This is a genomic window from Pseudoxanthomonas sp. SGT-18, from assembly GCF_003931645.1.
GTDB lineage: Bacteria > Pseudomonadota > Gammaproteobacteria > Xanthomonadales > Xanthomonadaceae > Pseudoxanthomonas.
In genome coordinates this window covers 1-107,475 of sequence record NZ_RRYJ01000008.1, presented here as the reverse complement: position 1 = coordinate 107,475, position 107,475 = coordinate 1, and the positions used below count along the sequence as shown (strand labels likewise).

Sequence of the window (107,475 nt, the reverse complement as noted above, 5' to 3'; positions counted from 1 at the left end):
GTGGGGCTGGGGCACCGTGTCCAGGCACCCGCGTGCCAGCAAGACAGTCCCGCCCGCCACATCGATGGCATCGACACGCACGACCTCGTTGCCCCAAAGCGCGGCAGTCCCCGGCACCACGGCGGAGACACCAGAGCCGTCCACCAGCGTGAAGGCCTGCCGTAGGAGCCCGCCATCCGGGTCAGTCGAGGTGCTGGCCTCGACAACGGTTGCGTGCGGGCACCACGCGCCAACCGCTGCCTCCTCAAAGTCATCGGGCGCAGTTCGCGTGTAGAGCAGAAAATCCATGGCGCCGACCGGGGCGGCCGCAAGGAGAGCGGCATAGCCGGCACCCACGGGCAGCGCCTGCAGGTCCGCGTCACTCAGCAGCTGCACCAGCTCGCGATACGGCAGCTCCATGGCCAGCTGCGCGGGCGCAGGGCCCGCCACTTCAGCCGCGGGCGGAGCCACACCAGGCTCCTCCACAATGTAGGTGGAGGCTGGCATCGAGGCCACGTCCTGCACGGCGGTCAGCGCGATGCCGCCCGAGCGCAGGGTCCCGCGGCTGATATCGCCCAGCACAACCACCATGTCGGCAATGCCGCGCTTGGGCAGCTGCAGGCGCGCCTTCTGGCCGGGGCGGGCGCGATAAGCCACGCGGGTGACCTTGAGCGCGTAGCGCTTGAGCGGCGTGGCGCGGGCGTCCAGGTTGCGGGCAGCCAGTCGCAGGGCCAACGACTCCGCGAGTACCTCGGGGCACTCCAACACCTCGGCGTTGACCGCCCCGAAGGCCTGGATCGCGCCCAGCGCCTGCACAGGCGCGGTGGCCCGCACCTCGTCGTTGAGCATGTCCGTCCAGCGAGCCGTGACCTGGTTGACCGCCTCATCCAGCACCGAGGGCTGCTCCTCGAACTCGAGAACGTCGTCGTCGGTGATGACGAGAAGGTCGCCGGGCACGTCCGATCGGATCAGGTCCAGATGCCACTCGCCCGTGGTCGGGTCCACCGACATGCGGGCGCCGGCCAGGTCACAAAGGCGCTGCTGGAATTGCTCGATGGTTTCCTGGCCCGCGATGAACTCGGTGCCAATGCCGAACGATTCGTTGTACAACCGGTCCGCCGCGGCACGCCAGCTCGGCTCGTTGATCAGAGCCCGGGACTCTCCATCCATCTCGCGGGCGGTGAGGCTGTCGTAGAGGACATGGGCGACGTTCATGCCGCCGAAACCGGTCACCTTGAGCAGCGCGGAGAGGATCAGCTCCGCCAGCTCGTCGGCGCTGCTGCCGTCAATGACGGTGGGCGGGCCCATGTTGCTGAAGCTGGCCAGGCTGCCAGCGGTGGTTATGCCGACGCCGTACATGGCCACGGCGTTATTGTCGGCGGTGCAGTAGGGCGCGGCGTCGCGATCCAGTAGGTCGGCCATCGCCGACACCGCCGCAGCCACACCGTCCATGGCGCCATCGGACACCGCGACCACCACGTTGTTGCGCGGGGGCGTCGGCGAGAAGAAGCCCGGCGCGCCGGCATAAGCAGCCGTGGCGCTTGTGCCGCCGCTGGCCACCATGCCATCGACGAAGGCCCGCAGGTCGCCAAAGCCGGCGCCGTTGATGCCACGCCGGGTGATCGACTGGCTGTCGGACGCGAAGGACACCAGCATCACGTCCAGGTCCTGGCGCGTCTCCTCCTTCCAGACCTCCAGCCGGTCGATGACCGTCTGCATGGCGGCCTTGAGGATCGTCATGCGGCTGCCCGCCATGGATCCGCTGCGGTCCATGGTGATATAGATCGACGTGGGCCGCGTGGAGGTCATGGAGTAGACCGGCACCTGGGCTCGCTCCGGGTACCAGCACTCCCCACCGTCCCAGCCGTTGAGAATCCTGCTGACCAGAAACGCCGGCGGCTTGGGGTACGGGCTGTTGCCCCAGCGGCCACCGCGAAAGGTGGCGTAGGGCCGCCAACGGTAGGCGCTCTGCTGCGGGGCGACGTTCGACGCCAGATAGCTGCTGGGGGGCTGGTCGGGGTTGCCGAATGCGAACTCGAAGTCGCCGACGATGCCGCCCTCGGCGTCCTCCCCGCCCCACAGGTTGGGCTTGTTGACGCTGACGATGCCGCTGCTGGTGAGCTGGCCCGACCAGACCTCCTTGTCGCCGGCGCGGATGGCCAGCACCGAATCCAGCATGCCGCGGCACAGGCCGAACTGGAAAATGTATTCGTAGTGGTAGCCGACCGTCTGCCACTTGGTCTTGAGCTTCCAGCTCTTGCCAGCCTTCTTGCGGATGGCCACGGTGCCGGTGGGCTTGAACGCCAGCATGACCGGGTCCTTGATCCAGACCGGGCCGTAGATGCGGCGGATGACCGCGCCGTCTTCCACCACAGGCACCTGCACCTTCTGTGCCGGGGATCCCTTGATGCTCGGCGCCAGGGCGAGGCTGACGATGATCGAGACGACGAACATGATCGCGTAGACCACCCAGTTGGCGATCGCGTGGTTTGTCGGGATCTCGCCCCCGCGGAAATCGACGACGGTGGTGTACCCGCGCCACGCCGACCAGCACCCCACCACCACGAACGCCAGCGACACCAGCAGCTGAGCCACCAGGCCGGCACGGGTGTCCAGCCACCAGTAGCGCACGCGCCAGGAGGCGACATACCAGAGGCGACGCAGCCCGGTGCGGGGAGGAATGGTCATACGGCGCGGAATCCATTGAATGGCGACTTGCCTGGCATCGTCATGCAGCCGCCGTAGTTGTCGGTGTTGCTGCGGGCCGAGCAGCCGGCCCAGTTGTGCGGGCACCCCGGGCGCGCGATCACCTCCAGCCCCGGTTCCAGATCGGCGGCGCCGTAATCCAAGGTGATGGCCTGCCCGGAGGCCGCCTTGATGGTGCGCATCTCGACGATGCCGTCGTCTCGCGTCCATTCGACGTAGCCGCCCGGCCACGCGATGCCATCAGTGCGAACGAACTCCGGTGCGGTGACGGTGAGGCCGCTGACGCCGGTGAGCGTGGCAGGCACCGCCCATGCACCCGGGTCCAGGTTGCACATGCCCTCGCCCTGCGAGTACACCGGCACCTCGCAGGCGCGGCTCCAGCGCGGCGCACGACCCAGCCAGCCACCGCGCGCCATACGGCCGGGAGCGCATACCAGATCCAGCGTCGCATCCCGGAACTTCGGCTGGGCTACGTGGCCGTGCCAGTTGGTCTGGACCTCGGCATCGGGGTCGTCGTGGTGCATGCTCATGATCACCACCCGCACTTCGTCGGACGGCACGTACGGCCGCCAGTTGTCGCCCAGCGGCTGCGTGACCGGCATGTCCGGCGCGGACGGGTCCACCAGGTAGGGCACAGTGATGGTGACGTTGTTCTTGGCGCGCTCGGCGGTGTCGCGGATCTCGCTCACCGTCATGCCGCGGGCGGACAGGTAGGTGTGCCCGCCGACGGTGATGTCGCGGTCGGCGGTGCAGTAGCGCCAGGCGACGCCCTGCCGGGCGAACGTGACCAGCTGCACCGGCCGGCCAAGGAAGCGGGACAGTTCGCGGAGCTTAAACATCGGGGACGACCGCAGTGAATGGCGTGCTGGCCCTGGCGGCGCCGGCCAGGTCGGCGTGGTGCTCGATCACCACCTCGTCGCTGGCCAGCGTGCAGAGCGTGAGGAACTCGATGCGGCGGATAGCGCCGGGCGCCACTGTCTGGCCCAGCGCGCTGGACAGCTGCAGGACCTCGTTGGCGCCGCTCTCGGCGCTGCCAGTGATGCGCCGGATGAAGGCGGTGCCGTCGTGCAGGACGATGCGCACGTCGCGCCGGTTGGGCTGCTGGCGGCCGTACAACGTGTAGCCCGCCCACTCCACCATCAGCGAGGTGCTGGAGGATCCGATCGAGGCGGTGGCCTTCAGGTCCTGCAGGCCGCTGGGCACCCACAGCGGCACCTGGCGGCCGCGCAGGCCGTACAGCAAGGAGCGGAAGGCGCCGCGCTCGGCGGCGCCCCACAGGCGCCACCGGTGCGACTGGGCGCGGAACGCGCGGCCGGCCAGGTCGAATGTGGCCGGCAGGCCCACGTCGTTGTCCTCGTCGGTGAGGATGCGGGCGTAGCTGAGGCTGCCGTTCTCGCCGGCGTCGGACACGTGCTCCAGCACCGGGTGGCCGAGGTACTCCGTCGCCGGCAGCTGCGCCGGCCAGTCGCAGGCTTCCTGCACCAGGAACGTGAGGGTGCGGCGGCCGGAAAGGTCGGTCCAGAGGGTTTCCTCCGGGCCGTCCGCCAGCCGGGCGCGGCGCACCGGGTACAGGCGGGTGCCCGCCGGCCAGGCCTGCGTGGTGGCGCTGGCCAGCTCCAGGCCGTCTTCGCCCACCTCGTCGATGGTCACCAGCTCCCACTGGCGCAGGCTGCGCCACAGCAGGGCGCGGCCGCCGCCGACGAAGTCGCGGTAGGCCGGGTCGCAGGGGATGGTGGTGGCGCCGGAGGACAGGGGCGCGGCGAGGTACTGCACGTCCGGCCAGATGGGCAGGGCCCAGTCGCTGCGGCCGCCGCGATCGGCGATCAGCGCGTCGGCCACGCGGCGCTCCTGGCCGGCGGCCACCACGTCGAAGGTGAACGTGCGGCGCGGCGCCTGGCGCAGGCTGCGGTGCTGGGTGACGCCGGTCGCCGGCGCCTGCAGCACGTCGGTGAGCCACGCCAGCGGCTCGCGCACCGGGTTGCGCCAGTCCGGCGGGACTGGCCAGACCACCGGGGATCCGGACGCGAAACTCACTGCTGCCACCCCGCCTGGACGGCACCGCCCTCCTCCACCACGGTGTTGACCACCACGCGACGGAACTCGTGGCTGTTGGCCAGCGCCTGGGCCAACATGTCGCCGGACAGCAGGTTCATCACGGCGACCTTGACGTCGCCAAGTGGCGGGCCGGAGACCAGCCCGCCGTCGGCGAAGCTGAAGCGCGGCGCCGGCGCCGTGCGCACGTTCGGCGCGCGAAGGCCGTCCAGTGCCACCTGGCGCGCGTGGAGCGCCTGCATCGCGGCCAGGCCGTAGTGCCGCACGGTTTCCTGCGGCATCACGTATTCGCCGCGGTGGACGACGCCGGCGACGGCGTACTTGCCGCCGGGGCCGGTGTAACCGCCGTCGGCGAAGCCCGTGGCCGCGCCGATGCTGTTGGCCACGGTCAAGGCTTGCGCCGCGGCCATCAGCTGCGCAGCCGCCACGGTGATCGCCGCTGCACCCGAGGTCAGGCCGGCCCCCGCCGTGCCGAGCGTGGCAGACGCGCCGGCCAAGGCTGCGCTCGCTCCCTGGATCGGGGCCGCATACGCGACGCCGGCGGCTGCAGCCTCCGCCGGATCCGGCTGCCCGACGTCGAGGCCGCCGGCCTTGCCGGCCAGCTTCATGAGCTGCGCGGTGGCCGCGGACGCCAGCTGCTGCGAGGCCAGCTGGCCTAGCGCATCGGCGATGCCGCCGACGATCTCCTTGATGGCATCGCCCAGGCTCAGGCTTTCGGTGCGGATCTTCTCCAAGGCACCACCGATGCCCGACTCCAGCCCCTGCCGGAACGTGGTGGCCAGCAACCCTGCCTGGTGCTGGAGCTCGAACAGCCGGTTCTCCATCTCCGCCAAGCGAGCCAGGGCCTCTGGGCTGCCCAGCAGCTGCGCCTGCTCGCGCATCAGCGGCAGCACACGCTGCAGTTCGGCGATCTCGCGCTGCCGAAGCTCCAGCAGCTTCTGCTGGGCGGTGATGGTGCTGATCAGCCCCGCCTGCTGCTCGATGTGCACGCGCTGCTCGGCGGCGCTGAACTGGCGCTGGGCGCGATCGAGCTCGCCGGTGAGCCGGGTCAGCTCGGCGTCGGCGGTGCGCAGGTTGAGCAGGCGGGTGATGTCGGCCGCGTCGCCGGTGCGGCCGATGCGCTCAAGCTCCTCCCGCAGGCGGGTGAGCTGTCGGGTGGACTCGTCCAGCTCCGGCGGCACCGGCTCACCGCGCAGGCGCGCCAGCTCCAGGTGCACCTGCACCATCTGCTTGTTGGCCTCGATGATGCGCTGCTCGCTGTCGTACAGCTGCGAGTAGTCGATCAGCAGTTGCTTCAGGGCCGGACTGGCCTGCTTGAATATGCCCTCCTCGATTTCATAGCGGATCCGCGCCGCCTCGCTCACACGCGTCTGCCCATCCTCCAGTTCCGCCAGCATCGCGATCTGGCGCTGCAGGTTGGCCACCTCCCGCGCGGCGGCCTTGTCGGGGTCGTCACCGCGGGGCCCCTTGGGTGTGCTGCGCGGCTTGTACTTCTCTTCGATCGCGGCCAGCAGCTTTTCCTGCGAGCCGTCGAAGAGGCGGCTGTCGTAGTTGCCGGTTCGGGCGCCCTCGCGCTCCAGCTTGTTATAGAGCGCCAAGACCTCATTGATCTCGCGCCGCTTCGCCGCTTCTTTGTCGAGGCTCGCAACAAGCGCATCCACGCGCTCCATTGCTGCCTTTGCCTCCTCTGCCGTTTTGCGCTGCTCTCGCTCCTCCTCCGCATCGGCCTCTCCTCTGGCCTTCTGGGCCAAGAGTTCGGCCAGCCGTGCCCGCGCCACCGCCTCGCCCTTCCGGCCTCGCTCGCGGTCACCGCGGATACCCCAGCCGGTCTGCATCTGGCGGAAGAACTCGATGTCAGATTTGAGCGTCTCGATCTGGTGGTCGATGTCAGTGCGCAGGACGTTCTTCATCTGGTTCCACACGCCCGCGACGGAGCTGCGCACGCTGTCCCACGCGCGCTCGAGTGCGCCCGCCTGCTCCACCATTTGCGCCACACGCGTGCGGGACATGTCCGCCGTCTCGCCAAGCGCCAGGCGCACGGCCTCCTGCTGGCGGCCCTGCTCCTCCAGCGCACGGATCTGCCCGTAGGTGGTGGCCGTGAGGTAGTTGAGTTGCCGGTCCAGGTCGCGCACGCCCTCGGTCGGCTCCTTCGCCAGGCGCGCCACCTTGCGCGTGGTTTCCTCGATGCTCTCGCCGGTGAGGCGGGAGAGGTTGACCGCCGCAGTGACCATGTCCTCCAGCGTGCCAGCGCTTGCAGCGCCGGACTTGACCAGCAGCGCGGCGGCCTTCTCGGCGTCACCGTAGCGGCCCGTGGCCTCACCCACCTGGTCCGCCATATTGGCCACCTGCCCGGCGGTGAGCCCGGAGGCACCGCCCGTGGCCAGGATGGCGGTCTCCAAGGCCCGCAGCTCGAGGTAGCCCTTGGTGGCCGCCACGCCGAGCGCCACTACGCTGCCCGCCGCCGCACCCGCCGCCAGCCCCATCCCGCTCAGCAGCACCCGGGCCGCGCCCGCCTGGTTGCCCAGCTGCAGGATCTGGTTGGCCGCCAACTGCCAGTTGCCGGTGGCGGTGTAGGTGAGCAGCTGCGTGAGGTTGCGCTGCACGCCGGCGCTGGCCAGGTTCAGCCGCTGCTGGTTGGCCGCCATCTGCCCCGCCACGGCAAGGTTCTGCCGCTGCGCAGTGATGTTGGCCATGGCGCGGTTGTACTGCTCACGGCTGATGCGCCCTTCGTCCACGGCGCGCTTCAGCTCTTCCTCGTCGCGCTTCAGGCGCTGCAGGGTGCTGGCGGTCTTGTCGTAGCGCTGCAGGGTGCCGTCCAGCTGCTTCTGGGATTCGCCCTCGGCCTTCTGCAACTTCGCGTGGGACTTGTCGAGCGCGGCCAGGGCCTCGTCGTACTCCTCCATGGTGATCAGGCCCTTGGCCATGGCCTTGTCCAGCATGGCCTCGGACTCGGCGAGCTCCTCCCAGCTGCCGGCACCGCGCGCAATGACGCCTTGCAGCTGGGAGATCAGCCCGATCTCCTCGGCGACGGCCTGCTGGGTGGCGCGCGCCGCCGCGGCGTAGCTCTCCTGGGCGGCGGTGGCGGCGTCCAGCCCGTCTGCCGGTGCCACGCCGGCCATCACGTCCGCGGCCTTGCCGGCCGATTCGGCGAGGTCGTCCAACCCCGCCTGCACTGCGGCCACGTCGCGCTGCGCCTGCGCGAAGTGGGTGCGCAGGCGGAAATCCATGGTGAAGTCGCGCGAGGTGTTCATCCGTTCTTCCTGAGCGTGTTGATCAACTTCCGTACGGCCTTGACGCCTTCAGCGGTGTCTGCCCGTGCCGCCAGGCCGTCCTCGATCCTGTCCGCGCGTTCCCTGCGCTGGCGGCGCTGCTCCCGTTCGTAGAACAGGATCAGCTGCCGTTCGGTGTATCCGCGGAGCCGCTGGAGATCTCCGAGGCCGGCGCGGGCGAGGCAGAGGAGGACGTCTGGCCAGTCGACGCTGTCGCGGCCGCCCGCAGGTCCAGCAGCTGCGTTGCGGCCTCGTGGACGAAAAAACCGCAGTTCACCGTGAACCAGGTGTTGACCAGCAGTTCGCCCTGCGCCCTCGGCAGGCCGGCGATCCATTCCGGCTCGACGCCGGCGGACCGGGACACCAGCACCAGCACGATGTCCCGGTGCCTGGCCAGCAAAGGGCGCACGCGGTCGTAGCGCAGCGCGCCGGTGGCGATGCTGCGGGCGATGTCGGCGATCAGCGGCGCGGCGAGGATCGACACCTCCAGGCTCTCGCCGAAGGTGTACTCGCGCACGAGCAGCTCGCGGCCGTTGACGACCAGCGGCACGTCCGGGAACAGCACCGAGGCCGCGGACGCCTCCGGCTCGGTAGCCGGAGGCGTCGCGGCCGTGGCCGCCCCCTCGTCAGGCAGGCGGGTGGCCATCAGTTCTCCTGCGGGATCTCGATGCGACCGAAGCCGCCCAGGTTCGGATCCAGCGCGGTCTCCGAGTCGAACAGCACGGTGCCGGACAGCGGCAGCTCGCCGAAGCTCTCGTTGATCAGGCTCAGGTTCGCCACCGGGTTGAACTGCACGCGGTACAGGTGCATGCGGATGCGGCTGCCGTCGACGGTGTTGATGCCGTTGAGGTACAGGTACCGCTCCGGCGGCGCGCTGGTGAACATCGGCAGGCTGGAGTAGGCCGCGTGCGAGTAGCTGGCCTTCAGCGGCTGCTCCAGACCGGCCAGGCTGAGGATCTTGATGATGCCGCTGTGCGCGTCCTCCAGCTGGTAGTGCGTGCCGGCGGTCAGGGTGTTCGCCGGCGAGTCGCTGTCCTTGATCGACAGCGAGGACACGTTGGCCGGCTTGGCCAGGACCACGCGACTGCCGTCCACCAGGTCGTCCGGCAGCACCTCGTCGGTCACGCTGCCGGAGGAGATGTCGTTCTGGGTGGCGTACAGGCCCAGCTTCAGGTTGTGCGCGGTGCCGTGGCGCAGGACCAGGTTGATGCCGACGGTGGTGCCGGTGCGCAGCTGCGCCGACTGCAGGCGCTGGCCGCTGTAGGTCTCGGTGCGGTCCTCCGTCTGCGTGTCGAAGGTGAGCTCGCACGACGACTGGTCGCCCACCCAGATCAGCGGGCCGGGCTTGCCACCGGGCAGGCGGGTGCCCAGTTCGATGCGGCCCTGGAAGGAAAAGTCTTTCATGGTGGTTTCTCCGGGGGTGGTGCCGGCACCGCCGGCAGGGTGGAATCGGACGGTCAGCGCAGGTAGCTGTCGATCTGGCGGCTGACCTCGCTGGCGACGTAACGGGTCGCCCAGTCCGCCAGCCGTTCGGGCCGGCGGCCCTTGGCGAGCATCTGGGCGACGGTGGAGCGGTACTCGACCTGCAGGCGCTGGCGCTTCTTGCCCTTGTAGCGGCCGGCCTGCATCTCGACCTTCGGGCCGTAGCGGTGCACCACGTGCTGGTTCACGCCGCCCTGCCGGCCCGCGAGCAGGCGCGCAATGAACGCGCCCTGCTCGAGCTTGCGCACGCCGCGGTACACGCTGTAGGTGACGCCCTTGCGGGTCTGCCGGGTACCGGGGTACTGCATCAGGCCGATGCCGCGCTTCCACTGGCCGAACAGGCGCACGCCGCCGAGGCGGGCGCCATCGGGGCGCAGGTAGCGGATGGCCATGTGCTCGCGCACGCGCCCGGCGCGGATGTTGAACTCGCCCTGGATGTCGCGGCGCGCCTCCACAGGCAGCGCCCGGTACAGCGACTGCACGGCGCGCTCCTGGAACCACGGCAGGCGGCCAAGCAGATCGGCCGGCGCCTTTCGCGCCTGGTCGAAACCATGGATGTCGAAGCCGACACCCTGCAGCTGGCCACCGCGGCTCTTGGGGCGCTGGAGTTGGGCGGCAGTGACGCTCACCGGCGGTACCCCGTGGTGAAGGTGATCTCGGCCGCGACGAACGGCAGGCCGTCCGGGCGGGGGATGAACGAGGTTGCGCGATACGCCGGCGGCAGCGCGCCGGACGCGGCGACGCTGCCGGCGAGCTGCCGGGCGCCCATCTCGGCCAGCAGGCGCTCGATGTCGTCGGCGCCACGGTAGATCGTCGCCATGGCATTGGCCTGCCCCGACGGCAGCGCGATCTCGATTACGCCCTCCACCGCCACCACGTTGTCCTCGGCAGCCTGAAGGCCCAGCAGGACCACGGTGCAGCGCGCCGCGGCCGGGATCGGGGTCTCGGACAGTTCGGTGCGGACGTCGGCGCCGAAGTCGGTGTGGAACCCGTTGGCCACCCGCACGCGCGCCAGCTCGGTCTTGAGCTGGTTGACGATCTTCTGGGCGATCGCTTCCTCAGCCATGGACGACTACCTTCGCTTCCAGGCCATCGTTCGACAGCGGTGCTTCGACGGTCTTGGTGTGGCTGCCCAGGTGGTCGGTCCAGCTGACCACGTCGCCGGGCACGGGCTCCCACTCGGCCACCTGGAAGGTCACCGTGTCGATCAGGCCGTAGACGCGGCCATGCTCGCCGATGGACTCCTGGCCGCGATCGACGATGATGCGAACCGGCACCGCTGCGGCGGCGCCGCGCTTGACGGTGGCGTCCTTGCCGAAGGCCGCGTACAGCGACGGCAACTGGTCGGCGGCGAACAGGGTGTCGAAGTCGCTCACGGGGTCACTCCCTCCCGGTACGCGAGGATCACGGCCTGGCAGGCTCGGAGCTGGTCGTCTGCGTCTCGGCCGACTCGAACAAGAGCGCCCGCAAGGTCTTCTCGGCTTGCGGCGAGCGCATCACGTTCGACGGCGGCGGCGGCAGCGTCGGACATGCGCTGGGTTTCACAGCCCGCCCACTCCCGGCGCAGCCGGAGATTGCCGGCGCGCAGATCAGCAGCAACAGCAGCAGGTAAGGTCTCCGCACTGGAGCGCTCCTCTTCAAGTTCGGTGCCGATGTCGGAGAGGGCCTCCGCCGTCGCCTGTTCGGCAACGCGGGCACCCTGCTGGGCGCGTGCCTCCGCTTTGGCGTCGTTGCGCTGCGCGGCGGCCTCCGACGCTTCCGCGCGATCGCCGCGCCACGCCCAGCCAGCCGCGAACGCGGCCGCGGTCCAGGCCACGAAGATGACGATGGCGACGAGGATCCGGTTCACGGGGTGGGGTCCCCCTTCCACAGGGCGCGCCCTTCGCAGAGGGCGCGCTCGTCGTCACGGCGCAGAACCAGCCCCTTCAGCTGGCGCCCACCCGCCTTGTCCCAGCGGGAGAGCTCTGCGCAGGCGCCCGGCCAGTCGTTGGCCTTCGCCCTCTTCTGCAGGGTGGAGCCGCAAACCACCTGCGGCCCGAGGTTGAAGGCCGCGCTGGTCAGCGCAACCTCGATCTGGCGCAGCATCGGCACACCAATGCACTGGCGGACGTAGCCGTTCGCTTCGGCCATGTCCAGCCGGAGCAGCTCATCGCACTCCGCGCGGGTGTATGCCTTGTTGCGGTCCACCGTCTTCGTGTGGCCGTAGCACACCGTCCAGACGCCGACGCTGTCCTGGTAGGGCCGGAAGCGCTCGCCCTCCCACTTCTTGATCAGTGGGCCGGCCAATGCCAGGACGCCGGCAGCGACGACGGCGGCCACGCCGCCGCCGATGACCTTCGTGCTGGTCGGCGTCTCAGCCACGGCGACGGACCCAACCCCACAGACGGCGGAGATCCGCGGAGCGCGCGTCCCACCAGTTCATCCAGTCGCCCCAGTTCTTCACCACCAGCGAGAACAGCAGCAATGCGGTGTACAGGATCGTCAGCCAGATCAGGATGGAGTTCGGGCTGATCCCACCTGCCACGGTGGCCGTGGCCACCGTGACGGAAGGCGCGGCCTTCACTCCGGTGGCGACCAGGTCGGCGGTGATCGGGTCTTTCAAGACGGGGTCCCCCTGTCAGACGGAAGGGCCCGCCGCCGCATGCGCCACCCGGGCATCTGCATGCGGCGGCGGCCGGAAGGCTTACGCCGACTTCACGCTGCCGACGCCGGGCGTCAGCTTGGCGATGACGGTCGTGGTGCCGTTGCCGGCGGCGCCGACGGCGATGCCGAAGTTCTCCAGGTCGCCGCCCGCGGCGGACGCGATGATCACCTCGCCGGCGGAGACGTCCCAGGTCAGCTTCACGCCGGCAGCGATGACGGCGGTCGACAGCTTCGGCAGGGTGAAGGCGCCCTCGATCTGGACGGCCACCGGCACTCCTTCCGCGGCGCTGGTCACCGGGATCGCCAGGATCGTGCCCAGGATGAAGGGAACGCCGGCGACTACGCCGCCGGAAGGGGCCGGCACGGTGATGGTGGCGGCGGTGCTGTGCGCGTTTTTCATGTGTGCTCTCCGAGAGCTCAGGGGCCCAAGGCCCGACGATCAGGAAGGAAGCCGCCGCGCTCCCTGCGGAGCGCGACGGAAGTGACGACCGCCTTAGTCGCCGGTGCCCGGGTACGGAGACGGCGAGGCGCTGCCCGGGTTCTTGTAGAGGCCGCGGTGATCGATGGCCTTGGCGCCGAACACGTGGCGGCACTTCACCTGCAGGCCATCGACCTCGAAGCCGGCCTTGGTCTCGGTGAACACGCCCTCGTTGCCTTCCAGGTAGGCGTACTCGATGGTGTCGACCTGGTTCGGGTCGGCGACGCCGTACCACGCGGTGGCGCTGCCGTCGTGCAGGCGCGGCTCCACGATCGGCACCAGCGAGGGGCCGAGCACATTGGCGTCGTTGCCACGGGCGGCCACGATGGCGGCGTTGGTGACCTTGAGCGCGGCCTCCTCCAGCTCCGGCGGAACCAGCAGGAAGCGCGGGCGCACGGTGATGTAGCGGCCCTCGATGCCCTTCTGCAGCAGCATCGCCGCACGCATGGCCGCCAGCGGATTGGCCACGCTCGGGTCGGGGTTGACGGCGTCGATCAGCGCGACGCCCGCGCTGGCGAGGTTGCCGTGGCTGGAGTGGAAGAGGTCGACGTTGTCGGCCATCTTCGGGTTGCCGTTGAGGATCCCGTAGACGATGTCCGATTCCAGGTCGGCCGCGCTGGAGCCGAACAGGGTCGGGATGCGGGTCAGCGCATCCAGGTCATCGTTGATGATGGTTTCCCAGGTGATGTGGACGATGCGGCCATACTTCTGCACGCGGTACTTCTCGGCCGAGTCGCCCAGCTGGCCGTACTCGTACTCGCCGCCCTCGACCACGCGCTTCAGGTTCGGCGCGCCGGATAGCTGGACGCGACTGACTTCCTTGAAGTCCGGCAGGGTGGCCTGGCGGGTCCACGGCACGAAGGTCCGCTGGGTGCGCTCGTAGCCGGCGCGCAGCGCCTTGGTGATGACGTTCTCGAGGATGTACGGGAAGTCGCTGGTGGACTGCAGCGCCAGCACCGCGATCTCGTTGCGCGACATGCCGCGGGTGCGGCGGCCGGCGCGCTCGACGGAGTCGCGGGCCATGTCCATCAGGGTCATGCCGCGGAAGTCCTTCGACTTCTCGTCCAGCTTGTTCTTGCCCGGGTCGTGGCGGTTCAGCACGGCCTGGATGGCGCCCTCGCGGTAGGTGGCCACCTCGTCCTGGCGGCCCGGCTCGGCGCGCGGGCCGCCGGTCGGAGTGGCGTCCTGCTGCTGGCCCAGGAACTGCAGCAGGCGCTGGCCGGCCGCATCCGGGGTCACGTCGTCGTTGTCCAGGCACTCGTCCTGCAACGCGCGCAGCTGTTCGACGTTGAGGTCGGTGCGAGCCAGGAACGGCGCGAACGCCGCGCGGATGGCGCCACGGCGCTGGGCCAGGGCCTTCTTCTGCTCTTCGGTCAGGTTCATCGGGGTATCTCCGGAAGGATTACCGGCATCCGCCGGCGGGGTGTTCGCGGCCGTGGCGGCCGGCGGATTCGGGGGCGTGAGCGCGTCACGCAGCGCAGCGGCAGCCGCACTGGCATCCACGGTCACGGTGAGCGACGACGAGGCAATGGGCGCTGCAGGCTGGGCGGCAGCCGGCTTGCGCGGTGCGCCGCGCAGGGCGGCGGCCACGGCCAGGCCCGCATAGCGCGCCGGGGCGCCGCGGGCGCTGATGCGGTCCAGCAGCAGGCTGGCGTAGGCGCGAGCGTTCTCGTCCGGCTCGCCCTGGTCGTCGTCGTCACTGCCGACGGCATCGGCGAAGCCCTCGGCGACGGCTTCCTCGCCGGTGTAGTAGTGGTCCTCGCCGTCCTGCAGCAGGGCGAGCACGTCCTCGCGGCTCTTGCCCGACTTGCGCATGTAGGCGTCGGCCATGGACTCGCTGAAGGTGTCCAGCACGTCGGCGTACTGGCGCATCTCCTTCGCATTGCCGTAGCAGCCGCCCCACGGGGCATGGATCATCAGGATCGACGTGGGCGGCATGGTCACGGTGTCGCCAGCCATGGCGATCAGCGAGGCGCTGGACATGGCCACGCCATCGACGGTGACGGCCTTGGTCGCCTTGTGCCGCTTGAGGGCGTTGTAGATGGCCAGGCCATCGGCGACGCTGCCGCCGTAGCTGTTGATGCGCACGTTGATGGTCGCCACCGACGCGTCCAGCTGGTTGAGCTGCTGTGCGACCGACTGCGCGGTGACCGACTCGCCCCACCAGCTGTCGCCGATGTCGCCGTAGATCAGCAGCTCGTAGGCGTCGCCGCCCTCGCTGACCGGGCGCAGCTGCATCAGCGGCTCGATGTGCGGGCGCTGCGGCCCGCGCGGCGCGGCCTGCGGCGGGAACGCCGGCGAGGCCAGAACGGCGGTTGCCAGGAGGGTCTTCTTCACGGGATGTCTCCGGAGGTGCGCACCAGGCGCATGCGGGCTTCCCGCTGCCGGGCCTGGCTCGCGGGCGTGGTCTCGGGATCGGCGGGCTCGGCCGCGCCGGCGGAATTGCCGGTGTCGAGGGAGAAGCCCAGCTCGGCCGCCAGGCGGCGCTCGCGGGCGATCTCCTCGAAGGTGTCCTGCATCCGGTCGCCGCGCTCGGCGATGGAGCGCGTCACCGACTGCACTCGCGCCTCGTGCAGCGCACGGAGGCCATCGGCCTCCTTCTTCGGGTCGATCCACGGCATGCGGGGGCCGCGGAAAACGGCCTGGGCCACGGTGGCCGGGTTGATGTGCGGGGGCACCTTGACCCGGCCGGACGCGATGGCGAGATGGACGAAGCGCTCCCAGATGGGCTGAACGAAGCGCGCCACGAAGGTGGCGGTCATCATCCGGTAGCCGTCGTACGCCTCCACCAGCTCCTGGCGCTGGGCGCTGTAGGTGCCGTCGTAGTCGCCGGCCAGCGTGGAGTAGCTCAGACCGATGGCGCGCGAGACCGCACGCAGCATGGCGCGCCGGAACTGCTCCAGCGCGGTGTTCGGCCGGTTGGCGTTGATCATCTCGATCGCTTCACCGGGCGCGGTATCGGTGAAGATCGCCCCCGCCTCCAGGGTGAAGTCGCGCTCCACCGCCTGCCCGGCCTCGTCGACAGGCGGCGTCCAGCCATCCATGTCCTTGTCGCGCTTGATGTACCAGGCCATCCGCGCGGCGATGCGGGCGGCGATGCGCTCGCTTTCCTCGTAGTCCTTGATGTCCAGCAGCCGGTCGATGGCCGAGGCGAACAGGCTGATGCCGCGCAGGCCGGACAGGCGGCGGCGCACGGCCACGTGGAGCATCCGCTCGGCCGGCACGCGCTTGAGGTCGTTCTCGATGAAGCCGAGGCTGTTGCCCGGGTGGTGGCGGTAGCACCAGTAGGCGATCGGCTGGCCCCACTCGTTGCGCTCGATGCCGGCCTGGATGTTCGGGCTGGTGCGCTCGTGATCGAGCGGCACGACATCCGCCTCGAGCAGTTCCAGCGAGAGCGGGACGCCGGATGCGTGGCGGATCCATTGCGCGTTGCCTTCCACCAGCTGGGTGAACATCTCGCCGTCGCGCAGCCAGGACCGGCAGGCCAGTTCCTGGGCCTGTACCCAGTTCAGCGTGCGGGTGACTTCCGGCGCCCGCGACCACTCGCGGAACTCGTTCAGCAGGTCCCGCGCGAAGTCGTCGTCGATGTCGTCGAACTGCTCGCCGGAGGTGCCATTGCGCGGCGTCGGCTCGATGCTGATGCCGTTGGGGCCGATGATGTTGCGGACCAGCGAGGACAGCGCGCCGTCGACCAGGTCGTAGTTGCGCTCCAGGTCGCGCACCGTCGCGCGGACGGTAGCGGCGTCGCGGACGACCAGCCGCTCGCCCGTGCTGTTGTTCGTGGACTTCTTGCGCCGCTTGGTGCTGCGCCCGCCTTCGTAGCAGGCCAGCACCGAGCGGGCGAACATGCGCCGCGCGGCATAGCGCGGGGCGAACACGGCGATGCCGCGGTCGAGCGCGGACATGCGGACGAGGGAGTGGGAGCGATCCTTGCTCATCGGTCGAACACCGCCGTGCGGTAGCGCAGGCTGCCGCGGGCCGGGCCGAGGTTGCCCTGCTCTGCGGCCAGCTCACGCCGGAGATCCGCGATCGCCTTACGGATCTCGGCGAGCTCCGCCTCCTGGCGGGCCCGCTCGCCGTGACGCTGGCTGAAGCCGCCCGAGAGGATTCGGGCCTCGGCTGCCAGGTAGGCGTCCAGTCGTTGCTGGGTGATCGACATGGACGCCCACGCTATACAGCGTCCAGTCCACAGTCAGGGATTTTCGTGGACTTTTTTCAACTGGCGTTCCGCACTCGCGCTGCACGGTTCGGATGGTGCTTATAGGCGGCAGACCGGCTGATGCCGTGCTTCTGCATGATCTCGGACACCGTGAGCCCGCGGCGCCAATCCTCCGTGACCTGGGCGGCATCCACCGCAGGCTTGGCCCGGTAGGTCACACGCATGCCGGCCAGCAGGTCGAGCTGGACGGCGCAGAGAGCGTCGGCCAACTGCAGGGCCTGGTGCGCCGGGAGGTCGCGCACCGCGTCGCGGATGCGCTCGGCAAAGCCGGTGCGCAGCTGGTCTAGGTATTCATCGGCTTTGGCGTCATCGGCCATGGTCGGGCTCCGTCAGGTCGGGTCGATGACCGCGCCGCGGCGGCGCGGGCGGTGGTGTGTTCCACGGGAATCCAGGTGCGCCGGGCGCGCGGGAACCGGCGTGGGCGGATCGGGCCGTGTTTCACGGGAATCCAGAGGCCGCCGGTCGATCTGGGCCAGCAGCTGCGCGGCCCGGGCGTCCCACTGGGCGTGGGTCCAGCGGTGGAGGCGCAGCTCGGGGTGCAGCGCGGCCGCGTAGGCGTAGACCCAGGTGTCCAGCGGTTCGTTGCGCGGGGCGTTGCGGCGCTTCTCGAAGCGGTTGCGGGTGGGGTTGTAGGTCTCGCTGGTGAGGCCGCCGAAGTAGCTGTCGTCCAGCTGGTTGGAGAAGCGCAGGCGGCGGTCCTCCAGTTCCTTGTCGGCATCGGAAGACAGCCAGCCGTAGAGCATGTGCTTGATGGCCACGGTGCCCACCGGGTAGGCGTGCACGCCCCGCTTGTCCAGCTGGCCGCGCCAGTTGATGTCGTGCAGGCGCGGTTTGCCCAGCGGCGGCGCGTTGTTCGCGGTGGCGCCGAAGATGGCCACGTGGCGGCGCAGCCGGCGCGAGCGAACGAAGGCCTTCACCGCCTCGGTGCGGTGGCCGAGCATGTCCTGGGCGCTGGCCTCCACGCGCAGCACCGCACCGTCGGCGCGCTCGATCGGGCGGCTCAGCAGGTCCACCAGCGCCGCCCACACCTCGTCGTTGGCCGGGTCGCCGGGGAGCTCCACGTAGTCGATCGGCCAGCACACCATGCCGCGGCCCCAGCCAAGGATGTGCACCGCCAGGCGGTTGTCCTGGGTGTCGATTCCGGCGGTGACGGCCAGCACCCAGTTCGGCACCGGGCGCAGCGGCACGGGCTCAGCACGGTCCGCCACCAGGTTGTGCTTGACCGCGCGCATGGCCGGGTCTTCCCACGCCTCGGCCAGGCGGTCGTTGACGAAGGTCTTGAGCTTGGCCGGATCCGACTGGGCGTCGAGCCACATGTGCACCAGATCCAGCCAGCGCGGGCCGAGGCCCAGCGGGTAGTACAGGCAGTTCGCACGGTATCCGCGGACCTTGCGCTCCGGGTGCGTGGCCACCCAGCGGCCGGCGGCGATCATCTGCGGCTTCTGGTGTTCCTCGATCACGCCGCCGCACTCGCGGCAGCAGTACCAGCAGTGCGTGGCGTCGGGCGTCCACTGCAGGCCGGACCACTCCAGCGGCTGCTCGTGGCCGCAGTGCGGACACGGCACGTACCAGTACCGCTGGTCGGACTTGTCCCACAGCATCGACAGGCGACATGTGCCGATGGTGTCGGGGGTGCCGACCTTCAGGCGCTTGTAGGTGGTGGGGAATGCCGACGTGCGACCGTCCAGCATTGCGTCCGGGTCATCGCCACCGCGCAGCTGGTTGGCGAAGGAGGAGAACTCGTCGACCAGCAGGATCCGCACCGAGGTGGACTTCAGGCGCGTGGGATTGCCGGCATGCTCGATGTACAGCTGCCCGCCCAGGAAGTCCTTGAAGAAGCGGCGGTTGCTCGACTCGCGGCTGGCCACGCTGGTGAGCACCCGCTGGATGGCGGGTGTCTCTTCGATCATCGGATTGAGCTTCTGGTCCACCCACTTGTTGAGCGAGACCTCGCCCGGCAGCGCGACCATGATCGGGCCGGGGTTCTCGCACATGCTGTAGCCGAGGATGTTCGACTCCAGCTCCGACTTGCCGAACTGGATGGGGAACAGGCACACCACGTCGTGCACCGGGCTGCGCGCGGAGAAGCAGTCCATCGGCTCGACCTGCAGCGGGTTGCGGTCGTTGCGCCAGCGGCCGGGCGTGGAGCTGCCCTTCTGCGAGAGCACGCGGTAGCGCTCGGCCCACTCGCTAACCCGCATGGGCTTGCGCGGCGCGATCGCGCGGGCGATCGCCTGGGCGACGATGGTGCGGGCGTCGGCGTAGCCGGCGGCAATCGACGTGGCGACGCTCATGCTTTGGGCCTCCCGATGGAGGCGAAGCGGCGGGCTAGGTCCTCCAGCATGTGCTCGAGGGCGTCCGACAGCATGACGCGCACCCGGTCCTCGTCCGGCTCGGCGGCCAACTGCGGCGCGATCGTGGCGGGGAGATTCTCCAGGGCCGTGCGCAGGGCAGTAGTGGCATCGGCCACGACCTCGGCCACCTGGTCGGCCGGGACCAGCTGCCCGAGCTCGATCTGCTCGTCGCGCAGGGCCTTGCGGGCCAGCGCCTCCTCGCGCTCGGCCTGGGCGCGGGCACGGCGAGTGGAGAGCGCTTCCTCGATCGCCGAGCGGGCACCGGACGCGGTGCCCGCACCGCCTTCGCTATCCTCGCCCTCCTCGCCGCCTCCGGGCAAGGTGGCGCCGCGCGCGGCCGCGTGGCGCGCAGCGACGCCGGCCTTGGTCGGGCTGCGGGTGTCGGCGATCAGGCGCTGCGACTCGGCGACCCGGACGCGCTTGCCGTCCTCCGTCAGCACCAGGCGGCCCTCGCGCTTGAGCTGGGTGACGTAGGAGGGAGATACCCCCAGGAGGTCCGCGAACTCGCGCAGGCCCAGGGTCTCCGGTGCGGGCTGCGGCTCAACCATGCGAGACCTTCCCCTCCCCTTTTTTCCGATGGCTTGAACTGAAGATGGGCGCGCGCGCACGCGAAGCGGCGCTGTGCGGGATCGCGTGCGGGGTCGTGTGCGGGATGCGGCACGCGGAAACCCGCGCCGCGCCTGCGTCTGTGCGGGATGTGCGGCATGTGCGGGGTGTGTCCACGTGTGCGCGCGCGGGCGCGCTCACGGGTGCAGGGCCGTTCCCTCGCACGCACGCGGGCGCGCGATAACCCCGCACATCCCGCACAAGCCTTGCGGCACAAGGCTTCGTGCCCGCACACGATCCCGCCCACGATGCCGCACATCCCGCACACCGGGTCATGGATCACCCCCGAAGTCCTCGTTGGCGCCGGGTTGCGCGCCGTTGAGGTAGGCGTACATCGCCTCCTTCATCTTCTCGATGCTTTCGCCCAGCCAGGTCGACATGGACTGGCCCTCCGGCGGCTGGAAGCCGAACAGGAGCACCGAGGCCGGGTTGGCGATGCTGGCCATCCACCGGTAGCGCTCACGGGACGCGGCGATCGAGCGCCGGCGCTTGATCGTGTCGACGAAGCGCTTCATGGAGGCCGGCTTCACGCCAGTCTTCACGCACCAGTGCTGGTAGACGCGGAACCAGTCCATGGTCAGGCCCGGCTGGTTGCGCAGCGGCGCCAGGTCGCCCTCGACCAGCGCATCGATGAAGTCCACCGGGCTGTCCTGGGCCAGCGCGGTCAGGTCGCGCTTTGCCTCCGACGCCGGTGGCTTGGTGTGCGGGTTGAAGTCGCCGAGGTCCAGGTGCAGCAGGTAGTCATGCAGCGCGGCGATGCCGCCCTCGCGCATTTCCTGCGCCACGGCCTTGTAGTACTCCTCGGGCTTGGGCTGGGCCATCCACAGCACGCAGTGCCGGCGGTCGTCTTCCTCGAGCACCACCGGCATCGATTCGTTCGACAGGAAGACCAGGTTGCAGTGGTTGGCCTCGTCGTACGCGGCGATGTGCTTCGGGTTGATGCGGATCATCGTGCCGGTGATCAGCGTCTTGAGCTTGTTCTTGTGTTCGAAGCGATGCGCGCTGGCCACCACCTCGTCGGCGATCAGGAACAGCTTGCGGCTGGCCCAGTCGTTGTGCTTGTCGACCAGCGCGTCCTGGTCGAGGATCCGGCCGTACGGTCCGTAGATGGCCATGACGGCTTCGAAGAACAGGTTCTTGCCGAGGCCTTGGCCACCGTGGACGACCACGGTCGTCTTCATCTTGGCGCCCGGGTGCTGGATCGGGTACGCGCACCACTTCAGGATCCAGGTGTAGAGCTCGCGGCTGTTCTTCTCGCCGCTGCACATGTACTCCAGCAGGCCGAGGATGCGATCGCACTTGCCGGACTTCGGCTCCGACGGCCAGCCGCCCCACAGGTTGCAGGTGATGTTGGGATCCTCGCCGGCCGGGTCAAAACCGACCTCCGACTGTCGCACCAGCACCCGGTCCGGATGCTCCATCCAGGCCTTGTGCACGTCCTGCCGGATGCAGGCGTTGCGCACGTCGCCCAGCGGCAGCAGGCAGTGTTCCTGCCGATCGAACACGGCGCCATTGCCGCCGTACACGAGCGCGTAGCGCTTCAGCAGTTCGTCGACGCTTTGCAGCGGCCGCAGCGGCGCGCCCCGCCCCCCTGATGTGGAGGAGGAAACGGCGCGCAGGGCCGGTGCCGCCCAATGGAGCTCCGAGAGGCGGGCGGTGACCTGGGCGCCCACGGCGGCCAGGCCCTCCACGGCGTGGAGGTCGTTGAAGTCGGTGAGCTTGCGGCCGTCCTCGAGCCACCGCGCCTGGCGGTCGTCCTCCGCGGAGAACCGCGGCAGGATCCACTCGCCGCCAACGGCGATCGCCGCGGCACTGGCGCCTTCGACACCGCTGTTGCGGTAGCCGTGCGGGTGGCCGCACTCCGGGCAATCCTTCGGGTGCAGCGGCAGGACGATGCGCGCACGGCACTCCGGGCGCTTGCACTTGCCCAGCGTGTCGTCGTCGGCGCAGATCAGGATCTTCGCGCGCTTGAACCGCTTGCGCAGGGCCTCGGCCACCGGCGCCAGGTTGCCAGCGTCGAAGGCACACGCCACGGGGTAGCCGGTGGCCGCGTGCAGGCTGGCCGCGGTGGCGTAGCCCTCCGCGACCAGGACGATCCAGTGCGGCTGGTGGCCCAACAGGTGGAAGTGCCCCTTCTTGGCCAGGCCGGCCGGCCAGAACTCCTTCACCGGCCGCTTGCCCTGCTTCGCCTGGGCGGGCGTGCGCAGGAACTGCAGGCCGTGGATCTTGCCGGCGGTGTCGGTCAGCGGGACGACCGCGGTGCCGTGCTCCGTGAAGCGCACGTCGTAGGCGCCCACGCCCTTGGCGGCAAGGTACGGCGAGTCGCCGTCGCGCTGCAGCCGATCCCACACGCGCGCCGCGTGCGCCGCCGCGGCATCCGCCTCGGCGCGGCGCTGCTGCTCGGCAAGGCGGTTCGCCTCTTGCCAAACGCGCTTCATCGCCGCCCGCTGCTCGTCCGTGATGCGGCCGGTGTCGTCCTTCGGCAGCGCGATCTTCTGCGCGCCGTTGTCGTTGCCGCGCCAGATGCCGTAGCTGCCGACGATCAGCAGCCGGTCGACGTTCGGGCTCCACTCTTTCAGCAGGTACCACCCGCGCTTCTCGCGGCCGCCGTCCTGGACGCGAACGCGCACAGGCTTCGGGGTGCCGACGCGCAGGCCCTCGCCCGGCGGGATGATCAGGCCGGCATCGAGCAGCTGACGCAGGACGTCGTCGTAGTTGGATGCCATCATTTCAGTAACCCCGCGGCCCACTGACTACCCGGGGATTGCGGCCGTGCTACCCGCATGCCGCCCTGCCCAGGGAGGACCCATGCCCGGTGGGGCCACGCCCCGCGACGACGCAGGGTTACTGAAACGCCCCCTGCCGCCGCCGTCGACCCACATCCCTCTACCCCAGGGGTGCGGGGATTCCCCTGCCCGAATTGCATGGTCAGCCTGTGCCCTCGAATCGGAACACACCCTGCGCGGAGCGCCGCGCTTCGTCCTGGAGTCGCCGCGCCTCGAGCTCGGCGAGCATGTCTTCCGACGACCGATTGGCCGGCGGCGAATCGAGCGCCTCGGCGATGGCAGCCATTGCCCGTAGCGCGGCCGGGGTGGGACGCGGGCGTGGATACATCCAGCGCGTGTCCCTGGGCATGGCGGATCAAGCCTCCACCCCGGGCTGCACCGGCTCGACCATCCCAGCCAGGCGCCGCAGCAGCGAAGCGAGCCGGGTCTGCGCGTTGGCCGTGGCTTCCTTGATGAGCTCGTACTCGACTGCGGTGAGAACGCCGTCGGCCAGGGCACGATGGATCACGCCGCCCAACTCGCCGTGGCCCGCCCACACGGCGGCTACGAGCTCCAGCACCGCCATGTCGCTAGGCTCCCCATCCGCCTCGCAAGGTGCGTCGAGCACGATGCGCCCCGTCTCTGCAGCGAAGGCGCGCAGGATCCGGGGATCGCCGGTGAGCTCGGAGATGGCCACCGCCTCGTCGAGGCGCAGGTGGTGCGTGGTGCACCGGGTGTTGATCTTGCTGCGCAGGACCGCACCCGGCATGCCCAGGCGCACGGCGAGCGCCTCCGCCCCGCCGGGGTAGTCGCGCACCACGGCACGAACCGCGTCGGCAACGTTCACCGGGCACCTCCGCGAACGTGGTGCTGCGCGCGGACGGCGTGCACGCTCGGCACATGGAAACGACCACACCCCGCCCTGCCCTCGGCGTCCTGCGCCGGGTCGACGTGCGCCGCGGCACCGAGGAGGTCGCCGCCATCTTCTTCGGCCCGCTGGGCGCCGGCCTGCCGGTAGGATGGGCGTGCGACCACACCACCACTACCGGGGACCGGCATGGAACAGGGGAAAGTGCGCATCAGCCTCGAGGGCGAGTTCTCCGCCACCGAGCTGGAAGAGATCATCGGGCAGCTGGCACAGGCCCGCGCCGCGACGGGGCCGGCGGTGCCGTTGAGCCCGCCGACGGAAATGCACCCGCGGGACATCCTGGTGCAGGACGAGACGAAGTTCGCCATCCGGAAGCTAGCCAACGGCGGCCTCCGGTTCTGGCTCCGCAACGAGGGCATCGGCTGGCTGGCCTTCACCATGACCGCGACCGACGCGACCAGCCTGCGGGAGTTCCTCCTGAAGGAGGGCCTTGGCCAGCACCAGTCGCACTGATGCAGCCACCGCGGGCTGATACGAAAGCGCCAGGACGCCACTGGGGAACGTGCGCTGCAGATCCATCAGGCTGGGACCTCCACGAAGTGCAGCGGCCGGCCGGTGCGGCGGCGGGCGGCGAGAAGCGCGGCCCACTGGTCGCTGGTCAGCACCAGGTCTTCGACTTCCTCGCCTTCCAGAAGCGGCGCCTCCAGCAGGACGGCGACCTCGCTGTTGCCCAGCGACGAATCGAGGGGAACGACCGTGCGGAGTGAGCTGCGCGTCATGCCGCCACTCCATGCGCAGGGTGGCGGGCTGCCGGTACGATGGGGTTTCCACACCACCACCCGCACCGGAGGCCGCCATGAGCAACGAGATGAACCAGATTCGCCAGAGGTATCACCAGGCCCAGGGCGCGTTGAACGTCGCGCTGGAAATCTTTGGCGACGGCCTCGCCAAGAAGCACAAGTGGAAGGACCTGGACGGGCTGCCGGCCATCCACTACTACCTCATGCAGAAGCATCACTGGACCCCCTCGCAGTTGCGCGACATGTCGCACGACGATCTGCGGTTTGCCCTGCACGAAGAGCTGCAAGGCTGGACTGTTCCGAAAGGCGCGCTTTAAGCAGCGGGCATCGCGCCCGAACCGCCTGCAGAGCCAATAGGTCGGCCTCGCACTGCGCGAGGTCGGCCTGCAGATCGGACATAGTGCGGAATGAGCGGCGGTCATGCGGCATGGGACACCACCTCCAGCGCGATCGAGCCCGGCGGTACGCTCGTCGATGCAGCCAGGTGCCGCGCAGTCACCGGGCCCTCGCACACCACCAACGCAGAAAGGGGAATCCAATGATCCAGAGCTTCATGGTCCACATGCCGCCCAACGATGACGGGCATGTCTTCCTGATCCTCGATACGGTGTTCGACCATCGGCACCTGTTCACGGCCTGCGGTGTCGGCCGGGTGGAGCGCGGAGACGCGCGGCTGACAGAGACGGGCCGGGCGACGCTCTACGCCCTCGCCGACTACGCCAATCAGGAATCCCTTGGCACCCTGCGCCTGGTCGAGATCGCCACGGTTGCCGCCGCACCCCTGCGCGTGCGCAAGGCGCTGCAGGCGGCCGACGACAAAGACCTGGTGTTCTTCGTATGCCGCAGTCCGCAGGTGTATGACGCGGCGATCGCCCTGCTGAACGTGAAGGCTGCGGCCAGCACCGATACGGGCGTGCAGTGACATGGGCTTATGCGGCATGGGAGTCCTCCCCGTGGGCTGGCGCGTTCGCGGCGGCTCGGGCATTCGGCCCGAAGAGGTCCGGCCGCTTCTGGATGGCCTGCAGCGCCCGCATTTCGGGGATCGGGTCGTCCTCCCCCCACTGGGACACCGCCGCCTGCGTGATGCCGAAGAACGACGCAATGGTCACGTCCCTGGTCTTGGGACCAAGGGCCTCCCGGAGTTGGCGCTTCGTGATCTGGGTCATGGGCCCCGGAGCTTAAGAACGCTTAAGGCCGGAGTCAAGCCCGCGTGAGGCCGCAAAACTTAAGCTGCCTTATGGCTATGCCCCACCCCACCCCCGCCCCCACGACTCTCGGGCAGCGCTTGGCGCACCGGATGGCCGAACGGTCGATGCACGCGGCCGAACTGGCCCGCCGGGCCAAGACCACCGAGGCCACGATCAGCAATTGGCTCAACGACAACGTGCAGCTGGCCCACGTGAAGGCCATGCAGTTGTTCAACATCGCCAACGCGCTGGAGATCGACCCCCAGTACCTCCTGACTGGCGAAGCGCCAAACGCGGCAAAGGTTCACGAGCCGGGCGCCGAGTACGGGTCGCAGGAATTGAAACGCGAGACCCTCACGCTGGCGATTCAGCTGGCAACCGAGGCAGACGACGCACTCCGCGAGCGCGGCCGCACGTTGCCACCCTCCAAGCGGGCCGAACTGGCGATGCTGGCGATGGAGCTCCTGCAGGAGGGACTGCCGAAGGCGAAGGTGCTGCGCTTCGTCGTGTCAGCTGCGGCCTAGCCGCAAGGGGGAGTTGAATGCACGATGTCGACCTGCAGGCGCGGGTCACCCGGCTGCGCCAGATCATCCAGGAATCCGTGGCCATGCAAGCGCCTCCGAGTGACCTGGAAGTGGATGCATGGCGCCGCTATCAGCACTACGCGGCCAACGACCCGCTGCCCCCCGTAGAGGACAGCGACTACGCGCGCAAGGTCCGCAACATCAACCGCATCGCCTGCACCTACGGGTGGATCCAAGACCTCCAGCACCAACTGGATCGCTTCGGGGCAGCCAGCATCCGCTGCCTGAGCGATGAGCAGCTCGACGCACTCCATAGCCGCATGGTCATGCTGGAGAACTGCGTCCAGGACGGCTGCGACCCGCCCGACATGCCTGCCGCCCGCTGAGCGGGCTTACCGCGTCGTCGCGGTAGGGCTACTGATGTTTTTCCTGACGAGCACGCCAGCGCGGTCGAACACGAACACCGCGCTGTGCCCCTGGGCAGCTGCCTTTCCCGTGAAGCCGTTCGCCTTGCTCACGATGTGCGAGTAGGCCAGGACCGTGGAGCCATCTGCAGCCTGGGTGATGCTGGCGGCCGGGCCCAGCGCAGCTTCCACCTGCGCGCGCGTGGCCACACCTGGCTCGAAGCGCGCGGCGGCCCCCGCGTCGAAGGCGGCGCCCCCTTCCATCGTTACGCAACCCGCTAGAGCGCATACCAGCGCCGCCACCAGTGCCATCCGCATAGCGTCCTCCCCCGTGCCCCGACCAGCGGAAAGCGTATCCAAGCCGCCCTCCGGGGTCCAAACTTAAGGGCGCTTGACTTCCTCGCTTAAGGCCGCTTAAGGTTCCTCCGCCAGCCACTCCCCCGGCTGGCGGGCGACCGGCGGGTCGCCGCCGGTCCATCCCCTGACCGGTTGACGGCCCCTCCCCAGGCCAGCGTGACCCGCCGGCGCCCTCCTTCCACCAGGAGAGCGCCATGTTCGACACCAGCGGCCACCAGCCCCTCGAGCACGAACCCCTGCCGCATGCGGCCACTCGCTGCCTGCACGCCAGCAGCCGCGCCGACCACACCCACGCCGAGGCCCTGCGCCAACACAGCGGCGGCGAGAACCACCGCTGCCTGAAGCGCCGCGCTGTGCGCCTGAAGCGCCACAGCGCCGCTCGCGAGGCCGATGCCGCGGCGCTCAGCCAGGAGGCGCGCCAGGGCGGGCGGTTCGCCAGCACCCGATTCCAGATGCCCAATGGCCTGGAGTTGATGGTGTCGACTTCGCCCTGGGGCGCCTTTGCCTACCTGCGCGCGGCTGACCGCACCGTGGTCGCCATGGGTCGACCCGGCGCTCCCGTGCTGCGCATGGAGGACGACTGCCTGCTGTTCGGCGACGCCTCCGTCAACCTGTCGGTGGGCATCGCCAGCCGCGTGTGCGACTGGCTGCGGTCCAACGACGCCGCTGTGGAGGACCGCCGGTGAGCACCGTCGTCCACCTCCCCTCGGACGTGCGCCGGTTCCACGCGGGCCTGGACGCCGTGCGCCAGCGCGCCCGCCAGCTGGGCGCCACGCCCCAGCGGCGCCGCCAGGCGCTGCAGATCCTGCTGGCCGAAATGCAGGCCGGCCGCTCCAGCGGCGCTGCCGTGGCGCTGGCGAACAGCTCCCTGCGTGACTACCCGGCCAGCGGCTGGGCGGGCGGTGCGGCGTGACCGAATCCACCCGCTCCCGCCGCCTCAAGACGCGCGTGCGCGTCCGCCTGCCGACCGATCTGTACGACGCGCTGGTGGTCATCGCCCGCGTGCGCGGCGAGTCGCTGGACGCCACGGTGCGCCGCGCCGCCAGCGAATACGTCGCCAGCGCTCGCCAGGCGGCCGCTCCGGAGGCGCCATGAGCTACCTGCACGCATGCCTGGCCGCCGGCTACGTGGTGCTGGTGCTGGCCGCCATCGCCCTGGTCCGCGGCTCACGCGACCTCCCGCGTCCGCGCCGGAGGGCCCGCTGGTGAGCCTGGCCCTGACCCATATCCCCACCGGCCGCGGCGACGCCGTGCTGTGCCTGCAGGCCCAGCGGCACGTCGTCTGGGCCGGCCTCTACCCGAAGCCGGAGGCAGGCGCCCCGCTGGAGATCGGCATCGCCGCCCGCCGCACCGGCGTGCGCACCCGAGGCAACCAGCTGCTGGTGGGCGACCAGTCCTTCCCTTTCCACCACCGCACCTACCTCCGCCGGGCCCTGCTGTGGCTCGACCAGCAAGGCGTGCGCATCACCACCGAGGCAACCCGATGAGCGAGCTCGAAGCCACGCCCCTCGAGCGGGCGGCCGCGGCGCAGAAAGCACACGAACTGGCTTGGCGCCGGCAGCGGATCGCCGACCTCGCCGGCCTGCCGATCGAGGCGGCCATGTGGCACGACATCAAGCAGGCCTGCATCGACGAGATGGGCGACTGCGTGGTGGCGATCCGCGCCATGAACGAGGCCGAGCTGGTCCACCAGTCCGCGGCGGCCAACGACGGCATCCTGCGCGGCAACGCCGACCTGGTCAGCGAGTCGGCCATCTACCGACCGGAGGTGGCCTGATGTACCAGGTCGCCCAGCCGCTACCGCCGTCCATCCCCAGCTGCGCTGAGGCCGGCCACCACCCGCACCTGGTGCGCACGCAAGGCGCGCCCTTGCGCCACCACCTCGGCGCGCCGGTGGTGCCCACGTGGCACATCGAGTGCTGCCGCTGCCAGGTGGCCACCGTGCCGCACCCCAGCCGTGCCATCGCCGAATCCCGCTGGACCGACCCGAGCGGCGCCTACCGCATCCCCCTGTCCCAACTCCGCCGTGCCCGCGAGCAGTTCGCTGCCGCGGCGCTGGCGGCCTGACTGGAGCAACCCGCATGCACCTCCAACCCATGATGCGCGCCGCCCTGCTGGCCGCGTACGGAACGCCCACCCGCACCCTCAAGCGCGGCCCCGGCGGCTACATCGCCATCAGCGGCACCATCCGCACGAGCGGCCCGGTGCAGTACCAGGCGTTCACCCGCCGCACCGTCAACCGCCTCGACAAAGCCGGCCTGGTGACGCTGGACGACCCGGCATTCCCGACCACCGTCGCGCTCAACGCCCGCGGCATCGCCGAGGCGGAGCAGCTGATCGCCGCGGAGAAGGCGAAGGCGGGTGTGGCATGAGCGTGCGCCGCCGCATCAGCATCCCCGTCGACACCTACGTCGACGTCAACATCGACGAGATCGTCAGCGAGCTGTCCGCAGGCGAGGTGGCCGAGCTGGCGGCCGCCCGCGGCGTGCTGCCCAGCGGCCTGGGCACCGGCGATGGCGACGATAGCCGCCTGCGCGGCATCGTGGACCAGGCCGAGGCCGCGCTGCGCCGCATGCAGAACGCGCCCCGCGAGCTTCTGGACCTGCTGTACCACGTGCACGGGAGGGCGATCGCATGAGCCTGCAGGCCCAGCTCGCCGCGGCCCGCGCGCGCCACTACGCCCGGCGCGCGAACGGCCGCCCGCCGCGCCCGAGTGGCAAGCACGCGCTGATCGAGCGCGCTGCCGCGGCGCTCTTCGCCCGCGACTTCCTCAACGACCTGGACGCCCTGCTGTTGAAGCGCGGCGCCACGCTGTGGGTCGTGTGGAAGGGCAAGCGCGGCCAGGTGTACGTGCAGACCGCCGACGGCTACGAGGTGCTGATCGAGTCGCACCGCACCCGCCGCACCGTCACGCCGGATTTCAGCGGCGACATCGGCGCGCGCATCTACCGGCTGATGGAGCTGCACGACATCACCCTTGACGCCGCCTGGCGCAACGGCGAGTTCGCGCTGCAGGCCGGCAACACCCGCGTGTCCGACGAGTACTGCCTGACGCTCGTCCGCTGCCGCGAGGACAGCAAGGCGCAGTACTGCAACGAGCTGGAGCAGCCCAATGACTGAGGCCCTGGTCCTCGACCCATGCTGCGGCGGCCGGATGATGTGGTTCAACCCGCAGGACCAGCGTTGCCTGTTCGGCGACCGCCGGCACGAGGCGCTTGTGGTAACCGACCGCTCGCGAGGCAATGCGTCGGGCGTGCGGGCCTTGGAAATCAACCCGCAGGTCCGCATGGATTTCCGCCGGCTCCCGTTCGCCGATGCGACGTTCCCGCTGGTCGTATTCGATCCGCCGCATCTGGTGCATGCAGGCCCTCGGTCCTGGCTGGCGGCGAAGTACGGGAAGCTCGGCGCCGACTGGCGTGATGACTTGCGCGCAGGTTTCGCCGAGTGCTTCCGGGTCCTGCGGCCCCACGGCGTGCTGATCTTCAAGTGGTCGGAGGTGCAGGTGGCCACGCGCGAGGTGCTGGCCCTGACGCCAGAAAAGCCCTTGTTCGGTCACCCGTCTGGCCGGCGCGGGAACACTCACTGGATCACTTTCATTAAGGCCGCATCGAATGCGGAACAAAGCCATGGCTGACCGACCCACCACCGTTTCCATCCACGCCACCTGCATCGCCGCCAAGGAGGCCGAGCGGCAGCGCCTGGCCGCCGACATCGAGGCGTTCCAGCGCAAGCGCGGCAAGCGCATCGAGGTGCTACCGGCCTTCGGCGCCGAGGCTGCGCCGCAGCCCGGCTACCGCGAGGCCCAGGTTCGTTTCACCGAAGCCGACCGCCAGCGCGCCGCCGCGCGCCGACGACGGAGCGCCGCCCACGCATGACGGCCCGGCCACCCCGGCCAGATTGCCAGCTGCAACGCCGCCTCCGGCGCGCCGACGCCCTCCTGCGTGAGGCCGAGCGCGCACTGCACGACCTGCCAGACCACCACTGCCCCGCGGACCTGCTCATGCGGATCCGCCTCTACAACGCCGCCGGCACCCCGGCCGCCCAGGAACCAGCCACCATGCACGAGTCCATCATCGTCCACGGCCCCACCGGCTGCGGCAAAACCCTCAACGCCGTGGCCATCGCCCGCCACTTCGGCCTGGCCCGCATCCTCGACGATCAGGATCCGTTCGACCTGCCGCCCGGCATCGCCACCGACACCCTGCTGCTCACCAGCGTCGACCTGCGCGGACGCGCCGAGCTCGCCGGCCTGCGCGTGATGCCCTACGCCGAGGCTGCCGCCGAAGCCGGGGTTTTCTCCCCCGTCAACCAGACCGACACGGAGTAGCCCACCCATGGCCAACATCCAGCACATCCCGCTGGCGCAGCTGCGCATCTCACCCCGCAACGCCCGCAAGACCGGTGGCCAGGCGATCGACGAACTCGCCGCCAGCATCGCGGCCGAGGGCCTGCTCCAGAACCTCGTCGTGACCGCGGCCAACGACGGCCTGTACGAGGTCGAGGCCGGCGGTCGCCGCCTCCGCGCCCTGCAGCTGCTCGACCAGGAAGGCCGGCTGCCGGAAGCCCTTGCGGCCGTGCCCTGCCAGGTGGTGCCGGCCGACGTCGCCGGCGAAGCCAGCCTTGCCGAGAACACCATCCGCGAGGCCATGCACCCGGCCGACCAGTTCGAAGCATTCAAGGCGCTCGTCGACGCGGGCCGCTCCATCACCGAGGTGGCCGCGCGCTTCGGCGTCACCGAGATCTTCGTCCGCCAGCGCCTGCGCCTGGCCCGGGTGCGCCCCGAGTTCCTGCAGATGTACCGCGACGACGAGATGAACCTGGAACAGCTGCAGGCGCTGGCGACGACCGACAACCACGAGCTGCAGCGCCAGGCGTGGTACTCCGCCCGCGATTCCTGGGACCGCGACGCCCGCAGCCTGCGCGAGTTCATCATGCGCGAGAAGGTGCCCAGCAACTCGCGGCTCGCACGCTTCGTTGGCATCGAGGCGTACCGCGCGGCAGGCGGTGAAGTGGTCCAGGACCTCTTCAGCACGCAGGCATGGCTCGCCGACCCGGCGCTGGTGGACAAGCTGGCGATGGACAAGCTGGAGGCGGAAGCCGAGAAGCTGAGGGCCGCTGGCTGGTCGTGGGCGGAACCCGTGCTCGACCTCTCATACGACGTCAAGGCCCAATACCCGCAGCTTCCGCAGCCGGATGACCGGGAGTACTCCGACCCGGCGCACGCGGAACGCATCGAGGCGATCGACGCGCGACTCCGCGAGATCGATGCCATCGACGACAGCACGTTGTCCGCTGGCGAGCGCGAAGACCTCGACGCCGAGTACGACAACCTCACGATCGAGCGCGACGAGATCGAGGATAGCGCCAGGGCCGTGTGGCCGGCCTCCATCAAGGCCGTCGCCGGCGTCCTGCTCACCGTGGGTCATGGCGGGACGCTGGAGATCTGCGACGGCCGGCTGCGGCCGGGCCAGAGCGTAGCGAAGTCCGGCAAGATCAAGGGCGACCTGCAGGCGCCCAGCGCCGCCGATGCACGGACCCGCAAGCCCGATCTGTCCGAGGCCGTGCGCCGCACCCTCTCCGTGCACCGCAGCGCGGCCGCAGCGGCGCAGCTTGCCAAAGACCCCACGCTTGCCCACTGCGTGCTGCTGGAGCAGATGCTGAACTCGCACTGCCTGGACCGCTTCGGCAACAACGGCCTCTCGCTCAGCCTTGCGGGAGTCAACCACCTGCAGGACGGCAGCGCCGAGATCCACGAGGCGCTGCGCGCTGCGATCGCCGCACGCCTGCAGATCATTGACCAGGTGCCGAAGAAGGGCACGCTGCAGTTCCTGCTGCAGCAGACCGATGCGTGGCGTCTTGAACTGCAGGCTGCCCTCGTGGTCGCCCACTTCAACGGCACCACCGGCAGCGAGACTGGGCATGAGGGCGTGGCGGCGATCCACGCCGTCACCTGCTACAACATGGCCGACCACTGGAATCCGACCACCGACGACTTCCTCGGCCGCATCCATGCCGACCTGGTCGCCGAGGCCGTGACCGAGGCGCGCGGGAAGGAGGCTGCCGCGCAGCTGAGGGGCCTCAAGAAGGCCGACCGCGTGGCCACCGCCGCCAAGCTGCTGGCCGGCACCGGCTGGCTGCCCAAGCCGCTGCGCGGCCCGGACTACGGCAAGAAGGCCACGGCCGACGCCGCCAAGGCAGAGAAGCCTGCGAAGCCCGCCAAGCCGGTGAAGGACAAGGCGCCGAAGAAGGCCACGAAGGCCGCCGCGAAGAAGAAGATCGCGCCGATCAGGAAGGCGGGCGCCAAGGGCGCGAAGAAGACGGCCAAGAAGAAGGCGACCCAGGCATGAGCGTCCCTCGCCCTCCTCTCACCGGGATGCCGCTGGGCACGCCCCCTGCGCCGGCCCTTGGCCCAGTGGCGGCCAAGCAGGAGCCGCCCAAGGAGACCGCCACCATGGTCGGCAATCAGATCCTCAAGGCCTTGGCCTCGCGGACCGGCTGGACGCCCTCCGGAGTGCTGCGCGAGGCGATCAACCCGCGCCGCCCCGAAAACTGGAAGGAGGCCATCCGGCAGCTGCGCGACACGGGGATGATCGAAGCCATGGGGCATACCCGCTGGGTCCGCTACCGGCTCGGCGCCAAGGCGAAGGTAAGTATGTGCTCGACGGTGAGCGCGTCACCGCCCCACGCATCGCCCGTCGAGCCGGCGGACGTGAAGGAGCCGGGACAGCAGCAGGATGGCCCCCAGGCGGCCGCCCCGCCTCCCAACGATTCCTCGCGCGCCACGCAATCGGGCGACACGGACGACCTGATCCCGGAGATCCGCCTGATGGCCGAACTCGAACAGGTGGTGAACCACTGGAAGCTCCGCGCCTGTATCGACGACGACGCGATCGCCCGCGCGACCGCATGGCTCCGCAACAAGTTCAGGAAGGCAGCATGAGCGCCGCCCACGACTACTCCACCTTCTGGCTGCTCTTCGGCAAGTACGGCCCCACGATGACGATCGAGCAGCTGCGCGAGGCGTTCTTTCCGCACGCGGCCATGAAGACCATGGCGAACAAGCACAGTGCGGGCCTTCTTCCTCCGCGAACTGGTGACGTTTACGACACGCGTGACGTCGCTGCGTGGTGGGATGGCCAACGCGCACGGGAAGCGGCGGGATAGCCTAGCGGCAGCGCCGCGCAGAGCAGACGCTTCGACGCTAGGTCTCCATGGCGGCTCAATGGAGCGGTCGTCGCGACAACTGAGGAACAAGAAAGGGGCCCGAAGGCCCCTTTCTTACTGCTGCGCCGGGTCGCCTTACATGTTCCAGCGATCACCGATGAAGTCAGGGCGGCTGGTATAGGGCAGCCGATAGGTTCCTGCTTGATCCTGCCGATTGAGCTCGCGAGCGACGCTGCGAACCTCGGCCGACACTTCCAGCTCACGACCAAGATCCCCTAGCCCATCAGCCATACGACGGATGTTGCTGAGCGTTTCTTCGTGCTGGTTCAACCTATTCATATTGTCACCCTGATCATGAGGACCGCAGGCCCAACTTCGTGTGGATGGCTGCGGGCCAACTTCGCTTGCCCATATAGTCAACCAAAAGGTTGTGATAGTTGCGGATGGACCTTTTGAGTTCGGCGTCCGTTCCGTAATTGTTAATTTTTAGCTTGATCTCTTCACTTCCAAGGTCATCACACGTGATGCCGCGACCGTGCGAATGCCAGCGCTGGGCGTCACCCAGGACCTCGGCAATCTCGTTGGCCCTGGTCTGCTTGTCGGCGTCAGAGACAGCCGCGCCGGAAGTCGACCTGGCATGCCAATTCTTGAACTTGTAGCGGGGCAGCCACTCCCGCAGAAGCGACTTTGAATGCTCGATCGCTTGTTCGATGTGAAAGAGCTTGGCCGGATCGAACTTCTCAATGAGATACGAGATCTCCGCCCGAACGTGGCCAGCATCAGGCGCTGCATTGATGGTCTGCACCAGCTCCTTGTACTTGGCCAGGTAGCCCATTCCGGGCACATACTCGCCGTTCGAAGCCCCGTACTGGGGGTCGATCGGCCCCAGCACCGAGTGGTAGTCCATGTAGATGTCATCGCCGGATAGCGCGAGAACCGTACCCGCGCTATAGGCGAAGTTCGGAATGATGAAGATCACTTCCTGGTAGTGCTGGCGCATCGCACGAACCATGCGCTCAACCGTCTCGATGTAGCCGCCAGTCGTTTCGAGGACGACAGCCAGCTTCTCAGCGCCGGCGGCAGGATCATCGTCCCGCGCCTCGGCCAGCTCCTCGATCGCGAGCCGCACGACGTCGTCCCAAGGCGGGGCCATGGGACCGACAATAGAGAGCACATCCGCGGCCAGCGCTCGGCCCAAATCCATGTTGCAGTTGTTTAAGAACCCATCAACGATGGACTCCGCTCTCAGGCGCTCCATTCCAGCCTGTCCCCCAGACCCCGACTAAATTAACCGCACATTATAAGCAACCTTAACGGCTGTCCATAACCCGTAGGTAACGGGGGAGCAACGCCAAGGGAGGGCCGGGGTGCACCATTGGAGTACCAGATCGGCCGGAGCCCTCATTGGGTCTAGCGGTCGGTCCAGTCCATCATCGGGGCGACGGAGAGGCGGACGGAAGCGGCGTAGGAAGCGGGAACGGCAGGCATGGCGGGGACCGGTGGGGAGCGGGAATTGTCCCCGATCGCCCGCGGCAGTTCTAACCGCCCGGCTGAACGGCGGGTCGCCGCCGCACCCGGCCGCCCCACGGAACCGCCGGCCGGGTGCGGGGCGCCGCGCACCCGCCGCTACCAGCGGTACTCCACGCTGGCCGAATAGAACCCGCCGTCGCCGGACACCGGGCCGTTGACCGGGTACGCGTAGTACTGGCCCGGCTGGACCAGGGCCTGCGGCAGTTTTTCCGGCAGGCGGTTGAACAGGTTGTTGGCGGTCAGCGACAGGCGCAGGCGTTCGCTGGCCTGGAAGCCCAGGTCCAGGTCGGTCAGCCAGATCGGGTCGATGGTGTACGCCACCTCCTCCGAGGCCGGGCGCCCGACCGGGACGCCGTAGCGCTCCAGCGAGCCGTAGCGGGTCAGGCGCAGCAGCGCGCTCCAGCGTCCCAGGCGCCAGTCGGCGCTGAGCACCTGCTTGCTCTTCGGCGACAGCAGCAGCAGGAGGTTGGCGTTGCTGCGGCTGAACACCGGCACGCCGTAGTCGGCCAGCACGTCCGGGGTGGGCGCCACGCCGCGCAGCTCGCCGCGGGTCCAGTTGCCCGCCGCGGTCCAGCGCACGCTGCCGAAGCGGCCGAAGTCGCTGGCGGCCTCGAACGTGGCTTCCACGCCCTCGTTGCGGGTATGCGCGGCGTTGAGCAGGTAGAACACCGCGTCGGCCGGGCCGTAGCCGAGCGACTGCAGCAACGGCAGCGCGCCCGGGTAGCTGTCGCCGGAGATCGAGGTGGAGGTGGCGATGCGGTTGTCCACGTCGATGCGGTAGACGTCCACCGCCGCGGTGGCGCCGTCCCGGGGCTGGAACACGATGCCCAGGCTGTAGTTCTCCGATTCCTCCGGCCGCAGCGGGCGCGCGCCCAGGGCCTGCGCCTGCGGCGAACCGACCTGCAGGGTGTAGGTCACGCCGGCCGGCGAGTTCTGGGTGAACTTGTGCGCCTGTGCGGCCAGCGCCGGCGCCTGGAACCCGGTGCTGGCGGTGCCGCGCACGGCCCAGCGCCGGCCCAGCTCCACGCGCGAGGAAACGCGCCAGGTGGAGGCGGTGCCGAAGTCCTCGTAGTCCTCGTGGCGCGCGGCCAGGTCCACGGTCCAGCGCCGCACCGGGTTGAGCGACAGGCCGGCGTACACCGCCCAGTTGTCGCGCTCGACCTGCACCGCGTCTTCCGGGCTGAACCCGGCCAGCGCCTGCGAGTAGCCCACCGCGCGGCTGAAGGGCTTGCCGGCGTTGGGGCCGTCCAGGATCACCGCGCCGCCATGGGTGTAGGACTGCGGGTCGCCGGCCCACTTGCGGTAGGACTCCCGGCGCGCCTCGGCGCCCAGCGACAGTTCCAGCGGCCCGGCCAGGCCCACCTCGAAGCCGCGGCGCAGGTCCAGGTTCCAGGTGGTGGCCTCGTAGCGCACCTTGCCCAGGTAGAAGCTGGTCTGGCTGTCCAGGCCGAAGGTCGGGTTGATCGAGTCGTGGATGTAGGCGCGGATCGCGTCGTGGCCGTTGGTGACGCTGGCTTCCCATTCCCAGTCCGCGGCCAGCGTGCCGCGCAGGCCGAGGGTGGCACCCACGCTCTGCTCCCTGATCTCCTCCTTCGGCTGGAAGCCGTCCGGATGGATCGCGCGCACCACCTCGTCGCGCCACACCGGCCGGTAGAACTGCGGTGCCCAGGCCTGGCGGCCGGCATGGTTGAGGAAGGCGAACAGTTCCAGCGACTCGCCCAGCGGGGTGCCGGCACTGGCGGTGAAGCCGCGCAGCCGGGACTTGCGGCGACCATTGATCGGCCAGCGCCACTTGCCGCGGTCGACCTCGTACTCGCGCGGGTCGAGGCTGGCGCCTGCGGGGATCTGCGGCCGCCACACCGAGCCGCCGGGCACGACCGGGTTGCCGTCGGCGTCGCGCAGGAAGAACAGCGGATAGTCCAGCGGCACCGGGCTGCTGGTGATGGTCGGGTCCTGGTCGTCGTACTGGAGGGCGAAGTTGATGTAGCCCTCCCGGCCCAGGCCGAACCCGGCCCTGGCGGTGAGGGTGTGCAGCCCGCCCTCGCCGCCGTCGTTGACCCCGTAGCGGTAGGCCACCTCGCCGCCCTCGGCCTGGCGGCTGGTGATGATGTTGACCACGCCGGCGATGGCGTCCGAGCCGTACAGCGCCGAGGCACCGTCGCGCAGGACCTCGATCCGCTGGATCGCGCCGGTGGGGAAGGTGGCCAGGTCCACCGGCGCCTGCCCGGTCAGGCCGCCGGCGCCGAACAGGGCGGTGGTGTGCCAGCGCTTGCCGTTGACCAGCACCAGGGTGTGGTTGGGGCTGAGGCCGCGCAGCTGGCCGACGCGGACCATGCTGCCCAGGTCGGAGGCGTTGGCGGGCACCGGCGTGTTCCAGGCCGGCAGGGTGGCGTTGAGCGCCTCGAACAGGTCGGTGCGGGTGATGCTTTCCAGTTCCTGCGCGCTGATCACGTCGATCGGCGCGGGGCTGTTGCCGATGGTGCGGCCGGCGGCACGGGCGCCGGTGACGGTCACCCGGTCCAGGGTGGTGGCGGCGCCGCTGCCGCCGGGCTCCGGCTCGCCGCCCCCGGCCGCGTGCAGGTCGGGGATGGCGAGGAGCAGGCTGATGGAAAGGGCCAGCACGCTGGCCCGCGGGGAATTGCTCATGCGGGGGAATTCCTCGGCAGGGGGCGGCGCCGCGCGGGCCGCGGCGGCCGCCCGGGAAGGGGATCAGCCCTGGCGGCGGCCGGCTTCGGCGGCACGCACCACCCGCAGGAAGTTGCCGCCCCAGATCGCGGCGACCTGCTCGCGCGTGTAGCCGCGGGGCAGCAGCTCGGCGGTGACGTTGGCCGCGTCGGCCTCGCTGTCGAAGCCGGTGACGCCGGCGCCGTGGTCGAAGTCGGTGCCGATGCCCACGTGCTCCACGCCGATGCGCCTGGCGATGTAGTCGATGTGGTCGACCAGGTCGGACAGCGTGGCCGGCTGCTCGTTCTGCTTGAGCGCGTCGTGGAAGCGCTCGCGGGTCGGCGCATCCTGCGCGTCGCTGCCCTCGTTGGCCACCGCGAACTGCTCCGGCAGGCCGAACTCCGCGCGCAGGCGGGCGATCTTCGCGCGCCAGGCGTCGTCCGGCGCGCGCAGGTAGGGCTTGAACGGGGTCACCAGGACCACGCCGCCCTTGGCCTTGATCAGGTCCAGTTCCCCGTCGCTGAGGTTGCGGCTGTTGTCGACCAGGGCGCGGGCGTTGGAATGGGTGGCCACTACCGGCACCCGGCTCAGCTCCACGGTCTGCTTCAGCGCCGCCGGGGTCAGCTGGGATACGTCGATCAGCACGCCCAGGTCGTTGAAGCGCGCCACCGCCTGGCGGCCCAGCTCGCTGAGCCCGCCGTGGCGCTCGGCCACGCCGTCCTGCGGCCGCGAGGAATCGGCGAACGCGTTGTGCCCGGCGTGGGCCAGGCCGGCCACGCGCACGCCGGCCTGGTGGAAGCGGTCGAACGCGGCCAGGTCGGTGCCGAGGATGCGTGCGTTCTGGAAGCCGAGCAGCACCGCCACCTTGCCCTCGCGGTGCAGGCGCTCGACGTCGTCGGCGCTGCGCGCCAGTTCCGCCTGGCCGCCGCTGCCGGCGATCCATTCCTGCACCGCCGCCAGCTTGGCCTCGGCGTCCTGGCGGGCCTTGGCCAGGCCCTGCGCGTCCTCCGGGCCCGGGCCGACCGCGATCGAGAACACGATCGCGTCCACCCCGCCCTGGCGCACCCGCTCGAAACTGGTGCGCTTGCCGCCGTCCGGCAGCCAGTAGCGCTTCGGCGTGTCGGGCAGCAGCACGTCGGCGTGCCCGTCCAGCACCAGGATCTCCTGATGGACGGCGGCCGGGTCGGCGGCGGGCTCCGGCGCGGGAGCGGCGGCAGTACCGGCCACGGACCCGGCGGCGGCATCGCGGCCGCCGCAGGCGGCAAGCGCCAGCGCCAGGGCCAGGGCGGCGATGGGACGGGGAAGCGGGAGCGTGGAGCGCGGATGCAATGCGGACATGGACATTCCTGTGGGGTTTCATCAGGCAACGCGGGGCCATGGCCGCCGCGAACGGCAGCCCTGGCGGGACCGGGGTGGCGCCGGGTCAGGCCGCGCGCGCGGCGCGGCTACATCGCGCGGGGCGGCAGAGCGGCGGCGGGCAGCGGCTCATCACTGCCCCGCGGTGGCCGCGTAGGGATCCGGCTCGGCCAGCAGCTCGTCCATCAACGCGTTGAAGCGGGCCACGTACTCCTCGTAGTAGCCGCCGGTGACCGGGCCGGTGAAGCCGGTATAGATCTCGCGCACCTCGCCGCGGCGGTCGATCACGATGGTGGTCGGGAACGCGGCCATGTAGTTCAGGCCCTGCAGCTTCTCGGTGGCCAGCTTCTTGTCGGCCACGCCGCCGTGGACGATGTCGTAGTGGATGTCGAAAAAGTGGCGGAACTTGCGCAGGCGCTGCTGGAAGTACTCGAAGCTGTCCTCCTGCTCGAAGGCCACGGCGATGGCCTCCACCCCGCGCTGCCGGTTCTCGCGGAACCAGGGCGCGAGGAACCGGGTCTGGTCGGTGCAGTTGGGGCACCAGGTGCCGATCACCTCGACGATCACCACCTTGCCGCGGTACTTGTCATCCCGCAGCGACACCGGCCGCCCCTCCAGGTCGGGGAAGCTGAAGTCGATGCTGCGGCGGCCATCCTTGAGGTAGGTGAGGCGGTAAGGATCGGGCAGTTCCACCTCGTCGCTGCGGTGGCCCTCGAACCTGGCCACGTTGTAGATGCCGAAGCTGATCGCGCCCTGGATCTGGCCGTCCTCGATGGTGCCGCGGACCAGCACCGGGCTGGGCCCGCTGAAGTGCGACAGCCAGAAGCGGTCGCCCTGGACCACGCCTTCCAGCTCGCGGGTATCGCCCACGACGGTCATGAACACCCCGGCCAGGCGCGTGCCTTCCTGCCGCAGCAGCGCGACCTGGTTGGGCCCGGCGCTGCGGTCGCGGTTGAGGATGGCCCACTTGCCGTCGAGGTTGGCGGCGCTGCCGGCATCCCGCTCCGGCGGCACGAAGCGCCAGGCCTGGCCATGCTCGGCGGTGAACGGCAGGTCGTTGGCGCCGTTGCGCTTCGGGACCAGGTCGCGGTAGTGCCCGACCAGGCGCTTGCCGCCGGAACCCTCCTCCACCGTGGCCTCGAGCGCGGCGTCGTAGGTGTTCATCACCGCGCGGATGCCGCCACCGGCCAGCTTCTCGACCTCGAACTCGTCGCGGCGGCTGCCGTTGAGCAGCACCAGGCGCGGTTGCGCGCCTTCCAGCCCGGCCAACTCGAAGTTGAACGGCAGCGCCTCGCCGTTGACGGTGAACTCGCCGCGCCACAGGCCCTCGGCGGGCGCGACCGTGCCGGCCAGCGCATGCGCGGCGCACAGCGCCAGCAGCAGGGCCAGTCCGTGGCGGAGGATGGAGCGGTATGCATGCCTCATGTCGGTTCCCGTGGCGGAGGAAGGTTCCGCCGGCTTGCATCCGTCGATGCGCTGCGCTGGCGGCTCATGGACTGTAGGCAGCGCCCGCCGGCGCAATCCAGAGGCCAACACCCCGGAACTGATGACGATTGCTCCAAAGGAAATGAGCGGCGGCCTCCGCTGCATGGCCACGGCCGACCCGGCCAGCAGGTCGTGGCCGAATGGACGACCGCGTCCCTCACGCGACACGCGCAGCCTCACAGCCCCAGTCATGCGACGCGTCGACCAGTCAGTTGGACTTGCGCGAACACCCTGCGCAACCTGGCCTGACATCAACGCGCGTGATGCAAGTGGTTTTGGCATTGAATCGCCTCACCGCAAATGCAAACCTCGCCATGCAATCCCGGCAGCCGCACGATCGTCGTCGCTCTCTACCGGGGGCAATGCGGGAGATGGCGCGCAACTGCGTGGCGAGCTCCCGGGACGGGAACCGGACGCGGAATCCCCGCTCCCGCGCGAGGTGTGGGCCTTCATGCATCCGCCAGGGTGATCTGGCCCCAAACGCAGGGGCACTGCGTCCACTAAGGAAGGTTGATATGCGCGAACTGAGCACTAACGAAGTTGCGGTTGCGTCCGCCGGCGTTATCGACACCGGCGGCGAACTTGCCGCCGGCCTGATCATGGCGGGTGCCGCGGGAATGGTTGGCGCCCTCCTTGGCGCTGCGGGCGGTCCGGTTGGCAGCGCCATGCTCGGGGTGACGTTCGCCCGCGCCGGCTTCAAGTACGTCGAGTACATCACCAAGTGAGGACACGCAAATGCGCGAACTGACCTGTCGTGAGCTCCATGACGTGAATGGCGGTGCTTCCGTGCTCGGCACCATCTGGCAGGTAAGCCTGCCGGCACGGGCGGTGGCCGGCTCGGCCGCACTCGGCTGGGCGATAGGCTCTGCCATCTACCGGACCTATGACGATGAGATCCAGGCCGGATTGGATTGGCTGCTGAACTGAGCCACTGGCCCCGCGCGCAAGCGCGCGGGGCATCGAGACCGATGACTGCACACGGCCAACCAGCCCCAGGTACCCGCAGGAGCATTGCGGAACTCCTCGTCGTTTCCTCGGCCGCCTTGGTGCTGGCGCTCGCGCTGCACTCCCCCGCAGCCCGTCTCGCCCTGGCCACCGCCATGGACGGGTTCGACAACGTCTTCCTATGCGTCCTGTTCGCAGGCCTGGGCTTGCTCGATCTGGCCGGGCGCCTGCCTGCCGTCTTCCGCAAGGATGCCCGCCGCATCCGGCTGGTACTGTGGCTTGGCTTTGCCGGCGCGGTCCTGCTGTTCGGCGGTTATGCGCTTCCGGGCATACTGCTGGCCGAGCTGGCCTTCGACCTGGTGTACGCCGTTGCCGGCATGCGCGGCGGTGTGGCTCCCGGCCGTCGCATTGCCCCGTCAGGCCCCAGGAGGGACCGCCAATGAAAAGCGTCGTGATCCGCATCCTCGCCGCGATGCTGTCCCTCGCCGGCGTCGTGGTCCTGGTCTCCCGGCTCATCCAGCTGGTGCAGGGCGATGCACAGGCCTCGGCACTGGAATACGCGGTGCTGGCCGGCGCCGCCTGCGGCACCTGGATGTTCGGGCGTTTCGCGCTCAACGGCGAGCGCGATCCGCTGATGCGCAGGCTGTCGGCACGCAAGCCCGGGCAGCCGGACAGCCGCTAGGCGCCAGTCCGCCAACGCACCGCCGGCTAGCGCCCTTCGCCGGCCGCCCGCTGGCGTTGCTGCAGGGCGCGGCGCAGGGCGGCGTCCGGTTGCAGGGAGCGATCCCAGCGGCGGTAGCTGTCGGCCAGGGCCAGGCGCAGCGCGGGATATGGATCCGGCTTGTCCTCGCCGCGCAGCGCGGAGGTCGCCTGGGCCCAGCTGCCGGCGCGGCCCAGGCGCGCGCGGGCGCGCACCACGCTGCGGCAGTCGGTGTCCAGCGCGCGCGCCAGGAAGCAGGCATACCAGGCGTCGCCGGGATTCCAGCCCGGCTGCGCCAGCAGTCCGCGCACATAGGCGCGCGAGGCGCCGGCATAGCGCTCGACCTCGGCGGCGAAGCTCTCCGGATAGGCGCGGGCGTAGCGGTCGATGTCGGCCAGGCGGCCGTCGATCCAGGCATCGCCCGTGTCGTAACCGGGTCCGGGCTCCGGCGTTGCGGTGGCCGTGGCGCGGGCCTGCGCCGCCAGCGGCAGCGGGATGCCCGCACCGCAGGCGGCCAGGCACAGGGTTACGAACAGGATCCGGCGGTACGTCGCGTGCGGGAAGCGGAAGCGGGCCATGGCGGCATTGTGCCGCGGCCGCGGGCGCGGCGCGCGCAGCTCCCGCCGGCGGGCCGTGTGCGGGATCAGGCGGCGGTGCCGGCGGCGATCCGGGTGATGGCTTCCGGCAGCTCCGCCGCGCTGGCCACGGTGCGCACCCGCGGATGCGCCTCGGCCAGGCCATGGTCGGCCTCGTGGGCCCAGGTGAGCGCGTAGGGGATGTGCACGCCCCAGCCGCCCAGCCGCACCACCGGCTCGATGTCCGAGCGCAACGAGTTGCCAACCATCACGAACTGCTCCGGCGCGATGCCGAACTCGGCCAGCACCCGCGCATAGGTCGGCGGGTCCTTCTCGGACACGATCTCGATGCGCGGGAACAGGTCGGCCAGGCCGGAACGGGCGATCTTGTCCTCCTGGTGGAACAGGTCGCCCTTGGTCACCAGTACCACCTGCCAGCGCGCGGCCACCGCCTCCACCGCGTCGCGGATGCCGTCCAGCAGCTCCACCGGATGGGCCAGGGTGTCGCGGCCGATGTCGACCACCTGCTGCAGGTCGCGGGCGCTGATGCGCGCTTCGGTCAGTTCGATCGCCGCCTCGATCATCGACAGGGTCATGCCCTTGACGCCGTAGCCGAACACCTTGAGGTTGCGGCGCTCCACCTCCAGCAGGTGGCGCAGGGTGCCGGCGTCGTGCAGGTCGATGTAGCGGCCGATGATTTCCTCGTAGCGCTTCTCCGCGGCGCGGTAGTAGTCCTCGCTGCGCCACAGGGTGTCGTCGCCATCGAAGCCGACCAGGCGGATGTCGTGCATGGGGGTATCCGGAACGCGGGCGCCATCACGGCGGGCGTGCAGGATAGCAGCGGGGACGGCCCCGGGAAAAAGGAAGCGGGCCGGGGCCCGCTTCGGTCGTGCATGGGGATGCCGCGTCACTCCTGCGGCGCGCCGCCCTGCTGCTGGTTCTGGATGAAGGTGCGGTACTCCTCGGGGGTCAGTTCGCCATCGCCGTCGGCGTCGGCCGTGGCGAACACGCTGGACAGCGCGGAGTGGGCCTGGGCCTCGCTGCGGCTGATGCTGCCGTTGCCGTCGGTGTCCAGGTCGGCCCAGCTCTGGCGCTGGCCGCTGGCGCCGGCCTGCGACTGCTGTGCCGCGCCGGCCTGGGCCTGGGCCTGGGCCTGGGTCGGGGTCTGCTGCTCGGTGGGCGTGGTGCTCTGCGCGAACGCCAGCGGCGCGGCGGCAATCATGCCCAGGAACAGCAGGCCGGTCGGGGGGCGGGTGTGGTGCTTGTTCATTGGCGTACTCCGTCGGGTGGAAGGACGTGACTGCTTGCTTTGCGGAACACGGGTCGCACCTTGCAACGTCGCGGATGAACCGGATTTGGGCCGCGGCCGCGCCGCGAACGCGGCGTTAACCACAGCGTCCGCGCTGCGTTGTAGCCGCTGGTTAGCGGCGCGTGGACGCCAGGTTAGGGGCGTCTTCAAGGACGCCATGTAGCCGCTTTAGCGGGCCTCGTCGGGCCCGGTGGAGTTCCCGCCGGGGGCACGCCGGTGGCTGAACAGCCACCAGCCCAGCACGCTGCCGGAGGTGGCGCCGATCACTTCCAGCAGGACCCGGGTGCCCAGGTTGTCGGCGTCGTGGATGCCGGCCAGGGCCAGGCGCGCGTACAGCGGCGACTCCAGCTTCACCATGCCGATGTAGAACAGGTTCCAGGCATCCAGCCCCGCGGCGATGGCGGTGGCGATGACCGCGCCCCAGCCAACCACGTGCCCGATCTGCATGCCGGTGCGTCGCCCGAGCCAGGCCCATCCGGCGTACACCAGCACGCCGACGAGGAAGGCGATCAGTCCGGCTTCGAGGCAGCCAAGCAGGCCGGTGTGCAGCGGAAGGTTCATCGGGCGGGCGGGACCTGGGCAAACGGGCCGACAAGTCTAGCCGGGCCGGTCGCCTCAGTCCTCGCCCTCGCGGCGGGCGGCCAGCGCCACCTGGCCGTCCGCGTCCACCGTCACGTCCAGCAGGATCGGCTGGCAGCAGACCTGGCAGTCCTCCACGTACTGCTGGTTGCCGCCACTGGGATCCACCGGGGTCTCGAAGCTCTCCCCGCACCAGGGGCATTGCACGGTCAGCCACTCTTCCATCAGCGCACCTCCGTCAGCGCACCGGGACGTCGTAGGCGAGGGTCGGATCCGGTTCCGGGTCCAGGGTGTAATGCCACCACTCCCGCGGGTAGCTGCGGAAGCCGCCGGCCTCCATCGCCGCGCGCAGGCGCTGGCGGTTGGCCTGCTGCGCCGGCGCCACCGGGGCGTCGGTGTGCGCGGACGGGTCGAAGAAGTCGAACGGGGTGCCCATGTCCAGCGGCTCGCAGCGGCCGTCGCCGTCGCAGCGCACCAGGGTCAGGTCGACGGTGGCGCCGCGGCTGTGGCCGGAACTGTCGGCGATGTACTCCGGCACCAGCGCGTCCTTGTCCACCCGCGGGTACCAACGTGCCTTCTGTCCCGGGTCGTCGTCGGCGCGCGCCCAGTGCATGAAGGCCTGCACCGCACGCACCGGGCGGTAGCAGTCGTAGACCAGCAGGCCCAGGCCCTCGGCCTGCAGGTCCTGCTGCACCCGGGCCAGGGCCTCGGCCACCGGCCGCAGCAGCAGGCAGGCGTTGCCTTCGTAGCCGGGTACCGGCGCACCGGTGAAGTTGTCCGGTCCGGCATAGCGCGCCTCCACGCGGATGCCGGGGGCCAGGGTGCGGACCTCGACCAGGCCGGCCGCGGCGGCGTCGCGTGCCGGCGACACCCGCACCGGTTCGCCGCCGGCCACCGCCGGCGCCAGCAGCAGCGCCGCCAGCAGCGCGCACAGGCGCTCAGGGGCAGTCGCGCTCGCGCACGAAGCGGAGGTCCTGGTAGTCATAGCTGAAGTCCGCTTCCGGATCGACCTTGGACAGGCGCAGGGTACCCCCGCCCGCCTCCGGCGGGTGCAGCCAGGCCTCCGCGTCGATGCCGTCGTCGTCCCAGTCCAGCAGCCAGCGCTCGCCCACCCGCATCAGCCGCCCGCGCATGCGTGGCGAGCGCACCGAGGCGAAGCCGATGCCGTCGGCGCGCGGGCACAGCGCCACCTCGCCGAACCACGGATCGCGCCAGATCCCGAGCAACGCCGCGGTCTCGCGGCGCGTGGCCGGGCGCCGCGCGCGGGTGTCCGGCGCCGGCTCGGCCTGGCGGCGCAGGGCGTGTTCGCGCTCCAGCAGGGCGGCGTAGTGGGCCACGTCCAGGGCCGGATCCGGGCGGGTGTAGCGCTTGGCCAGCACCTGGCCCAGCACCGTGCGCGCGTCCTCGGCCTCGCCGTTGATGAGGATGACGATGCCGGTGCGCAGGTCCGGCAGCAGGATCACCGAGGAATACATGCCCGACAGGGTGCCGGTGTGGGCCACCTTCCACTGCCCGTCCATGTCGGACAGGCGCCAGCCGTAGCCGTAGGCATGGAAGTGGCTGTTGTCCCACTCGCGCATGCGCCGGCCCACCGGCATCGGCATGTGCCCGGTCCACGCCTGCTGGCGCTGCTCCGCCGACAGCCACGGCTGCGCCGGATCCAGCCAGGCGCCCACCCAGCGCAGCATGTCCTCCAGGCTGCAGCGGATCCCGCCGGCGGCCATCGAGGTGATGTCCGGGACCACGCCCCGCTCCGGCGGCGCCGGCAGGTTGCGCCCGTCCACACGCCGGTGCGGGCGCGCGATCGGGCCGGCTTCGCCGGCGTTCCAGCTGCCCACGCGGCAGCCGTCCATGCCCAGCGGCGCGAACACCTCCTCGCGCACCAGCTGCGCGTAGGGCTTGCCGCCGGCCGCGGCCGCGACCTCGCCGGCGACCACGTACAACAGGTTGTCGTAGGCGTAGCCGGAGCGGAAGCTGGTCACCGGCTCCAGGTGCGCCAGCCCGGCGATGATGTCGGCGCGGGTGAAATCGTTCGGTTCCGGCCACAGCATCAGGTCGCCCGCGCCCAGGCCCAGGCCGCTGTTGTGCACCAGCAGGTCGCGCACCTGCATGTTGGCGGTGACCCAGGGGTCGTGCATGCGGAACTGCGGCAGGTGCTTCACCACCGGGTCGTCCCAGCGCAACCGGCCCTGGTCGACCAGCCGCGCCAGCACCGCCGCGGTCATGGCCTTGCTGTTGGAGGCGATCTTGAACAGCGCCTCCGGCGTCACCGGCTCGCCGCTGCCGGCGGCAAGCTCGCCGCGCGCCACCACCGCGGCGACCTTGCCGTCCTCGATCACGCCGACCGCGATGCCGGGCAGGTCGTAGCGGGCGACCGCCTCGTCCACCGCGCGCTCGACGAACGCCTGCGCGGGGCCGGGAAGCGTTGCGCCGGCCACGGCCGGCGCGGCAAAAAAAGCGGCCGCAAGGGCGGCCGCAGGAGGGAGGAAACGCAGCATCACCTGCTCCTCGATGCGGGCCTGTCGTCCATGATCGGGCCCGCGTCGTCCGGTTGTCAGTACTCCAGCGCCAGCACCAGCTGGCCGTAGCGCGGCGACTGCAGGAAGCGCTCGCGGCCGAAGAACTCGTCGCGGGTGCCGATGCTCGACTCCAGGTCCTGGTAGACCCAGACCGGGCGCTGGCGGTTGAAGATGTTGTACGCCGACAGCTTGGCCGAGAACCTGGCCGGGCCGAACTGGCGCTCGTAGCCCACGCTCAGGCCGACGTCGATGTACCAGGGCATGCGCCCGGCGCCTCCGCGCGCGGAATGCTCGTACACCCGGTCCGAGGTGCTCCAGGTGTCGCCTTCCTGCGGATTGGCGAAGGCCTCCTCCGGGGTGCACTTGTCCACGCACACGAAGTAGCTGTGGTAGAGCTTCCAGTTGTACGGGTTGCCGACGCCGAAGCCGGTGATCGGGCCGCCGGAGCGGGCGTCCACGGTCGCGCCCAGGCTCCAGTTCTCGGTCAGGGCGTAGGTGCCGCGCAGCTTGACCTGGTGGCGGTGGTCGTTGGCCAGCGGGCCATGGCCGCGGTAGTTCACGAACGGGTCGTCGAAGTTCTCGGTGCGGCCGGTATCACCGAAGTTGGTGTCGGTGTTGACCGGGCCCTCGGCGTTGCCCTCGCTCCAGGACAGGGTGTAGGAGGCGTTGAACGCCCACTTGCCATCCCAGGCGCGGTCCAGCTGCAGCTCCAGCGCCTTGTAGGTGCGCTTGGGCTTGCTCCAGCCGCGCTGGCCGGTCGGGGTCGAGCCCACGTACTCCCACTCGCCGTCGATGTACTCGTAGTCGTCCGACTCGGTCCAGTAGCCACCCTTCGAGGTATCGACGGTGATGTAGCCGTCGTTGCTGCCGTCGCAGTCGGTGTCGCCCCAGATGGTGACGTCCTTGCCCGGGTTGCCCATCACCCACACGCTGGGCACGCGGCCGCAGTGGGTGGCGGTGATGTTGATGTCGTCGATGGCGTTGTGCAGCTTGCGGTAGATGCCGCGCGCGCCCCACGACCACTTCTCGCCCAGCACCTGCTGGAAGCCCAGGATCAGCTCGTCCTGGTAGACCGGGTCCATGTCGGCGTCGACCTCGGCGCGCAGGTCGCCGACGGTGCCGTCGCCCTGGTCGTCGTCGAAGCCCATGTACTGGCCCAGCACCGGCACCGCGTACTGGACGCCGTCGCGCTCGCGGATCTCCCAGCCGTCGAGGCCGTAGTAGGTGCGCGCGTCGAGCAGGGCGCCGCCCTGCTTGATGTTGATGACGTTGGCCACCGGCAGGAAGTAGCGGCCGATGTTGCCGAACACCTTCATCGTGCCCTGGCCGACCGGGTCCCAGGAGAAGCCCAGGCGCGGCGCCCACATGTCGTCCATCTTGATGTAGGTGCGGCCCTCGGCGTCCTTGTTGTCGAACTCCTCGTAGCGCAGGCCCAGGTTGAGCACCAGGTTGTCGGTGATCGACCAGTTGTCCTCGACGTAGTAGGCGCGGTTGGTCGACTCGAACTGGCCGAAGATCGCGTACTGGCGGGCGCGCACGCAGGCGGTGTAGCCGGCCGGGACCAGGAAGCCGCCGCAGTTGGAGTTGTTGGTCAGGGGGGTGGCGGTATAGACGTTGTACTGCACGCCGCCGGGACCGGAGTAGACCTGGTCGAGGTCGGAGGTGTTGCGCTCGTCGTCGATGCCGAAGCGCAGCAGGTGGTCGCCCAGGCCCCACTCGAAGTCGATCCGGCTCTGCTTGCGCTCGTCGTTGCGGTCGTAGACGGTGGCGTTGTTGGTGCAGCCCAGCGGCACGCCCGGGTCCGGCACGCCGGAGGCGCGGGTGACGTAGTTGCAGTCCACGTCGTTGGGCGAGCCGGTGACGCTGTTGCGCTCGTTGCGGCCGTGCATCACCTTCATCGACAGGTTGTCGGTCAGGTACGAGCTCCAGGTCAGCGCCCAGTTGGTGCCGCCGGTCTCCGAGTAGGAGTCGCTGAGCTTCTGCCCGACCTTGCCGCTGTCGAAGTCGTAGGCGTAGGTGGTGGTGTCGGTGCGGTTCTCGTTGGAGAACGCCATCAGGCTCAGCAGGTTGCGGTCGGTGACCTGCCAGTCCAGGGTGGTGCCCCAGAAGCCGTCGTCCGAGTCGCCGCGGTTGAACGAGGTGCCGGCGTCGTTGGTGTTCTCCGGCTCGACCTTGCGGCCCTCGTACATGGCGAAGAAGAACAGCCGGTCCTTCACGATCGGGCCGGAGGCCCACACGTTAAGGCGCGTGGAGTCGGTCTTGTCCTTGCTGCGGGTCAGGTAGCGCTCGCCGTCCAGGTAGCTGTCGCGCGCCGAGGACTCCCAGTCCTTCGGGCCCCACACCAGCTTGGAGCCGTAGTGGAATTCGTTGGTGCCGGAGCGGGCCACGGCGTTGACCACGCCGCCGGTGGTGCGGCCGAACTCCACCGAGTAGCCGCCGGTCTTGACCTGGAAGTCCTCGTAGAAGTCGAACGGCGCCTCGGAGAAGCCGACGCGGTTGTAGAAGTCGGTGACGTTGAGGCCGTTGACGTAGAACGCGTTCTCGGCCACCGACGAGCCGCCGAAGGAGATGCCGCCGAAGGAGGCGCTGCCGGAAGCCACGCCCGGGGCCAGCAGCGCCACCGAGGTGACGTTGCGGTCCACCGGCAGGCGCGCCAGCTCCTCGGCGTTGATGTTCATCGCCGACTCGGTGGAGGTCACGTCCACCGGGGTGACGAAGCGGGTGCCGACCACTTCGATGCTCTGCAGGGTCGCCGGCTCGGCCGCCAGGTTGACCGAGGCGGTGGCACCGAGGGTGACGGTCACGGTGGCCTGCTGCCCGCCCTCGGCCTGCACCGTGTAGGTGCCCGGCGGCAGCAACGGCAAGCGGTAGCTGCCGTCCTCGCCGGCGGTGACGGTGCGGGTGAAGCCGGTGGCCGGGTTGGTGATCGTCACCCTGGCCCCGGCCTCGGCGCGGCCCGCCACCGCGCCGGTGGCGCTCTGCGCCATCGCCATCGGTGCCATCGTGCCCAGGCACGCGCCGAGCGCCATCGCCAGCGCCGCCTTCCTCAGGATCCTGCTGTTCATCCCCGTGTCTCTCCCACAGTGGTGTTGAGGTCAATCCCCGCCCGTCCGCCCGCCTTCGGGCGGCAGCATCCGCCACTGGAACCGGTAGTCCCACTGGTCGAAGTACAGGTTGCCGCCACGCCATTCGGCCTCGCCCCGCTGCGAGTCCACGGTCTCGGAGCGGAAATGGGTCTTGGCGGGCACGAAGTCGCGCGCGTAGTCGTCGTTGAAGGCGATGCGGTAGGCGTCCAGGCCGCCCAGGTAGAACCAGCGCAGCGCCGGGTCGTCGCTGTCGAGCTGGCCGGTGGTCACGTCCATCGGCAGCCAGCCGTACGGGGCCAGGTACAGCCAGCCCCAGTCGTGCATGTTGTCGTAGCCGACGTCCTCGTCGGAGTAGGTCCAGCCGGACTGCCAGCGCGCGGGGATGCCGTTGAGCCGCAGCAGGCTGATCAGCAGCAGGGTCTGCTGGCCGCAGTCGGCATGGCCGGCGTTGAGCGCGTAGTCGCTGATGTTGGAGATGGTCGAGTACTCGCGCGCGCCGGCCCAGGGGATGCGGTCGACCGCGGCGAACAGCTTCTGCGCGATGCGGTACGGATTGGTCTCCCCGCCCACCACCTGGCGCGAGAACGCGCGCAGCTGCGGGGTGAACACCACGTGCGGCGGGCGCTCGGCCAGGTACGGCGCCAGCTCCGGGTCGGTGCGGTCCACCGGCACCACCTTGTCCGGGTCCACCGCGAAGTGCCGGGCGTACACGGTCAGTTCGTAGGTGATGGAGAACTCGGTCGGCTTGCCGGCTTCGGCGCGGCCTTCCAGGTACACGGTGCGCATCGGCGCGTCTTCCGGCGCGACCTGGCCGCCGGCCGGCGAAGTCCGCACCAGGCGGATGTTTTCCTGCTGCCCCGGGATCGCGCGCGGGTACGGGATCCAGGCGCGCACGGTCTCCCCCGCCGGCACCGCGTCGGCGTCCACGACCAGCGACTGGGTCACTTCCAGCCGCCGCGGGGCCACGCTGGTGGCGCCGCCGGCGGCCGCGGCCAGCACCTCGGCGTGGTGCGGATGCAGGCGCTCGAACGGGCCTTCGGAGAACGGCCGCACCGGCGGCGCGCGGCGTGCCGCGGCCTCGGGGCTGAGCCGGAACAGGTTGGACACCGAGCGCTTGAACCAGCGGCGCTCGCCGTCGATGTCCATGTGCTCGACCAGGCCGGCCGCGTCCCAGGCGTCGAATTCGGACTCGCGCAGGTCCGGGATCTGCCGGCGCAGCTGTGCCAGCACCGCCGCGCGGTCGAGGCTGAAGTCCAGGCGGATGCGGCGCATGCGCTCGCGCTCGAACTCCAGCGCCCGCCGCTGCGCGGCATCGCCCTGCGACAGCAGCGCCGCGATCCGGGCCTCGGCCTCGGCGAAGCGGCCGGCGTCCACCGCGGCCACGATCTCCGGCAGCGGATCGCCCGCGCGGGCCTGCACGCTCCCCAGCGCGAGGCACAGCAGCAGGCCGGCGGCCAGGCGGGATGCGCGCCCGCCGCGGACCGGGGTCCGCGCGTTGGCGTGTGCCGCTGGTTGGCGAGGAGAGGCTTCCACGACGACACTTCCCGGTGCGGTGGTAATGCCGATGTAACACGCACCGGGGGCGCGGTCAATAATTTATTCTTGACGTACTGAATAGCTGGAATAACTATTCTTTCGGAACACCCGCCCAAGGGGAGGCCGTCACCATGAAAGCGCTATCCGCGCGGAACACCCCGGTTCGCAAGCGCGTGGCCCGGCTGGCGGCTCCGCTGCTGGCCAGCCTGCTGCTGGCTGCAGCGCCGGCCTGGTCGCTGTCCCCGGACGCGGACGGGCACACCGCCGTGGTCGGCGTGCGCCTGTCCGACCTCGACCCGGCCAGCTGGATCGCCAGGCTGGAACAGCCACACCAGGTGCTCCTGGACCGCGAGGGCATCGCCGCGCTCAACGCGCGCATGCGCGCCGAGGATCCCTCGATCCAGGACATCGCCGCCCTGCCCGATCCGCTGCCGCGCCAGTTCGTGCGCGCGCAGGTGGAAAAGCTGTCCTCGCCGCCGGCGCGCACCCTTTACGACGAACGCGGCCAGCCGGTGCCGGCGCGCACCCTGGCGGCACTGCAGCGCGAGCTGGCGCTGGACGCGATCCCCGCCAGCCGCCCGCTGCGCTACGGCCTGGTGGTGCACCGCGCCGCGCTGCGCGCGTTCCCGACCTCGCTGCGGGTGTTCTCCTCGCCCGGCGACACCGACATCGACCGCTTCCAGGAATCGGCGCTGTTCCCCGGCGACGCGGTGGCGGTGCTGCACGAAAGCCGCGGCCGGCAATGGCTGTTCGTGGCCTCCGAGCGCTACTCCGCGTGGATCGAGGCCCGGCACGTGGCCATCGGGACGCGCGAGGAAGTACTGGGCTATGCCAGCCGCACGCCGTACATCGTGGTCACCGGCGCCACCGTCCGCACCACCTACACCCCGGAGGAGCCGCGGGTGTCGGCGCTGCAGCTGGACATGGGCCTGCGCCTGCCGCTGCGCACCGGGCTGGACCCGTCGCGCACGGTCAACGGCCAGCATCCCTACGCCTCGCACGTGGTCGACCTGCCGGCGCGCCGCGCCGACGGCAGCCTGGAGTTCGTGCCGGCCCTCGTCCCGCGCTCGGCCGACGTCGCCGCCGACTACCTGCCGCTGACCCCGGCCAACCTCATCGCCCAGGCGTTCAAGTTCCTCGGCGAACGCTACGGCTGGGGCCATTCCTACGACGCCCGGGACTGCAGCGGCTTCGTGTCCGAGGTCTACCGCAGCTTCGGCATCCTCATGCCGCGCAACACCCGCGACCAGGCGGTGAGCCCGGCGCTGGACCGGATCGGCTTCGAGCCCGGCGACGACCCGGCGCGCCGCCAGGCCGCGGTGCGCGGGCTGCAGGTCGGCGACCTCGTCTACATCCCCGGCCACGTGATGATGGCCATCGGCCATCGCGACGGCATGGCCTACGTCATCCACGACACCAACGGCGGCGGCTGGCGCGGCCCGGACGGCGGCCGCGTGTCCGCCGGCCTCAACGGCGTGTCGCTCACCCCGCTTGACCCGCTGTTGTTCAACGACGAGCAGACCTACGTGGACCGCATGACCAGCATCCAGCGCGTCCGCCCGCGCCCTTCCCGCTGAGAAAGCCCAAGTGAAGATCACCGACATCGAACTGCGCATGCTGCGCGTGCCGCTGAAGACCCCGTTCAAGACCGCGCTGCGCACGGTCGACACGGTCGAGGACATCGTGGTGCTGGTGCGCACCGACACCGGCCATACCGGCCACGGCGAGGCGCCGGCCACCGCGGTGATCACCGGCGACACCCACGGCTCGATCGCCGAGGCGATCGAGCGCTTCATCAAGCCGCGCCTGATCGGCCAGGAGATCGCCAACCTCAACCGCATCTGCGGCCTGATCCAGGGCGCGCTGGAGCGCAACACCAGCGCCAAGGCGGCGGTGGAGATCGCGGTCTACGACCTGTGGGCGCAGCTGTACGACGCGCCGCTGTACAAGATGCTCGGCGGCGGCGACCCGGTGATCACCACCGACATCACCATTTCGGTGGACCACATCGACAAGATGGTGGCCGACTCGATCTCGGCGGTGGAGCGCGGCTTCGACTCGCTGAAGATCAAGGTGGGCAAGGACATCGGCCTGGACATCGAGCGGGTCAAGGCGATCCACGCCGCGGTCGAGGGCCGCGCCCTGCTGCGCCTGGACGCCAACCAGGGCTGGACCCCGAAGCAGGCGGTCTACGCCATGCGCGCGCTGGAGGACGCCGGCGTGCTGCTGGAGCTGCTGGAGCAGCCGGTCAAGGCCGCCGACATCGAGGGCCTGAAGTACGTCACCGAGCGCGTGCACACCCCGGTGATGGCCGACGAGAGCGTGTTCGGCCCGGACCAGGTGTTCGACCTGATCCAGCGCCGCGCCGCGGACATCATCAACATCAAGCTGATGAAGACCGGCGGCCTGTCCAACGCCATCCGCATCGCCGACATCGCCTCCATCTACGGGGTGCAGTGCATGATCGGCTGCATGATCGAGTCGGCCATCTCGGTGGCCGCGGCGGTGCACCTGGCGGTGGCCAAGGCCGACGCGATCAGCAAGGTCGACCTGGACGGCCCCTCGCTGGGCCAGTTCAACCCGGTCGAGGGCGGGGTCATCTTCAACGAGTCGGAGATCAGCATCACCGAGGCGCCGGGCCTGGGCATCCGCCAGATCCGCGGCCTGGAGCCGCTGGCGCGCTGAGCGCCGGTTGCCACGTGCCGGCACTCCGGATGAAGATCGCCGCCATGCCGCCCCTGGTAAAGATCCGTTCCGAACGCGACCAGATGTCGGCGATCGAGCGCCGCATCGCGGACTTCATCCTCGACAACGCCCACCTGCTGCGTGACTACTCCTCGCAGCAGCTGGCCAGCGCCCTGGGCGTGAGCCAGTCCTCGGTGGTCAAGTTCAGCCAGAAGCTCGGCTTCCGCGGCTACCCGGACCTGAAGTTCAGCATCGGCCAGGCGCTGGCGCGCAACGGTGGCGACGCCCCGGCCGGGGTCCCGGAGGAGCCCGGCGATGCCTACGCGCGGCTGGAGGAAACCCTGCGCCGCTCCAAGGCCGCGGCCGAGGAGGAGACCCGCCTGATCAACCCGCGCGAGCGGATCGAGGCCATCGTCGGCATGCTCGACGGCGCCGGCAAGGTGTTCGTCTGTGGCCTCGGCGACGACGGCCTGTTCGCCCGCGAGTTCGCCATGCGCCTGTCGCTGCTGGGGGTGCTGGTGGTGCACCACGCCGACCCGATCCTGATGATGGCCAACATCTCCGCGGCCCGCCCCGGCGACGTGCTGCTGCTGTTCTCCGAGTTCGGCCAGCTGGCGCCGCTGCACCAGCTCAGCCGCCAGTTCCAGGCCTGCGAGGGCAAGGTGGTGTCGATCACCCGGCACACCGCCAACCCGCTGCGCGCCCAGGCCGACGCCGCCCTGGTGGTGTCCGCGCACGACCCGGCGCCGCACGTGGCCCAGCTGCTGTACCGCTCCTCGCTGCAATACCTGCTCGACTTCCTGTTCGTGCTGCTGTGCCAGGCCAACCCGGACCGGCACCGCCAGCTCAACATCAACCTCGAACGCATCCAGCACCTGATCGAGAGCTGAGCCATGGCCCCGCATCCCGGCACCCACCGCCTGCCCCCGTCGCTGCGCCTGCTGGCGGCCCTGGCCCTGCTGCTGGTGGCCGCGACCGTGCTGGCGGCGCTGCCCGGCGCCGGCGAGCCCGCGCCGCGCCAGCTGGTGGTGGTGACCACCGCCGGCTGGGACGCCGCCACCGGCACCCTGCGCTACTACGAACGCGAAGGCGCGCAATCGCCCTGGCGCGAGGCCGGCCACTTCGCGGTGGCCATCGGCCGCAATGGCGCGGCCTGGGGCCAGGGCCTGCACCCGGCCGCCGACCAGGGCCAAGGCCCGGCCAAACGCGAGGGCGACGGCCGCAGCCCGGCCGGCGTGTTCGCGCTGGGAAGCGCGTTCGGCTACCTGCCGGCCGGCGAGGTCGCCACCGCCCTGCCCTACCGGCAGATGGATGCCAGCCACTGGTGCATGGACGTGCCGGAGTCGCCGCACTACAACCGCATCGTCGACGCCCGCGAGGTCGGCGAGGCCGCGGTGGCCGGCTCCAGCGAGCCGATGCGCCTGGACCTGCACCACGACGGCGACCCGCGCTACCGCCTGGGCCTGGTGATCGCGCACAACCCGGACAACGCGCCCGGTGCCGGCAGCTGCATCTTCGCCCACCTCTGGCGCCAGCCCGGCGAAGCCACCGCCGGCTGCACCGCGATGGCCGAGGCCGACATGCGCCGCCTGCTGGCCTGGCTGGATCCGGCGGCGCAGCCGCGCTTGGTGCTGCTGCCGCGCGCCGAGTACGCGCGCCTGGCGCCGCGCTGGGGCCTGCCGGCCGCGGGGTCGGCGCGATGAGGTGGCCGGGCGCCACCGCGCGGGTGCTGCTGGCGCTGGCCGCCGGCGCCATCGCCGGCCTGGTCCTTGCCGCGACCAGCGCGGCGGCGGCCGCCACCGCCGCCGCCATCGCCCAGCCGATCGGCCGGCTGTGGCTCAGCGCCCTGCAGATGACCGTGGTGCCGCTGGTGCTGTCGCTGGTGATCCTGGGCGTGGCCAACGCCGCCAACGCCGCCGCCTCCGGGCGCGTGGCGCGGCGCGCGATGGTGGTGTTCATCGTCCTGCTGTCGCTGTTCTCCGGCTACGCCGCGCTGGCCGCGCCGGCGGTGCTGGCCTGGGTCGCGCCCGACCCGCAGCTGGCCGCCACCCTGCAGGGCAGCGCCGCCGCGGTCGAGGCCGGCACCGCGCCCACGCTGGCGCAGTGGATCGGCAACGTGATCCCGTCCAACGCGATCATGGCCGCGGCCCAGGGCGCGATGCTGCCGCTGGTGGTGTTCGCGCTGTTCTTCGGCTTCGCCCTCACCCGCATCGCCGCCGAGCGCCGCGCCCAGGTGACCGGCCTGTGCCAGGCCATCGCCGACACCATGATCGTGATCGTGCACTGGGTGCTGCTGGCCGCGCCGCTGGGCGTGTTCGCGCTGATGCTGGCGGTGTGCGCGCAGGCGGGCCTGGGCGTGGTCGGCGCGCTGGCCGGCTACATCGGCCTGCAGTGCGGGCTGTACCTCGGCGCGACCGCGATCTGCTACCTGCTGGTGGCACTGTTCGCCGGCCGCTCGCCGCTGGCCTTCGCCAGGGCCGCGCTGCCGGTGCAGGTGGTGGCCGCCAGCACCCAGTCCTCGCTGGCGACGCTGCCGGCGATGCTGGAAAGCGCGCGCGAGCGCCTGCACATCCCGCGCGCGGTCGCCGGCCTGGTGTTGCCGATGGCGGTGACCCTGTTCCGCATCACCAGTCCCATCCAGTACGTCACCGCGGCGTGCTTCGTGGCCTGGGCCTACGGCATCGAGCTGACCCCGCTGCAGCTGGCCGCCGGCGCCGCGCTGGCGGTGGTGATAAGCCTGGGCTCGGTCGGCCTGCCCGGCCAGGTCAGCTTCATGGCCACGGTGTTGCCGGTGACCCAGTCCATGGGCCTGCCGGTGGAACCGCTGGGCCTGCTGCTGGCGGTGGACACCATCCCCGACGTGTTCGCCACCACCGGCAACGTCACCGGAGACCTGGCCGCGGCGGGCATCGTCTCGCGGCACAGCCCGGACGCCGCCGACGCCGACGCGGAGCCGCAGGACGCCGCCTGAACGCGCGCGGCGCCCGCTCACGCAGGTGTCACCGCGCGCGCTCCACATTCCCCTGCATCCGAAGCAGGAGGACACCGCGATGAAGCAGCGGCGCATCTACACCACCCCCGACCTGGCCACGGCGCAGGCCGCGCTGGGCGCCGCCCACGACGCCGGGATCGAGCGCGACTGCCTGTCGCTGATCGCGCGCGCGGACATCGAGATGGATTCGGTGCCGGACGACCTGCGCGAGGCGCACACCGACATGGTTCCCGCGGCGCTGCGCGGTGCCGCCGGCGGCGGCGCGATCGGGCTGGTCGCGGGCCTGGTCGCGGTGGCGGTGCCGCCGCTGGGCATCACCCTGGCCGGCGCGGCGCTGATGACCGGCGTCGGCGCCGCGGTCGGCAGCTGGTCGTCGGCGCTGATGGGCGCGACCGTGCAGGATCCGGTGCGGCGCAAGTTCGAGGAGGCGATCGAGGACGGGCAGGTGCTGCTGGTGGTCGACGGCGACGAGCAGGAGCTGGCGGTGGCCGACGCGGCCATCGTGCGCACCGGCGCCATCCTGCTGCCGTACGAGGCCAGCAGCGCGGCCAGCTGAATGCCTAACACCGCGCTCACCCGCCGGATCGGCCTGTTTAACGCCGCCCCCGATAGCGTGGCGTTCCACCCACCGCAGAGGAGACGCCGATGAGCACGCCCGGCTACCAGGTGCCCGGCCGCACGGCCACCGAGCAGTTCCCCGACTCCGGTTACTGGAACCAGCAGTACCGCAGCGAGCCCTATTACATGGAAGGCGATACCTACGACGACTACGCCGCCGCGTACGAGACCGGCTATGCCTTCCGCCAACGCGACCCGGCCGCCGAGTTCGCCGCCGCCGAGGAGCAGCTGCGGCGCGAATGGGAAACCCGCAAGGGCAAGTCGCGGCTGGACTGGACCCGCGCGCGCCAGGCGGTGCTGCGTGCCTGGGAACGCGGCGCCGATCCGCACGGCATGTAGTCTTCGCGGCGCCTGCCCGATACCTCGTCCAGGGACGCCATGCCGGCCACCGGCGTGGCGTCCGCGCGTCAGCCCTGCGGCGGCAGCAGTTCGAACGCGGCAGGTTCGCCGGCCACCGCCGAAGGCGCGATCCAGGCGTCGAACCAGCCCGGCTCGGCACCCTGCGTGCCGTCGGCGCGGGTGAATGCCAGGTCCGCGCGCGACAGCCGGAATTCCACCTCGCGTGCTTCGCCCGGCTGCAGCGCCAGCTTCGCGAAACCCTTCAGTTCCCGCACCGGGCGCACGCGGCTGGCGACGCGGTCGTGCACGTACAGCTGCACCACCTCCTCGACCGCGCGCGTGCCGCTGTTGCGCACCGTCGCGCGCAACACCGCCTCGCCGTCCCAGGCCACCGCGGGGGATTCCACCGTGGTCGGCCCGTACTCGACCTGGCCGTAGGTCAGGCCATGGCCGAAGGGATAAAGCGCCTGGTGCGGGTGCTCGCGCCAGCGCGCCTTGAACTCCTTCATGTCCGGCAGTTCCGGACGGCCGGTGCGCGGGTGGTTGTAGAAGTACGGCTGCTGCCCCGAATCGTGCGGGAAACTCACCGGCAGGCGCCCGGAAGGGCCGTAGTCGCCGAACAGCACGTCGGCCACCGCGTGCCCGGTCTGGCTGCCCAGGAACCAGGTGACCAGGATCGCCTGCGCGTCGCGCACCGCGCCCTGCAGCGCCAGCGCGCGGCCGTTGCGCAGCAGCACCACCACCGGCGTGCCGGTGGCCGCCACCGCCTCGGCCAGCGCCTGCTGCGCCGGCGGCAGCACGATCTGGGTGCGCGACTGCGCCTCGCCGCTGTAGCGCTGCGGCTCGCCCACCGCCAGCACGACCACGTCGGCCTCGCGCGCGGCCGCGACCGCGGCCTCGATGCCGCCCTGCAATGGCGCCTCCAGCCCGCAGCCATCCACCACCCGCAGGCGCGCGCCGCCGTCCGGCAGCGCCGCGCGCAGGCCGGCTTCCAGGCTGACGTAGCGGCTGCGGTCGCCGAACAGGGTCCAGCAGCCTTCGATGTTGTCCAGGTCGCGCGCGAACGGGCCGATGAGGGCGATGCGCGCGTCGCGGCGCAACGGCAGCAGCCCGCCCTCGTTCTTCAGCAGCACCATCGAGCGGCGCGCGGCATCGCGGGCCAGGGCCTCGTGCGCCTCGCGCCAGGAGGCATCGGCCTCGCGCGCCGGGTCCAGCGAACGGTAGGGGTCGTCGAACAGGCCGATTGCCGCCTTCAGCGACAGCACCCGGCGCACCGCCGCGTCCAGCTTCTCCATCGGGATGCGGCCCGATTCCACCAGCGCCGGCAGGTGCGCGGCGTAGAAGCCGCTCTGCATGCTCAGGTCCATGCCGGCGGAGAACGCCAGCTCGGTGGCGTGGCGCTCGTCGGCGGCATAGCCGTGCGCGATCAGCTCCATGTCGGCGGTGTAGTCGGACACAACCACGCCGGCGAACGCCCATTCCCCGCGCAGCACTCCGGTCAGCAGCGCGTGGTTGGCGCTGGCCGGGATACCGTTGATGTCGTTGAAGGCGGTCATCACCGCCAGCGCGCCGGCGTCGACCGCTGCCTTGAACGGCGGCAGGTGGACGTCGCGCAGGGTGCCTTCGGCGATCTCGACGAAGTTGTAGTCCAGGCCCGCGCTCACCGCACCGTAGGCCACGAAGTGCTTGGCCGTGGCCAGCAACGAATCGTGCGCGCGCAGGTCCGGGCCCTGGAAACCGCGCACGCGCGCGGCGGCGAAGCGGCAGCCCAGGTACACGTCCTCGCCGGCGCCCTCGGCGCCGCGGCCCCAGCGCTGGTCGCGGGCGATGTCCACCGCCGGCGCGTAGGTCCAGTGGATGCCGGCGGCGGTGGCCTCGATGGCGGTGGCGCGGGCGGTACGCTCGGCCAGGTCCGGCTCGAAGCTGGCGGCCTCGCCCAGCGGGATCGGGAACACGGTGCGCATGCCGTGGATCACGTCCGCGGCCAGCAGCACCGGTATACCCAGCCGGCTCTCCTCCACCGCCACGCGCTGGATCTCGCGCCCGGCCTCGGCGCCGACGCCGTTGAACAGGGTGCCGACGCGGCCGGCGCGCACCTGCTCCAGCACTTCGGCGGCATTGCGCACGTTGGTCTCGGGATTCACGTCCGGCGCGAAGGGGCGGACCATGTCGGCGAACACGCCGAGCTGGCCTGCCTTTTCCTCCAGCGTCATGCGCGGGATCAGGGATTCGACCCGCGGGTCGGCGGGAAGGGTGGTCGGCATCGGTGCGGGCAGTGCGGGGGTGCGGCGATTCTAGCGGAGCGGCCACCGCGGCCCCTTGACGCCCGCTGTCCGCGGCACGCGCCGTGCCGCGGACAAAAGAAGGGCGCGGGGCCGTGGCCCCGCGCCGCGGCGGCAACCCGTGACGGGTGCCGCAAAAAACAGCAGGCCGATCAACGCGAGGCCTGGGCGTCGACCTTCAGGCGGCTGGTGTCGACCTTGGCCACGCCGTCGATCTCGCCGGCGATGCGCTTGGCCTCGTCGGCCTGGGCCTGGCTGCCGACGGTGCCGGTCAGGTAGACCACGCCGTCGACGGTGTCGACCTCGATCTTGGTGCCGGACACGTCGCTGTCGGCCAGCAGGCTGGACTTGACCTTGGTGGTGATCCAGGTGTCGGACACCGGCTGGCTGGAATCGGCGTCGGCGGCCTTCTTCTTCTGCGGATCGTTGTCGCCGGCCATGGCGGCACCGGAGAACAGCAGGGCGGCAAAGGTGGCGGCGAGCACGGTGGCGTTCTTGCGCATGGGTCTGGCTCCTTGGCGAATGGGCGGCCAGTCTCCGCCAGGGCAGCGTCCAGCACGGGTGAACCGCGCGCGATGGATTCGTGATTGGTTCAAGCGCCTGAACCAGTTGCGATGGCGGCCATGCGCACGTCTAATCGGCGCATTGCCGCTGGAATCGCTTCCATGAGCCCGGATGTCCTGAACGTCGCCCTGGTCGGCTACGGACTGGCTGGCCGCGTGTTCCACGCGCCGCTGGTCGCGGCCACGCCCGGATTGCGCCTGCACAGCGTGGTGTCCAGTCGCACCGCGGAGATTGCCGCCGACCATCCGCAGGCGCGGGTTTGCGCGCAGGTGGCCGAAGTGCTGGAGGACCAGGCCGTGGACCTGGTGGTGGTGGCCACGCCCAACGACAGCCACGCGCCGATCGCGCGCGCCGCACTGCAGGCGGGCAAGCATGTGGTGGTGGACAAGCCGTTCGCCCTGCACCTGGACGAGGCCCGCGCGGTGGCGGAAGCGGCACGCCAGGCCGGCAAGGTGCTGTCGGTGTTCCACAACCGGCGCTGGGACGCGGACTTCCTCACCCTGCGCGCCCTGCTCGACGCCGGCGCGCTGGGCGAGGTGGCCGAGCTGCACTCGCACTTCGACCGCTTCCGCCCGCAGGTGCCGGACCGCTGGCGCGACCGCGCCGGCCCCGGCGCCGGACTGTGGTACGACCTCGGCCCGCACCTGGCCGACCAGGCGCTGCAGCTGTTCGGCCCGCCGCTGGCGGTGACCGCCGACCTGGGCATGCAGCGCCACGGCGCCACCGCGGTGGACTACTTCCACGTACAGCTGCGCTATCCACGCCTGCGGGTGCTGCTGCATGGCGGCTCGCTGGTGCCCGGCCACGGCCTGCGCTTCGCCGTGCACGGCAGCGCCGGCAGCTGGATCAAGCACGGCCTGGATCCGCAGGAGGACGCATTGCGCGCCGGCCTGCGTCCCAGCCACGGCGGGTGGGGACGCGACCCACGCCCGGGCAGCCTGCTGCGGGTGGGCGCCGACGGCTCGGTCGCCGAGGACGCGGCCGCGCCGGCGCTGCCCGGCAACTGGCCGGCGTACTACGCCGGCGTGCGCGACGCCATCCTGCACGGCGGCCTGCCGCCGGTGACTGCCGAGAGCGCGCTGCTGGCGATGGCGCTGATCGAGGCGGCGCAACGCAGCGATGCCGGCCGCCGCGAGGTGGCCTTCGAATACTCCGGCTGAGCGCGGCTCAGCCCGGGCGGATGCCGTGCCCGCCGAAGCCCTGGCGCAACGCCGCCAGCAGCTTGTCGGCGTAGGAATCGTTCTCGCGCGAGCGCAGCCGCTCCAGCAGCGACAGGGTGATCACCGGCGCCGACACGTCCAGGTCGATCGCCTCGGCCACGGTCCAGCGCCCTTCGCCCGAATCGGACACGTAGGGGGCGATGCCCTCCAGGGTCGGGTTGCGCTCCAGCGCATCGGTCGCCAGGTCCAGCAGCCAGGAACGCACCACGCTGCCGTGCTGCCAGATCCTGGCGACCTGGGCCAGGTCCAGCGCCATCGATTCCTTGCGCTGCATGATGGCGAAGCCTTCGGCGTAGGCCTGCATCATCCCGTACTCGATGCCGTTGTGGACCATCTTGGTGAAGTGTCCCGCGCCGCTGGGCCCGACGTGGCCCCAGCCGCGGTCCGGCGCCGGCGCCAGGGTCTCCAGCACCGGCCGCAGCAGCGCCACCGCCTCGGCCTCGCCCCCGACCATCAGGCTGTAGCCTTCCTGCAGGCCCCACACGCCGCCGCTGGTGCCGCAGTCCAGGAAATGCACGCCGGCGTCGCGGCAGCGCGCGGCACGGCGCTCGCTGTCGCGGTAGTTGGAGTTGCCGCCGTCGACCACCACGTCGCCCGGCTGCAGCAGCGGCAGCAGGCGGTCAAGCGTGGAGTCGACCGGGGCGCCGGCCGGCACCATCAGCCACACCGCGCGCGGGGCCGGCAGCGCCTCGACCAGGGCCTGCAGCGATTCGACGGTTTCCAGTTCCGGCGCCGCGCCGCGGGCGGTGGCGCCGGGGTCGTAGCCGACCACCCGGTGGCCACCACGGGCCAGGCGCAGGGCCATGTTGCCGCCCATCCTGCCAAGTCCGACCATGCCGATATCCATGGGTTCTCCTGTCGTGGGTAGGGGCGTCAAGCCTCGCACAACCGGCGCCAGCGCCCGTGGAAAGGTCCGTCCCGGGCTAAACCCCGGCCGCCGGCGGCCGCTAACGAGGCGTTCCTCCAGCCAGGTTCCGCGCCCGAGAGCCATGCGCATGTCCCTCCGAGACCGCGGAGCCGCCAGCGGCCAGTCCGCAGTGCGCTCCGTCCCCAGCGACGGCGTCGTCCCCGACGCCGGCAACGTGCTGCCCGTGTTCGCGCGCGGCATGGCCACGCTGCCGGGCGAGCTGGGCGACCTCGGCCGGCGCCTGGCCTCGGCTACCGATGCCGCCGACTGGGCCACCGCCGCGCGCGTGCTGCGTCAGTTCCTGGACAAGTACCTGCGCGACTTCGCCGCCGCCCTGGATGCGCCGGCCGCGGCCGAGGCCGAGCAGCTGCGGGACCTGCTGCGGCAGGCGGTGGGCGTGGCCCTGGCCTCGCTGCTGCGGCCGCTGCCGGCCCTGGCCGACGAGTCGACGGCCCTGGCCGGCGACCTCAAGCGCTGGTCGCCCGGCGCGGACCTGTCGCCGCTGGCGACCCGGGTGCGCGAGCTGTGCCACCAGGTCGGCGTGCACGCCGGCGAGGCCGCCGAACAGCAGCGCCTGCTGCTGGAACTGTTCGATCTGCTGCTGGAAAACCTGTTCGAACTGCTGGACGACGGCAGCTGGTTGCGCGGCCAGGTCGCCGCGGTGCGCCGCCTGCTGGGCCAGGACCCGGACCTGCAGACCCTGGAAGCCACCCGCCAGGGCCTGCGCGAGCTGGCCTACCAGCAGGGCCTGCTGCGCCAGGGCATCGAACAGTCCAAGGACGCGATGCGGGTGATGATGGTGTCCTTCGTCGAGAGCCTGGACGGCATGGCCGCCCGCGCCGGCGAGTACCAGGACCGGTTGCAGGCGCACCTGGCGGCGATCCGCGAGGCGCGCACCATCGCCGACCTCGGCCACCGCCTGGAGGACGTGCTCGACGACACCCGCCGCCTGCAGGAACAGGCGCTGCGCTCGCACGAGCAGTTGCAGGCCGCGCGCGCGGACGTGGAGGCGGCCGAGGCGCGCGTGCGCGAGCTGGAAGCGCAGCTGCGCGACATCGGCGAACTGGCCAGCCGCGACCCGCTGACCGGCGCGCTCAACCGCCGCGGCCTGGAGGAGCAGTACCCGCAGCTGCTGGCGCGGGCCGAGCGCGAGGGTTGGCCGCTGGCGGTGGCGGTGCTGGACCTGGACGAGTTCCGCCGGCTCAACGGCAGCTTCGGCCATGCCGGCGGCGATGCCGCCCTGCGCCACGTGGTGCAGGTGCTGGGCGAAGGCCTGCGCAAGGACGACCTGCTGGCCCGCTACGGCGGCGAGGAATTCGTGGTCGTGCTGCCGCGCACCACCCTCGAGGAGGCCGCCGCGCTGCTGCAGCGCCTGCAGCGCACCCTGGCGGCGCGCCCGCTGCTGCACGAGGGCCGGCGCATCGAGGTGCGCTTCAGCGCCGGCGTGGCCGTGCGCCAGCTGGGCGAGGACCGCGAGCACCTGCTCAACCGCGCCGACCGCGCCATGTACCGGGCCAAGCAGGACGGCCGCAACCGCGTGGTCGCGGTGCACTGACGGCTCAGCGCGGGCGTCCGGCCGGGCGCTCGTTGCCGGCGCCGGTGTACGCCGGCGGCGCGTAGAAGTTCACCGTGCGCAACGGGGTGCGGCCGGTATTGAGGATCTCGTGCTCCTCGCCGCGCTCAACCAGCAGCAGGCTGCCGGGCGCCAGCCGCTGCCGGCGCCCGGCGACGATCGCCACGCCATTGCCGGAAACCACGTAAAGCCACTGGTCGGCGCCGCGGTGGCGATTGCCCTCCCCGCCCTCGCTGGCGCCCGGCGCCAGCACCATCTGCGCCGCCTGCACCCGACGGTGTTCGAACAGCACGCGGAAACCGCGGCCGAAGCGTAGTCGCTGGTGGCGCATGGGAACTCCTGGCGAAGATCCGGCGACCTTGGCGCGGCGGGCGTGAAGCGGCCGTCACCCGCGCCGCTTCACGCGCCCTTGCGCGCGCGCCCGGCCCAATGGCACCACTTCCCCCTCGGGCCGCCCCGATGCCATTCCGGCTGGGTTTCCGCATCGCCTACCGCTTCGCCCAGTCCACCCCCATGGTGGCGATGCTCGACGTGGCCGACAGCGAGGCCCACCGCCTGCTGTCCGGGCCGACGGCATGGACTTCGCCGCAGGTGCCGCTGCACCGCTACCGCGACCGCTTCGGCAATACCTGCACCCGGCTGCTGGCGCCGGCCGGGCTGCTGGTGCTGCGCGGCGAGGCGTTGGTGCGCGACGGCAGCTTCCGCCCGGCGGTGGCGCCGGCGCCGGAGGACCTGGGGCCGTTCCTGCAGCCCAGCCGCCACTGCGAGGTACGCCCGTTGCTGCGCCATGCCCAGGCCCGCTTCGGCGACCTGCCCTCGGACCGGGTGCGGGTGCAGGCGATCTGCGCGCACGTGGCGCGCTCGATCGAGTACGTCCCGGAGACCGCCGCCTGCACCCGCGGCGCGCTGCGCGCCCTGCAGGACGGCCAGGGCCTGTGCCGCGACTTCGCCCACGTGGCCATCGCCCTGTGCCGCGGCGTGGGCGTGCCGGCGCGCTACTGCACCGGCTATCCGCCGCCTGGCACCACCCCGGAACCGCGCTTTCCCGCCTGGATCGAGGCCTGGTTCGACGGCCGCTGGCATGCGTTCGATCCGCGCACCGGCGGCGCCTGCCCGGCACGGGTGCCGGTGGCGCGTGGCCGCGATGCCGCCGACGTGGCCACCAGCTGCACCTTCGGCCTGTGCGAGCCGGAAAGCGTGGAGGTCTGGGCGCTGGAAGAGGCCGCGGCCGCGGCGGCAGCGGCCGGCATCGACGTGGCCGCCCTGGCGCTGGCGTCCTGAGGCCGGCCTTCACGTTTCCTCGCCCCCGTCTTTACGCCCGGCGTGCGCAGATGGCGGTCCGGCCATGCCGCCCACGCCGCGAGGAACAGCCATGAAAACCCGTTTGCCCGCCATCCTGGCCCTGGCCGGCGTGCTCGGCTGCGGCCCTGCCCTGGCCCAGGACCAGGACGTCGACCCGCCCGCCACCACGGCGCCGCAGGAGGCGCACGCCGGCCACCCGGGGCAGGCCGATGCGCTGCCCGGCACCGACGTCGATGGCGACGGCCGCCTGTCGCTGGCCGAGTTCACCGCCGGCAGCCAGCGCACCGCCGAGGACTTCGCCGCCCACGATGCCGATGGCGACGGCTACGTCACCGCGCAGGAACTGCAGGCCGCGCGCCACCAGCACCTGACCCCCGGCAGCGCGCACGAACACGATGGCAAGCCGCGCCCGGCCGCCGAGCCGCAGCCCGACGCCACGGCCAGCCCGCGCAAGTAGCCCAGGAGATCCGGATGACCCGTCCCTCTGCCCCGCCCGAAACCCACAGCACCCGCGACAAGCGCCCGGCCGCCGACCAGGACAAGCCGAACACCCCGGACCGCTACGCCAACGAAAAGGGCCGGCACAAGGGCCCGGACATGCCCGACACCGATCCGGAGCGCAACCACGCGGTGCCGGAGGACTACGAGCGCATGTCCCCGGACCGTCCGCGCCGCTGAACCGCTGCACCGATCCGCCGGAGCCCGACATGGAGACGATGGAGCTTCACCGTGGCCGCCTGGTCGACCACCTGCAGCGGGTGGTGCGCGACCTGCCCGCCAGCCAGCGTTTCTACACCGCGGTGGCCGGGGCGCTCGGCATTCCCCTCGGCGGCAGCGGCGAAGGCTGGTTCTGGATCGACGAGCTGTTCGTCTCGGCGATCGACAGCGAGGCCGCCGCCGGCGAGCTGACCGGGCGCGTGCACCTGGCCTTCCAGGCCGCCGACCGTGGCGCGGTCGACGCCTTCCATGCCGCGGCGCTGGCGGCCGGCGGCCGCGACAACGGCGCCCCGGGGCTGCGTCCCTACCACCCGGGCTACTACGCGGCCTTCGTGCTTGATCCGGACGGCAACAACATCGAGGCCGTGCATCACGGCCCCGCCGAACGCAGCGCCGCCTCGGTCCGCGTCCGGTTCCGGGAATGAGCGACGCGGCCACCGCCGCACACGCATCAGGGAGGAGTGCAATGAAAGCGCAAACCGCATTGCCGCAGGCGCTGTACCGCACCAACCTGCAACTGCAGGCACGCCTGGCCGCACTGCTGCAGGACACCGCGCGGCAATGGCTGGATTTCTGGCAACGCCTGGTCGAGGAAGGCGTGCTGGAAAGCGATGCCGGACTGCAGGCGCTGGGCAGGCACGACTGGCAGGCGCTGGCCGCGCTGCCGGCCGACGCGTTCTGGCGCCAGGTGCAACAGCGCTTCGGCGACCAGCAGGCCGCGGCCCAGGTCGCGGTGGCGGTGCAGGCCGCGTTCGCCCGCGGCCTGCAGGACGCGATGCGCGACTGGCGCCGCGATACCGCCGCGGCGCTGGACGAGGCCGGGCTCGGCTTCCCGGCCAACAACCCGATGTGGGGCGCGCTGTTCCAGGGCTGGGACGCGATCCCGCCGGGCCTGGTTGCCAGCGCCGCGACTGCCGAGGCCAGCAAGCCCTCCGCGCCCCGGGCACGCGCGCCCAAGCCCGCACCGCGCCCGCGGCCTGCTTCGCCCCGCGGCGCCAAGCCCAGGCGCGCGGGCAAGCCGCGCGCACCGGAAGCGGCGCCGCGACCCTAGCGCCGCGCCAGCACCACGGCCGTGGCAAGCAGCGGCGCCAGCAGTACCCCGGCCATGAACCAGGCCGGCCAGCCGCCGGACTGCCACAGCCCCGCTGCCAGCACCGCGAGCAGTACGCCGAGGAAGGCCAGCGCATGGCTGCGCGGCGCCGCCGGCGCCAGCCAGGCAGCGGCCACGCCGGCCGCAACGCAGGCCAGCGCCAGCCAGGCCAGGTCCCAGGCCAGGCGCGGGGTGCCGCCGGGCGGCAGCCCGGCCAGCGGCGCCAGCGCGCCGCCGGCCAGGTTGAGCGCGACCAGCACCGCGCTGGCCGCGCAGAACGCCAGCACCGAACGCAGCAGCAGGATCACCGCCACGGCGGCCGACGCCGTTCCCGGCACTGCCTCAGCGCCCGGCCTTGCGGCCGCCGCGCGCGGCTTCCTGCTGCTGGCGCACCCACTGCATCTGCTCGCGGAAGGTGGCGGTCCAGTACTTGTCCCTGTTCGCGGCCAGGAACGCCAGCAGCTCCTCGTGCGCCTCCTTGGACACCGACAGGTAGTCGCCGCCGACGCCGTGGAAGGTGAAGCCGACCATGGTGCCCTTGCGCCCGGCTTCCTCCACCAGCGCGATCAGCTGCTTGCCGGTGACGTCGCTGGGCACCGCGGCCGGCACCGCCGCCGGGTCCAGCGCGAACATGTCCGGGACCACGTCGCCGCCGACCAGCTTGATGCCGAGGAAGCGGTCGGCCACGGCGGCGATGTAGTCGCCGTCGGCCACCTTGCGGTCGCCGCAGGGCGCGGTGTAGGTGCGCGGACCGGCATAGCCGTCCAGCGCCTGCAGGAACACGTCCGCGACCTCGACCTGCTCCTTGATCTGCGCCAGGCTCATGCGGTCCAGGTCCTGGTGCGCCGGCACCCACTCGCGGCCGGGACCATGCGCCGAGCACGGATGGGTGATGCTGTGGTTGCCCAGCTCGTGGCCCATGCGCGCCACCTCGCGCCACTCCTCCATCCGCGCCCGCACCGGCTCGCGCGCCGGCACGATGTAGAAGCTGCCCTTGAGCCCGTACTTCTGCAGCTGCGGCACCGCGTTGTCCAGCTGCGAATCCAGCGCGTCGTCGTAGGCCAGGCTGACCGCGGCCTTGCGCCCCTCCGGCCAGCTGAACTTCTGCTTCGCCATGGCCGGCAGCGCCAGCGCGGCCAGGCAAAGCGCCAGGCAGATCCTGCTTGCTTGCATGCGTTCCCCTCGTCTGGCGACGGCCCTCCCGCGCCTTCGGCCGAAGTCTAGCCTTGCCCCGCGGCACGCGGCAGCCGGCCGCTCCCCGTACCAGGGCGAAGGGTGCAGCGGCCGGGCTAGCCGGCGGTCGCCGCGCTGCCCTCGCCTGTCGTGGCCGCCGGCGCCGGGCGCGTGGCCAGCAGCACGATGCAACGCGGTGGCAGGTGCCAGGCCCCGTCCTCCGGCTGCGGCGGCTCCTCGGCCGTGGACAGCAGCAGGCGCGGCGCCTGCAGGTGTTGCGGCACGCGGAATTCCTGGGGCGCGTCGCCGGCATTGAACAGGAACACCAGGCTGTCCTCGCGCTCGGGCTGGTGCAGGCCGCTGGTCGGCGCCTGCCCGTCCAGGCAGGCCATCAGCACCCGGCGCTCGCCGTCGTGCCAGTCGCCCTCTTCCATCGCGCTGCCGTCGGGGCGGAACCAGGCGATGTCGTGCAGGCCATGGGCGCGGTCATACTCGCCCATGAAGAAGCGGCGGCGGCGCAGCTGCGGATAGTGCCTGCGCAGGCGCAGCAGCCGGCGCACGAACGCGGCCTGGCGCTGCGGCCCCGGCGCCGCGGCCGCTTCCCAGTCCAGCCAGGCCAGTTCGTTGTCCTGGCAGTAGGCGTTGTTGTTGCCCTGCTGGCTGTGGCCGAACTCGTCGCCGGACAGCAGCATCGGCGTGCCCTGCGACAACAGCAGCGTGCCCAGCAGGTTGCGCATCTGCCGCGCACGCAGGGCGTTGATCTCCGGATCGTCGGTCTCGCCCTCGGCGCCGTGGTTCCAGGAAATGTTGTTGTCGCTGCCGTCGCGGCCGTCCTCGCCGTTGGCCAGGTTGTGCTTGTCGTTGTAGCTGACCAGGTCGCGCAGGGTGAAGCCGTCGTGCGCGGTGACGAAGTTCACCGAGGAATGCGGCTTGCGGCCGTGGTGGTCGAACAGGTCGGCCGAGCCGGTGAAGCGCGTGGCGAACTCCGCCAGCTGGCCCGGGTCGCCGCGCCACAGCGCGCGCACGTTGTCGCGGAACTTGTCGTTCCACTCCGCCCAGCCCGGGGCGAAGTTGCCCAGCTGGTAGCCGCCCGGGCCGATGTCCCAGGGCTCGGCGATCAGCTTCACGTGGGCCAGCATCGGGTCCTGGCGCACCGCGTCGAGGAAGCTGCAGGAGGCATCGAACCCGGTGCGCTCGCGGCCGAGGATGGTGGCCAGGTCGAAGCGGAAGCCGTCCACCCGCATCTCGCGCACCCAGTAGCGCAGCGAGTCCATCACCATGCGCAGGGCACCGGCGTTGGTCAGGTCGAAGGTGTTGCCGGTGCCGGTGTCGTTGATGTAGTAGCGGCGGTCGTCGGCCAGGCGGTAGTAGCCGGTGTTGTCGATGCCCTTGAACGACAGCGTCGGGCCCAGCTCGTTGCCCTCGGCGGTGTGGTTGTAGACCACGTCCAGGATCACCTCCAGCCCGGCGTCGTGCATGCGCGCCACCATCTGCTTGAACTCGGTGACGCTGGTGCCGGACAGGTAGCGCGGGTGCGGGGCGAAGAAGCCGATGGAGTTGTAGCCCCAGTAGTTGCGCAGGCCCTTGTCCAGCAGGTACTGGTCGTCGACGAAGGCGTGCACCGGCAGCAGCTCGATCGCGGTCACGCCCAGGTACTTCAGGTGCGAGATCACCGCGTCGTGGCGCAGGCCGGCGAAGGTGCCGCGCAGCCCTTCCGGGATCGCGCCATTGCGCATGGTCAGGCCGCGCACGTGGGCCTCGTAGACCACGGTGCGGTCCCAGGGCGTGGCCGGGGCGCGCTCGCGCCCCCAGGTGAACGCCGGATCGATCACCACGCACTTGGGCATGTACGGGGCACTGTCGCGGCGGTCGAAGCTCAGGTCCAGGTCGCGGTGGCCCAGGGTGTAGCCGAACAGGTGCGGCGCCCACTTCAGCTCGCCGGCGACCTGCTTGGCGTACGGATCCAGCAGCAGCTTGTGGGGATTGAAACGGTGGCCGGCGTCGGGTTCGTACGGGCCGTGCACGCGGTAGCCATAGCGTTGCCCGGGGCGTGCGTCGGGCAGGTAACCGTGCCAGATCTCGTCGGTGTACTCGGGCAGGACGATGCGCTCCTGCTCGCGCCCGCGCTCGTCGAACAGGCACAGTTCCACCTTGGTGGCGTGGCGCGAGTACAGGGCGAAGTTGACGCCCAGCCCGTCCCAGGTCGCGCCCAGCGGATACGGCGTGCCCTCCTCCAGCCGCGACTGGCGGCTCCATTTACGCGTCGGCACGGTCGTCCTCCTCTCCCGCGGTTCCTTCGTTGGCCGGCTGCTCCAGCGCGCGCGCGGCGATCTCGGCCTCCACCAGGCGCTCGGCCATGCCCCAGTGGCGCAGCTCCTGGCCGTCGGGGCGGCCCTCGGCCTCCCAGATCTGGCGCGCGAGCTCGCGCGTGCGGCGCTGGCGTTCGGCCGGGTCCATGGCGTCATTCCTCATGCAGTGGTCCACACTGCCACGGGCGAACGTGCAAACAGCGTCGACAGCGGCACGTTGCCTGGCGAATCCAGTCCAAGCCGCGCGCCGCCCAGCACCTCGCGCCAGTGCCCGGCAGGCAGGCGCAGGCTGCGGGCTTCCCAGTGCGCTTCGGGCAGCAGCAGGCCCTCGCCCTGCACGGCAGCGGCATCGCCCACCAGCGCGCCGGCCCACAGCCGCTGGTGGCCGCTGCCGCGCAGGAAGGCCACCACGTCGGTGCCCGCCGGCTGCGGCGTGTAGCGGCCCTGGAACAGGCGCGGGTGCGCGGCACGCAGTTCCAGCATGGTGGCCAGCAGGCGTGCCTTGAGCGCACCGTCCTGCCATTGCCGCAGCAGTGCGGGCCAGTCGCGCGGGTCATCCAGCCAGGCGCGCCTGGCGGCGTAGTCCACGGGGCGACGGTTGTCCGGATCGACCAGGCCCAGGTCCCAGCCCTCGCTGCCCTGGTAGGTATCCGGCACCCCGGGCGTGGCCAGCCGCAGCAGCAGCTGGGCCAGGCCCAGGCGCGCACCAGGCACGCCCAGCGCCGCGGCCGCGGCGGCCAGGGCCTGGTGCAAGGCGTTGTCCTCCAGCGCGTGGCGCACCAGGGCATCGACCGCGCCTTCCACGCCCGCGTCCGGCTCGGTCCAGCTGCTGTACTGCTTGCCCTCGCGCAGGGCCTTGGTGGCCCAGGCGACCACCCGTGCGGCGTAGTCCGTGCGCGCCCGGCGGCCTGGCAGCTGCAGCGGCCAGGCCGCGACCAGGGTCTGCCACAGCATCAGCCGGAAGGTCGCCGGTACCGCCTCGCGCAGCCGCGCAGGCACGGCCTCCTCGAACCGCTCCAGCTGGCCGCACCACCACGGCGCGCGGTGCGAGAGCACAGCCAGGCGCGCGCGGGTGTCCTCGCCGCGCTTGTGGTCGTGGGTGGCCGTGGCCAGCAGCGCCAGCGGATGGCGCCGGCCGCGTTCGCGGCAGGCGTGGTGGAAGCCGTCGATGCCAGGCGGGGCATGCAGCGGATGGCTGCCGACCTCGTTGCGCGACAGCAGCACGCCGTGGCGGTAGAAGGCCGTGTCCTCCACCGCCTTGGCATTGAGCGGGGCGGTCAGCTGCTCGAAGCCGGCACGCAGGCGCTGCAGCAGTGGCGCGGGCACGCCGCGGGCGTCGCCATCGCCGCGCAGCCAGCCGGCGAGCGTGGCCAGGGCCTGCTGCTCCGCCGGGCCGAGGTCGCCGGCCGCGGCCGTGGCGGCGGCGTCCAGCCAGGCCCTGCCCTGCGCATCCAGGCCGTCGCGGCCGGCGTAGGTGCGGTACACCGGGAAGCGCAGGCACAGCGCCTGCAGCGCACGCGCCCACATCTGCGCGCTGAAGTCGGCCAGCGCCGGCCGCTGCGCCGCCACCGCCAGCAGCCGCAGCAGGCAGCGGTTGAACTCGGCCTGCAGCGGGCCACGCAGGACCAGCAGGCGCGCCTGCCGCTCGATCGCGGCGAAATCGCCCTCGCCGCCGGCCTGTTCCCAGCGTCCGCGCAGCATCTCCAGCCCGGCGGCGGCGTGCAGCACCGCGCCGGCCTGGTCCATGAAGTCGTAACCGGTCGTGCCCTGGCAGGGCCAGGCGGCCGGCAGCTGTTCGCCGGGCGCGAGGATCTTCTCCACGTACAGCAGCGCCTCGCCCGGCGCCAGGCCGCGGCGCGCGCCGGCGCGGTCCAGCGCCGCGCGCAGTGCCTGCACGTAGCCGGTGGGATCGGCCAGGCCGTCGACGTGGTCCACGCGCACGCCGTCGATCACGCCTTGCGCCAGCAGCCGCAACGGCAGTGCGTGCACCGCGTCGAACACCTCGCGGCGCTCCACGCGCAGCGCCGCCAGCGAGCTGATGTCGAAGAAGCGGCGGTAGTTGATGCGGTCATTGCCGGCGCGCCACCACAGCAGCCGGTAAGCCTGGCGCTCGAGGATGGCGGCCAGGGTGCCCTCGCCGCGGCGGACACCGGAGTTGGTGCGCTCCAGCCAGGCCCGCGCCCGCGCAGTGGCCGGCGCCGGCACCGTGCCCGGGGCCAGCGGCCAGGCCTGGTCGTGGTGCCGCACCTGCCAGCCATCGCCCTGCCGTTCCAGCCGCAGCAGGCCTTCGGCCAGCGCCGCATGCAGCGGCCGGTCCAGCACCGGCAGCAGCAGGCGGCCGCCCGCGCCGGGCGCCTCCCAGTCCACGTCGAACCACTCGGCATGGCGGCTGCGGCGCCCGTGCTGCAGCAGGTCCATCCACCACGCATTGGAGGCGTGGGTGGCCATGTGGTTGGGCACGATGTCCAGCAGCAGGCCCATGCCATGCTCGCGCGCGGCCTGCGCCAGGCGCTGCAATGCCGGCTCGCCGCCCAGATCCGGGTTGACCCGGGTGGGATCGGTGTTGTCGTAGCCATGGTTGGAGCCGGGCACGGCGGTGCCGATGGGTGCCAAGTACAGGTGGCTTGCGCCGAGGCGGGCGAAGTAGTCGACCTGCGCCGCGGCATCGTCCAGGGTGAAGCCGGCATGCAGCTGCAGGCGCACGGTGGCCCGCGGCCGGAGGCGGGCCGGGCTCATGGCGCCACCTCCCGGCGCGCCTGCGCGAACGCCTGCAGGGAGGCATCGAGCACGGCTTCCGGCAGCGGATCGGGCAGGCGCCGGCGCCAGTTGGGATGGCTGTCGGTGGTGCCGGGCAGGTTGGGCTGCTCGCGCAGGCCCAGTGCGTCTTCGGCCGGCAGCAGGGCCAGCACGGCCGGGGATCGGGCGGTAAAGCGCAATGCATCCATGCGCAGGTCTCCGCTGTCGATGCCTTCGCCACGGAAGGCCCGGCGCAGGCGCGCGGCGTCGGCCTGCCGTTCCCTCCATTGCGGAGTGGCCTGCAACGCTCCGGGCGGCGCGTCGTGCAGGCCCAGGCGCCAGGCGATGTCGCGGCCCTCGGCCCAGCCGGCGCTGCTGGGCAGGTCGTGGGTGGTGGTGGTGGCGACCGCATGGCGGCGCCAGCGCCGGGGCGGCATGAACGCGCCACGGCGGTCGCGGGTGAACGGCAGCACGTCGATGCCCAGAACCCCGCGCCGCGCCAGCTTCGCGCGGATCCCGGGCGGCACCACGCCCAGGTCCTCGCCGACCACCACGCAGCGGTGGCGCCAGGATTCCAGCGCCAGCAGGTCCAGCAGCGCGTCCAGTTCGCAGGAAAGATACACGCCATCGCGGGCACTGGCCCCACGCGGCACCACCCACAGCCGTTGCAGGCCGAGGATATGGTCGATGCGCACGCCGCCACGGTCGCGCATCACCGCGCGCAACAGTTCGATGAACGGCGCGAAGCCCGACTGGCGCAACCCGGTCGGCGCATAACCGCTGATGCCCCAGGCCTGGCCGTCGGCATTGAACGCATCCGGTGGCGCGCCCAGCTCCAGCCCGCGCAGCACCGCCGCCGGCGAGGCCGCGGCCTCGGCGCCGGAAGGATCGAAGCCCACCGCCAGGTCGGCGACCAGTCCGATGCCCAGTCCCGCCGCGCGCGCCTGGTCCTGGCAGCGAGCCCAGGCCCGGCGCGCCAGCCACTGGCCGAACAGGTGCAGCTGCGCCACCTCCGCGTCATTGCCCGCGGCGAAGGCGACATAGGCCGCCACCTCCGCCGGTGGCGCAGCAGCGAAAGCGGCAAAGTCCGCCTGCAGGTCCGCACGCAGGACCAGGCCGCGCCCATGCAGCTGCCGCAGCCAGGCCCACTTCGCCGGCCGCGCGGCGCCCCAGTCGATGGAATCCGCAGCCTCCAGGGCATGCAGCCGTCCGCGCAGCTGCGGATCGCCGTCCAGCACCTGCGCCGCCACGTCGCCGAAGACCTGCGCCGGCGATGCATGCAGCGGGTCCAGGCAGCGCCGGTCGCTGGGTGCGTAGGGACTGTAGTAGCCGGCGCCCTCCAGCGCGGCGTGCACCGGGCTCAGCGCCAGCGCATCGCCGCCCGCCGCGGCGACCCTGCGCAGCCAGTCCGCACAGGCGGCGGTATCGCCGATGCCGCCGTCGCCCGGGGCGCGCGCCGAGTACACCTGCAGCGCCACGCCCCAGGCGCGCGCGTCCGCAACCGCGTCCTCCACGCCGAAGCAGCGGTCCGGCGCCACCGCGACCCTGCAGGGGGCGCCGCCGTGCAGGGTCCAGTAGCCGGGGGCGAGCGGCACCCGCACGCAGCCGCGCGCGTCGATCCGCGCATCCTCGTGGCGGCCGTCGTCGGCCACCCACTGCCGCGGGCCGGCGTCGCCGCCGGCCGCGATGCGCGCGCCGGCACGCGCCGTCAGCAATGGCGGCCGTGCCTGCACGGCCTCGATCCGGCGCAGGCTCTCGCGGCGCTGCGCCGGCGTGGCCGCGGGCAGGTCCAGAGCGTCGAGCACCGCGCGCAGGGTGGCGTCGGCCACCACCTGGGGGCGTCCGGCCACGTCGGTCCACTCGCGGCACAGCCCGGCGGCCGCGGCCAGCGCGTGCAGGGAGGCATCGGCCGTGCTCATGGGCCGACCCTGCGCACGCGCAGCCGGTCCGGCGGCAGCTGGCCCTCCTCCATCGGTCCGGTGCACAACAGGTCCTGCCCCGGCGGCAACGCGCTGGGCAGGCCCTGCCGGCCCAGGTTGAGCTCCAGCCACCATTGCCGTCCGCCCAGCTGCCAGCCCGCGGCCACCGCGGCTTCGCCAATGACGCGGCCGCCCAGCGGCCGCGCCTGCTCCAGGTGCGGCACCAGTTCGCGCGCGCGCAGGTCCAGCAGCCCGCCGAACCAGGCCAGCCAGGCCTGGGCCGCGGCATCGTCCGGCGCCGGCCAAGGCGCGCGCGAGGCCTCGAAGGTGGAGACGGCATTGGGATCGGGAATGCGGCTGCGCGCCTGGGCACTGGCGAAGGCGGCGAAGTGCGCGAACTCGCGGCGCCGGCCCTCGCGCACGGCCTGGTCCAGCGGCGCCTCGAAATCGGTGAAGAACAGGAACGGCTCGCGTGCGGCCCAGGGCTCGCCCATGAAGAACAGCGGGACCATCGGCACCAGCGCGGTCAGCGCCACCGCCACCCTGAGCCGTGGCTCCGGCACCAGCACCGACAGCCGCTCGCCGCAGGCGCGGTTGCCGATCTGGTCGTGGTTCTGGGCGAAGGCGACGAAGCGTACCGGCGGCACATCCGCACTCGGCTCGCCACGGACGCGCCCCCGCGGGGTGGTCTGGCCCTGCCACGCGAAGCCCTCGCCCAGCACCCGCGCCAGGTGGGCGGTGGCCTGCGGCGCGTAATCGCCGTAGTAGCCCTCGTCCTCGCCGGTCAGCAGCACGTGCAGGGCGTTGTGGAAGTCGTCGTTCCACTGCGCGGTGAAGCCTTCGCGCAGCAGGCTGGCCTGGTTGTGCTCGTTCTCCAGCACCAGGTGCACGTGGCGCTCGGCCGGCAGCGCGGCATGCACCGCCTGCCGCAGCTGGTGCAGGAAGGCGGTGGGCTCGATCGCGTGCACCGCGTCCAGGCGCAGCCCGTCGAAGCGGTACTCGTCCAGCCACATCAGGGCGTTGGCGATGAAGTAGCGCTGCACGGCAGGCTGGTCGAAGTCGATCGCCTCGCCCCAGGGCGTGTGCGAGCCGGCGCGGAAGAACGGCGAGGCATAGCCGCCCAGGTAGTTCCCGTCCGGGCCGAAGTGGTTGTAGACCACGTCCAGCAGCACCATCAGGCCCAGGCCATGGGCCTCGTCCACCAGCGCCTTCAGCTCGTCCGGGGTGCCGTAGGCCTGCGCCGGCGCGAACGGCAGCACGCCGTCGTAGCCCCAGTTGCGGCGGCCCGGGAACTGCGCCAGCGGCATCAGCTCGATCGCGGTGATGCCCAGTGCCGCCAGCCGCGGCAGCAGCGCGCGCACCCCGGCATAGCCGCCGCAGGCGCCGGCGTGCAGTTCGTAGACCACGGCCTCGTGCCAGGGACGGCCGCGCCATCCGTCGTGGCGCCATGCGTAGTCGCCGCGATACAGGGCGCTGGCACCATGCACGCCATCGGGCTGCCAGCGCGAGGCCGGATCCGGCACGTCGTAGCCGCCATCGATCCGGTAACGGTAGCCGGTGCCCTCGGGCGCGGCGGCCTCCGCCTCGAACCAGCCGTCGCCGGCGGCCGGCATCGGCAGCACCTGGTCCGCCAGCACCAGCTCCACCCGGCGCGCGTCCGGCGCCCACAGGCGGAAGCGCCAGTGCTCCCCGACCGGCCAGGCGCCCGGGGGTTCGAGTGCCGCCACCGCGTTCATGCCTCGGCCTGGAGGTAGAGCGTGGCCAGCGGCGGCAGCGTCAGCAGCAGCGACTGGGCATGTCCATGCATCGGCCGCGGCACGGTCTGCAGCAGGCCGCCGTTGCCGGTGTTGCTGCCGCCGTAGTGGGCGCTGTCGGTATTGAGCAGCTCGCGCCAGGCGCCGGCGCTGGGCACGCCGACCGCGTAGCCGTGGTGCACCGTCGGGGTCAGGTTGGTCACCGCCAGCAGCGAGGGTGCGCCGCCTTCCGGGTCGTGGCGCAGGAAGGCGACCACGTTGTTGCGCGAGTCGTCGGCCACGCTCCAGTCGAAGCTGCGTTCGTCCTGCTCGGCCGCGTGCAGCGCCGGCTGCGCGCGCAGCATGCGGTTGAGGTCGCCGACCAGGCGCGCCAGGCCGTCGTTGGGCGGGCGCCTGGCCTCCTCCCAGTCCAGCTGGGCATCGTGGTTCCATTCGGCCAGCTGGCCGAATTCGCCGCCCATGAACAGCAGCTTCGCGCCCGGGTGCGCCCACATCAGCGCCAGGTAGGCGCGCAGGTTGGCGAAGCGCTGCCATTCGTCGCCGGGCATGCGCCGCAACAGGGAACCCTTGCCGTGCACCACCTCGTCGTGCGACAGCGGCAGCACGAAGCGCTCGGCGAACGCATAGACCAGGCCGAAGGTCATCTCGCTGTGGTGCCAGCCGCGGTGGATCGGGTCGCGGCCCATGTGCTGCAGGGTGTCGTGCATCCAGCCCATGTTCCACTTGTGGGTGAAGCCCAGCCCGCCGTGCTCGGCCGGGGCGGTCACTCCCGGCCAGGCGGTCGACTCCTCGGCCATCAGCATCACGTCCGGGAAGCGCCGGCGGATCTCGGCGTTCATCCGCCGCAGGAACGCGATCGCCTGCAGGTTCTCGCGGCCGCCGTGCTCGTTGGGCACCCACTCGCCCTCGGGCCGGCTGTAGTCGCGGTAGAGCATCGAGGCCACCGCGTCCACGCGCAGGCCATCGATGTGGAAGCGCTCGATCCACTCCAGCGCCGAGCCGACCAGGAACGCGGAGACCTCGTTGCGGCCGTAGTTGTAGATCAGGGTGTGCCAGTCGCGGTGGAAGCCCTCGCGCGGATCCTCGTGCTCGTACAGCGCGGTGCCGTCGAAGCGCTGCAGGCCGTGCACGTCGGTCGGGAAATGGGCGCTGACCCAGTCCACGATCACGCCGATGCCGGCGCCATGGCAGCGGTCGACGAAGCGCGCGAAGGCGGCCGGATCGCCGTGCCGCGCGGTGGGCGCGTAGATCCCCAGCGGCTGGTAGCCCCAGGAACCACCGAACGGGTGCTCACTGACCGGCAGCAGCTCGATGTGGGTGAAGCCCAGCGCCTGCACGTGCGGGACCAGCTGGTCGCCCAGCGCGTCCCAGTCCAGGGACAGGCCCTGGGCGTCGCGCCGCCAGGAACCGGCGTGCACCTCGTAGATCGACAGCGGCTTGCGCTCCCAGCCGCCGCGCGCGGCCATCCAGGCCTGGTCGTGCCACGTGAACGGATGCGCATCGGCCACCCGCGAGGCGGTGGACGGCGGCAGCTCGCACTGGCGCGCGCAGGGATCGGCCTTGTGCGGCAGGCGTGCACCGTCCGGGCCGGTGATCTCGTACTTGTAAAGGGCGCCGGCGGCGACCCGCGGGATGAAGATTTCCCACACCCCGGCGGCGTGGCGCAGCCGCATCGGATGGCGGCGCCCGTCCCAGCCGTTGAAGTCGCCCACCACCGCCACCCGGCGGGCATTGGGCGCCCATACCGCGAAGCGAACGCCGTCCACCCCACCCAGGCGCATGGGACGGGCGCCAAGCGCCTCGCGGCAGGCCTCGCCGTCGCCGGCGGACAACCGCCCGAGCAAGGCCTCGTCCAGCAGCGGGCCGTAGCCGTAGGCATCCTCCAGTTCCTCGACGTGGTCGCCCCAGTCCACCCGCAGCAGGTGCACGCCGCCGCGCCCGACCCGGCCTTCGAACACGCCGAACGCGGGGGTCGGCTGCAGTGCGGCCCACTCTCCGGCGCCGGTGCTGCAGCTGACCGCGCGCGCGCCGGGGAACAGCACCCGCAGGCAGCAGCCACCGTCGGGCAGCGCGTGCGCGCCCAGCCAGGCGAAGGCATCGACCGGGGCGCCGGCCGCCAGCGCGGCCAGCGCGGCGTCGCGCTCCGGATCCTCGTGGCCGCCGTGGACGGCCGTCTCGCAGTCCTGCGGCATCGCTGCCACGCCTTCGCTCATGCGGTCAGCCCCCGGGTCGCGGCGATCCCCGCCGCCTGGCGGTAAAGCGCGTGGTACTGCTGGGCGGCCGGGGTCCAGCCGCCGGGCCGCAGCATCGCCGCGCGGCGCATGGCGCCCATCAGCAGCGGGCTGCGGAAGGTGCGGATGGCGCGCTGCAGGCAGCGGCGCAGGCCGTCGGCGCTGGCGCCCTCGAACAGGAAACCGGTGACGCCGTCGTCGACGGTGTCGATCAGGCCGCCGGTGGCATGCGCGATCGGCAGGCAGCCGAAGCGCTGCGCGTACATCTGGCTCAGTCCGCAGGGCTCGAAGCGCGAGGGCATCAACAGGAAGTCGGCGCCGGCGAACATGCGCCGCGCCAGCCCCTCCTCGAAGCCGATGAAGGCGCCGACCGCGCCGGGGAAGCGGCGCACCAGGGCGGCCACCTGGGCCTCCACCTGCGGCTCGCCGCCGCCGATGATCACGATCTGGCCGCCGGCGGCCACGATCTGCGGCGCGACCTCGCAGGTGATGTCCAGGCCCTTCTGGTGGACCAGGCGCGAAACCACCGCGAACAGCGGGCCGCCGTTGTCCGGCAGGCCGAACGCGGCGCGCACGTGGCGCGCGTTGAGGTGGCGGTCGCGGCAGTTGGCGGCGGAGAAGCGCGCCGGCAGCGAGCGGTCGCGGACCGGGTCCCAGCTGTCGTCGATGCCGTTGACGATCCCGCTGAGGTGCCCCTGCGCCGCACGCCGCGCCAGCAGCTCGTGCATGCCGCAGCCTTCCTCCGGCCGCACGATCTGCGCCGCGTAGCTGACGCTGACCGTGTTGATCCGGGTGGCGTTGACGATGCCGGCCCTCAGGAACGACAGCCGGCCGTGGAATTCCATGTCCGCCAGGTGCGCCGGCGGCACGCCGATGGCCTTCGCCACGCTGCGCGGGAACACGCCCTGGTAGGCCAGGTTGTGGATGGTCAGCACGCTGGGGGTGTCGCCGCCGGTCCAGCGCACGTAGGCGGCGGCCAGGGCCGAGGGCCAGTCGTTGAGGTGCAGCAGGGCCGGCTTCCACTGCAGGCCGCACTCGCCGGCGCCGATGCGCGCGGCGGCGTGGGCGAAGGTGGCGAAGCGCACCGCGTTGTCTTCCCACTCCGCGCCGGCGCCGTCCACGTAGGGCGAGCCGCTGCGCTCGAACAGCTCCGGGCACAGCAGCACGTAGACCGGCAGGCCGTCGGGCTGGTGGGTGAGGCCGATCCGGCATTCCGGCAGCCCGGCGTGCGCGGCGACCTGGCCGACGATGTTCATGCAGCGGATCCGCTGCAGCACCTCCGGGTAACCAGGGATCAGCACGCGCGCGTCGCAGGCCGGGCGCAGCGCGCGCGGCAACGCCGCGGCCACGTCGCCCAGGCCGCCGGCCTTGATGTAGTCGGCCATCTCCGAGACCACGAACAGCACCGGGATGCTGTGGTGGCCCGGTTGCGGCATCACCGCGGCCGCCTGCCGCCGCATGAAGCGGCCCCTCGCATCCCGTGGCGGAAGCCGGAGCGGCTTCGGTTCCCTGAGGGCAACACCGGCGGAAACGGGGACGGCAGGCATCGCGGAGGCTCGTTTTATCGGGTTGACGGTGCCCGCGCCGCCTCCGGGACGGGGGCAGCGTGGGTTCGGGAAGGAAGTCAACGCAGATCGTGGGGGATATGCGCGAGCTACGGCTGCAATCTACCCCGCACCGCAATAAATGCGCTGTGAATTCCGCGCACCGTGCAGGTGCATTTTGCGAACTTGCTCATCCGCGGCGTAACCGGTTCATCGAGGCGCCGGCGCACGCACCCGGCCATGCACCAAGATCGGGCAAAAGCGTTCAGCCCTGGGGCACGCCGGCCATGTCCGGCAGGCGGTGGGCGATGCCCTTGTGGCAGTCAATGCAGGTCTTCTGCCCGGTGCCCAGCCACAACCGGTGGACCTCGGCGGCGCGCGCGCTTTGCCGGGTCAGGTCCATGGAATCGAAGTCATGGCAGTTGCGGCATTCCAGCGAGTCGTTGGCCTTGAGCCGGGACCATTCGTGGCCGGCCAGCACCAGGCGCTCGTCGAGGAACTTCTGGCGGGTATTGATGGTTCCGAAGACCTTGCCCCAGACCTCCTTGGAGGCCTGCATCTTGCGCGCGATCTTGTCGGTCCAGTTGTGCGGCACGTGGCAGTCCGGGCAGGTGGCGCGCACGCCGGAGCGGTTGCTGTAGTGGATCGTGGCCTTCAGCTCCTCGAACACGTTGTCCCGCATCTCGTGGCAGCTGGTGCAGAACTTCTCCGTGTTGGTCGCCTCCAGCGCGGTGTTGAACCCGCCCCAGAACAGCACCCCGGCGACGAACCCGGCCACGGTCAGGAAGCCGAGGCTGTAATAGCGGCTGGGCGAGCGCATGGTCATCCACAGCAGGCCCAGCTGGCGGCGGAGGCGGCGGAACATTCAGCGCACCTCCGCCGCGGGCGCGGCTTCCGGGGGCGCCAGCAGGCTGTCGACGTCGCGGAACTGGTTGGCCACCAGCACCGGGGCATCGGTCTGCACCACGTGGCATTGCAGGCAGAAGTAGCGCCGCGGCGAGATCGAGGCCAGGAACTGGTCGTCGCGGTCCATGTAGTGGGTGACGCTGACCGGCGGGGCCTGGAAGGTGGCGGCGTTGGCGCGGGCGTGGCACAGCATGCAGCGGTTGCTGTTGCGGTCCACCTGGTAGCCGTCGATCGCGTGCGGGATGGTTGGCGGCTGCATGGGGTAGGCGCGCACGCGCTTCAGGTCGGCGTTCTCCACCCGCGCCATCGGCGGCGGATGGCCTTCCTGGTCCACCGGCACGCCGCGGCGCACCGCGTCGATCTGGCCGGCGCCAGGCACGAACACCGCGCGCGCGTCCACCGGCGCCGCGGCCGCCGGCGGCGGAGGCTCCGGCGCGTGGCCGCGGCGGGCCAGGCCCCTGCCGATCAGCACGCCCAGGAAGAACAGGACCACCCCCAGCAGCAGGGCCAGGGGGATGGCGACCAGCAGGTTGCGGTTGCGCATGGCGCGTCTCCTAGGCGGGCAGGACCTTCACCGCGCACTTCTTGTAGTCGGTCTGCTTGGAGATGGGATCGGTGGCGTCCAGGGTGACCTTGTTGATCAGCTGGCCGGCGTCGAACCAGGGCACGAACACCACCCCGCGGGGCATGCGGTTGCGGCCGCGGGTCTCCACCCGGGTGCGCATCTCGCCGCGGCGCGAGGCCACCCGCACCTCGTCGCCGCGCTTGAGCCCGCGCGCGCGGGCGTCGTCGGGGTTCATGAAGCACACCGCCGCCGGGAACGCCCGGTACAGCTCGGGGATGCGCATGGTCATCGAGCCGGAATGCCAGTGCTCCAGCACCCGGCCGGTGACCAGCCACAGGTCGTACTCGGCGTCGGGCGCCTCGGCCGGCGGCTCGTAGGGCAGCGCCCAGATCACCGCCTTGCCGTCCTTGTTGCCGTAGAACTGGAAGCCGGCCCCGGGCTTGACGTAGGGATCGCTGCCTTCGCGGTAGCGCCAGCGGGTTTCCTTGCCGTCCACCACCGGCCAGCGCAGGCCGCGCGCCTGGTGGTACGCGTCGAACGGCGCCAGGTCGTGGCCGTGCCCGCGTCCGAACTCGGCGTACTCCTCGAACAGGCCCTTCTGCACGTAGAAGCCGAAGTGCCGGGACTCCTGGTTGGCGTAGCCCTGTTCGATGTCCGACAGCGGGAACGCGTCGACCTTGCCGTTGGCGAACAGCACCTCGAACAGGGTCTTGCCGCGGTAGGCCGGATTGGCGTCGAGGATCTCCTTCGGCCAGCACTCGTCGGTGGTGAAGCGCCTGGAGAACTCCATCAGCTGCCACAGGTCCGAACGCGCCTCGCCTGGGGCCTGCACCAGCTGGTGCCAGAACTGGGTGCGGCGCTCGGCATTGCCGTAGGCGCCCTCCTTCTCCACCCACATCGCCGCCGGCAGGATCAGGTCGGCGGCCTGCGCGGTGACCGTGGGATAGGCGTCGGAGACGACGATGAAGTTCTCCGGGTTGCGGTAGCCGGGCCAGGTTTCCTGCAGCAGGTTGGCCCCGGCCTGCATGTTGTTGTTGACCTGCACCCAGTAGGCATTGAGCAGGCCGTCCTTCAGCGCGCGGTTCTGCTCCACCGCGTGGTAGCCGGGCTTCGGATTCAGCAGGCCGCGCGGAAGCTTCCAGATCTCCTCGGCGTGCTGCCGGTGCTCCGGGTTGGCCACCAGCATGTCAGCCGGCAGGCGGTGGCTGAAGGTGCCCACCTCGCGCGCGGTGCCGCAGGCCGAGGGCTGGCCGGTCAGCGAGAACGGGCTGTTGCCCGGGGTGGAGATCTTCCCGGTCAGCAGGTGGATGTTGTAGACCATGTTGTTGGCCCACACCCCGCGGGTGTGCTGGTTGAAACCCATGGTCCAGAACGACATCACCTTGACCTTCGGGTCGGCGTAGAGCTCGGCCAGCTGCTCCAGCCAGCCGGCCTCGACCCCGGTCATCTCCACCGCGTGCTGCAGGGTATAGGGCGCGACCAGGCGGGCGAAGTCGTCGAAGCTGCACGGCTCGCCGGCGCCGGGGTCGGCCGCGCCGCTGGCGGCCACCTCCAGCGGATGCTCCGGGCGCAGGCCGTAGCCGATGTCGGTCGCGCCGCGCTTGAAGGTGGCGTGTTTCTCCACGAACTGCCGGTCCACCCGCCCGGTGCGGATGATGTGGTTGGCGATGTAGTTGAGGATCACCAGGTCGGTCTGCGGCTTGAACACCACCGGGATGTCGGCCAGCTCGAAGCTGCGGTGCTCGAAGGTGGACAGCACCGCCACCTTCACGTGCGGGTGGGACAGGCGGCGGTCGGTGACCCGGGTCCACAGGATCGGGTGCATCTCGGCCATGTTCGAGCCCCACAGCACGAACGCGTCGGCCGCCTCGATGTCGTCGTAGCAGCCCATCGGCTCGTCCATGCCGAAGGTGCGCATGAAGCCGTAGGCGGCCGAGGCCATGCAGTGGCGCGCGTTCGGGTCCAGGTGGTTGCTGCGGAAGCCGGCGCGCATCAGCTTGGTCGCCGCGTAGCCCTCCCATATCGTCCACTGGCCGGAGCCGAACATGCCGATGCCCTCGCCGCCCCTGGTCCTGAGCACGCGCTTGAACTGCTCGGCCATCACGTCGAAGGCCTCGTCCCAGGACACCGCGGTGAACTCGCCGTCCTTGGCGTAGGCGCCGTTCTTCTTGCGCAGCAGCGGCATGGTCAGGCGGTCGGCACCGTACAGCACCTTGGACAGGAAGTAACCCTTGACGCAGTTGATGCCGCGGTTGACCTCGGCATGCACGTCGCCGTGGGTGGCGACCACGCGGCCATCGCGCACGGCGACGTTGACCCCGCAGCCGGTGCCGCAGTAGCGGCAGGGTGCCTTGTCCCACTTGAGCTGGACCTGGTCGCCCTCGGTGACCACGTTGGTGCCGCCGCCGGGCAGCGGCAGGCCGGCGGCGGCCGCGGCGGTGGCGATGGCGCTGGTACGGATGAAGTCGCGGCGCGTGGTGCTCATGCGGAAGCTCCACTGGCATGGGGCGGGGGAACGGGCTCGTCCAGGGCGGCGGACGGCTCGGCGTGGTGGTAGACCAGCAGCACGTTCAGCACGCCTGGCACCTCGCGCAGGCGTTCGACCAGGTCCATCACCCGGTAGCGGTCGGCGGTCTCGCACAGCACCACGCTGCGGGTGTCGCCGACGATGGCCAGTTCCAGCGCGGGCTCGGCGGCCACCGCCGCGCGCAGTGCCGGCAAGGCATCGGCGCGGTGCTGGAGCACGAACGAAGCGATGTTGACCTCGTCCTGCGGGTTCATGCGCAGGCCTCCTCTTCAGCCGCGGCCAGCGCGATCGCGCCGGCCGGGCATACGCCGGTGCAGGCGCCGCAGCCGGTGCAGCGCGCGGCCTCGACCATGGCCATGCCGCGGCCGCCGGGCGGTACCCGGATCGCCTGTTCGGGACAGACCTCGCGGCAGCTGGCGCAGACGATGCCGGCGCCGGACAGGCAGGCATCGGCCACCATCGCGCGCAGGTTCCAGGGACGCGCCCGCGTGTGCAGCAGCGCGCCGGTGGGGCAGGCCTGGGCGCAGGCGCCGCAGAAGCTGCACTCGCCGCGGCCCGCGGCCGGATCGAACCGCGGCAGGCCATCGGGTGCGCGCCGCAGCACGCGTTCCGGGCAGGCGCGGATGCACGCCTCGCAACCGGTGCAGCGCGCGGCGAAGGCCTGTCCGGGGATTGACCAGGGCGGGCGCGGACCGCAGGCATCCTCGCTGCCGAAGAGCAGTGCTCGCCGGGAGAGCGCGCCGCCTGGCATCGTCACGGCCCCTTCGGCGGGCCGGCGAACAGCAACTGCCACATCCAGACCATGAAGCCGTAGCCGGCCACGACCAGCACCGCCAGCAGCGGGAACACCACCGCAGTCACCAGCAGGAACGCGATGCGCTCCTGCCTGCGGGTCACCTCCATCTTCGGGCCCGGTTCCTGCTCCACGTGCCAGCCTGCCTTTCCAGGTGGGTCCAGTGCAGTACGCGGCGGAGGCTAGCACGGAAAACCGGACCGGGCGTGACGCACCGCGGGATACGTGGCACCGGGCCACGCAAGCGTGACCGGGCGCACGCGCGGCACGCGTTCCTAGCTGCGGCGCGGCATGCGCCTGCGCGGCGGCTGCGGTTCGCGCTCGGACATCTGCCGCACGCGCGCGCCGGCCTCGCGCACCAGCGCCGGCAGCAGGCGCGTTTCCGGCAGCAGGTGCCAGTACTTCTGCGGCATCTCCTGGCGCATCATCCGGGTATTGAGCCGCGCCGGATTGAAGATGCTGGCGTAGTAGGTGCGCCACAGGCCGTCCTGGGCGTCGTCGGCCGGCACGTCGGCGCGCAGCCCACCCGGGCCGGCCCACAACTGCCCGTCGTCCCAGCGCACGCTGCGGTACGGGGTGACGATGGTCCAGCGCATGCCGGCGAAGCGGCGTGCGAAGAACGGCGCGAGCCGGTCCAGGATCCAGTGTTCCGGCTCGAACCAGGCGATGTAGGCCTCCTCCTCCCCCGGCACCGCGCGGAAGCGCACGAAGGCCTTCATCTTGTGGCTGTCGCGGCGCACCGCCTGCTCCAGCGCGCGGGCGCTGGCCACGTCGGCATCGGTGCTGCGTTCCAGCAGCCGCCGCTCGCCATGGCCGATGCGCCACAGCATCCGGTACAGCAGCGCATGCCGCCCCGGATCGCGATGGCACAGCACGCGCGCGGCCAGCTCCAGGAATGCCGGCGCCACCGCCAGTGCCGGCACTCCGGCAGCCAGCGGCGCCCGCGCCAGTTCAGGCCACGGCAGCAGGCCGCCCTGGGCATCGCCGCTCCAGTCCACCTGCTCCGGTGCCAGGCCGGCGGCAAACGCCCGGCGCGCCATATCGCGCCAGGCACCCAGGTCCCACGGCGGATCCAGCTGCGCGCGGTAGCCGCTCATGCGAACAGCTCGCCTTGGCGCGGCTGCGGCGCCAGCTGCGCACGCAGGCGGGCCGGATCGTCCAGGCGTGCACGTGGATGATGGTCCAGCACGCTCACGAACGGCAGCAGCTTCTTCAGCGGGGCGCGCAACCGGGCCAGGTCGTCCAGCCGCAGGCGGCCGTGGCGGCGCGCGCCGACGATGCGGTCCACGTTGCGCGCGCCCAGCCCGGGCACGCGCAGCAGCAGCTCGCGCGGGGCGCTGTTGAGGTCCACCGGGAAGCGCTCGGGATGGCGCAGGGCCCAGGCCAGCTTGGGATCGATGTCCAGGTCGAGCATGCCGGCGCCTTCGGGCACGATTTCCTCCACCCCGAAGCCGTAGAAGCGCAGCAGCCAGTCGGCCTGGTACAGGCGGTGCTCGCGCTGCAACGGCGGCGCGCGCGGCGGCAAAGCCGCCGAAGCATCCGGGATCGGGCTGAAGGCCGAGTAGTACACCCGCCTCATGCGGAAGTCGCCGTACAGCGCGTTGCTGGTGCGCAGGATCACCGCGTCGTCGGCGCCATCCGCGCCCACGATCATCTGCGTGCTTTGCCCCGCCGGGGCGAACCGCGGCGGCCGCCGCCGTGGCGTGGCCTTCGCGGCGCGGCGCGCCTCGGTGTTCTCGTCGATGCGCCAGCGCAGCTCGCCCATGGCATCGCGGATGCCGTCGGCGCGCTTTTCCGGCGCCAGTCTCGCCAGGCCTTCGGCGGTGGGCAGCTCGACATTGATGCTCAGCCGGTCGGCGTAACGCCCGGCCTTCTCCAGCAGCTCCAGCGAGGCCTCGGGGATGGTCTTGAGGTGGATGTAGCCGGCGAAGTGGTGGTCCTCGCGCAGGCTGCGCGCCACTTCCACCATCTGCTCCATGGTGTAGTCACCGTTGCGGATGATGCCGCTGGAGAGGAACAGCCCCTCGATGTAGTTGCGCTTGTAGAAGTCCAGCGTCAGCTTCACCACCTCGGCGGCGGTGAAGCGCGCGCGGCGCACGTTGCTGCTGGCGCGGTTGACGCAGTAGGCGCAGTCGTAGATGCAGAAGTTGGTCAGCAGGATCTTCAGCAGCGACACGCAGCGCCCGTCGGGCGTGTAGGAGTGGCAGATGCCCATGCCCTCGGTGCTGCCCACGCCCTTGCCGCCGCGCGAGTCGCGCCGGCCCGCGCCGGAAGAGGCGCAGGAAGCGTCGTACTTGGCCGCGTCGGCAAGGATCGCGAGCTTGTCGGTCAGCTCCATGCCGGCACGGTGGCCGGCCTGCGTCTCAGCCGGTGAGACGCCGCCGGGCGCTGGGTGAACCGCTCAAGCCGCGTGCCTTCAGGGCACGGCGCGGCGCACGTAGACCGGCTCGCCCGGCACGTCGGTGCGCACCGTGGTCGCCGCCGGGGCGACCGATGGCGTGGTCAGCAGGTCGTTGGTACGGCGCTGCTCGGCGATCAGCTGGCGCAGCAGCGACTTGATCCCGAACACCGCGAACGGCACCAGGATCCACAGCACGGTCAGGATCAGGGCGAAGATCGCCGCCGCGATCATCAGCGCGTTCATGCCGGTGGCGGCGGCGTCGTTGGTAAAGGTCGACAGCATGGTTCGCTCCTCGGACCGGACACCGCGCCCGGCGTGGCGACATGCTTGGGCAAGCCCCGCCCACGGCGGGTGAACCGGGCGCACGCGCCGTTGCAGGCACGCCTTGCGCACACGGCCACGCGCGCCGCATGCGGGCCGGGACGGAGGAAACCGGGGAACGCGCCCGCGGGCGCGCGGACTCAGCGGCTGCGCTCGCGCCGCAGGGCGAAGGTCGCAAGACCGACGACGGCGGCCAGGCCGATGGCGAGGAACACGAACACAGGCGTCAACGACATGGAAGCTCCCTCAGTGCTGGACGGGCCCGGGCCGGGCCGCGGGCTGGTAACGACGGGATGCTACGCGCGACCCTCCCCCACGGCGGTCGCGTGGCCGGCTGTGTCGCCCCGGCCGGGTTCCCTTATACCTGCCCGTCCTGCGCCGGCCACGCTGCACTGCACCGTGGCCGCCCCGCGCTCAGGGCGACAGGCGCAGGTGGTCGTCCAGTTCCGGGCCGCCGCCGCGGTCGGCGCTGCCGGCCGCCACGTGCACCGCGCCGCCCAGCAGGGTGGCCTGGGTGCCATGGCGTCCGCGCGGCAGCGGCGCCAGGCTGCGCCAGCGCCCGCTGCCCGGGTCGTAGGCCTCGACCTCGGCGTGCGCCGGCACCTGGCGCGCGCTTTCCCCGCCCAGCACCAGCAGCGCGCCGCCTGCCGCCACCGCCCCGGCGCCGGCGCGCGGGGTGGGCAGCGGCGCCTCCAGCGTGCTCCAGCGCCCGCGGGCGAAGTCGTACACGTCCACCGCGGCAATGGTCATCGACAAGGTGTCGCCGGTATCGTGCGAGGTGCGGCGGCCGCCGGCGGCGTAGAGTCTTCCGTCCAGCACCGCGGCGTGGAAGTGGTCGCGTGCATGCGGCGCGTCAGGCAGCTCCTCCCAGTGCCCGCTGGCCGGATTGAAGGCATCCAGCCACGGCACGTAGCCGCTCATGTGGCCGCGGGTATTGCCGCCGACCAGGTAGATCCTGCCCCCGTGCGAGACCACCCCGGCCGCGCCGCGGCGCCGGTGCGCGGGGATCTCCGCACCCTGGCTCCAGCGGTCGGCGCGGGGGTCGTAGACCAGCACGTGGGTGAGCGGCTGCTCCTCCGGGAAGTCGCCGGTGAACGCGCCCAGCACGTACAGCCGGCCCTCGTGCGCCAGCGCCTGGAAGTGGTGGATCTCCAGCGGCGGCGGCGCGCCCTGGCTCCAGCGCCCGCTGGCCGGATCGTAGATGTCCAGCGGCCGCTGCCCGCGCCCGCCCAGCAGGTACAGCCGCTCGCCCAGGGCGACGAAGGCGTTCTCGTGGCGCGCATGCAGCGCGCCCTCGCCGGGCGGCACCGGCTCCCACGCCGGCGGTTGCCGTGCCCCGGCGCCGAAGGTGAAGGCGGACAGGATCAGGACGGCGAGCGCTGGCAGGCGCAGAGGGCGGGAGGCAGGCTTGGCCATGGCGGGTCCCGGGATCGAGGCCCGGCCAAGGTGGCCGTTGCGCGGGCGGCCGTCAATCGCGCACCTGCGTGCGCGCGTGTCCGTGCTGCCGCGCATGGATGCGCGGGGCCGTATTCAGCGGTGGCGCAGGGGCGGATACGGGCCCCAGCCGGGGCCATGCGGTCCGTAGAAACCGGGACCGTCGGAGCTGTCCACGTGCAGCTGCACGTTGATGATGCGCGAACCGCCGTCGTCGGTCGCCTGCTCCTTGCAGTAGTTGACCGTCGCGCCCTGCCAGTTGCTGTTGCCGCCATGCCGCGAATACCCCACGCCGGCCTCGACGCTGCCGGTGATGTCGGTTTCCTTGCCGTCCGGCGCGGTCGGGCAGCGGTAGCGGTAGGTGACCTGCCTGCGCTGGCGGGTGGTCGCCACCCCGGAGGTGTCGCCGTACCAGGTGCCGGGCGGGTCGTTGCGGTAGCCGGCGCGCGCGGACTGCGGCAGGCCCAGGTCCAGGCCGGCCCCCTCCCCGCCGGCGGCGTCCGGTTCCTGGGCGAGGGCCGGCATCGCGGCGGCCAGCAGGACCAGGCAGGCAGGAAGCAGGAAGGTGCGCATGGCGTCGGTTCCGGTCGCCGCGTGCAGGCGGCTTCCCGCACACCGTAGCAGCGCGAGGTTAAACCGCGGATGGCTCGGCCTTGCGCATGCGACGACGGGCGGCCACGGGCCGCCCGTCGCGCCGGTCCGTCGCGGCCGCCGTTTCAGCGCCGCAGGAAGTCCAGCAGGTCCTGGTTGAGCCGGTCCTTGTGGGTGTCGGTGATGCCGTGCGGTCCGCCGGGGTAGACGATCAGCTGCGCGCCCTTCACCAGCGCGGCCGAGGCGCGGCCGGAGGCGTCGATCGGCACGATCTGGTCGTCGTCGCCGTGGATCACCAGGGTCGGCACGTCGAACTTCTTCAGGTCTTCGCGGAAGTCGGTGGCCGAGAACGCAGCGATCGAGTCGTAGGTGTTCTTGTGCCCGCCCTGCATGCCCTGCGCCCAGAACGACTGGATCAGGCCCTGGTTGGGCTTGGCACCCGGACGGTTGAAGCCGAAGAACGGGCCGGAAGCGATGTCCAGGTACAGCTGCGAGCGGTTCTCGATCGAGCCCTTGCGCAGGCCGTCGAATACCTCGATCGGCAGGCCGCCCGGGTTGTCCTCGGTCTTGAGCATCAGCGGCGGCACCGACGAGACCAGCACCGCGGCCTTGACCCGCGAGGTGCCGTGGCGGCCGATGTAGCGCGCCACCTCGCCGCCGCCGGTGGAGAAGCCGACCAGGGTGGCGTCGCGCAGGTCCAGGGCCTCGATCACCGCGGCCAGGTCGTCGGCGTAGTGGTCCATGTCGTTGCCGTCCCACGGCTGGCTGGAACGGCCGTGGCCGCGGCGGTCATGGGCGACGACGCGGAAGCCGTGGTCGGCCAGGAACAGCATCTGCGCTTCCCAGCTGTCCGAACTCAGCGGCCAGCCGTGGCTGAAGGTGACGACCGGGCCGTCCTTCGGGCCCCAGTCCTTGTAGTACAGCTGCACGCCATCGCGGGTGGTGACGTAGTTGGCGGTGCGGGAAACGGCGGAAGTGCGGTTGTCCATGACAGTGCTCCAGGGATGGGGGGAATCCCGGCGCGGGTGCGCTGCCGGTGGAGCTACTTTGCCGAGGGGAGCTTATGCATACGTGACAGCACGTCCGGGAAACTTCACCAGGCGTCCGTGGCCTTGCGCAGGCGGGAGCATGGTCCGGCGGAGAAACACGGCCACGCCGGTTGCCGGCGCGGCGGTGGCCCCGCCCCGCGCCGCCGCCCACCGCAAGGCGCGCGGCACGCGGCGGGGCGCCGGCTCAGTAGTAGCCCATCGCGTCCTTGAAATCGCGCAGGAGCTTCCCGTACAGCTCGATCTGGCTTTCCAGGTGGCTCTTGGCGTCGGTGTGCAGGACCTCGAAGTCGAACTGCAGGTACGGGTCCATCTCGTGGTCCAGGTACAGGCGCACGTAGCGGTACTTCTGGTTGAACTCGTTGGCGGCCCGCAGCGAGGTGCCGTCCTCCAGGTCCAGCGCGGTCTCCAGCTGCAGCGAGCCGCAGCGGCCGTCCTGCTTCTTGCAGTCGTAGAAGTTCAGCCGCGCATGCAGGCCCTCGATCATGAACTCGATCTGCGGATCGCCATGCGAATCGGTGCCCAGTTCCGGCGACAGGTCCATCGCGCGCATCACCGCCAACGCCTCCCTGCCGCTGATGCGCTCGGCCGAAGCCTCGGCCGCCAGCAGCGGAGAAGCCAGTACCAGCACCGCGCCCAGCAGGCGCGTCTTGGCCTTGTCCAACATGCTTACCCCCCCTGTGATGTGATGGCTCCCTGCCACCGTGGACGATGCGAGGGGACCGCCGGCATTGCGCCGCGTCCCCGGCGCGGAGGATACCCCGGCGCACGGGGGGATTGTCAGCTGCGCGGATCGGCCGGCAGCCGGAAACGCCCGCCCATGCCCGGCAGCACCAGCAGCACGCCGGCGGCGATGCGCACCAGGACCCGGGCCAGTTCCAGGGCCAGCTCCGCGTCCGGCGCCAGCGGCGGCCACAGGGTGTACGCCAGCAGGCCGGCCTCCACCACCGTCCAGGCCAGCACCCAGCGGCGCGCGCGCCAGCTGCCCTGCAGCAGCAGCCGCGCGATCCAGGCCACGAACAGGCCCATGCCCAGCAGCAGGCAGGCGGTGGAGATGGCGTACGCCAGCCGCCTGTCCGCGGGCGCCTCCAGCGCCAGCGCGACCCATGTCGGCAGCTCCAGCACGTAGGCGGCCACGTAGCAGCCCACCGCCTGGCGCAACCGCGCCGCCACCGCGGCCTGCGGCGCCGGTGGCCCGCTGGCGGGGGCCAGGTAGGGATTGCGTTCGGCATCCATGCGCACGGCTCCATGCCCGGGGCGTGGCCCCCGAGTTTTCCACGGAAACCCGACCGCGGGACAGGCATGCTGGCCGCTGCGCCGGACGCCGGCGCCCGTGCCGCAGGAGGAGCCACGCATGACGCCGCTGGACAAACCGATCCGCCGCGAACTGGACATCGGCGGCGAGGCCTACACCCTCACCATCAGCCCCGAGGGCCTGAAGCTGGTGCCCAAGGGCAAGCGCAAGGGCCTGGAACTGGCCTGGACCGACCTGGTCAGCGGCGACGCCGCGCTGGCCTCGGCGCTGCAGGCTTCGCTGCGCGGCTGAGCCGCCCGCGGCTACGCGGCGCCGCGCGGCATGGCCCTGCCGGCTGCGGTGCGCAACCAGGCCAGCGCGCCCGGCGCCATGCCCTTGAACTTCGGGGCATCGGCCAGTGGTGCCACCAGCAGGCGCCGCGGTTGCGCGCGGCGTTTCAGCGCGTGGTAGAGCTGCGAGCGGGTGCGCGTGCTCGCGGCCAGGTACAGGCCGCAGGCCAGCGGCTGCAGCGCGGACCCGAGCGCTTCGGCACCGGGATCCGGCTCCAGGAACACGAGGTAGAGGATTGGCGCGTCCATGTCCGCAGCTTCGCAACACGGCGCCGGGGAGGACGTGAACCGCGGCCACGGAGGCGCATGCCCCGGCCTCCGGCCCGCCCCGCGATGCGGGACGGGCCGGCCACGCTCACTTGCGCGGGTTGCAGTTCAGCGCGCGGCTGCTGGTCGGGAAATCGATGTTGAACGGGCGTCCGGTCGTGGCCCGCTCGCCAATCATGCGTGCGACCGTGGCCGCGGCCGAGCCGGGGTCGGAGCACTCGCTTTCCACGTAGGACACCGAGTACACGTCCTCCGACACCACCACCGGCGCGGCCGAGGGCTCGTCCGGGTTGAACCGGTACAGGCGGATCATCGTCGTGACCTTGGGATTGATCCAGGTGCCGCCGGCGCGGCCCATGGCATTGGGCGCGTGGTCGACCTCCTCGCACTTGAGCATGCCCTCCTGCTCCTGGCAGGTGGCACCCATCGCGCCCATGATCAGCTTGCTGTCCTCGCCGGGCCGGCCCTCCTCGGTCTTGATGCCGATCCGCGCCTGGTAGCGCGGCGTTTCGCCCGCCGGCCACGCACTGCGCAGGTCGGACTTGGGCAGCACCTTGCGCAGCCCTTCCAGGTAGCCGGCGAGGATCTTCTCGCCATGGCCGGAGCCGCCGTCGTCCACCAGCTCCACCGCGACGCCCGACTGCGCGCCATGCTCGGAAAGCTCGTTGAACTCGGTGCGCTTGCCCACCGCCCGTTCGTAGGCGACCGACGCGGTGCCGCGCACCACGAGCAGGTCCTTCAACGGGTTGGCCTGCGCGAACGCGGGCAGCGGCAACAGGGATATCACTGCACCTGCAAGAACTGCTTGACGCTTCATGGTTCCCTCCTCAGTGGATGGCGCCGTGCGGCGCCGGGTGGCCATTCCGTGTCCACATCCCCCTCTCCGGACCACGCCTGGCCGCTCGCCCTGCGTGTCGCGTCAAGTACCGCAGCGCGATCACGCCGGGACTGCCGGGGAGCGCCCCGGCGCGCACACTTTACGCCGCGATTGCGCGCGTGCACGCCTTTCGTTGCGATCATTGTCCGCCGCGCACGACCATACGCAGCGGTCTGCACCAGCGGCTGCGCCTACCTGTCGACCGGCGCAGGCGCCCCGGGCTTCCACAGCCAGCGCAGCACGTCCGGCAGCAGGCGCCCGCCGTGGTCGTCCGAGTGCCCGCCCTCGCCCCACACGTGCGCCACCGTATAGCGCGGCCCCGCATCGCCATTGCGGCCGGCCTCGGCATTGGCCCAGTGCAATGCGGCCAGCATCTGCTGGTTGGCGAGGAACCAGTTGCCGTGCTCGTTGTCCAGGTCGTTGCGTCCGTCCTGCAGGAAGATGCGCAGCGGACGCACCGGACTCTTGCGGACCAGGGTGGGGTACAGGTCGCCGCCGGGCACCAGCGGCTGGCCTGCGGCCGCGGTGCGGTAGCCAATCGAGACATAGCTGCCGATGAAACTGATGACGTTGGCAAACGCCTGCGGCCGGTGCCAGGCCACGGTGAACGCGGCGATGGCCCCGCTGCTGGTGCCGCCGATCGCGCGCCGCGCCGGATCGTCGCTGATGCGGTAGCGGCGCTGGACCTGCGGCAGCAGCTCGTCCACCAGCATGCGCGCGTAGGCATCGTCCAGCGCGTCGTATTCCTGCGCGCGGTTGTCCGGGTTCGCGTAGCCGATCGCCTCCGGCCAGTGCCGCGCGCGATGGCCCGGGGTGACGAACACGCCAATGGTCGGCGGGATGTCGCCGCGGTGGACCAGGTTGTCGAGCACGTCCGGCACCCGCAGCGAACCGCCGGGATTGATCGCGCGGTGGCCGTCGTGGAACACCAGCAGGTTGGCCGGTTCGCTGCCGTCGTAGCCCGCCGGCACGTGCACCCAGTAGCGGCGCACGGTGCCGGGGATGATGCGGCTGTGGAACTCGAACGGCCCTTCCAGCCGGCCCTGCGGCACCTCGGCGTGGCGCAGCGAATCGGCGGTCAGCTCGTAGCGCCGCGGCGCCTGTTCCGCCGCGGCCGGTGGCGCGGCAAAGGCCGGCAACGCCAGCAGGCAGAGCAACGCAGGACGGCATCGACGCATGGCGTATCCCTCCGCATGGGCCGCGCAAGGGTAGCGCGCCGTGGTGCTAGCCGCCGGTCAGTCCGGCCTGAACTCCAGTTCGCGCCGGTAGGTGAAGCCGGCGGAACGCGCGGGATCGGGCGGGAACTGCGCGTGCCCGCGGCGCGACCCGGAAACAACAACGGGAAGCGCACCGCGCTTCCCGTTCCAACGTTATATCCCGATGGGGGACTTGCGGCAACGCCCGCCGCGCGGGGCAGGATCGCCGCCCTTCCCGCGACAGCCCCCTGGAGGATGCGATGCTGCAAGCGCCGATCTACTACCACGGCACCCGCGCCAACCTGCAGCCCGGCGACACCGACGTGCCCGGCTACCCATCCAACTACGGCACCCCACGGCCATCGCGCTACGTGTACCTGTCGGCCAGGCTGGAGTCGGCGATCTGGGGCGCGGAGCTGGCGGTGGGCGAAGGCCCGGGCCGGGTGTACATCGTCGAGCCAACCGGTCCGCTGGAGGACGATCCCAACCTCACCGACCGCAAGTTCCCCGGCAATCCGACCCGCTCGTTCCGCACCGCGCATCCGCTGCGGGTGCTGGCCGAGGTGCACGGCTGGATCGGCCATCCGCCGGAGCAGCTGGAACGGATGCGCGCCTTCGTCGCCTCCCTCGGCCCGCAGGCCGATCCGGTCGAGGACTGAGCGCTACTCGCCGAGCAGGCCGTGGCAGGGCGCGCCGATGCAGCTGCCGCTGGATAGGTCCAGCACCACCGAATGCCCCGGCGAACCCTGCGGATACGGCACCTTCTCGCCGAGCAGGAACACCACCGCGTGCGCGCCGGTCAGGTCGGCCGGGAAGTGCATCTCGCCCTGGATGGTGTAGGCCGGCATGCGGCCCAGCTGCTGGTCCAGCTCGCGCGAGGCGGGCCGGCCGGCACTGGCCGCATGCCGTCGCTTCCAGCGCGCCAGCTCCGCCGGCGCCGTCGGCCTGAGCACGCCCGAGCGCAGCAGCATCACCAGCCCCGTCTGCCCGGGCGGTGGCACCGGGATCTGCGGCGGCTTCGGCAGCGCCGGTGGCTTGGTCTGCCGCTGCCGCGCGTCGGCCACGGCCAGCCTGGCGTCCGGCGGCGGCGGTTCGGACCAGTCGGTCTGGGCGATGAGCCGCGGCAGCGGCCGCGTTTCCTCCACCCGCGCGGCTTCGCTGGCCGCCGGCGTGGGCTCCTCGGCGCTGAAACCGGTTGGCGGCAGTTCGTGCAATACGTAGCGGCCGCCGCCGAGCAGGCGCACCGCCGCCTGCGACCAGCACAGCGCAGCCACCACCGCCAGCAATACCGTGGCCAGCAGCAACCAGGCCAATGCCGGGCTCCTGCCTGGCGTTTGCGTCGTTCCTTGCCTGTCCATCCTGCCTCCGTCGGCCGCAGGGCCACCGACCGCGCGATGCCTGCCACCGCACCGCGGCCTGTCCGCGGGCGTGCTGTCGGCGCCGGCGCGCACCATGCGTGCGGCGCCAGGCGTCGCTGCGGCGGTCCTTCCTGCAGTCTGGGTCCCGGGCGGCGCCCGGGCATGGGCCGGCCCCATGCGCGGCGCGCGCATTCCGGGGCCGGGGCCGCCACCCCTCACGGCGGCACGGGCCAAGCATCGCATGCGGCATTGGTTTCAGTAGCCCGGCACCGGCGCGGCGGATTTTCCATCGCCCGGCCCGGGCCTCTAAGATCGCCCGGACCAGCCATGGGGGGTAGCGAAGATGGGCATGTTCTCCTGGACCGCGAAGTCGCCGGCCGTGCTGCGCGGCGGCGGCGTGATCGCGCCGGACGAGCGCCTGCCCTGGGGCCAGACCGGGCTGATGGGCGTGCAGCACGTGATCGCCATGTTCGGCTCGACCGTGCTGGCGCCGATCCTGATGGGCTTCGATCCGAACCTGGCGGTGCTGATGAGCGGCATCGGCACGCTCATCTTCTTCCTGGTCACCGGCGGCAAGGTGCCCAGCTACCTCGGCTCTTCGTTCGCCTTCATCGGGGTGGTCAACGTGGCCACCGGCTAAGTGGCCAGCCACGGCGCCAACGCCAACATCGGCCTGGCGCTGGGCGGGATCATCGCCTGCGGCCTGGTGTACGCGCTGGTGGGCGTGCTGGTGCACGTGGCCGGCACCGGCTGGATCGAGCGGCTGATGCCGCCGGTGGTGACCGGCGCGGTGGTGGCGGTGATCGGCCTCAACCTGGCCTCGATCCCGATCAGGAACATGGCGGCCTCCAACTTCGACGCGTGGATGCAGGCGGTGACCTTCCTGTGCGTGGCGCTGGTGGCGGTGTTTACCCGCGGCATGCTGCAGCGGCTGCTGATCCTGGTCGGCCTGCTGCTGGCCAGCCTGGTCTACGCCGCGCTGACCAACGGCCTGGGCCTGGGCAAGCCGGTGGACATGGCCGCGGTGGCCGCGGCGCCGTGGTTCGGCCTGCCCACGCTGCATGCGCCGGTGTTCGACACCCGCGCGATCACCCTGATCGTGCCGGTGGTGATCATCCTGGTGGCCGAGAACCTGGGCCACATCAAGGCGGTGACCGCGATGACCGGGCGCAACCTGGACCGCTACATGGGCCGCGCCTTCATCGGCGACGGCGTGGCAACCATGGTCTCCGGCGCGGCCGGCGGCACCGGCGTGACCACCTACGCCGAGAACATCGGGGTGATGGCCGCGACCCGCATCTACTCGACCGCGGTGTTCGTGTGCGCGGCGGCCATCGCCATCCTCCTGGGCTTCTCGCCCAAGTTCGGCGCCCTGATCCAGGCCATCCCGCTGCCGGTGATGGGCGGCGTGTCGATCGTGGTGTTCGGCCTCATCGCCGTCGCCGGCGCGCGCATCTGGGTGGACAACCGGGTGGACTTCTCCGACACGAAGAACCTGATCGTGGCCGCGATCACCCTGATCCTGGGCACCGGCGAGTTCACCCTGAAATTCGGCGAGTTCGCCCTGGGCGGCATCGGCACCGCCACCTTCGGCGCGATCGCGCTCAACGCCCTGCTTTCCCGCGCCCGCAGGTAGCCCGGGCAAGGCCGGAGGCCGCCCCGGGGTCTGGCCGGGCCAACGGCCGCCGCATGCCGGTACAGTGGCCGCTACACGTCCCCTTCCCCGACGAGGACCGGCGCATGTGGACGATCCGACTGTTTGCGGTTGCACTGGCCACGCTGGCCCTGGCCCCGCCCGCCCCGGCACAGGAGCCGCCTGCCAGCGCCCGCGCCGAGGCGGTGGGCGTGATCCGCGAACTGCGCCGGATCGTGGCCCCGCAGGGCGTGGAGCGCTACGAGTACGTGCGCATCGGCGGCATCGACCAGTTCGTCTCCATCCGCGGCCAGGACCGCGCCAACCCGGTGCTGCTGGTGGTGCACGGTGGCCCGGGCTTCCCCACCTCCGGCATTGCCTGGTGGGCCACGCGCGGGCTGGAGGAGTACTTCACCGTGGTCCACTGGGACCAGCGCGGCGCCGGCAAGACCCACCTGGCCAACGACCCGGCCCGGGTCGCGCCGAGCATGCGCCCGCAACGCTTCGTCGACGACACCGAGGAGCTGGTGGCCTGGCTGCGCCGCGAGTTCGCCCAGGACAAGGTGTTCCTGCTGGGCACCTCGTGGGGCAGCTACGTGGGCCTGGAATTCGCGCTGCGCCGGCCGGAGTGGCTGCATGCCTACATCGGCATGGGCCAGGCCATCGACAGCCCGGAGAGCGAGCGCCGCGGCTATGCCTATGCGCTGGAGCAGGCACGCCGCGACGGCAATGCCGGCGCCGTCGCCGAGCTGGAATCGATCGCGCCGTACGCGCGCGAAGGCGAGCCGATCCCGCTGGCGAAGATCGCGCTTGAACGGAAGTGGTCGGACTACTACGGCGGGGTGATGGCCTGGCGCCAGGGCCAGGTCGACGGCATCGCCGTGCGCCTGGCGCCGGAGTACAGCGACGCGGAAGCCGCGCGCGCGTACGAGGCCAACGGCTGGTCGCAGGAGTTCCTGCTCAGCGACGTGCTGTCCGTGGACCTGGGCGGGCAGACGCGTCTGGGCTGCCCGCTGATCATCCTCGCCGGCCGCCACGACCGCAGCGTCAACTCGCAGGTCGCCTACGAGTGGTTCGGGCGCGTGCAGGCGCCGTACAAGCACTTCGAGTGGTTCGAGCACTCGGCCCACGAGATCCTGGCCGAGGAACCGGGCAAGTTGCTGGTCACCCTCGTCCAGCACGCGCGGCCGCTGGCGACCCGGTAGCCCGGACAAGGCCGAAGGCCGCGTCCGTGGCCTCGCGCACCCTGGGTGCGACCAGGTCCGGTCGCGGCCCGCGGCCCCGAAGTGTGGACGCCTCCCTGCGGGTCCCCCGGGGCTGCCGCGTTGCATGAAGCGCAAGCACCGTCGTGCCGGCGAAAGCCGGGCATCCGCTGACCTTGCTTGTTCGGGCCATGTGGTTGCCCCCCGGACTGTTGTCCGACAGGGCGGAAACTCAGGCATTGCGTCTGCGTGTTTTCAGCAACCAGCCGATCCGGTTTCCCATCCAGCCGCCGAGCACCACAACCAGCCAGGCGTATTCCTCGTACGGAACCTGCTGGGAGACCAGGCCAAGCAACACCAGGCAGGGCAATCCGGACAGGAAGACCATGAAATTGCGGTTGGCACGCCAGGCCCCCAGCGTGCCGTCCTCGTCCGGGCGGGCGAGCAGGTAGATCACCGCTCCCATGGTCACGAAGCCAAGCAGGTACCCACGCACAAACCGCGGCGCCAGATCCTGCTCAAACAGCAGGATGTACAGGACCACGAATGACAGGGCCACCGCCTCGATCCTCGCGCCCAGCTTGAAGCCTTCGCGCAACTGCATCGATCCTCCTCCGGAGGTACGCGCCCTCCCCGCCGCGGCGGAGAGGGCGCGCAGGAATCACTTCTGCATGAGCGCATCCTGGATCTTCGAACCGGCGTAGCCGCCGACCGCGCCGCCGATAAGCGATCCATGGATCAGGCCGACCGTCGCGCCGATCAGGCCGCCGGCCACGGTGCCCACGCCCGGGATCACGCTGCCGATCGCTCCACCGATCGCCGCGCCGGCGGTGACACCACCGTAGCGGCCAGCGATACCACCGACGATGCCACCGATGGCAGCACCGCCTTCGCCGCTGCCGCTCACACTCGCCACTTCAAGCTCCTGCAGTTCACGCATCGCGCTTTCTCCTGTGAAGTGTGGCGCACTTCCCTGCGCCCGGGTTCCGGATAGCCCGGATCTCTGTGATACGCGCATCGGTAGGAGATTGCGTTGGGCCCTGCGCAAGCGTCAACGCAAGTATCAGTTGCCTGCAAGCCAGGTATCGGCCCATGGGCCAAGCCGCACCGCGGCGGCGCGGTGCGCTTCGCTTACGGGCTGCGCGTCCGCGCGTTCGCTCCCGGGGCTGCCCGGCTCAGTCGGCCAGCAGCGCCGCGGTGTCGAGCAGGCGCAGGTTGGGCTGGGCGGCCAGGTGTTCGCGCAGCCAGTAGCCGTGCTCGGCGCCGACCAGGACCACGATGCGCTTGCCCGGGTTCTCCGCGGCCGCGCGCACGACCACCTCGAGGAAGTGGCGGTTCCAGGCCTGCCAGCCGGCGCGCTCGCCCTCGCCGACCAGGCCTTCCTGCAGCGCGTGCTTGGCGCGCAGCTGCTGGTCGGTGACCGCGTCGTTGACCCGCGCCGGACTGGTCCAGTAGTGGCGCAGCGCGGCGTAGATCGCCTGGCCATAGGCCGAGAACGCGGCCGAAGCCTCCGGCTGGCCGGACGCGAAGGCCTGGAACGAGGCCATGTAGGCGCCGCCGATCTGGTCGTACAGCGGGTTCTCCGGCTCCATCGGGTAGACCTTGTAGTGGCCGGCATCGATCAGCGGGTAGATGGTTTCCGGGTACTCGACCTTGGTGGACTCCGGGGCACGCTGGGCGTACTTGTCCGGATTCACCTCGATGCACAGCACGTCCGCGTCCAGGCGGCGGATGCTTTCGGCCAGCACCTCCTGGGTATACGCCGGCACCTGCGCGTGCAGGCGGTGCAGGGTGGAGAGCACGGCCACCTCGGCCGGGCGCGGCGCAGCCGTGGCCACCGTGGATGCCAGGCCCAGTACCGCTGCCAGCAGAAGACGCATGCCCTACCCCCTGTAGTCGTGGCGAGGGCGGCAGCATGCGGCAGGCGCGCACCTGGCGCGCGCGCCGGAAGTCATGCCGGCAGCGGGCCCGGCGTCATTCCCCGGGCATGTCGGCCTGCATGCGCAGCAGGTCGGCGCGTAGCGAGGCGATCTGGTCGGTCTGCTGGCGCTGCAGGCTGATCAGGGTGTCCAGCCGCCCCTTGATCCCGAACACGGCAAACGGCAGCACGAACCACAGGATCGCAAGCACGCACAGGAACGCCAGTACGAACACGCCAAGCAGGCCGCCAAACAGGCTGGCACCATGGCCGAAGGAAGCAAGCATGGGTTTCCCCCCTGGAAGAGTGGCTCAAACGGTCGCGGGGCACCCCGCTGGCGCACCCGCGGTGGGCCGACTTTGTCCCAGGGCAACCCTGTCTTCAACCCTGCGCGTTCGCCTCGCGCATGCGCAGCAGCTGGTTCTGCAGGGTCTGCACCTGGGCGCGCAGCTGCTCGTTCTCCCGCTCCAGCTGGGCGACGCGGCGCTGCAGGGTCCGGACGTCCGGCTCGGCCGCGGCCTCGGGGGCGTCCTCGCCGCCCTCGGCGGCGGCGGGCACCGGTTCCTGGCGCGGACGCTTCTTCGCCTCGCGCGCGCGTCTTGCCGCCTGGCGCAGCTCGGCCTTGCCGCCCTGGGCGGCGCTGCGCTGTTCCTCCACCGGCAGGCTGGCCACCGCGGCGGCGGCGCTGATGGAGATCTCGCCGGCCTTCAGCGCCTCCACCACCTCCGGCGCGGCCTGGGTGTGGATGCGCTCGATCATCGCCACCTGGTTCGGGCTGAGCTTGGCCTCGCGCGCCAGTTCGGCACGGCTGACCGGCACCGGATCCCACGGCGGCAGGTCGTCAGGCTCCGCCTTGGCGTTCAGGGCCTCGGCGGCTTCCGCGGCTTCGGCCTCGGCCGCTTCGGCGGCGGCAGTGGCGGCCTGGGCGGCGCGCAGGGCCTCCAGCTCGGCCTCGCGCTGGGCCTGCAGGCGACGGGCCATGATCTCGCGCTTGCGCAGGGCCAGCACGCCGCGCTGGTAGTCGGACACGCTGCGGCGGCCCAGGTGCTGCTCGATCATCCACAGGTGCACGTCCTCCATCGACTGGAAGCGCGTGTTCTGCACCGTGTTGAACGGGATGCCGTGCTTCTGGCAGATGCCGTAGCGGTTGTGGCCGTCCACCAGGATGTCGCCCCACAGCACCAGCGAATCGCGGCAGCCTTCGGCCAGCAGGCTGCGCTCCAGTGCCTCGTACTCGTCGTTGGTCAGCGGATCGATGTAGGCCTTGAGCTCTTCGAGTACGACGATGTCCATGCACTGCGGGGGAAAACGGGGGCGCGCATTGTAGTGCGTCGCCCCTGCCGCCAGTAGCCGATTGACGGATGCGGCCGATGGTGCACCACGACCCCGGTGCCAAGGCAAAAGGCCAGGACTATCAGTCCTGGCCTGGTTGCCGCATCGGGCCTGCCGGATCGATCGACCAGGCCATTGCCCGTCGCCGCGATGCCGTGTGCATGGCGCCCACGGCACGCAGTCGCGCGCTCCGGTGCTCAGCCTTCCCAGGTGCCGCCGGCCATCTGGCAGCTGGCCGGGAGCGTGGCCAGGTCCTCGCTGCTGCGCTCGTAGTAGAAGGCGTGGATCGAGGACTGGCCGAACATGCCCTTGCAGCTGCCCTGGTTGGGGCTGGGGCAGGCGTCCATGTAGGCGACCTCGCCGGCCTTGCCGGTGCCGATCTGCGCCGAGCCCTGCGCCAGCGACTCGCACATCTGCCGGTGCATGTCCTCCGGGACGTCCGCGCCGGCCTGCAGGCAATCGCGCGAACGGATGCGCTGGCCCATGATCTCGAACTCGCCTGCAATCATGCAGGCCCGGGTCTTCGCCGTGGCCATCGCCGCCGGCTGCGCCGCTTCGGCTGCCGCGGGCGCTTCGGTGGCCTCGCTGGCCGCTTCCGCCGGCGCGGTCTCGCCCACCGCGGCCGGAGCCACCTCCGCGGTCGCCTGCTCCGCCGGCGCACAGCCGGCCGCCAGCACCGACAGGAACAGCCCGGCCACATACCTTCCCCTGATACGCATCGAAACTCCCCTGGTTGAAAAAAACGCGCCATCCTGCCATTGCCGGCCGGCCTGCGTCACCGGTCCGGGCGCCGCCGTCCGCGGCGTGCCATCCCTTCGCCTGCAAGCCCTCCCACCCGCAACCAATAATTGCACCAGCCTGTACAGATGGGCTTGCATGCCATGCACATCCCTTGCCCCCCGCGGCACGAAAGGCAGTGCAACCGGACTGTGCCACTGCACCGGGTTGAACCTGATCGCGCCGGGCGGGACGATCCACGAGGACTTTCGATCAGGCGCTACGGGGACTGAGTTCGGAGCGCCCATCCGGGAAACGCGTTGCGACCGGGCGATTGCATCGCCGCCGGCACGGGCGCGTGCGTCCCGGGATCGGAGTCCGCGCGGTGGCGCATGCGGCACCCGGCGCCGCCCGTCCCGAGCAGGGTGCCAGACAGAGGAGAGGGTCAATGCGGTCTTTGAGCGAGAAGGAACTGCTGTTGGCAGTGGGTGGTACGGACGGCTGCCCGCCGGCGCGTCCGGCGGACATCGTGCCCTGCGCGCAATCCGAGTACGGAAACCTCGCGAACGACATCAGCAACGGCATCCAGAACTGGTACGAAGCCGCGGTGGATGCGACCTCGCAGGCGATCGAGACGGTTGCCGGCTGGTTCTGAGTGACGCATGCCGGGAGGGCGGATATCCTCGCGGAGATCCGCCTTTCCGGCGCTCGGGCAGAGTTCATGGTCCACGAAACCAGGGCGGCCGCCGGCAGGGCGATCGCCGCCGCCCTAGGCTACGTCGCACTGCTCCTGGCATCGCACCTGCTTTCCGTCCGCCTGGGCGTGGATGGGCGGCTGCTGATGGCGCTCGCCACCGTGGTCCTGCTGTCTGGCCTGTGCCTTGGCTCGGCGGGAGCCCGCGAGTTCCTGCGCACGCAGGCCACGCGCGCGCGGTCCGGGTGGATCGAAGTGCTTTGCTGGGCCTTGGCCGGCGTCGCGTTCCACCTGGCGTACTTCGCCGTTTCCGGCGTGGACGCGTCGCGGATCTCGGGATGGCGGCTGGATGCCCGCTTCCTGGCCTCCGCCATCCTGCTTTCCTCCATCGCCGCGCCCTTCGTGGAAGAAGTGTTCTTCCGCCTGTTCGCGATCTGGCGTTCCCGCCGGTTCCCGGCGCTGCTGGCCGTTGCCATCTCCGGCGCGGCCTTCGCCCTGCTGCATCCGGAGCGCCCGGTATCGGTCTTGGTGTTTGCCGCGCTCGCCGCGATCGCCTACCTGAGGGTGGGCATTGCCGCCTCGCTGGCGTTCCATGTCGCCTACAACCTGGGCAACTACCTGCTGCTGCTGGCGGCCTCGCAGGCCAACGGCGCCTAGCCGGTCCACGCGCCCCGGGCGGCGGGGGCCGGCCATCTCCGCCAGACACCATCCGCCACCGTCCGGTGCGCCGTGCGGTTTCGCGCGCAATCAACCGCCTTGGGGCGGGGCGATTTGTGTAATGTCCGGGGCACGACCGCCGAAGGAGCCTTGCCCATGCGCCGCCGAGCTTCCGCCTGCCTGCTGCTCCTGCTGGGCCTGGGCGCCGGCCCTGCCCACGCCCATTTCGCCGTGGACTTCGCCGACACCCACCAGTCGCGCTACGGGCCGGGCGAGATCAAGTCCGCGCCCTGCGGACGCCCGGACGGCGAGCGCGGCGAGCACGTCTATACCTATGCCCCCGGCGAGACCATCACCGTGTCCTGGGTCGAATACGTGGCCCATCCCGGCTACTTCCGCATCGCCTTCGACGACGATGGCGACGACGACTTCGTGAATCCCGCGCGCATCGCCCCGGCCGGCCGCAGCTGCGCCGAAGGCGAGCCCCACTGCGGCGACGGCGACTTCTACAACAACGCCACCGTGCTGGTGGACGACTTCGGCCGCCACGACGTGGCCGAGAACGGCAAGCCCTACTCGCTCCAGCTCAAGCTGCCCGACGTCGAATGCGAGAACTGCACCCTGCAGATCATCCAGCTGATGACCGAGGCCGGGAAGGCGCCCTACGACCCGGCGGCCGAGGATGCGGACGACATCTACTACCAGTGCATCGACCTGCGGCTGCAGGCCAGCCGGTAAACAGGCAATCGCGCCCCTGAAGTGCAACCAGGCCCGGGCCGTCGCCATGGCCCCGGCCACCCCAGGGCGCGATTTGCCTGTGTAGCCCGGTCAAGGCCGCAGGCCGCATCCGGGGGGGGGGGGCCGCACACGCGACGCATCCGGCATTCCCGCCCATCCCGTCGCGGGTGCGCTTCGCCTACCCGGGCTACGTAGGTCAGAACTTCCCGCCCACCGGCAGGTAGCGTAAGCTTCCCCGTCAAGCAGGCATTTCAAAAGTAGAACTTCCGGCGACGCGTTGGCGGTACTCGGCCGGGGTCAGATCGCCGAGCGAATCGTGGGGACGCTCCTCGTTGTACTCGAGCATCCACCAGTACGCGGCCTCGCGCACGTCGTCGAGGCGGGTGAACAGGTGCTGGTCCAGGACCTCCTCGCGGAAGGTCCGATTGAAGCGTTCGATGTAGGCGTTCTGGTTGGGCTTGCCGGGCTGGATGTACCGGATGGCCATGCCGTTGAGCTTGGCCCACTGCACGAAGGCCTCGCCCAGGAACTCCGGGCCGTTGTCGGTACGCAGGACCTGCGGCAGGCCGTGGTCGCGCTTGAGCTGCTCGAAGATGCGGACCAGGCGCGTGGACGAGATCGAG

General features: G+C 71.2%; 122 protein-coding genes and 1 pseudogene (1 of these 123 only partly in view). 46 read left to right on the top strand and 77 right to left on the bottom strand.

Translation table 11 applies throughout. The annotated features are described in order from the left end of the window. The 22 genes from EIM47_RS11925 to EIM47_RS11825 form a co-directional block, all read right to left on the bottom strand. On the bottom strand, positions 1 to 2,667 hold the 5' portion of the coding sequence (locus EIM47_RS11925; RefSeq protein ID WP_125077026.1) for a VWA domain-containing protein. It extends 588 nt beyond the left edge of the window; the window shows 2,667 of its 3,255 coding nt (coding positions 1-2,667); its start codon is at positions 2,665 to 2,667; its stop codon lies beyond the left edge, outside the window. Then, the gene (locus tag EIM47_RS11920) at positions 2,664 to 3,524 is read right to left on the bottom strand and encodes a phage BR0599 family protein (RefSeq protein WP_125077025.1); all 861 of its coding nucleotides are present in this window, start codon (positions 3,522 to 3,524) and stop codon (positions 2,664 to 2,666) included. The genes EIM47_RS11925 and EIM47_RS11920 overlap by 4 nt, the downstream gene beginning before the upstream one ends. Next, a complete protein-coding gene (locus tag EIM47_RS11915; protein WP_125077024.1) occupies positions 3,517 to 4,695 on the bottom strand; it encodes a hypothetical protein in 1,179 nt (392 codons plus the stop codon). Before EIM47_RS11915 ends, EIM47_RS11920 begins: the two co-directional genes overlap by 8 nt. 20 nt (positions 4,696 to 4,715) lie before the next feature. Then, on the bottom strand, positions 4,716 to 7,988 hold the full coding sequence (locus EIM47_RS11910) for a phage tail length tape measure family protein (protein WP_125077023.1): 3,273 nt from the start codon (positions 7,986 to 7,988) through the stop codon (positions 4,716 to 4,718). Between the two features lie 139 nt (positions 7,989 to 8,127). Beyond that, entirely contained in the window at positions 8,128 to 8,652 is a 525-nt protein-coding gene (locus EIM47_RS11905) for a DUF6631 family protein (RefSeq protein ID WP_125077022.1), read from the bottom strand. Next, positions 8,652 to 9,410 (bottom strand): hypothetical protein, encoded by a 759-nt coding sequence (locus EIM47_RS11900; RefSeq protein ID WP_125077021.1) that lies wholly within the window; start codon positions 9,408 to 9,410, stop codon positions 8,652 to 8,654. The genes EIM47_RS11905 and EIM47_RS11900 overlap by 1 nt, the downstream gene beginning before the upstream one ends. A gap of 53 nt (positions 9,411 to 9,463) precedes the next feature. Then, positions 9,464 to 10,117 (bottom strand): hypothetical protein, encoded by a 654-nt coding sequence (locus EIM47_RS11895; RefSeq protein WP_125077020.1) that lies wholly within the window; start codon positions 10,115 to 10,117, stop codon positions 9,464 to 9,466. After that, on the bottom strand, positions 10,114 to 10,554 hold the full coding sequence (locus tag EIM47_RS11890) for a hypothetical protein (RefSeq protein WP_019397272.1): 441 nt from the start codon (positions 10,552 to 10,554) through the stop codon (positions 10,114 to 10,116). Before EIM47_RS11890 ends, EIM47_RS11895 begins: the two co-directional genes overlap by 4 nt. Continuing rightward, positions 10,547 to 10,864 (bottom strand): hypothetical protein, encoded by a 318-nt coding sequence (locus EIM47_RS11885; protein WP_125077019.1) that lies wholly within the window; start codon positions 10,862 to 10,864, stop codon positions 10,547 to 10,549. Before EIM47_RS11885 ends, EIM47_RS11890 begins: the two co-directional genes overlap by 8 nt. Then, the gene (locus EIM47_RS11880) at positions 10,861 to 11,337 is read right to left on the bottom strand and encodes a hypothetical protein (protein ID WP_125077018.1); all 477 of its coding nucleotides are present in this window, start codon (positions 11,335 to 11,337) and stop codon (positions 10,861 to 10,863) included. Before EIM47_RS11880 ends, EIM47_RS11885 begins: the two co-directional genes overlap by 4 nt. Further along, a complete protein-coding gene (locus EIM47_RS11875) occupies positions 11,334 to 11,849 on the bottom strand; it encodes a lysozyme (RefSeq protein WP_240626226.1) in 516 nt (171 codons plus the stop codon). Before EIM47_RS11875 ends, EIM47_RS11880 begins: the two co-directional genes overlap by 4 nt. Continuing rightward, positions 11,842 to 12,090: a hypothetical protein gene (locus EIM47_RS11870; protein WP_125077016.1), complete on the bottom strand. Its 249-nt coding sequence runs from the start codon at positions 12,088 to 12,090 to the stop codon at positions 11,842 to 11,844. Before EIM47_RS11870 ends, EIM47_RS11875 begins: the two co-directional genes overlap by 8 nt. Before the next feature lie 81 nt (positions 12,091 to 12,171). After that, positions 12,172 to 12,531, bottom strand: coding sequence for a DUF2190 family protein (locus EIM47_RS11865; protein ID WP_125077015.1), 360 nt, complete (start codon positions 12,529 to 12,531; stop codon positions 12,172 to 12,174). Positions 12,532 to 12,624: 93 nt separating this feature from the next. Continuing rightward, positions 12,625 to 14,946, bottom strand: coding sequence for a ClpP-like prohead protease/major capsid protein fusion protein (locus tag EIM47_RS11860; protein WP_125077014.1), 2,322 nt, complete (start codon positions 14,944 to 14,946; stop codon positions 12,625 to 12,627). Further along, a complete protein-coding gene (locus EIM47_RS11855; RefSeq protein WP_164514602.1) occupies positions 14,943 to 16,514 on the bottom strand; it encodes a phage portal protein in 1,572 nt (523 codons plus the stop codon). The genes EIM47_RS11860 and EIM47_RS11855 overlap by 4 nt, the downstream gene beginning before the upstream one ends. A gap of 29 nt (positions 16,515 to 16,543) precedes the next feature. Next, positions 16,544 to 16,768 (bottom strand): hypothetical protein, encoded by a 225-nt coding sequence (locus EIM47_RS11850; RefSeq protein ID WP_125077012.1) that lies wholly within the window; start codon positions 16,766 to 16,768, stop codon positions 16,544 to 16,546. A gap of 56 nt (positions 16,769 to 16,824) precedes the next feature. After that, positions 16,825 to 17,145, bottom strand: coding sequence for a hypothetical protein (locus tag EIM47_RS11845; protein WP_125077011.1), 321 nt, complete (start codon positions 17,143 to 17,145; stop codon positions 16,825 to 16,827). A gap of 12 nt (positions 17,146 to 17,157) precedes the next feature. Further along, a complete protein-coding gene (locus EIM47_RS11840; RefSeq protein WP_125077010.1) occupies positions 17,158 to 19,122 on the bottom strand; it encodes a phage terminase large subunit family protein in 1,965 nt (654 codons plus the stop codon). Beyond that, on the bottom strand, positions 19,119 to 19,730 hold the full coding sequence (locus EIM47_RS11835) for a hypothetical protein (protein ID WP_125077009.1): 612 nt from the start codon (positions 19,728 to 19,730) through the stop codon (positions 19,119 to 19,121). Before EIM47_RS11835 ends, EIM47_RS11840 begins: the two co-directional genes overlap by 4 nt. 330 nt (positions 19,731 to 20,060) lie before the next feature. Further along, positions 20,061 to 22,514, bottom strand: coding sequence for a DUF5906 domain-containing protein (locus EIM47_RS11830; RefSeq protein ID WP_240626225.1), 2,454 nt, complete (start codon positions 22,512 to 22,514; stop codon positions 20,061 to 20,063). 202 nt (positions 22,515 to 22,716) lie between these two features. After that, positions 22,717 to 22,860, bottom strand: a complete 144-nt coding sequence (locus tag EIM47_RS15690; protein ID WP_019397258.1) for a hypothetical protein — start codon at positions 22,858 to 22,860, stop codon at positions 22,717 to 22,719. Positions 22,861 to 22,929: 69 nt separating this feature from the next. Beyond that, on the bottom strand, positions 22,930 to 23,400 hold the full coding sequence (locus tag EIM47_RS11825; RefSeq protein ID WP_125077007.1) for a phage regulatory CII family protein: 471 nt from the start codon (positions 23,398 to 23,400) through the stop codon (positions 22,930 to 22,932). 225 nt (positions 23,401 to 23,625) lie between these two features. On the opposite strand from EIM47_RS11825, the gene EIM47_RS11820 reads away from it, so the two are divergent. Beyond that, positions 23,626 to 23,934 carry a hypothetical protein gene (locus EIM47_RS11820; RefSeq protein WP_125077006.1) on the top strand — a complete coding sequence of 103 codons (309 nt, stop codon included), beginning with the start codon at positions 23,626 to 23,628 and terminating at the stop codon, positions 23,932 to 23,934. Positions 23,935 to 23,999: 65 nt separating this feature from the next. On the opposite strand, the gene EIM47_RS11815 is transcribed toward EIM47_RS11820, so the two are convergent. After that, on the bottom strand, positions 24,000 to 24,200 hold the full coding sequence (locus tag EIM47_RS11815) for a hypothetical protein (protein WP_125077005.1): 201 nt from the start codon (positions 24,198 to 24,200) through the stop codon (positions 24,000 to 24,002). Between the two features lie 77 nt (positions 24,201 to 24,277). Here EIM47_RS11815 and EIM47_RS11810 point away from each other — a divergent pair, with 77 nt between their 5' ends. Both EIM47_RS11810 and EIM47_RS11805 read left to right on the top strand, forming a co-directional pair. Continuing rightward, positions 24,278 to 24,538 (top strand): hypothetical protein, encoded by a 261-nt coding sequence (locus EIM47_RS11810; protein WP_240626224.1) that lies wholly within the window; start codon positions 24,278 to 24,280, stop codon positions 24,536 to 24,538. 221 nt (positions 24,539 to 24,759) lie between these two features. Continuing rightward, entirely contained in the window at positions 24,760 to 25,143 is a 384-nt protein-coding gene (locus tag EIM47_RS11805) for a hypothetical protein (RefSeq protein WP_125077004.1), read from the top strand. Between the two features lie 7 nt (positions 25,144 to 25,150). Here the strand turns inward: EIM47_RS11805 and EIM47_RS11800 are convergent, their stop codons facing one another. After that, positions 25,151 to 25,387 (bottom strand): hypothetical protein, encoded by a 237-nt coding sequence (locus tag EIM47_RS11800; RefSeq protein ID WP_125077003.1) that lies wholly within the window; start codon positions 25,385 to 25,387, stop codon positions 25,151 to 25,153. Positions 25,388 to 25,458: 71 nt separating this feature from the next. On the opposite strand from EIM47_RS11800, the gene EIM47_RS11795 reads away from it, so the two are divergent. Continuing rightward, positions 25,459 to 25,932 (top strand): helix-turn-helix domain-containing protein, encoded by a 474-nt coding sequence (locus EIM47_RS11795; protein WP_125077002.1) that lies wholly within the window; start codon positions 25,459 to 25,461, stop codon positions 25,930 to 25,932. 17 nt (positions 25,933 to 25,949) lie between these two features. Next, positions 25,950 to 26,318, top strand: coding sequence for a hypothetical protein (locus EIM47_RS11790; RefSeq protein ID WP_019397252.1), 369 nt, complete (start codon positions 25,950 to 25,952; stop codon positions 26,316 to 26,318). Positions 26,319 to 26,324: 6 nt separating this feature from the next. On the opposite strand, the gene EIM47_RS11785 is transcribed toward EIM47_RS11790, so the two are convergent. Further along, entirely contained in the window at positions 26,325 to 26,654 is a 330-nt protein-coding gene (locus tag EIM47_RS11785; protein ID WP_019397251.1) for a hypothetical protein, read from the bottom strand. A 233-nt stretch (positions 26,655 to 26,887) separates the two neighbouring features. On the opposite strand from EIM47_RS11785, the gene EIM47_RS11780 reads away from it, so the two are divergent. The 15 genes from EIM47_RS11780 to EIM47_RS11710 all read left to right on the top strand — a co-directional run bounded on the left by EIM47_RS11780 (position 26,888) and on the right by EIM47_RS11710 (position 33,856). Further along, complete coding sequence (locus EIM47_RS11780; protein WP_125077001.1) at positions 26,888 to 27,379, top strand: hypothetical protein; 492 nt, start codon at positions 26,888 to 26,890, stop codon at positions 27,377 to 27,379. Continuing rightward, on the top strand, positions 27,376 to 27,606 hold the full coding sequence (locus tag EIM47_RS11775) for a hypothetical protein (protein WP_125077000.1): 231 nt from the start codon (positions 27,376 to 27,378) through the stop codon (positions 27,604 to 27,606). Before EIM47_RS11780 ends, EIM47_RS11775 begins: the two co-directional genes overlap by 4 nt. Beyond that, positions 27,603 to 27,788 carry a hypothetical protein gene (locus EIM47_RS11770; RefSeq protein WP_125076999.1) on the top strand — a complete coding sequence of 62 codons (186 nt, stop codon included), beginning with the start codon at positions 27,603 to 27,605 and terminating at the stop codon, positions 27,786 to 27,788. Before EIM47_RS11775 ends, EIM47_RS11770 begins: the two co-directional genes overlap by 4 nt. A gap of 109 nt (positions 27,789 to 27,897) precedes the next feature. Beyond that, complete coding sequence (locus EIM47_RS11765; RefSeq protein ID WP_125076998.1) at positions 27,898 to 28,179, top strand: hypothetical protein; 282 nt, start codon at positions 27,898 to 27,900, stop codon at positions 28,177 to 28,179. Continuing rightward, positions 28,176 to 28,469: a hypothetical protein gene (locus EIM47_RS11760; protein ID WP_125076997.1), complete on the top strand. Its 294-nt coding sequence runs from the start codon at positions 28,176 to 28,178 to the stop codon at positions 28,467 to 28,469. The genes EIM47_RS11765 and EIM47_RS11760 overlap by 4 nt, the downstream gene beginning before the upstream one ends. Next, positions 28,469 to 28,759 (top strand): hypothetical protein, encoded by a 291-nt coding sequence (locus tag EIM47_RS11755; RefSeq protein ID WP_125076996.1) that lies wholly within the window; start codon positions 28,469 to 28,471, stop codon positions 28,757 to 28,759. The genes EIM47_RS11760 and EIM47_RS11755 overlap by 1 nt, the downstream gene beginning before the upstream one ends. Positions 28,760 to 28,773: 14 nt before the next feature. After that, complete coding sequence (locus EIM47_RS11750; RefSeq protein WP_164514600.1) at positions 28,774 to 29,064, top strand: hypothetical protein; 291 nt, start codon at positions 28,774 to 28,776, stop codon at positions 29,062 to 29,064. Further along, positions 29,061 to 29,330 carry a hypothetical protein gene (locus EIM47_RS11745; protein ID WP_125076995.1) on the top strand — a complete coding sequence of 90 codons (270 nt, stop codon included), beginning with the start codon at positions 29,061 to 29,063 and terminating at the stop codon, positions 29,328 to 29,330. Before EIM47_RS11750 ends, EIM47_RS11745 begins: the two co-directional genes overlap by 4 nt. Then, positions 29,327 to 29,812: a hypothetical protein gene (locus EIM47_RS11740; RefSeq protein ID WP_125076994.1), complete on the top strand. Its 486-nt coding sequence runs from the start codon at positions 29,327 to 29,329 to the stop codon at positions 29,810 to 29,812. The genes EIM47_RS11745 and EIM47_RS11740 overlap by 4 nt, the downstream gene beginning before the upstream one ends. Beyond that, complete coding sequence (locus EIM47_RS11735) at positions 29,805 to 30,326, top strand: class I SAM-dependent methyltransferase (protein WP_125076993.1); 522 nt, start codon at positions 29,805 to 29,807, stop codon at positions 30,324 to 30,326. The genes EIM47_RS11740 and EIM47_RS11735 overlap by 8 nt, the downstream gene beginning before the upstream one ends. After that, entirely contained in the window at positions 30,319 to 30,567 is a 249-nt protein-coding gene (locus tag EIM47_RS11730) for a hypothetical protein (protein ID WP_125076992.1), read from the top strand. Before EIM47_RS11735 ends, EIM47_RS11730 begins: the two co-directional genes overlap by 8 nt. A 125-nt stretch (positions 30,568 to 30,692) precedes the next feature. Continuing rightward, a complete protein-coding gene (locus tag EIM47_RS11725; protein WP_125076991.1) occupies positions 30,693 to 31,019 on the top strand; it encodes a hypothetical protein in 327 nt (108 codons plus the stop codon). A 7-nt stretch (positions 31,020 to 31,026) separates the two neighbouring features. Next, the gene (locus tag EIM47_RS11720) at positions 31,027 to 33,039 is read left to right on the top strand and encodes a ParB/RepB/Spo0J family partition protein (RefSeq protein WP_125076990.1); all 2,013 of its coding nucleotides are present in this window, start codon (positions 31,027 to 31,029) and stop codon (positions 33,037 to 33,039) included. Between the two features lie 65 nt (positions 33,040 to 33,104). Continuing rightward, positions 33,105 to 33,632: a hypothetical protein gene (locus EIM47_RS11715; RefSeq protein WP_164514599.1), complete on the top strand. Its 528-nt coding sequence runs from the start codon at positions 33,105 to 33,107 to the stop codon at positions 33,630 to 33,632. After that, positions 33,629 to 33,856, top strand: coding sequence for a hypothetical protein (locus EIM47_RS11710; protein WP_019397236.1), 228 nt, complete (start codon positions 33,629 to 33,631; stop codon positions 33,854 to 33,856). Before EIM47_RS11715 ends, EIM47_RS11710 begins: the two co-directional genes overlap by 4 nt. A 135-nt stretch (positions 33,857 to 33,991) precedes the next feature. Here the strand turns inward: EIM47_RS11710 and EIM47_RS11705 are convergent, their stop codons facing one another. The 5 genes from EIM47_RS11705 to EIM47_RS11685 form a co-directional block, all read right to left on the bottom strand. Continuing rightward, entirely contained in the window at positions 33,992 to 34,186 is a 195-nt protein-coding gene (locus tag EIM47_RS11705) for a hypothetical protein (protein WP_125076988.1), read from the bottom strand. Between the two features lie 22 nt (positions 34,187 to 34,208). Continuing rightward, positions 34,209 to 35,114: a hypothetical protein gene (locus EIM47_RS11700; RefSeq protein ID WP_019397235.1), complete on the bottom strand. Its 906-nt coding sequence runs from the start codon at positions 35,112 to 35,114 to the stop codon at positions 34,209 to 34,211. A gap of 368 nt (positions 35,115 to 35,482) precedes the next feature. Continuing rightward, positions 35,483 to 38,032 carry a TonB-dependent receptor gene (locus EIM47_RS11695; RefSeq protein WP_125076987.1) on the bottom strand — a complete coding sequence of 850 codons (2,550 nt, stop codon included), beginning with the start codon at positions 38,030 to 38,032 and terminating at the stop codon, positions 35,483 to 35,485. 63 nt (positions 38,033 to 38,095) lie between these two features. Next, positions 38,096 to 39,388 carry a dipeptidase gene (locus tag EIM47_RS11690; RefSeq protein ID WP_125076986.1) on the bottom strand — a complete coding sequence of 431 codons (1,293 nt, stop codon included), beginning with the start codon at positions 39,386 to 39,388 and terminating at the stop codon, positions 38,096 to 38,098. Positions 39,389 to 39,538: 150 nt separating this feature from the next. After that, positions 39,539 to 40,831, bottom strand: coding sequence for a TlpA disulfide reductase family protein (locus EIM47_RS11685; protein WP_125076985.1), 1,293 nt, complete (start codon positions 40,829 to 40,831; stop codon positions 39,539 to 39,541). 575 nt (positions 40,832 to 41,406) lie between these two features. Here EIM47_RS11685 and EIM47_RS11680 point away from each other — a divergent pair. Genes EIM47_RS11680 through EIM47_RS11665 form a run of 4 tightly spaced genes read left to right on the top strand, consistent with a single transcriptional unit; the run spans position 41,407 to position 42,518 of the window. Continuing rightward, complete coding sequence (locus EIM47_RS11680) at positions 41,407 to 41,616, top strand: hypothetical protein (protein ID WP_019397231.1); 210 nt, start codon at positions 41,407 to 41,409, stop codon at positions 41,614 to 41,616. Positions 41,617 to 41,626: 10 nt separating this feature from the next. Beyond that, positions 41,627 to 41,818, top strand: coding sequence for a hypothetical protein (locus tag EIM47_RS11675; protein WP_028915483.1), 192 nt, complete (start codon positions 41,627 to 41,629; stop codon positions 41,816 to 41,818). 41 nt (positions 41,819 to 41,859) lie between these two features. After that, positions 41,860 to 42,279 carry a hypothetical protein gene (locus EIM47_RS11670; protein WP_125076984.1) on the top strand — a complete coding sequence of 140 codons (420 nt, stop codon included), beginning with the start codon at positions 41,860 to 41,862 and terminating at the stop codon, positions 42,277 to 42,279. After that, positions 42,276 to 42,518: a hypothetical protein gene (locus EIM47_RS11665; protein WP_019397228.1), complete on the top strand. Its 243-nt coding sequence runs from the start codon at positions 42,276 to 42,278 to the stop codon at positions 42,516 to 42,518. The genes EIM47_RS11670 and EIM47_RS11665 overlap by 4 nt, the downstream gene beginning before the upstream one ends. 26 nt (positions 42,519 to 42,544) lie before the next feature. On the opposite strand, the gene EIM47_RS11655 is transcribed toward EIM47_RS11665, so the two are convergent. The 9 genes from EIM47_RS11655 to EIM47_RS11615 all read right to left on the bottom strand — a co-directional run bounded on the left by EIM47_RS11655 (position 42,545) and on the right by EIM47_RS11615 (position 52,050). Then, positions 42,545 to 43,114 (bottom strand): hypothetical protein, encoded by a 570-nt coding sequence (locus EIM47_RS11655; RefSeq protein WP_164514598.1) that lies wholly within the window; start codon positions 43,112 to 43,114, stop codon positions 42,545 to 42,547. Between the two features lie 65 nt (positions 43,115 to 43,179). After that, positions 43,180 to 43,902 carry an HAD family hydrolase gene (locus EIM47_RS11650; RefSeq protein WP_019397226.1) on the bottom strand — a complete coding sequence of 241 codons (723 nt, stop codon included), beginning with the start codon at positions 43,900 to 43,902 and terminating at the stop codon, positions 43,180 to 43,182. 116 nt (positions 43,903 to 44,018) lie between these two features. Next, entirely contained in the window at positions 44,019 to 44,381 is a 363-nt protein-coding gene (locus EIM47_RS11645; RefSeq protein WP_125076983.1) for an EF-hand domain-containing protein, read from the bottom strand. A gap of 207 nt (positions 44,382 to 44,588) precedes the next feature. Further along, the gene (locus EIM47_RS11640; protein ID WP_019397224.1) at positions 44,589 to 44,981 is read right to left on the bottom strand and encodes a hypothetical protein; all 393 of its coding nucleotides are present in this window, start codon (positions 44,979 to 44,981) and stop codon (positions 44,589 to 44,591) included. A gap of 54 nt (positions 44,982 to 45,035) precedes the next feature. Then, entirely contained in the window at positions 45,036 to 45,224 is a 189-nt protein-coding gene (locus EIM47_RS11635) for a CPXCG motif-containing cysteine-rich protein (protein ID WP_019397223.1), read from the bottom strand. 13 nt (positions 45,225 to 45,237) lie between these two features. Beyond that, positions 45,238 to 45,984 carry a M15 family metallopeptidase gene (locus EIM47_RS11630; protein WP_125076982.1) on the bottom strand — a complete coding sequence of 249 codons (747 nt, stop codon included), beginning with the start codon at positions 45,982 to 45,984 and terminating at the stop codon, positions 45,238 to 45,240. Then, positions 45,938 to 47,497, bottom strand: a complete 1,560-nt coding sequence (locus tag EIM47_RS11625) for a serine hydrolase domain-containing protein (RefSeq protein WP_125076981.1) — start codon at positions 47,495 to 47,497, stop codon at positions 45,938 to 45,940. Before EIM47_RS11625 ends, EIM47_RS11630 begins: the two co-directional genes overlap by 47 nt. A 56-nt stretch (positions 47,498 to 47,553) precedes the next feature. After that, positions 47,554 to 50,583, bottom strand: a complete 3,030-nt coding sequence (locus tag EIM47_RS11620; protein WP_125076980.1) for a TonB-dependent receptor — start codon at positions 50,581 to 50,583, stop codon at positions 47,554 to 47,556. Between the two features lie 30 nt (positions 50,584 to 50,613). Beyond that, entirely contained in the window at positions 50,614 to 52,050 is a 1,437-nt protein-coding gene (locus tag EIM47_RS11615) for a transglutaminase domain-containing protein (RefSeq protein WP_026010209.1), read from the bottom strand. Positions 52,051 to 52,271: 221 nt separating this feature from the next. Here EIM47_RS11615 and EIM47_RS11610 point away from each other — a divergent pair, with 221 nt between their 5' ends. The 7 genes from EIM47_RS11610 (at position 52,272) to EIM47_RS11580 (ending at position 58,774) form a co-directional block, all read left to right on the top strand. Beyond that, positions 52,272 to 53,717, top strand: a complete 1,446-nt coding sequence (locus EIM47_RS11610) for an SH3 domain-containing protein (RefSeq protein ID WP_125076979.1) — start codon at positions 52,272 to 52,274, stop codon at positions 53,715 to 53,717. A 10-nt stretch (positions 53,718 to 53,727) separates the two neighbouring features. Beyond that, the gene (locus EIM47_RS11605; RefSeq protein WP_125076978.1) at positions 53,728 to 54,825 is read left to right on the top strand and encodes a dipeptide epimerase; all 1,098 of its coding nucleotides are present in this window, start codon (positions 53,728 to 53,730) and stop codon (positions 54,823 to 54,825) included. Positions 54,826 to 54,869: 44 nt separating this feature from the next. Then, positions 54,870 to 55,715 carry a MurR/RpiR family transcriptional regulator gene (locus tag EIM47_RS11600; protein ID WP_026010208.1) on the top strand — a complete coding sequence of 282 codons (846 nt, stop codon included), beginning with the start codon at positions 54,870 to 54,872 and terminating at the stop codon, positions 55,713 to 55,715. Between the two features lie 3 nt (positions 55,716 to 55,718). After that, on the top strand, positions 55,719 to 56,528 hold the full coding sequence (locus EIM47_RS11595; RefSeq protein ID WP_019397215.1) for a L,D-transpeptidase family protein: 810 nt from the start codon (positions 55,719 to 55,721) through the stop codon (positions 56,526 to 56,528). Beyond that, a complete protein-coding gene (locus EIM47_RS11590) occupies positions 56,525 to 57,796 on the top strand; it encodes a dicarboxylate/amino acid:cation symporter (protein ID WP_125076977.1) in 1,272 nt (423 codons plus the stop codon). The genes EIM47_RS11595 and EIM47_RS11590 overlap by 4 nt, the downstream gene beginning before the upstream one ends. A 79-nt stretch (positions 57,797 to 57,875) precedes the next feature. After that, a complete protein-coding gene (locus EIM47_RS11585) occupies positions 57,876 to 58,373 on the top strand; it encodes a hypothetical protein (protein ID WP_019397213.1) in 498 nt (165 codons plus the stop codon). Positions 58,374 to 58,462: 89 nt separating this feature from the next. Beyond that, positions 58,463 to 58,774 carry a hypothetical protein gene (locus EIM47_RS11580; protein WP_019397212.1) on the top strand — a complete coding sequence of 104 codons (312 nt, stop codon included), beginning with the start codon at positions 58,463 to 58,465 and terminating at the stop codon, positions 58,772 to 58,774. 68 nt (positions 58,775 to 58,842) lie between these two features. Here the strand turns inward: EIM47_RS11580 and EIM47_RS11575 are convergent, their stop codons facing one another. Both EIM47_RS11575 and EIM47_RS11570 read right to left on the bottom strand, forming a co-directional pair. Beyond that, on the bottom strand, positions 58,843 to 61,038 hold the full coding sequence (locus EIM47_RS11575; protein ID WP_125076976.1) for a glycoside hydrolase family 3 N-terminal domain-containing protein: 2,196 nt from the start codon (positions 61,036 to 61,038) through the stop codon (positions 58,843 to 58,845). Positions 61,039 to 61,208: 170 nt separating this feature from the next. After that, entirely contained in the window at positions 61,209 to 61,559 is a 351-nt protein-coding gene (locus EIM47_RS11570) for a BON domain-containing protein (RefSeq protein WP_019397210.1), read from the bottom strand. 162 nt (positions 61,560 to 61,721) lie between these two features. Between EIM47_RS11570 and EIM47_RS11565 the strand changes: the two genes are divergently transcribed. After that, positions 61,722 to 62,780: an oxidoreductase gene (locus EIM47_RS11565; protein ID WP_019397209.1), complete on the top strand. Its 1,059-nt coding sequence runs from the start codon at positions 61,722 to 61,724 to the stop codon at positions 62,778 to 62,780. Between the two features lie 7 nt (positions 62,781 to 62,787). Here the strand turns inward: EIM47_RS11565 and gnd are convergent, their stop codons facing one another. Further along, positions 62,788 to 63,687 carry a phosphogluconate dehydrogenase (NAD(+)-dependent, decarboxylating) gene (gene gnd, locus EIM47_RS11560; protein ID WP_019397208.1) on the bottom strand — a complete coding sequence of 300 codons (900 nt, stop codon included), beginning with the start codon at positions 63,685 to 63,687 and terminating at the stop codon, positions 62,788 to 62,790. Positions 63,688 to 63,877: 190 nt separating this feature from the next. Here gnd and EIM47_RS11555 point away from each other — a divergent pair, with 190 nt between their 5' ends. Continuing rightward, positions 63,878 to 65,302 carry a GGDEF domain-containing protein gene (locus EIM47_RS11555; RefSeq protein WP_240626223.1) on the top strand — a complete coding sequence of 475 codons (1,425 nt, stop codon included), beginning with the start codon at positions 63,878 to 63,880 and terminating at the stop codon, positions 65,300 to 65,302. Between the two features lie 4 nt (positions 65,303 to 65,306). On the opposite strand, the gene EIM47_RS11550 is transcribed toward EIM47_RS11555, so the two are convergent. Next, entirely contained in the window at positions 65,307 to 65,651 is a 345-nt protein-coding gene (locus EIM47_RS11550) for a cupin domain-containing protein (protein ID WP_125076974.1), read from the bottom strand. 128 nt (positions 65,652 to 65,779) lie between these two features. Between EIM47_RS11550 and EIM47_RS11545 the strand changes: the two genes are divergently transcribed. The 5 genes from EIM47_RS11545 to EIM47_RS11525 all read left to right on the top strand — a co-directional run bounded on the left by EIM47_RS11545 (position 65,780) and on the right by EIM47_RS11525 (position 68,390). Further along, the gene (locus EIM47_RS11545; protein ID WP_125076973.1) at positions 65,780 to 66,601 is read left to right on the top strand and encodes a transglutaminase family protein; all 822 of its coding nucleotides are present in this window, start codon (positions 65,780 to 65,782) and stop codon (positions 66,599 to 66,601) included. Between the two features lie 91 nt (positions 66,602 to 66,692). Next, complete coding sequence (locus EIM47_RS11540; RefSeq protein WP_164514597.1) at positions 66,693 to 67,079, top strand: hypothetical protein; 387 nt, start codon at positions 66,693 to 66,695, stop codon at positions 67,077 to 67,079. Positions 67,080 to 67,093: 14 nt separating this feature from the next. Beyond that, positions 67,094 to 67,300, top strand: a complete 207-nt coding sequence (locus EIM47_RS11535; protein WP_019397203.1) for a hypothetical protein — start codon at positions 67,094 to 67,096, stop codon at positions 67,298 to 67,300. 29 nt (positions 67,301 to 67,329) lie between these two features. Continuing rightward, the gene (locus tag EIM47_RS11530; protein WP_125076971.1) at positions 67,330 to 67,764 is read left to right on the top strand and encodes a VOC family protein; all 435 of its coding nucleotides are present in this window, start codon (positions 67,330 to 67,332) and stop codon (positions 67,762 to 67,764) included. 41 nt (positions 67,765 to 67,805) lie between these two features. After that, on the top strand, positions 67,806 to 68,390 hold the full coding sequence (locus EIM47_RS11525; protein WP_028915498.1) for a hypothetical protein: 585 nt from the start codon (positions 67,806 to 67,808) through the stop codon (positions 68,388 to 68,390). Here the strand turns inward: EIM47_RS11525 and EIM47_RS11520 are convergent. The 23 genes and pseudogenes from EIM47_RS11520 to EIM47_RS11410 all read right to left on the bottom strand — a co-directional run bounded on the left by EIM47_RS11520 (position 68,387) and on the right by EIM47_RS11410 (position 93,915). Next, positions 68,387 to 68,743 carry a hypothetical protein gene (locus tag EIM47_RS11520; protein ID WP_125076970.1) on the bottom strand — a complete coding sequence of 119 codons (357 nt, stop codon included), beginning with the start codon at positions 68,741 to 68,743 and terminating at the stop codon, positions 68,387 to 68,389. The genes EIM47_RS11525 and EIM47_RS11520 overlap by 4 nt on opposite strands. Before the next feature lie 28 nt (positions 68,744 to 68,771). Continuing rightward, complete coding sequence (locus tag EIM47_RS11515; protein ID WP_019398525.1) at positions 68,772 to 69,602, bottom strand: polysaccharide deacetylase family protein; 831 nt, start codon at positions 69,600 to 69,602, stop codon at positions 68,772 to 68,774. Between the two features lie 116 nt (positions 69,603 to 69,718). After that, positions 69,719 to 71,872 carry a glycogen debranching protein GlgX gene (glgX, locus tag EIM47_RS11510; RefSeq protein ID WP_125076969.1) on the bottom strand — a complete coding sequence of 718 codons (2,154 nt, stop codon included), beginning with the start codon at positions 71,870 to 71,872 and terminating at the stop codon, positions 69,719 to 69,721. Then, the gene (locus EIM47_RS11505) at positions 71,859 to 72,059 is read right to left on the bottom strand and encodes a DUF2934 domain-containing protein (protein ID WP_019398527.1); all 201 of its coding nucleotides are present in this window, start codon (positions 72,057 to 72,059) and stop codon (positions 71,859 to 71,861) included. The genes glgX and EIM47_RS11505 overlap by 14 nt, the downstream gene beginning before the upstream one ends. Before the next feature lie 11 nt (positions 72,060 to 72,070). Next, positions 72,071 to 74,647, bottom strand: coding sequence for a malto-oligosyltrehalose synthase (gene treY / locus EIM47_RS11500; protein ID WP_125076968.1), 2,577 nt, complete (start codon positions 74,645 to 74,647; stop codon positions 72,071 to 72,073). Continuing rightward, positions 74,644 to 76,566, bottom strand: a complete 1,923-nt coding sequence (locus tag EIM47_RS11495) for a 4-alpha-glucanotransferase (protein WP_125076967.1) — start codon at positions 76,564 to 76,566, stop codon at positions 74,644 to 74,646. Before EIM47_RS11495 ends, treY begins: the two co-directional genes overlap by 4 nt. Beyond that, a complete protein-coding gene (treZ, locus tag EIM47_RS11490) occupies positions 76,563 to 78,302 on the bottom strand; it encodes a malto-oligosyltrehalose trehalohydrolase (protein WP_125076966.1) in 1,740 nt (579 codons plus the stop codon). The genes EIM47_RS11495 and treZ overlap by 4 nt, the downstream gene beginning before the upstream one ends. Further along, positions 78,299 to 80,533, bottom strand: coding sequence for a 1,4-alpha-glucan branching protein GlgB (gene glgB / locus EIM47_RS11485; protein WP_125076965.1), 2,235 nt, complete (start codon positions 80,531 to 80,533; stop codon positions 78,299 to 78,301). The genes treZ and glgB overlap by 4 nt, the downstream gene beginning before the upstream one ends. After that, positions 80,530 to 82,011, bottom strand: coding sequence for a glycogen synthase GlgA (glgA, locus tag EIM47_RS11480; RefSeq protein WP_125076964.1), 1,482 nt, complete (start codon positions 82,009 to 82,011; stop codon positions 80,530 to 80,532). Before glgA ends, glgB begins: the two co-directional genes overlap by 4 nt. Before the next feature lie 349 nt (positions 82,012 to 82,360). Beyond that, entirely contained in the window at positions 82,361 to 82,960 is a 600-nt protein-coding gene (locus EIM47_RS11475) for a NapC/NirT family cytochrome c (protein WP_125076963.1), read from the bottom strand. After that, a complete protein-coding gene (locus EIM47_RS11470) occupies positions 82,961 to 83,545 on the bottom strand; it encodes a nitrate reductase cytochrome c-type subunit (RefSeq protein ID WP_125076962.1) in 585 nt (194 codons plus the stop codon). Between the two features lie 10 nt (positions 83,546 to 83,555). Then, positions 83,556 to 86,051 carry a periplasmic nitrate reductase subunit alpha gene (gene napA / locus EIM47_RS11465; RefSeq protein WP_125076961.1) on the bottom strand — a complete coding sequence of 832 codons (2,496 nt, stop codon included), beginning with the start codon at positions 86,049 to 86,051 and terminating at the stop codon, positions 83,556 to 83,558. Further along, positions 86,048 to 86,347: a chaperone NapD gene (locus EIM47_RS11460; protein WP_125076960.1), complete on the bottom strand. Its 300-nt coding sequence runs from the start codon at positions 86,345 to 86,347 to the stop codon at positions 86,048 to 86,050. Before EIM47_RS11460 ends, napA begins: the two co-directional genes overlap by 4 nt. Beyond that, positions 86,344 to 86,844: a ferredoxin-type protein NapF gene (gene napF / locus EIM47_RS11455; RefSeq protein WP_026010505.1), complete on the bottom strand. Its 501-nt coding sequence runs from the start codon at positions 86,842 to 86,844 to the stop codon at positions 86,344 to 86,346. Before napF ends, EIM47_RS11460 begins: the two co-directional genes overlap by 4 nt. A gap of 2 nt (positions 86,845 to 86,846) precedes the next feature. Then, positions 86,847 to 87,020, bottom strand: coding sequence for a periplasmic nitrate reductase, NapE protein (locus EIM47_RS11450; protein WP_343202896.1), 174 nt, complete (start codon positions 87,018 to 87,020; stop codon positions 86,847 to 86,849). 153 nt (positions 87,021 to 87,173) lie between these two features. Then, a pseudogene (locus EIM47_RS11445) lies at positions 87,174 to 87,983 on the bottom strand (TIGR03915 family putative DNA repair protein); the annotation flags it as partial. Then, positions 87,980 to 89,224, bottom strand: coding sequence for a putative DNA modification/repair radical SAM protein (locus tag EIM47_RS11440; protein ID WP_125076958.1), 1,245 nt, complete (start codon positions 89,222 to 89,224; stop codon positions 87,980 to 87,982). The gene EIM47_RS11440 and the pseudogene EIM47_RS11445, both read right to left, overlap by 4 nt. Positions 89,225 to 89,302: 78 nt before the next feature. Then, positions 89,303 to 89,569: a hypothetical protein gene (locus EIM47_RS11435; protein WP_125076957.1), complete on the bottom strand. Its 267-nt coding sequence runs from the start codon at positions 89,567 to 89,569 to the stop codon at positions 89,303 to 89,305. A gap of 453 nt (positions 89,570 to 90,022) precedes the next feature. Beyond that, positions 90,023 to 91,024: a kelch motif-containing protein gene (locus EIM47_RS11430; protein ID WP_125076956.1), complete on the bottom strand. Its 1,002-nt coding sequence runs from the start codon at positions 91,022 to 91,024 to the stop codon at positions 90,023 to 90,025. A gap of 114 nt (positions 91,025 to 91,138) precedes the next feature. Beyond that, positions 91,139 to 91,615, bottom strand: a complete 477-nt coding sequence (locus EIM47_RS11425) for a hypothetical protein (RefSeq protein ID WP_028915512.1) — start codon at positions 91,613 to 91,615, stop codon at positions 91,139 to 91,141. A gap of 143 nt (positions 91,616 to 91,758) precedes the next feature. Continuing rightward, a complete protein-coding gene (locus EIM47_RS11420) occupies positions 91,759 to 92,622 on the bottom strand; it encodes an alpha/beta hydrolase (protein ID WP_125076955.1) in 864 nt (287 codons plus the stop codon). A 244-nt stretch (positions 92,623 to 92,866) separates the two neighbouring features. Continuing rightward, positions 92,867 to 93,346 carry a YbjN domain-containing protein gene (locus EIM47_RS11415; protein ID WP_019397841.1) on the bottom strand — a complete coding sequence of 160 codons (480 nt, stop codon included), beginning with the start codon at positions 93,344 to 93,346 and terminating at the stop codon, positions 92,867 to 92,869. Between the two features lie 113 nt (positions 93,347 to 93,459). Next, positions 93,460 to 93,915 carry a hypothetical protein gene (locus tag EIM47_RS11410; protein WP_019397842.1) on the bottom strand — a complete coding sequence of 152 codons (456 nt, stop codon included), beginning with the start codon at positions 93,913 to 93,915 and terminating at the stop codon, positions 93,460 to 93,462. 118 nt (positions 93,916 to 94,033) lie between these two features. On the opposite strand from EIM47_RS11410, the gene EIM47_RS11405 reads away from it, so the two are divergent. Beyond that, on the top strand, positions 94,034 to 94,225 hold the full coding sequence (locus EIM47_RS11405; RefSeq protein ID WP_028915070.1) for a hypothetical protein: 192 nt from the start codon (positions 94,034 to 94,036) through the stop codon (positions 94,223 to 94,225). 11 nt (positions 94,226 to 94,236) lie between these two features. On the opposite strand, the gene EIM47_RS11400 is transcribed toward EIM47_RS11405, so the two are convergent. The 3 genes from EIM47_RS11400 to EIM47_RS11390 all read right to left on the bottom strand — a co-directional run bounded on the left by EIM47_RS11400 (position 94,237) and on the right by EIM47_RS11390 (position 96,585). Further along, positions 94,237 to 94,512, bottom strand: coding sequence for a hypothetical protein (locus tag EIM47_RS11400; protein ID WP_019397844.1), 276 nt, complete (start codon positions 94,510 to 94,512; stop codon positions 94,237 to 94,239). A gap of 106 nt (positions 94,513 to 94,618) precedes the next feature. Continuing rightward, positions 94,619 to 95,317: a hypothetical protein gene (locus tag EIM47_RS11395; RefSeq protein ID WP_233581711.1), complete on the bottom strand. Its 699-nt coding sequence runs from the start codon at positions 95,315 to 95,317 to the stop codon at positions 94,619 to 94,621. Between the two features lie 281 nt (positions 95,318 to 95,598). After that, positions 95,599 to 96,585 carry an alpha/beta hydrolase-fold protein gene (locus EIM47_RS11390; protein WP_125076954.1) on the bottom strand — a complete coding sequence of 329 codons (987 nt, stop codon included), beginning with the start codon at positions 96,583 to 96,585 and terminating at the stop codon, positions 95,599 to 95,601. Positions 96,586 to 96,863: 278 nt separating this feature from the next. Between EIM47_RS11390 and arr the strand changes: the two genes are divergently transcribed. Then, complete coding sequence (arr, locus tag EIM47_RS11385; protein ID WP_125076953.1) at positions 96,864 to 97,262, top strand: NAD(+)--rifampin ADP-ribosyltransferase; 399 nt, start codon at positions 96,864 to 96,866, stop codon at positions 97,260 to 97,262. A gap of 3 nt (positions 97,263 to 97,265) precedes the next feature. Here arr and EIM47_RS11380 read toward each other — a convergent pair whose 3' ends face one another. After that, positions 97,266 to 97,916: a hypothetical protein gene (locus tag EIM47_RS11380; protein ID WP_125076952.1), complete on the bottom strand. Its 651-nt coding sequence runs from the start codon at positions 97,914 to 97,916 to the stop codon at positions 97,266 to 97,268. A gap of 394 nt (positions 97,917 to 98,310) precedes the next feature. Between EIM47_RS11380 and EIM47_RS15970 the strand changes: the two genes are divergently transcribed. The 3 genes from EIM47_RS15970 to EIM47_RS11370 all read left to right on the top strand — a co-directional run bounded on the left by EIM47_RS15970 (position 98,311) and on the right by EIM47_RS11370 (position 100,799). Next, positions 98,311 to 98,601, top strand: a complete 291-nt coding sequence (locus EIM47_RS15970; RefSeq protein ID WP_240626222.1) for a solute carrier family 23 protein — start codon at positions 98,311 to 98,313, stop codon at positions 98,599 to 98,601. Continuing rightward, a complete protein-coding gene (locus tag EIM47_RS11375) occupies positions 98,602 to 99,597 on the top strand; it encodes a solute carrier family 23 protein (protein WP_240626221.1) in 996 nt (331 codons plus the stop codon). 104 nt (positions 99,598 to 99,701) lie between these two features. After that, positions 99,702 to 100,799, top strand: a complete 1,098-nt coding sequence (locus EIM47_RS11370) for an alpha/beta hydrolase (protein WP_125076951.1) — start codon at positions 99,702 to 99,704, stop codon at positions 100,797 to 100,799. A 229-nt stretch (positions 100,800 to 101,028) separates the two neighbouring features. Here the strand turns inward: EIM47_RS11370 and EIM47_RS11365 are convergent, their stop codons facing one another. The 6 genes from EIM47_RS11365 to EIM47_RS11340 form a co-directional block, all read right to left on the bottom strand. Further along, positions 101,029 to 101,400, bottom strand: coding sequence for a hypothetical protein (locus tag EIM47_RS11365; protein ID WP_028915075.1), 372 nt, complete (start codon positions 101,398 to 101,400; stop codon positions 101,029 to 101,031). 57 nt (positions 101,401 to 101,457) lie between these two features. Then, on the bottom strand, positions 101,458 to 101,736 hold the full coding sequence (locus EIM47_RS11360; protein ID WP_028915076.1) for a hypothetical protein: 279 nt from the start codon (positions 101,734 to 101,736) through the stop codon (positions 101,458 to 101,460). 235 nt (positions 101,737 to 101,971) lie between these two features. Next, a complete protein-coding gene (locus EIM47_RS11355) occupies positions 101,972 to 102,676 on the bottom strand; it encodes a hypothetical protein (RefSeq protein WP_125076950.1) in 705 nt (234 codons plus the stop codon). A gap of 94 nt (positions 102,677 to 102,770) precedes the next feature. Beyond that, positions 102,771 to 103,001: a hypothetical protein gene (locus EIM47_RS11350; RefSeq protein ID WP_037034757.1), complete on the bottom strand. Its 231-nt coding sequence runs from the start codon at positions 102,999 to 103,001 to the stop codon at positions 102,771 to 102,773. A gap of 94 nt (positions 103,002 to 103,095) precedes the next feature. Further along, positions 103,096 to 104,007, bottom strand: coding sequence for a plasmid replication/partition related protein (locus EIM47_RS11345; protein ID WP_125076949.1), 912 nt, complete (start codon positions 104,005 to 104,007; stop codon positions 103,096 to 103,098). Positions 104,008 to 104,243: 236 nt separating this feature from the next. Then, on the bottom strand, positions 104,244 to 104,765 hold the full coding sequence (locus EIM47_RS11340) for a hypothetical protein (protein ID WP_233603156.1): 522 nt from the start codon (positions 104,763 to 104,765) through the stop codon (positions 104,244 to 104,246). 455 nt (positions 104,766 to 105,220) lie between these two features. Between EIM47_RS11340 and EIM47_RS11335 the strand changes: the two genes are divergently transcribed. From EIM47_RS11335 to EIM47_RS11325, 3 genes are all read left to right on the top strand, one after another. Continuing rightward, complete coding sequence (locus EIM47_RS11335; protein ID WP_019397125.1) at positions 105,221 to 105,418, top strand: hypothetical protein; 198 nt, start codon at positions 105,221 to 105,223, stop codon at positions 105,416 to 105,418. A 66-nt stretch (positions 105,419 to 105,484) separates the two neighbouring features. Further along, entirely contained in the window at positions 105,485 to 106,114 is a 630-nt protein-coding gene (locus EIM47_RS11330; protein WP_019397124.1) for a CPBP family intramembrane glutamic endopeptidase, read from the top strand. Positions 106,115 to 106,270: 156 nt separating this feature from the next. Next, positions 106,271 to 106,852, top strand: coding sequence for an SCE4755 family polysaccharide monooxygenase-like protein (locus EIM47_RS11325; protein WP_019397123.1), 582 nt, complete (start codon positions 106,271 to 106,273; stop codon positions 106,850 to 106,852). Positions 106,853 to 107,090: 238 nt separating this feature from the next. Here EIM47_RS11325 and EIM47_RS11320 read toward each other — a convergent pair. Then, on the bottom strand, positions 107,091 to 107,475 hold a 385-nt coding region (locus tag EIM47_RS11320), incomplete at its 5' end, for an integrase core domain-containing protein (RefSeq protein WP_164514596.1).

Bases quoted from the DNA above. Each gene is read 5' to 3' on its own strand.
- EIM47_RS11760 (WP_125076997.1), top strand. From the start codon at position 28,176: ATGAGCGAGCTCGAAGCCACGCCCCTCGAGCGGGCGGCCGCGGCGCAG.
- EIM47_RS11635 (WP_019397223.1), bottom strand. From the start codon at position 45,224: ATGGAAGAGTGGCTGACCGTGCAATGCCCCTGGTGCGGGGAGAGCTTC.
- EIM47_RS11435 (WP_125076957.1), bottom strand. From the start codon at position 89,569: ATGCTGTCGACCTTTACCAACGACGCCGCCGCCACCGGCATGAACGCG.
- EIM47_RS11780 (WP_125077001.1), top strand. From the start codon at position 26,888: ATGTTCGACACCAGCGGCCACCAGCCCCTCGAGCACGAACCCCTGCCG.
- EIM47_RS11855 (WP_164514602.1), bottom strand. From the start codon at position 16,514: ATGTCCGCGCTCGACCGCGGCATCGCCGTGTTCGCCCCGCGCTATGCC.
- EIM47_RS11695 (WP_125076987.1), bottom strand. From the start codon at position 38,032: ATGAGCAATTCCCCGCGGGCCAGCGTGCTGGCCCTTTCCATCAGCCTG.
- EIM47_RS11835 (WP_125077009.1), bottom strand. From the start codon at position 19,730: ATGGTTGAGCCGCAGCCCGCACCGGAGACCCTGGGCCTGCGCGAGTTC.
- EIM47_RS11475 (WP_125076963.1), bottom strand. From the start codon at position 82,960: ATGTTCCGCCGCCTCCGCCGCCAGCTGGGCCTGCTGTGGATGACCATG.
- EIM47_RS11655 (WP_164514598.1), bottom strand. From the start codon at position 43,114: ATGGCCCGCTTCCGCTTCCCGCACGCGACGTACCGCCGGATCCTGTTC.
- EIM47_RS11670 (WP_125076984.1), top strand. From the start codon at position 41,860: ATGACTGCACACGGCCAACCAGCCCCAGGTACCCGCAGGAGCATTGCG.
- EIM47_RS11570 (WP_019397210.1), bottom strand. From the start codon at position 61,559: ATGCGCAAGAACGCCACCGTGCTCGCCGCCACCTTTGCCGCCCTGCTG.
- EIM47_RS11410 (WP_019397842.1), bottom strand. From the start codon at position 93,915: ATGGATGCCGAACGCAATCCCTACCTGGCCCCCGCCAGCGGGCCACCG.
- EIM47_RS15970 (WP_240626222.1), top strand. From the start codon at position 98,311: ATGTTCTCCTGGACCGCGAAGTCGCCGGCCGTGCTGCGCGGCGGCGGC.
- EIM47_RS11725 (WP_125076991.1), top strand. From the start codon at position 30,693: ATGCGGATCCGCCTCTACAACGCCGCCGGCACCCCGGCCGCCCAGGAA.
- EIM47_RS11495 (WP_125076967.1), bottom strand. From the start codon at position 76,566: ATGAGCACGGCCGATGCCTCCCTGCACGCGCTGGCCGCGGCCGCCGGG.
- EIM47_RS11525 (WP_028915498.1), top strand. From the start codon at position 67,806: ATGAAAGCGCAAACCGCATTGCCGCAGGCGCTGTACCGCACCAACCTG.
- EIM47_RS11740 (WP_125076994.1), top strand. From the start codon at position 29,327: ATGAGCCTGCAGGCCCAGCTCGCCGCGGCCCGCGCGCGCCACTACGCC.
- EIM47_RS11620 (WP_125076980.1), bottom strand. From the start codon at position 50,583: ATGAACAGCAGGATCCTGAGGAAGGCGGCGCTGGCGATGGCGCTCGGC.
- EIM47_RS11890 (WP_019397272.1), bottom strand. From the start codon at position 10,554: ATGGCTGAGGAAGCGATCGCCCAGAAGATCGTCAACCAGCTCAAGACC.
- EIM47_RS11470 (WP_125076962.1), bottom strand. From the start codon at position 83,545: ATGCGCAACCGCAACCTGCTGGTCGCCATCCCCCTGGCCCTGCTGCTG.
- EIM47_RS11345 (WP_125076949.1), bottom strand. From the start codon at position 104,007: ATGGACATCGTCGTACTCGAAGAGCTCAAGGCCTACATCGATCCGCTG.
- EIM47_RS11585 (WP_019397213.1), top strand. From the start codon at position 57,876: ATGAAGCAGCGGCGCATCTACACCACCCCCGACCTGGCCACGGCGCAG.
- EIM47_RS11755 (WP_125076996.1), top strand. From the start codon at position 28,469: ATGTACCAGGTCGCCCAGCCGCTACCGCCGTCCATCCCCAGCTGCGCT.
- EIM47_RS11420 (WP_125076955.1), bottom strand. From the start codon at position 92,622: ATGGACAACCGCACTTCCGCCGTTTCCCGCACCGCCAACTACGTCACC.
- napA (WP_125076961.1), bottom strand. From the start codon at position 86,051: ATGAGCACCACGCGCCGCGACTTCATCCGTACCAGCGCCATCGCCACC.
- EIM47_RS11580 (WP_019397212.1), top strand. From the start codon at position 58,463: ATGAGCACGCCCGGCTACCAGGTGCCCGGCCGCACGGCCACCGAGCAG.
- EIM47_RS11325 (WP_019397123.1), top strand. From the start codon at position 106,271: ATGCGCCGCCGAGCTTCCGCCTGCCTGCTGCTCCTGCTGGGCCTGGGC.
- EIM47_RS11370 (WP_125076951.1), top strand. From the start codon at position 99,702: ATGTGGACGATCCGACTGTTTGCGGTTGCACTGGCCACGCTGGCCCTG.
- EIM47_RS11360 (WP_028915076.1), bottom strand. From the start codon at position 101,736: ATGCGTGAACTGCAGGAGCTTGAAGTGGCGAGTGTGAGCGGCAGCGGC.
- EIM47_RS11645 (WP_125076983.1), bottom strand. From the start codon at position 44,381: ATGAACAAGCACCACACCCGCCCCCCGACCGGCCTGCTGTTCCTGGGC.
- EIM47_RS11430 (WP_125076956.1), bottom strand. From the start codon at position 91,024: ATGGCCAAGCCTGCCTCCCGCCCTCTGCGCCTGCCAGCGCTCGCCGTC.
- EIM47_RS11735 (WP_125076993.1), top strand. From the start codon at position 29,805: ATGACTGAGGCCCTGGTCCTCGACCCATGCTGCGGCGGCCGGATGATG.
- EIM47_RS11640 (WP_019397224.1), bottom strand. From the start codon at position 44,981: ATGAACCTTCCGCTGCACACCGGCCTGCTTGGCTGCCTCGAAGCCGGA.
- EIM47_RS11730 (WP_125076992.1), top strand. From the start codon at position 30,319: ATGGCTGACCGACCCACCACCGTTTCCATCCACGCCACCTGCATCGCC.
- EIM47_RS11675 (WP_028915483.1), top strand. From the start codon at position 41,627: ATGCGCGAACTGACCTGTCGTGAGCTCCATGACGTGAATGGCGGTGCT.
- EIM47_RS11625 (WP_125076981.1), bottom strand. From the start codon at position 47,497: ATGCTGCGTTTCCTCCCTCCTGCGGCCGCCCTTGCGGCCGCTTTTTTT.
- EIM47_RS11515 (WP_019398525.1), bottom strand. From the start codon at position 69,602: ATGCAAGCAAGCAGGATCTGCCTGGCGCTTTGCCTGGCCGCGCTGGCG.
- EIM47_RS11590 (WP_125076977.1), top strand. From the start codon at position 56,525: ATGAGGTGGCCGGGCGCCACCGCGCGGGTGCTGCTGGCGCTGGCCGCC.
- EIM47_RS11665 (WP_019397228.1), top strand. From the start codon at position 42,276: ATGAAAAGCGTCGTGATCCGCATCCTCGCCGCGATGCTGTCCCTCGCC.
- EIM47_RS11920 (WP_125077025.1), bottom strand. From the start codon at position 3,524: ATGTTTAAGCTCCGCGAACTGTCCCGCTTCCTTGGCCGGCCGGTGCAG.
- EIM47_RS11355 (WP_125076950.1), bottom strand. From the start codon at position 102,676: ATGCGTCTTCTGCTGGCAGCGGTACTGGGCCTGGCATCCACGGTGGCC.
- EIM47_RS11680 (WP_019397231.1), top strand. From the start codon at position 41,407: ATGCGCGAACTGAGCACTAACGAAGTTGCGGTTGCGTCCGCCGGCGTT.
- glgA (WP_125076964.1), bottom strand. From the start codon at position 82,011: ATGCGGCGGCAGGCGGCCGCGGTGATGCCGCAACCGGGCCACCACAGC.
- treZ (WP_125076966.1), bottom strand. From the start codon at position 78,302: ATGAACGCGGTGGCGGCACTCGAACCCCCGGGCGCCTGGCCGGTCGGG.
- glgB (WP_125076965.1), bottom strand. From the start codon at position 80,533: ATGAGCGAAGGCGTGGCAGCGATGCCGCAGGACTGCGAGACGGCCGTC.
- EIM47_RS11750 (WP_164514600.1), top strand. From the start codon at position 28,774: ATGCACCTCCAACCCATGATGCGCGCCGCCCTGCTGGCCGCGTACGGA.
- EIM47_RS11530 (WP_125076971.1), top strand. From the start codon at position 67,330: ATGGAGACGATGGAGCTTCACCGTGGCCGCCTGGTCGACCACCTGCAG.
- EIM47_RS11595 (WP_019397215.1), top strand. From the start codon at position 55,719: ATGGCCCCGCATCCCGGCACCCACCGCCTGCCCCCGTCGCTGCGCCTG.
- EIM47_RS11790 (WP_019397252.1), top strand. From the start codon at position 25,950: ATGCACGATGTCGACCTGCAGGCGCGGGTCACCCGGCTGCGCCAGATC.
- EIM47_RS11340 (WP_233603156.1), bottom strand. From the start codon at position 104,765: ATGCGTATCAGGGGAAGGTATGTGGCCGGGCTGTTCCTGTCGGTGCTG.
- EIM47_RS11425 (WP_028915512.1), bottom strand. From the start codon at position 91,615: ATGCGCACCTTCCTGCTTCCTGCCTGCCTGGTCCTGCTGGCCGCCGCG.
- EIM47_RS11350 (WP_037034757.1), bottom strand. From the start codon at position 103,001: ATGCTTGCTTCCTTCGGCCATGGTGCCAGCCTGTTTGGCGGCCTGCTT.
- EIM47_RS11685 (WP_125076985.1), bottom strand. From the start codon at position 40,831: ATGAGGCATGCATACCGCTCCATCCTCCGCCACGGACTGGCCCTGCTG.
- EIM47_RS11610 (WP_125076979.1), top strand. From the start codon at position 52,272: ATGAAAGCGCTATCCGCGCGGAACACCCCGGTTCGCAAGCGCGTGGCC.
- gnd (WP_019397208.1), bottom strand. From the start codon at position 63,687: ATGGATATCGGCATGGTCGGACTTGGCAGGATGGGCGGCAACATGGCC.
- EIM47_RS11440 (WP_125076958.1), bottom strand. From the start codon at position 89,224: ATGGAGCTGACCGACAAGCTCGCGATCCTTGCCGACGCGGCCAAGTAC.
- EIM47_RS11415 (WP_019397841.1), bottom strand. From the start codon at position 93,346: ATGTTGGACAAGGCCAAGACGCGCCTGCTGGGCGCGGTGCTGGTACTG.
- EIM47_RS11540 (WP_164514597.1), top strand. From the start codon at position 66,693: ATGAAAACCCGTTTGCCCGCCATCCTGGCCCTGGCCGGCGTGCTCGGC.
- EIM47_RS11550 (WP_125076974.1), bottom strand. From the start codon at position 65,651: ATGCGCCACCAGCGACTACGCTTCGGCCGCGGTTTCCGCGTGCTGTTC.
- EIM47_RS11690 (WP_125076986.1), bottom strand. From the start codon at position 39,388: ATGTCCGCATTGCATCCGCGCTCCACGCTCCCGCTTCCCCGTCCCATC.
- EIM47_RS11800 (WP_125077003.1), bottom strand. From the start codon at position 25,387: ATGACCCAGATCACGAAGCGCCAACTCCGGGAGGCCCTTGGTCCCAAG.
- EIM47_RS11910 (WP_125077023.1), bottom strand. From the start codon at position 7,988: ATGAACACCTCGCGCGACTTCACCATGGATTTCCGCCTGCGCACCCAC.
- EIM47_RS11710 (WP_019397236.1), top strand. From the start codon at position 33,629: ATGAGCGCCGCCCACGACTACTCCACCTTCTGGCTGCTCTTCGGCAAG.
- EIM47_RS11600 (WP_026010208.1), top strand. From the start codon at position 54,870: ATGCCGCCCCTGGTAAAGATCCGTTCCGAACGCGACCAGATGTCGGCG.
- EIM47_RS11535 (WP_019397203.1), top strand. From the start codon at position 67,094: ATGACCCGTCCCTCTGCCCCGCCCGAAACCCACAGCACCCGCGACAAG.
- EIM47_RS11865 (WP_125077015.1), bottom strand. From the start codon at position 12,531: ATGAAAAACGCGCACAGCACCGCCGCCACCATCACCGTGCCGGCCCCT.
- EIM47_RS11720 (WP_125076990.1), top strand. From the start codon at position 31,027: ATGGCCAACATCCAGCACATCCCGCTGGCGCAGCTGCGCATCTCACCC.
- EIM47_RS11815 (WP_125077005.1), bottom strand. From the start codon at position 24,200: ATGACGCGCAGCTCACTCCGCACGGTCGTTCCCCTCGATTCGTCGCTG.
- EIM47_RS11785 (WP_019397251.1), bottom strand. From the start codon at position 26,654: ATGCGGATGGCACTGGTGGCGGCGCTGGTATGCGCTCTAGCGGGTTGC.
- EIM47_RS11405 (WP_028915070.1), top strand. From the start codon at position 94,034: ATGACGCCGCTGGACAAACCGATCCGCCGCGAACTGGACATCGGCGGC.
- treY (WP_125076968.1), bottom strand. From the start codon at position 74,647: ATGAGCCCGGCCCGCCTCCGGCCGCGGGCCACCGTGCGCCTGCAGCTG.
- EIM47_RS11400 (WP_019397844.1), bottom strand. From the start codon at position 94,512: ATGGACGCGCCAATCCTCTACCTCGTGTTCCTGGAGCCGGATCCCGGT.
- EIM47_RS15690 (WP_019397258.1), bottom strand. From the start codon at position 22,860: ATGGCTGCCATCGCCGAGGCGCTCGATTCGCCGCCGGCCAATCGGTCG.
- EIM47_RS11905 (WP_125077022.1), bottom strand. From the start codon at position 8,652: ATGGCCACCCGCCTGCCTGACGAGGGGGCGGCCACGGCCGCGACGCCT.
- EIM47_RS11810 (WP_240626224.1), top strand. From the start codon at position 24,278: ATGAGCAACGAGATGAACCAGATTCGCCAGAGGTATCACCAGGCCCAG.
- EIM47_RS11745 (WP_125076995.1), top strand. From the start codon at position 29,061: ATGAGCGTGCGCCGCCGCATCAGCATCCCCGTCGACACCTACGTCGAC.
- EIM47_RS11390 (WP_125076954.1), bottom strand. From the start codon at position 96,585: ATGCGTCGATGCCGTCCTGCGTTGCTCTGCCTGCTGGCGTTGCCGGCC.
- EIM47_RS11630 (WP_125076982.1), bottom strand. From the start codon at position 45,984: ATGACTACCAGGACCTCCGCTTCGTGCGCGAGCGCGACTGCCCCTGAG.
- arr (WP_125076953.1), top strand. From the start codon at position 96,864: ATGCTGCAAGCGCCGATCTACTACCACGGCACCCGCGCCAACCTGCAG.
- EIM47_RS11575 (WP_125076976.1), bottom strand. From the start codon at position 61,038: ATGCCGACCACCCTTCCCGCCGACCCGCGGGTCGAATCCCTGATCCCG.
- EIM47_RS11845 (WP_125077011.1), bottom strand. From the start codon at position 17,145: ATGGCCGATGACGCCAAAGCCGATGAATACCTAGACCAGCTGCGCACC.
- EIM47_RS11700 (WP_019397235.1), bottom strand. From the start codon at position 35,114: ATGGAGCGCCTGAGAGCGGAGTCCATCGTTGATGGGTTCTTAAACAAC.
- EIM47_RS11900 (WP_125077021.1), bottom strand. From the start codon at position 9,410: ATGAAAGACTTTTCCTTCCAGGGCCGCATCGAACTGGGCACCCGCCTG.
- EIM47_RS11850 (WP_125077012.1), bottom strand. From the start codon at position 16,768: ATGTCGATCACCCAGCAACGACTGGACGCCTACCTGGCAGCCGAGGCC.
- EIM47_RS11460 (WP_125076960.1), bottom strand. From the start codon at position 86,347: ATGAACCCGCAGGACGAGGTCAACATCGCTTCGTTCGTGCTCCAGCAC.
- napF (WP_026010505.1), bottom strand. From the start codon at position 86,844: ATGCCAGGCGGCGCGCTCTCCCGGCGAGCACTGCTCTTCGGCAGCGAG.
- EIM47_RS11840 (WP_125077010.1), bottom strand. From the start codon at position 19,122: ATGAGCGTCGCCACGTCGATTGCCGCCGGCTACGCCGACGCCCGCACC.
- EIM47_RS11830 (WP_240626225.1), bottom strand. From the start codon at position 22,514: ATGGCATCCAACTACGACGACGTCCTGCGTCAGCTGCTCGATGCCGGC.
- EIM47_RS11805 (WP_125077004.1), top strand. From the start codon at position 24,760: ATGATCCAGAGCTTCATGGTCCACATGCCGCCCAACGATGACGGGCAT.
- EIM47_RS11565 (WP_019397209.1), top strand. From the start codon at position 61,722: ATGAGCCCGGATGTCCTGAACGTCGCCCTGGTCGGCTACGGACTGGCT.
- EIM47_RS11330 (WP_019397124.1), top strand. From the start codon at position 105,485: ATGGTCCACGAAACCAGGGCGGCCGCCGGCAGGGCGATCGCCGCCGCC.
- EIM47_RS11650 (WP_019397226.1), bottom strand. From the start codon at position 43,902: ATGCACGACATCCGCCTGGTCGGCTTCGATGGCGACGACACCCTGTGG.
- EIM47_RS11365 (WP_028915075.1), bottom strand. From the start codon at position 101,400: ATGCAGTTGCGCGAAGGCTTCAAGCTGGGCGCGAGGATCGAGGCGGTG.
- EIM47_RS11545 (WP_125076973.1), top strand. From the start codon at position 65,780: ATGCCATTCCGGCTGGGTTTCCGCATCGCCTACCGCTTCGCCCAGTCC.
- EIM47_RS11795 (WP_125077002.1), top strand. From the start codon at position 25,459: ATGGCTATGCCCCACCCCACCCCCGCCCCCACGACTCTCGGGCAGCGC.
- EIM47_RS11505 (WP_019398527.1), bottom strand. From the start codon at position 72,059: ATGGACCCGGCCGAACGCCAGCGCCGCACGCGCGAGCTCGCGCGCCAG.